Raw genomic sequence first — 111704 nt, forward strand, 5'->3', positions numbered from 1 at the left:
AACTGGCTGCTGGCGCTCAGCGGGGTGCTGGCGCTCCTGCTCGGCCTGCTGTTCATCGCGCGGCCGAACATCGGCGTGGCCACGCTCGCGGCATGGCTGGGCATCGGCGCGCTGGTCTACGGCGTCCTGCAGGTCGCGCTGGCGTTCTACATGCGCAGGCGCACCACGCGGGTGCTCTAGCCGCAGGCGCAGGACCCTGGCCGGTTCAGCCGGCCAGGGCGTAGTGCACGGCGAGGCCGGCGAACACCGCCGCGCCCACCCAGTTGTTGTGCAGGAAGGCGCGGAAGCACGCCTCGCGGCCGCGGCCGCGCGCGATCCGGAACTGCCAGGCCACCAGCACGGTGGCCGCGCCCAGCGCGATCCACCAGGCCATGCCCAGCTGCGCCTGCCGCCCGACCAGCGCCAGGGCCAGCAGGGTGAGGGCGTACAGCACGCCCTGCGCGACCAGGTCCAGGTCGCCGAACAGGATCGCGGTCGACTTCGAGCCGGCGCGCAGGTCGTCCTCGCGGTCGACCATCGCGTACCAGGTGTCGTAGCCGGTGGCCCAGAGGATGTTGGCGCAGTACAGCAGCCAGGCCACCGCCGGGACTTCGCCCTGGACCGCGGCGAACGCCATCGGGATGCCCCAGCCGAACGCCATGCCGAGGTAGACCTGCGGCAGGTAGGTATGGCGCTTGAGGTAGGGGTAGGTCGATGCGAGGAACAGGCCGGCGAAGCTCAGCCACACGGTCAACCGGTCGAGCGTCAGCACCAGCGCGAAGGCGGCCAGCATCAGCACCGCGAACACCGCCAGCGCCTCGCGCCCGGACACCGCGCCGGTCGCCAGCGGGCGTGCCTTCGTGCGTTCGACCTGGGGGTCCAGCCAGCGGTCGGCGTAGTCGTTGATCACGCAGCCGGCCGAACGGGTCAGCCAGACGCCAGCGGTGAACACGAACAGGGTCCACAGCGGCGGCACGCCGCCTGCCGCCAGCCACAGCGCCCACCAGGTCGGCCACAGCAGCAGCAGCACGCCGATCGGCCGGTCGCCGCGGACCAGCCTCCAGTACTGGCCCAGCCGCTCGCGCCAGCGCGGCACCGGTGCGCGGATCGGGGTTTCGTAGCGTTCGTAGGACATGCGCGACAGGTTAGCAGCCGCCGGCGCATCCCCATCGCGGCGCCGCGCGGCAGGGGCGGCGGCAGGCGCATAATCGGCCTCCGCATCCCCTCCGGAACCGCCGATGTCCCTGTCCGTCCAGATCGATGACCGCGTCCGCGTCGCCAACGACGCCCCGTTCGTGCTGTTCGGCGGCCTCAACGTGCTGGAGGACCTGGATTCGACCCTGTTCGCGGCGGCGCACTACGTCGAGGTCACCCGCCGGCTGGGCATCCCGTTCGTGTTTAAGGCCTCGTTCGACAAGGCCAACCGCTCCTCGATCCGCTCCTACCGCGGCGTCGGCCTCCAGGAGGGCATGCGCATCTTCCAAGAGGTGAAGGCGCGCTTCGGCATCCCGGTGATCACTGACGTACACGAGCCGGCGCAGGCCGCGCCGGTGGCCGAGGTGGTCGACGTGCTGCAGATCCCGGCGTTCCTCGCCCGCCAGACCGACCTGGTCGACGCGATCGCCCGCACCGGCCGCGCGGTCAACATCAAGAAGCCGCAGTTCCTCAGCCCGACCCAGATGAAGAACATCGCCGCCAAGATCCACGAGGCCGGCAACGGGCGGATCATCCTGTGCGAGCGCGGCGCGCAGTTCGGCTACGACAACCTGGTCGTGGACATGCTCGGCTTCCGCGAGATGATCGAGGCCACCGGCGGGCTGCCGGCGATCTTCGACGTCACCCACAGCCTGCAGCGCCGCGAGGCCGGCGCCGAGGCCTCCGGCGGGCGCCGCCGGCAGGTGGCCGAGCTGGCACGCGCCGGCATGGCGGTGGGCCTGGCCGGCCTGTTCCTCGAAGCGCACCCGGATCCGGACAACGCGCGCTGCGATGGCCCCAGCGCCCTGCCGCTGGACCGGCTCGAGCCGTTCCTGGCCCAGGTCAAGGCGCTCGACGACCTCGTCAAGGGCTTCGCGCCGCTGGACATCCGCTGATACGCCGCGACCCGGAGACAGGGGCAGCCGCACGGCGGCAGGCATCGGCGCGCACGTTTCCGCTACAATGCCCGGCCACGCGCCCGTAGCTCAGCCGGATAGAGTAGTGGCTTCCGAAGCCATTGGTCGGGGGTTCGAATCCCTCCGGGCGCGCCATCTTCGATCTGCACCGCGGCCACGACGGCCGCCGGACCCGGGTTTCCCGGCCCGCGCCCATGCGCGATCGTGACGCGGATCGCCTGCCGGCATAGCCGGTATGCGCAACCACCATAAGCCTGCTGCGGATACGGCGGGTACGCTTGCGGACGCGCCGCCTGGCGCTTCGCGCGAGCGCCGCATGCCTGCCAGCCCCACGACCACGCCCGACTTCCGCTCGCCCGGGTTCCTGCTCGGGCATGTCCGCGAGACGATGGCCTTCTACCATCCGCGCTGCATCGACCCCGCCGGCGGCTTCTTCCAGTTCTTCAAGGACGACGGCACGGTCTACGATCCGCACACGCGCCACCTGGTCAGCAGCACCCGCTTCGTCTTCAACTATTCGATGGCCTGGCAGGCGTTCGGCGACCCGGCCTACCGCGAAGCCGTGCGCCACGGGATCCACTTCCTGCGCGACGCGCACCGCAATCCGTCGACGGGCGGCTACGCCTGGGTGCTGCACGACGGCCAGGTGCAGGACGCGACCAACCACTGCTACGGCCTGGCCTTCGTCGTGCTGGCGTATGCCAAGGCGCTGGAAGCGGGCATGGAGGACGCACGCGGCTGGCTGGAGGAAACCTGGCAGCTGATGGAGCTTCGCCTCTGGGAACCCGAGCACGGCCTGTACGCCGACGAGGCGACGGCCGACTGGCAGCTCTCGGCCTACCGCGGCCAGAACGCGAACATGCATGCCTGCGAAGCGTGGCTGGCCGCCTACGAAGCCACCGGCGAGGCGCGCTACCTGCAGCGGGCGCAGCGGCTGGCGGCGAACATGACCGGCCGCCAGGCCGCCCTCGCCGGCGGCCTGGTCTGGGAGCACTACCACCGCGACTGGTCGGTAGACTGGGACTACAACCGCGGCGACCGCAGCAACATCTTCCGCCCGTGGGGCTTCCAGCCCGGGCACCAGGTCGAGTGGGCCAAGCTGCTGCTGGTCCTCGACCGCCACGCACCGGATGCGGGCCACCTGCCGCGCGCACGCGAACTGTTCGACCGCGCCGTGGCGATGGCCTGGGACGACCGCCATGGCGGCCTGGTCTACGGCAACGACACCGGAGGCGGCTTCTACGACGAGGACAAGTACTTCTGGGTGCAGGCCGAGGCGCTGGCCACCGCCGCGTTGCTGGCCGTGCGCACCGGCGAGGACGGCTACTGGCGGTGGTACGACCGCCTCTGGGACTACAGCTGGACCCATTTCGTCGACCACGACCACGGCGCCTGGTACCGCATCCTCGGCCCGGACAACCGCAAGCTCACCGACGAGAAGAGCCCCGCCGGCAAGACCGACTACCACACGATGGGCGCGTGCTACGAGGTGCTGCGGGCGCTCGGGCGCTGAGGCGCCCGACCGCGGGCGAGGGCCGCGCCGGCGCGCCTCAGGCCCGCCCGGCGTCGCACGCCAGCAGCGCTTCGACCTCGTCCCGCGACGGTGCGTGCGCGCCGGGCCGGGTGCAGGCCGCCGCCGCGGTCGCCGCGGCAAAGCGCAGGTGCGTGGCGATATGCGCATCCGGCCGCTGCAGGCGGCTGGCGAGGAAGCCGCCGATGCAGGCGTCGCCGGCGCCGACGGTGTCGGCCACGGCGACCGGGAACGCCGGCTGCCCGAGGGGCTCGCTGCCGGGCAGGTACGCGACCATGCCTGCCGCGCCACGGGTATAGAGCAGCGTCGCCGCAGGCGCGAGTCCACGCACGCGCGACAGCGCGTCGCCGGACGCCAGCGCCGGGTAGATGTGGTGCAGGTCCTCGTCCGACACCTTCAGCACCTGCGTCATCGCGGCCATGCGCTCGAACAGCGGCGGATAGTCGCTGCCCATCAGGTTGCGGCAGTTCGGATCGAAGCTGAGCGGCACGCCGGCCGCATGCAGGCGCTCGGCGATCGCCACCAGGCGCGCGCCCAGCGGCTGCCGGACCAGGCTGATGCAGCCGAAGTGGGCGACCTCGCAGGCGCGTTCCCAGCGCTCGGGCAGGGCCGCCGGGTCGAAGGCCAGGTCCGCCGAGCCGGTGAAGAAGTACTGCGGCGGCGACAGCTCGTGGACCATCGCCAGCAGCGGCGGCTGCTCCACGACCTGGATGAAGCGCGCGTCCAGGCCGGCGGCGGCCGAACGCTCGACGATCTCGCGGCCGAACAGGTCCGCGCTGGTCGAGCCGCCCCAGCCGGTGCGCACCCCGAGCGTGGCCGCCACCCGCGCCACGTTCCAGCACGCGCCGCCAGCCACGCTGTGCCAGCTCGCCGGGCCGGTGCGGACGAAGTCGGTCAGCGCCTCGCCGAAGACGATCAGGCGCGGCAGCGGCGCGTCGCCCACGGCTCGCTCAGGCCTCGGGTCCGGCGACCGCGGCCGCCACGGCAGCGGGCTCCGACGCGCGGCGGCCGAGCAGGCCGGCCTTCACCAGCAACCCGTAGCAGGCGATCCAGCCGTAGCAGACCGCCGGCACCAGCAGCGCCAGGGCGAGGCCGACGCGGTCGGCGACCACGCCGGTCAGCAGCGGCACCACCGCGCCGCCGACGATGGCCAGGCAGAGGATGCCCGACGCACCCGGCGTGTCTTCGCCCAGGCCGTCGATCGACAGGGTGAAGATGGTCGGGAACATGACCGAGTTGAACAGGCCGATCGACAGGATCGCCACCGCCGCGGCGGTGCCCTCCAGCGTGGTCGCCGCCAGCAGCGCGAGTGCCCCGGCACCGATCGCGCACGCCGCCAGCACCAGGCCCGGGGCGACGAAGCGCAGCACCCACGCGCCGATGAAGCGGCCGACCATGGCCAGGCCCCAGTACACCGCGATCAGGTTGCCGGCGGCGTGCTCGGAGGTGGTCGCGCCCACCATGATCAGGTAGTTGACCAGTGCGCTGCCGATGGCCACTTCCGCGCCGACGTAGAGGAAGATCGACAGCGCGCCCAGGCTGACCCGCGGGATGCGCAACAGGCGCAGGTAGTCGCCGTGGCCGACCGGCCGCACCGCCGGTACCGGTGCGCGGCGCACCCACCAGCACAGCGCCGCCAGGCCGAGCAGCACCGCGGCGATGATCATGTACGGCACCCGCACGTGGCCCGCCTGCTCGACGCGGAAGGCCTCCAGCGCCGGGCCACTGAGCCCGGCGGCCGGCTCGGACACCCCGGCGGCCAGGATCATCGCCGAGCCGAACAGCGGCCCGATCATCGTGCCGAACGAGTTGAACGCCTGGGCCAGGGTCAGCCGGCTGTGCGCGCGCGCCGGGTCGCCCAGCCCCGCGGCCAGCGGATTGGCCGCCACCTGGACCAGGGTGATGCCGGCGGCCAGCACGAACAGCGCGGCGAGGAAGGCCGGATACCAGCCCATCGACGCGGCCGGGGCGAACATCAGGCAGCCGCCGGCCATGACCACCAGCCCGATCACGATCCCGCGCAGGTAGCCGATCCGGCTGACCAGCAGGCCGGCCGGGACCGACACCACGAAGTAGGCGAGGAAGAAGCAGAACTGGGTCAGCATCGCCTCGGCGTAGTTCAGCGAGAACGTCGCCTTGAGCTTGGGGATCAGCACGTCGACCAGCACCGTGCAGAAACCCCAGGCGAAGAACAGCGCGATCACCAGCGGCAGCAGCCGCGGCGACCCTTTCGCCGGCGCCGCGACGCCGGATGCCTGCGTGTGGTTGATGTGCATCGCCGTACCGCCTCCCCGGGCTGTCGAAGGCGCCGATCATGGCGCATCCGCGGCGCCGGTTCCGCATATGCCGAGTCCGGCGCCGACGCATGGCCGGCTGGAATACCGCCTTCATCCGGCACCAACGCCGTGCGCGACACGCTGGATGCCCCGATCCGGAGGTCGCCCCGATGCCCCGCCTGACCCTGCCCTGCCTCGCCCTCGCCACCAGCCTGCTCGCCGCGTGCGCCGGCCCGCAGGTCGCCGGCGTCGCCCCGATCGACGGGGTGATCTCCGGCCAGTGCCATACCGACATGGTCCGCGGCGCGGTCGGCCTGGCCGCGTCGGATGCGACCATCCAGCGCGCCCGCGTCGACAGCGACAGCACCGAGGTGCAGGTGGTCGGCGGCGCCGATACCCGCACCGGTGGCGCCAGCACGCCGGTGGAGGCGACGTCCGGTGGCTCGCGGCTGACCATCCAGACCGGCCGCAACAACGCGATCACCGGCATGTCCTGCAGCTGAGGCCGCCTCAGCGCGCCGGCCGGGGCCGCGATGCCCGGCGCTCGCGGCGCAGGAAGGCCAGCGTCGCCTGCTCCCACTGGCGCTGGCCGCGGCAGCGGGCCGCCACGCCGGCCAGCGCTCCCCGGCGCCAGCCGGCGAACACCACCGGGTCGATATAGGCGCTGCGGCAGACGGCGGGCGTGTTGCCCAGGGCATCGGCGACCTCGCGCACCACCGCGGTCTGCAGGCGCACGCATTCGCGCTCGACCTCCGGCGCCTGGCCCAGCGCCGCCAGCCCGCGCAACGCCGCCAGCGTCCCGCCCCAGGTGCGGAAGTCCTTGGCGGTGAACGCTTCGCCCATCGCCTGGCGCAGGTAGTCGTTGACCTCGTTGGAGCGCACCGGCACCAGTGCGCCGTCGTCGTCCCGATACTGGAACAGGCACTGGCCGGGCAGTTCGCGGCAGCGCCGCACCAGCCGCACCAGCCGGCTGTCGTCGATCACCACCTCCTGCGCCTGCCCGCTCTTGCCGCGGAAGCAGATCCGGGCCCGCCCGCCGGCCAGGAATTCGACATGGCGGTTGCGCAGCGTGGTCAGGCCGTAGGAGCGGTTCTGCCGGCGGTAGGCATCGTCGCCGACCCGCATCAGGGTTTCGTCCATCACCGCCACCACGATCGCCAGCACCTTCTCGCGCGGATGGCCGGGACGGGCGAGGTCGCGTCGCAGGGTGCGGCGCAGCCCCGGCAGGGCCTGGCCGAACGCGACGATCCGCGCGAACTTGTCCTCGCCGCGGCGGCTGGCCCAGTCCGGGTGGTAGCGGTACTGCTTGCGACCGCGCGCGTCGCGCCCGGTCGCCTGCAGGTGGCCCTGCGGATCGGCGCAGATCCAGACGTCGCGCCACGCCGGAGGGATGGCCAATGCACGGATCCTCGCGAGCGTGGCGGCGTCGCGCACCGGGCCACCGGCGGAGGACCGGTAGGCGAAGCCGCGCCCCTGCTTCCGGCGCCGCAGGCCCGGCTCGCTGTCGGACACATAGACCAGCCCGGCGCGCCGGGCGGCGCGGGCATTGCCTGTCGTCGCGGGAACCTCTGCCATTCGCTGCCGCCGCCGCCTCGGTGGCAGGCAGTGTCGGCAGCGCCGCGCATCGACCGCGTCAATCCGGTGGTGCATCGGTTAACGGATCGCGAATGGCCGCTGCGGCAAGCTCGGGTTCCGCCTGCTCCGGAACCGTCCATGCGCACCGATCCGATCCGCCTGCCCGCCGCCATCGTCCTGCTGCTCACGCTTGCCGCCTGTTCCGCCGGCGGCTCGCCGGAGGACGACGGCGCCGAACAGGAGCAGGCGATCACCGCGGCCCAGCAGGCGGCCGAGTCCGCCGCCGCGCCGCCGGCGGAGGGCACCGCCGAGGCCGCGCCCCCGGCGCCCACCTGCGATGCGAGCCAGGTGCAGGGACTGGTCGGCCAGAAGGCCGACGACGCGGTTGCCGAGCAGGCGCGCGGCGACGCCGGGGCCAGGCACGTCCGCCTGTTGAAGCCCGGGCAGATGGTGACGATGGAGTTCAATGGCGAGCGCCTGAATCTCGAGGTCGACGCGGCCGGCACGATCACCTCGGTGCGCTGCGGCTGACCCCGCGGGGCGGCGCGCCACCGTCTCCCCTGAAACCGTCGACGCAGGATCGAGCGGCGCCTGAGCGCGGCTCCGGCCCGCTCATGCGCGGGCGTTATTTCGGTCGGTTGCGGCACCGCAACAACTGTGGTTTAGTCGGAAATCCGGCGGCTTTTCAGGGTTGCGTCAGTTTCTGGGGAAACTGTGCGCGGTGCCGCCTTCGCTCCGCATCCGGCGCACAGCACGCCGCGTGCACGGTTCTATCGAGATGCAGATGGCCCCTCGCAACCGCCACGGGCTTTACGACCCGAACTCCGAACGCGACGCCTGTGGTTTCGGCATGATCGCGCAGCTCGACGACCAGCCGTCCCGCGCCCTCGTCGACACCGCCATCGCCGCGCTCTCGCGCATGACCCACCGCGGGGGCGTCGCCGCCGACGGCCTGACCGGCGACGGATGCGGACTGCTGATCCGCAAACCGGCCGCGTTCCTGCGCGCGCTGGCCCACGAGGCGAACATCGCCCTGGGCGAGAACGCGCGCTTCGCCGCCGGCCTGGTGTTCCTGCCGCGCGACGAAGCCGCGGCGGCGCACTGCCGCGACGTGCTCGAGGGCGAGCTGCACCGGGTCGGCGTGGCGGTCAAGGGCTGGCGCGCGGTGCCGACCGACGAGAGCGTCTGCGGCCAGCTGGCGCGCGACACCCTGCCGGCGATCCAGCAGCTGTACGTGGAAGCCGGCAACGGCCAGGACGACGACGCGTTCGCGCTGGCCCTGTTCCTGGCGCGCCGCCGCAGCGAGCAGCGCCTGCGCGACACGGCCGACTATTACGTGGTGACCCTGTCGCCGCATTCGATCGGCTACAAGGGCATGGTCCTGCCGGACAAGCTGGCCCGGTTCTATACCGACCTGCAGCGCGCGGACCTGGCCTCCAGCGCGATCGTGTTCCACCAGCGCTTCTCGACCAACACCCTGCCGCGCTGGCCGCTGGCCCACCCGTTCCGGATGCTGGCCCACAACGGCGAGATCAACACCATCGAGGGCAACCGCCGCTGGGCCCAGGCCCGCGGCAAGGTATGGAAGACGCCGAAGTTCGACGTCGCCGAGCTCGAGCCGATCGTGTCGATGCACGGCTCGGACTCGCAGAGCCTGGACAACATGCTCGAGCTGCTGGTGTCCGGCGGCATGGAGCTGATCCAGGCGCTGCGCATCCTGGTCCCGCCGGCGACCCAGTCGCTGGAGTTCAAGGACCCGGACCTGGCCGCCTTCTACGAGTTCTATGGCCTGAACACCGAGCCGTGGGACGGCCCGGCGGGCATCGTCTCGCTGGATGCGCGCTACGCCGCGTGCACCCTGGACCGCAACGGCCTGCGCCCGTCACGCTGGCTGCTGACCTCCGACCGCCACTTCATCGTCGCCAGCGAAGCCGGCGTGTGGGAAGTGCCGACCGAGCGGATCGTGCGCAAGGGCAAGCTCGGCCCGGGCGAGATGATCGCCATCGACCTGCGCCGCGGCGACCTGCTCGACAGCGAGGCGGTGGACCGGATCAACCGCGGCCGCGCCCCGTACAAGCAGTGGCTGCAGCAGGGCGTGACCTACCTGCAGACCGAGCTGATCGACCCGTCGCTGGCCGAGGAGCCGTTCGACGAGAAGACCCTGCGCAGCTACCACAAGTTGTTCCAGCTCAGCACCGAGGAAGTGGAGCTGGTGCTGCGGCCGATGGCCGAGACCGAGCAGGAAGCCACCGGCTCGATGGGCGACGACACGCCGATGGCGGTGCTGAGCCAGCGCAACCGGCCGCTGTACGACTACTTCCGCCAGGCGTTCGCGCAGGTCACCAACCCGCCGATCGACCCGCTGCGCGAAGACTGCGTGATGTCGCTGGCCACCCAGCTCGGCCGGGAGACCAACATCTTCCACGCCGGCCCGGAGACGGTGAACCACATCATCCTCAACTCGCCGGTGCTGTCGCAGCGCAAGCTGCGCCAGCTGATGGTGATGCCGCAGTACGCCGAGAAGAACCGGCTGATCGACCTGTCCTACGGCGTCGAGGAGGGCCTGAAGGCCGGCATCGAACGGATCTGCCGCGAGGCCGAGCAGGCCGTGCGCGACGGCATGGTCATGCTGCTGCTGTCCGACCGCTACCCGACCGCGGACCGGCCGATGGTCCACGCCCTGCTGGCCACCGGCGCGGTCCACCACCACCTGTGCAAGGCCGGGCTGCGCTGCGACGCCAACCTGATCATCGAGACCGGCACCGCGCGCGACGCGCACCACATGGCCTGCCTGCTCGGCAACGGTGCCACCGCGGTCTACCCGTACCTGTCCTACCAGACCCTGTTCGACATGGGCCGCCGCGGCATCCTGCAGCTGAAGAAGGGCGGCGAGACCGCCCAGGTCGGGCGCAGCTACCGCAAGGGCATCTACAAGGGCCTGTCGAAGATCATCTCGAAGATGGGCATCGCGACCATCGCCAGCTATCGCGGCGCGCAGCTGTTCGAGATCGTCGGCCTGGAGGACGAAGTCGTCGAGCTGTGCTTCGGCGGCACGCCCTCGCGGGTCGGCGGCGCCGGCTTCGAGCGCCTGGACCGCGACGCCCGCGAGCTGCAGGCCGCGGCCTGGAACGAGCTGAAGAAGCCGGACGTCGGCGGCCTGATCAAGTACGTGCACGGCGGCGAGTACCACATGTACAACCCGGACGTGGTCATGACCCTGCAGCGCGCCACGCGCACGGGCGAGACCAGCGACTGGAAGGCCTATACCGACGCGGTGCATGCGCGTCCGCCGTCGGCGCTGCGCGACCTGCTGCAGCTGGAGCAGGCCGCCACGCCGGTGCCGCTGGACGAAGTCGCACCGGCCTCGGACCTGCTGCGCCGCTTCGACACCGCGGCGATCTCGCTCGGCGCGCTGTCGCCCGAAGCGCACGAGGCGCTGGCCATCGCCATGAACCGGCTCGGCGGGCGCAGCAACTCCGGCGAGGGCGGCGAGGACCCGGTCCGCTACGGCACCGAGAAGCGCTCCAAGATCAAGCAGGTCGCCTCCGGCCGCTTCGGCGTCACACCGGAGTACCTGGTCAACGCCGAGGTGCTGCAGATCAAGGTCGCCCAGGGCGCCAAGCCCGGCGAGGGCGGCCAGCTGCCGGGGCACAAGGTCAACGAGCTGATCGCGCGGCTGCGTTACGCGCGCCCGGGCATCGGCCTGATCAGCCCGCCGCCGCACCACGACATCTATTCGATCGAGGACCTGGCCCAGCTGATCTACGACCTCAAGCAGGTCAATCCGCAGGCGCTGGTGTCGGTGAAGCTGGTCTCGCACGCGGGCGTGGGCACGATCGCCGCCGGCGTGGTCAAGGCCGGCGCCGACCTCATCACCGTGTCCGGCCATGACGGCGGCACCGGCGCGTCGCCGATCAGCTCGATCCGTTATGCGGGCGGCCCGTGGGAGCTGGGCCTGGCCGAGTCGCACCAGGCCCTGGTGGCCAACGACCTGCGCGACCGCACCATCCTGCAGACCGACGGCGGCCTGAAGACCGGCCTGGACGTGGTCAAGGCCGCGCTGCTGGGCGCCGACAGTTTCGGCTTCGGCACCGCGCCGATGATCGTGCTCGGCTGCAAGTACCTGCGCATCTGCCACCTCAACAACTGCGCCACCGGCGTGGCCACCCAGGACGAGCGCCTGCGCGAGCAGCACTTCACCGGCCTGCCCGAGCGCGTCGAGAACTTCTTCCGCTTGTTGTCGGAGGAAGTGCGGCAATGGCTGTCGCTGCTCGGCGCCCGTTCGCTGGACGAGATCGTCGGCCGCACCGACCTGCTTCGCCAGATCGACGCCGCGCCGCGCGAAGGCGTGCGCGTGGACCTGTCGCGCCTGCTGCATCCGGCCCCGCGCGACGAGGACCGCTGCGCCGCCGCGCGCCTGTACGAATCGCCCGACAGCCTGGCCACCCAGCTCGACATCCAGCTGGCCGACGCGATCGCGGACAAGACCGGCGGCGAGCACCGCTACCTGATCCACAACACCGACCGCAGCATCGGCGCGCGCCTGTCCGGCGCGATCGCCAAGGCGCACGGCAACCACGGCATGGACGCCTCGCCGATCACCCTGCACTTCCGCGGCACCTCCGGGCAGAGCTTCGGCGCGTTCAACGCCGGCGGCCTGCACCTGGAGCTGGAAGGCGAGGCCAACGACTACGTCGGCAAGGGCATGGCCGGCGGCCGGCTGGTGGTGCGCCCGCCGCGCGCGGCGCGCTACGAGGCGCGCAGCACGCCGATCCTCGGCAACACCTGCCTGTACGGCGCCACCGGCGGCGAGCTGTTCGCGGCCGGTCGCGCCGGCGAGCGCTTCGCGGTGCGCAACTCCGGCGCGCTGGCGGTGATCGAGGGCGCCGGCGACCACTGCTGCGAGTACATGACTGGCGGCGTGGTGCTGGTGCTGGGCCGGGTCGGCCTGAACTTCGGCGCCGGCTTCACCGGCGGCCTGGCCTACGTCCTCGACCAGGACCGCGACTTCGTCGACCGCTACAACCACGAGCTGATCGACATCCACCGGATCAGCCCGGAAGGCTTCGAGAACTACCGCCAGCACCTGCACCGCCTGGTCAGCCGCCACCGCGAACTGACCGGCAGCATCTGGGCGCAGCAGGTCCTCGACGAGTTCCGCGACTACGTCGGCAAGTTCTGGCTGGTGAAGCCGAAGGCCGCCAGCATCGAATCGCTGGCCGACACGCTGCGCAGGGCCGCCTGATGACGCCTTCGTCCGCCATGTCGTTCCGGCGAATTACGTCGCTCCCGCGCAGGCGGGAGCCCAGTGACCTCAGCGCGCGGGCGCGAAAACCCGCGTCCGCCTGAAGAACCGACCCCATCAAGCCACTGGGTCCCGGCGCCGGCCGGGACGACGAGCGAGACACCCATGAGCCGCAAGCAAGTTTTCCAGTTCCTCGACCTGCCGCGCGAGATGCCCCGGCGCATCCCGCTGGAACTGCGCACCGCCGGCGACTGGGGCGAGCTGTACGGCAAGTTCGGCCACGCCGAGGCCTCGCACCAGTCCGGGCGCTGCCTGGATTGCGGCAACCCGTACTGCAGCTGGAAGTGCCCGGTGCACAACGCCATCCCGCAATGGCTGCAGCTGGTCCAGGAGAACCGCATCCTCGAGGCGGCCGAGCTGTGCCACTCGACCAACCCGCTGCCGGAGGTGTGCGGTCGCGTCTGCCCGCAGGACCGCCTGTGCGAGGGCAGCTGCACGCTCAACGACGGCTTCGGCGCGGTCACCATCGGCGCGGTCGAGAAGTACATCGTCGATACCGCCTTCGCCCAGGGCTGGCGCCCGGACCTGTCCGAGGTCGCAGCCACCGGCAAGCGCGTGGCGGTGGTCGGCGCCGGCCCGGCCGGCATCGGCTGCGCCGACCGCCTGGCGCGCGCCGGCGTCCAGGCCGTGGTCTACGACCGCTACGAACAGATCGGCGGCCTGCTCCAGTTCGGCATTCCCACCTTCAAGCTCGACAAGTCCGTGATCGCCAAGCGCCGCGAGGTGCTGGAAGGCATGGGCATCGAGTTCCGCCTCGGCGTGGAAGTCGGCAAGGACGTGAGCATCGAGCAGCTGCTGGAGGAATACGACGCGGTATTCCTGGGCACCGGCGCGTACCGCTACACCGACGGCGGCCTGCCGGGGCAGGACGGCGAGGGCGTGCTGCCGGCGCTGCCGTTCCTGGTGCAGAACGGCCGCATCGTGGCGGGCAACGACCCGTGGGGCCGGCCGATCGCCGGCTGGGAGGACAAGATCCAGCTGCCCGACCTGGCCGGCAAGCGCGTGGTCGTGCTCGGCGGCGGCGATACCGGCATGGACTGCGTGAGAAGCGCGATCCGCCTGGGCGCCGGCAAGGTGACCTGCGCCTACCGCCGCGACGAAGCCTCGATGCCAGGCTCGGCGCGCGAGGTCGGCAATGCGCGCGAGGAAGGCGTGCGCTTCCTCTTCAACCGCCAGCCGCTCGCGGTGGAGACCGACGCCGACAACCGCGTCACCGGCGTGCGCGTGGTCGAGACGATGCTCGGCGAGCCGGATGCGCGCGGCCGCCGCAACGCGGTCGCGATCGAGGGCAGCGAATCGGTGATCGAGGCCGACGTGGTGGTGATCGCCTTCGGCTTCTCGCCGGAAGTGCCCGAGTGGATGTCGACGCTGGGCATCGAGGGCACGCCGAACGGCCGCATCGTGGCCGGTGGCAGCGATCGCCTGCCGTACCAGACCACCCATCCGCGCGTGTTCGCGGGCGGCGATGCGGTGCGCGGCGCCGACCTGGTGGTCACCGCGGTGGCCGAGGGCCGCGACGCGGCGCAGAGCATCGTCGAGCTGGTGCTGGCGCACTGAGGCAGCCCGCGTGGCGCCGGGCTTGCCCGGCCATGCGCCGTGGATGATCCGGGTGCGGGCCGCCACGCACGTGCGCGAGGGTTGGTGGAACGTCCGATGACGGCGGCGGCCTGGCCGCGACCGCGCGCCATCCACCGATCCGTGCGGCATTGGCGTGGTGCGCGGAATACAACGGACGCGGTGCACGCTCGGCGCGGTCGCATGCGTGCGCGACAATGCCGGCCATGACTCCGACGCCGAACGCCCCGCCGGGACCCGACCCGTCGCTCTCCACGATCGCCGCAGGCTTCGTCACCGTGCTGGTCGGCTTCGCCAGTTCGGCCGCGATCGTGTTCCAGGCCGCGCAGGCGCTGGGCGCCACGCCGGCGCAGACCAGTTCGTGGATGTGGGCGCTGGGCATCGGCATGGGCGCGACCTGCATCGGCCTGTCGCTGCGCTGGAGGATGCCGGTGGTCACCGCCTGGTCCACGCCCGGCGCGGCGATGCTGGTGGCCAGCGCCGCCGGCGTGCCGATGGCCGAGGCGGTCGCCGGCTTCCTGCTGTCGGCGCTGCTGATCACCATCGCCGGTTTCTCGGGCGTGTTCGAGCGCATGCTCGGGCGGATCCCGCTGTCGCTGGCGTCGGCCATGCTCGCCGGCGTGCTGCTGCGCTTCGGCATCGACGCCTTCGCCGCGATCGGCACCGAGCCGGCGCTGGTGCTGGCGATGCTCGGCACCTGGCTGCTCGCACGCCGGCTGTGGCCGCGTTATGCGGTGATCCTGACCCTGCTCGCGGGTATCGCGGTGGCCGCGGCCGGCGGGTTGCTCCACGCCGGGCACCTGCGCCTGGAACTGGCGCGACCGGTCTGGACCACGCCGCACTTCAGCCTGGCCAGCGTGCTCGGCGTGGCCCTGCCGCTGTTCGTGGTGACCATGGCCTCGCAGAACGTGCCGGGGGTCGCGGTGATCCGCGCCTCCGGCTATGCGGTACCGGTGTCGCCGGCGATCGGCTGGACCGGCGTGGCCAACCTGCTGCTGGCGCCGTTCGGCGGTTTCGCACTGAACCTGGCGGCGATCACCGCGGCGATCTGCATGGGCCCGGAAGCGCACCCCGACCCGGCGCGACGCTGGCAGGCGGCGGTGTGGGCCGGCGTGTTCTACCTGGCGATCGGCCTGTTCGGCGCGACCGTCGCCGGCCTGTTCGCCGCGTTTCCGCACGCGCTGGTGGTGGCGATCGCCGGCATCGCCCTGCTCGGCACGCTCGGCGGCAGCCTGGCCGCCGCGCTGTCGGAGGAAGGCCAGCGCGAGGCGGCGATGGTCACGTTCCTGGTTACCGCCTCGGGGATCGCCATGCTGGGCATCGGTGCCGCGTTCTGGGGACTGGTCGCCGGAGTGATCGTGCGCCAGGTGCTGCGCCGGCGCTGAGCGCCGCCGGCACGCGGTCGGATCCGGCCAGGAAATGCCGGGCCCGCCGCCTTGGCGGACACGGGGTGCCGCACCGACCGCGACGACGGGTGCACACGTTCGCCCGGGACCGAAGGCGTGCAGGTTTCGCGGGCCGATCGCTTTCGGCGGCACGCAGGTCGGCGTGTTTATGCCGCCGCCGCGGAGTAACCGGCGCCGGGCCGCGGCACCGCGGTTGGCCGGGGCGCGCAGCGCCGACGCCCTCGTCGCCCTGTCCACGACGGCCACGCGCCGAGTCGCGCACGCCACGCCGGCGCGTCGTGGCGGCGTTGGCCACGCCGCCTGTCGGAAGGCGCACCGGTGCGGCGGATGGCCCGGCATTTGCTGCTAGCATCGGCCGCAGATCCGGCCGGGAGCGTTGCGATGGACTACGCGTTCTTCTGGGGTGTCGTCGCCATCGCCTGCGGCACGGTGATGATCGTGTACGGCGCATCGATGTTCCGGGTGGTGCTGGCGTTCGCAGGTTTCTACATCGGCTTCGGCGTGGTCTCGGCCGTACTCGGCTCGATGACCACCGGCCCGGGTCCGCTGGCGCAGAGCCTGGTCGCGATCGTGCTCGGCGCCGCACTGGGCGGGCTGCTCTACTCGTTCGTGGCGATCACGGTGTACGCAGCCGGCGCGATCCTCGGCCTGGTGGTCGCGTTGTTCTTCACTTCGCTGGTCGGCATCGGCGGAAGCTGGCTGCTGAGCGTGCTGGCGCTGGCCGGCGCCGGCCTGGGCGCTTTCGGCGGACGCTACCTGGGCAGCTGGCTGATGATCCTCTCCTCGGCGTTCGCCGGCGCGTACTTCAGCGTATCCGGCCTGTCGCTGCTGTTCGGCATGCAGGCGCCCAACGGGATGATGCCGATCAATTCCCGCACGCTGGTGGTGTTCGCGCTGCTGGCCACGATCAGCTTCCTGGCCCAGGCACGCACGCGCAACCTGCGCCGCAGCGGCGTCTTCGTCCGCTGAAACCGGCCGGCGCGCCGCGCCCGGCACCGGTGTTCCCATGGCAGCGCGGGGTCATCGCGCTGTCATCGACCCTCGCCACACTTCCCCGGCTTCGTGACAGGGGAATGGCATGGCTTCACCGATCGTCCGCATCGCGTCCGCGCTGCTCGTCCTGGCGTCATGCGTGCAGCCCGCACGCGCGCAGGACGACGTGGAGCGCCTGCGCATCCACGGCTCCAACTCGATCGGCGCGCGCCTGATGCCGGCGCTGGTGGAGGACTGGCTGGCATCGATGGAGTACCGGCAGGTGCGGCGCGTGCCGCGCTCGCCCGCACAGTTGGAGATCCACGCCGTGCGCGACGGCCTGCCGCTGGTGGTGGAAATCGGCAAGCCGGGCTCCGCCCCGGGGTTCGCCGCGCTGGTACGGGGCGATGCGGAGCTGGCGATGCTGGCCCGGCAGCCGGATGCGCGCGAACGCGATGCGGCCTGGCAGCTCGGCGACCTGGCCTCGCCCGACCAGGAATACGTGCTCGCGCTCAACGGCGCGGCGGTGGTCGTGCATCGCGACAACCCGCTGCGGCGGATCGACGTCGCGCAGCTGCGCGCGCTGCTGTCGGGCGAGGCGCGGGAGTGGACGCAGCTCGGTGGCCACGGTGGCACGGTGCGGCTGCAGCTCGGCCCGGCGCAGGGTGGCCTGGAGGATTTCATCCACGAACGGATCACCGACGGGCGGGGGCCGCGCATCCCGGCGTTGCAGCGGCATCGGGACCTGCGGGCGGCCGCGGCCGCGGTGGCGCGCGACCGTTCGGCGCTGGCGCTGGTGGAGCTGACCACGCCGCTGCCGGCCGGGGTGCGCGCCGTCGCGGTGGCCGATGGCGGCGTGGCCGTCGCCCCGGATGCGGCCGGCGTGCGCAGCCGCGACTACCCGCTGGTGCGGCCGTTCACGCTCTACGGCGGGCAGATGATGTCCGCGCTCGGCCGCAGCTTCGCGATGTACACGATCACCCCGCGCGCGCAGGCCGTGGTGCGCCGGCAGGGACTGGTGGCGCTCGACGTCGCCGCACCGGCGCCGGCGGCCGGCGACGCCGAGCGGCTGCCGGAGGAGTACCGCCATGCGGTGGACGGGGCGGTGCGGCTGCCGCTGGCGCTGCGTTTCAACCTGAAGTCGCTCACCACCATCTACGACGGCTACTCGGCGCAGCAGCTCGAACGCGTGGTGGCCTGGATGAAGCGGCCGGAAAACCGCGGCCGCAGCCTGAGCGTTGTCGGCTTCGCCAGCGAGGACCGCGGCAACCGCCTGTTCGCCACGATGACCAGCAACAACCGCGCCGACATCGTCGTGGCCTACCTGGTCGAGCACGGCATTTCCGTGCAGCGCAGCCGCGGCCTCGGTTCCTTGCGGCCGCTGGCCGCCGGCGACGGCGAGGAGGCGCGGCGACGCAACGAACGCGTGGAGCTGTGGCTGCTGTAACCACCGTGGCCGGCTAGACTGGCGCTCCCGCCTGCTTCCACGGAGCGCCGATGCGCCTGGGCCTTGCCGCCAACCGCCTGCACCACGCCACCGAGGACGCCGCGCTGTTCCGCTGGCTGCGGGCCTGCGAATCCGGCATCCGCGACCTGGGCCTGGAACTGCACGCGGTCGGCCGCACCCACGACGCGATCGCCGCGGCCGGCATGCTCGCCGGCCACGCCGGGCTGAAGCGCTACCCCTACGGCCGCGAGGGCGGGCTGATGAAGCTCGTCGCCGAGGTGGTGGGCATGGAAGGCGACGCGCGCACGCTGGATGGGGCGATCTACCTGATCGACCCGGTCGATCCGTCCTCGATCTTCCCCGAGGCGATCGCGCTCAAGCGCCAGTGCGTGATCCACGGCAAGCCCTTCATCTCCACCGTGGCCAGCGCCCGCGACTGGATCGAGAACGAGCGCATCCACGCCGGCCTCGCCCCCGACCCGCGCGCCGACCGGCTGCACGCGTTCGAATCGCAGACCCTGGCGATGATCGCCCACGATGCGATGAAGCCGCAGATGCTGGCCTTCGCCTCCGAACACTACGACGTGCTGTCGCGCTTCCAGCGGCGCGTGGCCACCGGCACCACCGGCCAGCGCCTGAACGAGATGGCCTGGAGCCGCGGCTGGCCGCAGGACACGCCGTGGGTGCACCGCTTCCTGAGCGGACCGATGGGTGGCGACGCGCAGATCGCCGACCTGGTGCTGGAGCACCGCTGCCAGCGCGCGGTGTTCTTCGAGGACCCGCACGTGGCGCGCCAGCACGAAGCCGACATCCAGCTGCTGGAACGCGCGGTGACGACGGTGACCGACGAGGCCGTGTGCATCACCTCCCCGGCGGTGGCCGCGCGCTGGGTCGCCGCCGCGCGCCGGCGCGCGCAGTTGCGCGCGGGCTGACGCCGCCGCGATGTGCGTGGTCGCCTTCGCCTGGGACGCGCATCCGCGCTGGCGGCTGGTGCTGGCCGGCAACCGCGACGAGTTCCATGCGCGCCCGACCGCGCCGCTGGCGCCCTGGGACGACGGCCCCGGCATCGTCGCCGGCCGCGACCTGGAGGCCGGCGGCACCTGGCTGGGGGTCGACGGGCGCGGCCGCTGCGCGCTGGTGACCAACGTGCGCGACTTCAGCCGGCCGCAGGACGGGCTCTCGCGCGGATTGCTCGCCAGCGACTACCTGCGCGGCGACGAAGGCGCGGCCACGCGGGCGCATGCGCTGCTCGCCGCCGCCCCGGACTATCGTCCGTTCAACCTGCTGCTGTTCGACCCGCAGGACTGCGCCTGGGTCGGCAACGCGCCGGGCGTGCGCATGGCGCTTCCCGGCGCGGGCGTCCACGTGCTCTCCAATGCCCAGCTCGACACGCCGTGGCCCAAGGCCGAGGCATTGGGCGTGGCGCTGGGTCGCTGGATCGACGCCGGTGGCGACGATCTGTTCGAGCCGCTGTTCGACGCCCTCGCCGACGACCGTGCCTGGCCGGACGAGCGGCTGCCCGATACCGGCATCGGCCTGGAGCGCGAGCGCTGGCTCTCGTCGGCCTTCATCCGCGGCCAGGCGTACGGCACGCGCGCCAGCACGGTGGTCGCGCTCGGCCACGACGGCACCGGGGTGGTGGTGGAGCGCCGCTGGGGGGCGATGGGGACCGCCATCGGCCAGACCCGGATCGAGCTGCCCGTGGCCCGCTGAGCCGGGCGGCTACGGGCCCGGCTCGCGCAGCTGCAGCAACCAGTGGTCGTCGCCGCCGGCCTCCAGCGGCTCGAATTCGAACAGCCACTCGCGCTGGATGCCGTCTTCGTCGCGCAAGGCCAGCACCTCGCTCAAGCCGCGGCGTTCCGACAGGCGCCGCTCCAGTTCGGCGGCGGTGATGGCGCCGGCCAGCAGCGGGTCCAGGTCCGCGAGTTCGAGGCCGATGACCGCGCTCATGCCCACGCCGCTGGCGCGGGCGAACGCGGGATTGGCGAAGGCGAGGCGGCTGACCGGCGGGGTGCCGCTGCGCTCGATGATCGCCACCCCGTGGCGCATGCGCGTCAGCGTGGCTTCCATCAGCGCCAGGTCCTGGCGGTCGCGCTTGCGTTCCATCAGCTCGATCAGCACGCGCAGGCTGCGCGCCGACTCCAGGTGCAGCGGCGACCACGCCCGCGAACGGCCGCGCACCGTGTCCTGCCAGAGCTCGAAGCTCCTGCGCGGCGACAGCCGCGCGCCGGCGATGTCCTCCAGCTTGGACAGGGACGGGTTGCCGGCCCAGTTCACCGTGCGCACCTGCTCGCGCCGGGTCCACAACAACGCGCTGCGCGAGCGCGGCGCGAGCGGCACGAACACCACGCCGGCCGCCTCCGGAGCCAGGTCCGCCAGCGCCGGGAAGTCATCGCCGATCGCGTCCAGGTGCAACACGCCGCTGGCGCTGGCGGTCTCCGGCGCGTGTCCGCTCTGTTCCAGCGCCGCACGGATCCGCCGCAGGTCGCCATCGCCGGGCAGGATGCCATGGCGGCTGACCCGGTCGCCGTGGAACACCGCCACGCCATCGGCATCCACGACCTCGATGAGGTCGGGCGCCAGGTCGGCGAGGATCTCCGGCGTGAAGGCTTCCGCTTCGGAGAACGCGGTGATGAGCTTCTCCCGGACCGTCGCCAGCGCTTCCTCGCCGGCCAGGCGTTCGATCGCCTCCAGGCTGCCGATCCGGGCCGCCAGCGCCCGGCCCACGCCCTCGCAGGCGTCGCGCAGCGCGTGGGCGATGAAGCGCGGCTGGTAGTGGTGGCAGGCGACCAGGCCCCACAGCCGGTCGTTGACCACCAGCGATGCGACCAGCGTCGCGGCCACGCCCATGTTGGCCAGGTACTCGCAGTGCACGGGCGACACGCTGCGCAGGGCCACGTCGCTGAGGTCCAGCGGTTCGCCGTCGCGGGGGTCGTGGACCGGTTCGACCGGCACGGGCGTGTAGCCGACGTCGACGATCTGGCGGATGCGCATGCGCAGGTACAGCGCGCGCGCCTGCACGGGTATGTCGCTGGCCGGGTAGTGCAGGCCCAGGTAGCTCTCCAGGCCGGTGCGCCGCACCTCGGCGATCACGTCGCCATGCCACTGCTCGTCGAAGCGGTAGACCATCACCCGGTCGTAGCCGGTGAGGGCGCGGATTTCGGCCGCGGCGAGCCGTGCGGCGTGGGCGATGCTGTCGGCGCGGTCGATATGCCGCTGCGCATGCAGCGCATCGGCCAGCGCCGGCGCGGCGGCACCGCGTGCCGGCTCCAGTTCCAGCAGCCAGCGGCGCGGATACAGGTGCCACGCGGCGTTCCACCCGATGTCGCCGGTGCGGACGATCCGGCATGGCGCCGACGGCACGTGCACGTGCCCGCTGCCGACGGCGCGCAGCAGCGGGGCCTGGCCGGCATCCGGCTCGACCAGCGACTGGAACGTTTCCCCCACCACGCTGCCCACGCCATCGCCGAGCACGCCGGCGGCGTTGGCGCTGGCCTGGAGCACGCGGCCGTCGGCCGGGTCGATCGCCAGCAGCACGCCATGCGGCTGGATCGAGCCGGGGATGTGGATCGGCTCGCGGGCGCAGGCGTCGAGGTCGGGCAGCGTGGTCATGCGTTCGATCGGTATCCGGGAGCGGCAAGGTGGTGGTGGAAGTGGCCGAACATGGCCCGCGCGCCGTCGACGGCGCGGTCGCGCGCCTCGCCCGTGGCCAGTTCCCGCTCGAGCAGCGCCTGGAAGCCGGGCCAGGCCTCGGCCGGCTCCGCCGGTTCGAAATGGGCCAGCGCCAGGCCCAGTTCGGGGCAGCGCCGGCGCAGGTGGCGGGCGATCAGCCGGCCACCCAGGGCGGCACCTTCGACCACGTACAGCATTCCCCATGCCGCGGCGGCATCACCGGCGACCGGCGCCGCGCCGCCCTCGACCGGGGAGCGCTCTCCGGTGCCCGCCTGCAACCGGGCGAGGTCGGCACGCAGGCCCGGCGCGCGCGGACGGTAGGTCCACGGCTGCGTGTCCAGCCAGTCGGCGTGGGCCTGCTCCCAGGAGGCGTGGATGCGCAGCTGGCGCCGGAGCACCTCGACATACAGCGACCGGTCCACGGCCTCGCCCATCAATGCCAGCATCAGCGGCAGCGCTTCGACCGCCGCGTGCGCGTCGCGGGTGGCCGCGCGCAGGTGCGCGGCGGCGCCCGGTCCGGGAGGGGCACGGCGGTGGATCGCGGCGGGCATGCGGCTGGCGGTTCCGTCCATCGCGCGGCAGCGTAGCAGCGGCTCCGATGCGCGCCTACCTGTCCGTTCACGCCGCTGAACGTTCGCCTGCGCACCGCCACGGCGTTCACCGCGCGCTGAAGCCGGCCCGTGCACGGTGGGCGCCCCGGACCCCAGACAGGAGCCCTCGATGAACATGATCCGTGCCCTCCCGTTCGCCCTGCTCGCCGCGATCGCCGCGGCGCCCTCGTTCGCCGCCGACCGCAAGGCCGAGGCCCTGACCGAGCCCCAGGTGCGCGAGCTGCTGACCAAGCAGGGGTACACCCGCATCGACGACCTCGAGTTCGAAGACGGCATGTGGGAAACCGACGCGACCAGCGCCGATGGCAACCGCATCGACCTGCGCGTGGATTCCGCCGGCAAGGTCTATGCCGAAGACGTGGTCTCCAACCTGACCGCCGAGGACGTCAAGGCCAAGGTCACCGCGGCCGGCTATTCGAAGGTGCACGACGTCGACTACGACGACGGTGTGTGGAAGGCCGAGGCCGAGCGCGACGACGGCAAGAACGTCGAAGTGCGCGTGGATGCCAAGGACGGCCGCATCCTGGCCGTCGAGAACGACTGAGCACGGCCGCATCCTGGCCGTCTAGAACGGCTGGGCACGGCCGCATCCTGGCGGTCGAGAACGACTGGGCACGGCCGCGTCCTGGCCGTCCAGGACGAGTGGCCGCAGGCGCCCGGACGGGCGGCGGCCCCGTCAGTCGGTACTGGCGGATGCGGCGGGACGGGCTTGCCCGCCCGTCGCATCCGCTTTCGCGTAGCGCCAGCCCACGACCCAGGCGCAGGCCAGCAGCAGCGCCGCCACGAACCACGGCGCGCCGGGCAGGTCCGCAGGCGCATGGGCGCCGACGAAGACCGCGAACACGTTGGCGAACAGCATCGGGCCGACGATACCGGCCAGGCTGGTCAGGCTCATCAGCGCGCCCTGGATGCGGCCTTGCACCTGCGCGCCGACCTGGCGGGTGATCAGCGCCTGCGTCGCCGGCGCGGCGAGCGCCCACAGCGCGCTCACCGGCAGCCCGGCGACGAACAGCCAGCCGCTGCCGGCCAGCCCGTAGATGGTGAAACCGACCACGCCGCAGCCGAGCCCGAGCAGCAGCGTGCGGCGCTCGCCCAGCGCCTTGACCGTGCGCCCGACCAGGCCGGCGTTGACCACGATGCTCATCACGCCCACCAGCGCCAGCACCCAGCTCACCTCGCGCGGGCCCCACTGGTAGCGGTAGTCGGCGAACAGCACGAAGATGCTCGGATAGACGTAGTGCGCCAGGTTCGCAAGGAACACCACCGCGGCCAGCCCGAACACCTGCGGATAACTGCGCAACAGCGCCAGGGCGCCGAACGGGTTGGCGTGCGAGGCGTCGAAGCGCGGCGCGCGCCGCTCCGGCGGCAGCGACTCGGGCAGCACGAACCAGCCGTAGAGGAAGTTCAGCAGCGCCAGTCCCGCGGCGAACCAGAACGGCAGGCGCAGGTCGATCCCGCCCAGCCAGCCGCCGACCAGCGGCCCGATGACGAAGCCCAGGCCGAACGCCGCGCCGATCATGCCGAAGCTCTTCGCGCGCTTCTCCGGCGCGGTGACGTCGGCGATGTAGGCATTGGCGGTGGTGAAGCTGGCGGACGCGATGCCCGAGATGATCCGGCCGACGAGCAGCATCGGCAGCGAGGTCGCCAGGGCCATGAACACGAAGTCCAGGCCTAGGCCCAGGCAGGAGAACAGGATCACCGGACGCCGGCCGTAGCGGTCCGACAGCGCGCCCTGCACCGGCGTCGACACGAACTGCACCGCAGCGAAGACCATGCCGAACACGCCGACCCAGCGCGCGGCGCTGGCCACGTCGCCGCCGGTGAACTCCTCGACCAGGTGCGGCAGCACCGGGATGATCACGCCGAACGACAGCACGTCGATCAGCACGGTGATGAAGATGAAGACCAGCGCCGCGCGCCGCGCGCCGGGAGAATGCTGCGATGGGTCCACGGTGTGATCCTGGAGAGGGCGGGCGCCGCGGTGGCGTGCCACTGCGCGCGTCGCGACCCGGAGGCGCGAAGTCTAGCGGCAGTCGCGGGGGGTGCGTGCTACAGCGGCGACACCGTGATCGTCTGCACCAGCGCGTGGGTCGCGCCGGGCGCCAGTTCGACCACGTCGGGGCCGGCGTTGCCCGTTTCCAGGCACACGAACTGGCGCCAGTGCGGGCCGACGTCGGCCATCTTCGCCGCCCCGGCTTCGCCCGGGTTCCACACGATCGCGGTGCGGCCGTCGCTGGCCTGCACGTCGATGCGGCGGCGCAGGCCGGGGTCGACCAGCCGGTAGCGGCCGCCCGCGTCGGGGAACAGCCGGTCGGCGCGCCCCGGGTCGCGCGGGTCGTGCAGGTCCCAGTCGCCGGCCTGCACGTGGCGGTTGCCGCCGTCGTTCTTGTCGAGGAACGGCCGCCCGGCCAGGCCTTCGATCCGCACCTGCGCCACGTCGGCGACGCGGAAGTAGTTGTGCAGCGCCTCGGTGAAACGCACCACCTCGCGTCCGGTGTTCGTCGTGACCAGTCGCTGCTCCAGGGTGCGGCCGATGCGCAGCTGCATGCGCAGCCCCAGCGCGAGATCCTGCAGCGGCGGCGCCAGTTCCAGCACCACGGTGCCGTCGGCTTCGCGCCCGGCGGCAAGCAGCTGCCATGGCAGGGTGCGGACGAAGCCGTGCGCCGGAACCTCGTTGGTCTGGCCCTGGCGGCCGAAGTACGGCCAGCACACCGGCGTGCCGCCGCGGATCGGCGTCGGCAGGTCGGCCCGCAGCGGCGACAGCCAGAAGACGTCGGCCTGTCCGGCCGGCGCATACGACACCACCTGGCCGCCGAACAGCGACACCGCGGCCTTGGCCAGCGGCGTGTCGACCAGCAACGCATCCAGTCCCTGGAAGGTGCCCAGGCTCAGGCCTTCGACGTGGTCCATCTTCTTCAGCGCCTTGCGGGTAGTGGGTGAGGGCGATTGCAGCAGCGCAGGATATGCGGCGGGCAGGGTGAACGCGGTACTGGGCGGCAGCGGCGCCGGTCCGCTGCCGCCGGCCAGCGCCGCGAGGATCCGCTGGCCGGCGCGACCGTCCACCGGCTGCCACCCCAGCCGTTGCTGCTCGGCGGCGATCGCCCTGCGCGTGGCGCTGCCGACCATGCCGTCGGCGGCGCCGATGTCGTGGCCGCGCGCGAGCAGCAGCGCCTGCAGCTCGCGTCGCTGGGCACGCGATAGGCCGGCATCGTCGGCCGGCCATGGCGTGGCGATGCCGGCGCCGCCGCGCAGGCGGTCGGCCAGGGTCGCGATCGCCAGCGCGTAACTCTCGGCGGCGTTGTAGGCGTAGATCGCGTCGTAGTTGCCGAAGGCGATGAACGCCGGGCCATCCCCGCCGGCGGGCAGCAGCAGCGCCGCCGGCGCCTGCGAGGGCGCGATCGCGCCGCCGTCGATGCGGGTGACGCCGGCGGCGACCCAGTCCGCCAGCGGCCGCTTCGCCCTGCGCCCGGCCTTGCCGGCCTCGAAGCCCGCCGGGATCTTCACCTCGTAGCCCCAGGGCTCGCCGCGGCTCCAGCCGGCGCGGAGCAGGTAGTTCGCGGTGGAGGCCAGGGCGTCGGGCACGCTGCCGACCAGGTCGCGGCGGCCGTCGCCGTCGCCATCCACCGCGATGCGCGCATAGGTCGTGGGGATGAACTGGGTCTGGCCGAAGGCACCCGCCCACGATCCGGTGATGCCCGGATCGGCGAGGTCGCCGGACTGCAGCAGCGAAAGCAGGGCCAGGAACTCGCCGCGGAAGAAGTCCTGGCGCCGGCCCTCGCAGGCCAGCGTGGCCAGCGACACGCGCAGCGGCCGCTTGCCGGTGACGCGGCCGTAGTCGCTCTCCACGCCCCACACCGCCACCACCGTTTCCGGATCGACGCCGTACTCGCCCTGGAGGCGGGCCAGCAGGTCGCGGTGCGTGGCCAGCATCGCCCGGCCATCGGCCACGCGCTGGTCGTCGACCAGCCCGGCCAGGTAGTCCCAGATCGGCGTGGTGAACTCCGGCTGCGCATCGAGCAGCGGCAGCACGGTCGGGTCCGGCTGCAGGTCGGCGGTGTAGCGCTCGAAGGTGGCCGGGTCGATGCCGCGCGCGGCGGCCTGCGGCTGCATCGCGGCCAGGCAGCGCGCGAACGCGGCGTCCTGGGCCAGCGCCGGCGCGGCGGCCGCAAGCATGCACAGCGCCAGCGCGGCGCGGATCTTCGTTTTCGTCGATGCGTGGGGGCCCATGGCCGTCTCCATGGCGTGCCTGCGCATTCTAGGCCTCGGTGTCGCGCCGCGTTTCACGCCGGCGTGCGCCGGCGTCAGGGAGCGGCGACCTCGCCGGCCACGGGCGTTTCCAGCAGCACGCGCGCCAGCGCCGAGGCCGTGTCCTGCACCTGGGCGCGGCCTGCGCGGGAGTTCGCCATCACCGCCACCGCCAGCCCGTGTTCGGGCACCAGCAGCAGGAACGCGGACGCGCCGGTCTGGGTCCCGCCGTGGTGGACCACGCGCAGCGGCCGGCCGGCGACGGACAGGCGCGTCGATTCGCCGACCCGCCAGCCGAGCGCGTAGCCCTGCGGATTGGCACGGCCGTCCGCCAGCGGCTGCGCGGTCCACATCGCCTGCGTGCCCGCGCGCGAGAGCAGCCGGCCGTCCTGCAGCGCGATCCCCAGCCGCGCCAGGTCGGCGGGCGTGGACACCATGCCGCCGCCGGCGATGCGGAAGCTCGAATCGACCGGACGCGCGGCGGTATAGCGACCCGCCTCGCCTTCATAGAACGCGACCCGGTCGGGCATCGCGCCGGGCGTGTCCACGGCGGTGCCGGTCATCCCCGCCGGGACGAACACCTGCTCGGCCAGCAGGTCGGGGAACGGACGCCCGGACGCGCCTTCCAGCAGCCGCGACAGCAGCGAATAGCCGAAGGTGGAATAGAGGAAGCCGCTGCCCGGCGCGAACTGCAGGCGGTCGCCGGCGAACACGGCGAGCCCGTCCTCCACGGTGGCGTAGTGCCGCTGCGAATTGAATTCGTACGCGCCCGGCCACAGCCAGTACGGCCCGGGCGAGTAGTGGCGCACGCCGGCGGTGTGCGAGGCCAGCTGCCGCGCGGTCAGCGGGGCCAGCGCCGGTGGCAGGCCGGCGACCGCCTCGCTGCCGGGCGCGTCCAGGTCGAGCGCGCCCGACTCGACCAGCCGCATCATCGCCACCGCGGTCACCGGCTTGGCGATGCTGCCGGTGCGGTAGCGCGAGGCCACGGTCGCGGCCCGGCGCTGGCCGATGTCGGCCCAGCCGCTCGCACCGGCCCACTCCAGCCCGTCGCTGCGCGCCACCGCCGCCGACAGCGACGGCAGGCCGGCACCGGCGCGGCCGTCGCGCACGATCGCCATCAGCCGCGCCGCCATCGCCGGGTCCATGCCCGGGGCCGCGCGCTGGTGTTCCTGAGCCGGCCCCACCACCGGCAGCGGGGTGCGCGGCCAGCTCCAGCGGGCGTGGTAGGCCAGGGTCGGCGCGGCCAGGACCAGCAGCGCCAGCGCCAGCCAGCCCAGGCCGCGCAGCAGTCGGCGCCACGCCCGGCGCGGCGGGCGTGGGGCGGCGCTCGCGGGAGAGGCGTCGTCGCGCTTCATGCCGGGACTTCCTTGCGGTGGACTGCGGCCACTCTAGGTCGCCGTGCGGCGGGCGTGACCTGCCGGAAGTCAACAGGTGCGCGGTCAGCCGGCGTCGCCGTCGCGGTAGTACCAGCGGCCGTCGATGCGATCGAACCGGCTGCGCTCCACCAGCCGCTGCGCGCGCCCGCCACCGATGCGGAAACGGGCGACGAACGCGACCTCGGCGGTGTCCACGCCGGTGGCGCGGTGCGACTTCACCTCGAGGCCGAGCCAGGCGGTGCGCGCGCCGGGCGCCTCGTCCAGGCCGAGCTCGCCGGCCGCTGGACGCGTATCCGGATGCCAGGTGGCGAGCAGGTAGTCGCCGCGCCCGAGCACGTAGGCGCTGTAGCGCGAGCGCATCAGCGCCTCGGCATCCGGCGCCGGTTCGCCGTCGTGCCAGCGCCCGCAGCACTGCGGGTAGGCGCGACCGCCGCCGCAGGGGCATGCCGCCGCCATGCGCGGCTCAGCGCCGCCCGGATTCGATGAAGCGCAGGAATTCGGCGCGGGTGCGCGCGTCCTCGCGGAAACTGCCGAGCATCTTCGAGGTCACCATGCTCACCCCGCGCTTGTGGATGCCGCGGGTGGTCATGCACTCGTGCACGCCCTCGACCACGATCCCCACGCCCAGCGGGTGCAGCACGTCCTGGATGCACTGGGCGATCTGCGCGGTCATCTTCTCCTGCACCTGGAAGCGGCGCGCGTAGGCCTCCACCACCCGCGCCAGCTTGCTGATGCCCACCACCTTGCCGTCCGGCAGGTAGCCCACGTGGACGCGGCCGATGATCGGCGCCATGTGGTGCTCGCAGTGGCTTTCGTACTCGATGTCGCGCAGCACGATCATCTCGTCGTAGCCGGCGACCTCCTCGAAGGTGCGCTCCAGGTAGGCGCGCGGGTCCTCGCGGTAGCCGCTGAACCAGTCGCCGTAGGCCTCGGCCACGCGCTTGGGCGTGTCGAGCAGGCCTTCGCGCGAGGGATCCTCGCCGGCCCAGCGCAGCAGGGTGCGCACGGCCTCCTCGGCCTGGGCCTGGGTCACGGGGACGGACTTGTCCTGGTCGGTCATGGGTCGGGCACCGATGGCGGGGCGTGCATCGTACCCGAGTCGCCCGCCATGGCCGGCATCGCTCCCGCGCCGCGCGCGGCGGGCAGCAGCGGTCAGACCAGCGACGAGGCGTGCTTCAGCACCTGGTCGCAGGCCTGGTCCTTGAGCTTGTCGGGCACCGAGTCGAAGTTGAACGAGGTGCCGTCGCTGCCCTGCAGGACGCCCTTCAACCCGCTCTGGTAGCCGGCGTCCCTGTCCGCCTTGGCGGGGGTGGTCAGGCCCTTGCCGGCCAGCAGCCTGCTGCTGACCGAAGACACCGCGTCGCCGCCCAGGTATTTGCGCTTCACGCAGTACTGCAGCACGCCGGCGGCATTGCTGGCGGTGTCGGCGCCCATGCCGGGCAGCGAGAGGCCCGGCACGCCGGACATCCCGGGAATGCCCGGCGTGGCGGTCTTGCCGGCCGTGGCGGTGCCGGAACCGGTGGGCAGGACCCTCTGGACGTCCTTGGGGTCGATCGCGGCGGCGGAGGCGGCCAGTGCGAGCAGGAACGCGCCACTGAGGATGCGCAGGAACATGTCGTTCTCCTGGTGGGCCCGGCCGGCGGCCGGCCCGGGCGATCGAGGCTAGGCGGGGCCCGCTTACGCGGGCGTCAAGGCCGCGGCGCCGGGCATGACCTCCCGCATGGTCCACGGGCCGCGCTTGGGCGCAGAATCGGCTGTCCTTCCACCCGAGGTTCCACCGTGCGCCCAGTGTCCGTCCTCACCCCCCTCGCCGTCGCCCTGTCGCTGGCCCTGCTGCTGCCGGGCTGCTCCAAGCCCGCCGGCGACGCCGCCACCCCGGCCGCGACCGAAACCGCCGCCGCGCCGACCGCCGAGCAGGTCAAGGCCGAGTCCGAACGGCTCAATGCCTGGTTCGACACCAAGTACGAGGAGCAGCTGCAGTTCAGCCCGATCCAGCTCTCGTTCCTCGGCCGCAAGGAACTGAACGACCAGATCGACGACATGTCCGAAGCCGGCGTGCGCAAGCAGCTGGCGTGGCTGGAAGCCTCGGTCAAGGAAATGGAATCGACCTTCGACTACGCCCGGCTGAACCCGGAGACGCAGGTGTCCTGGGACCTGTGGAAGCGCCAGTACGAGAACGCGCGCGATGGCATGCCGTTCCTGCTCGACGGCTATCCGTTCGACCAGATGAGCGGCATGCAGAACCTGGTGCCGACCTTCCTGATCAACTTCCACAAGGTCGACGACGAGAAGGACTACCTGGCCTACGTCTCGCGCCTGCAGAAGGTGCCGGTGGCGTTCGACCAGCTGCTCGAGCGCACCCGCGCGTCCTCGGCCCAGAACATCCGTCCGCCGAAGTTCGCCTGGGAGGGCGTGATCGACCAGTCGAAGAAGGTCGTCACCGGCGCGCCGTTCACCGACGGCCCCGACAGCGCGCTGTGGGCCGATGCCCAGGCCAAGGCCGATGCGCTGGCCAAGGACGGCAAGGTCACCGCCGAACGCGCCGCCGAGCTGAAGGAACTGGCGCGCAAGGCGCTGCTGGAGAACGTGGCCCCGGGCTACGCGAAGGTGATCGCGTTCGCCGGGGAAGAGCTGCCCAAGGCCGCCGACAACGCCACCGGCGTGGGTACCACCCATCCGAACGGCAAGGCGTACTACGAGTACCAGCTCAAGCAGAACACCACCACCGCGATGACCGCCGAGGAGATCCACCAGCTCGGCCTGTCCGAGGTGGCGCGCCTGCGCGGCGAGCTCGAGGCGCTGCAGAAGAAGATGGGGGTGGAGGGCGACCTGCAGGCGTTCTTCGAGCACGTGCGCAACGACCCGGCCCGCGTGTATCCCAACACCGACGCCGGCCGCCAGGCCTACATCGACCAGGCCACCGCGGACATCGCCAACATCAAGACCCACCTGCCGCAGTACTTCGGCCTGATGCCGAAGGCCGACCTGGTGGTCAAGCGCGTGGAAGCCTTCCGCGAGCAGCCCGGCGCCGCCCAGCACTACTACCCGAGCACGCCCGATGGCTCGCGTCCGGGCGTGTACTACGCGCACCTGTCGGACATGAACGCGATGCCGAAGACCGAGCTGGAGGTCATCGCGTACCACGAGGGCCTGCCGGGCCACCACATGCAGATCGCGATCGCGCAGGAGCTGACCGGCATCCCGAAGTTCCGCACCCAGTACAACACCACCGCCTACGCCGAAGGCTGGGGCCTGTACGCGGAATGGCTGGCCAAGGAGATCCCGGATACCTACAAGACCGACTACGCCGAGTACGGCCGGCTGATGTCGGAGATGTGGCGCGCGATCCGCCTGGTGGTGGACACCGGCCTGCACGCCAAGGGCTGGACCGAGCAGCAGGCGATCGAGTACTTCACCGCCAACAGCTCGGTGCCGGCGGCGGCGGTCAAGTCCGAGGTCCAGCGCTACCTGGTCAACCCCGGCCAGGCCACCGCCTACAAGATCGGCATGATCAAGATCCAGCAGCTGCGCAAGAAGGCCGAGACCGAACTGGGCGACAAGTTCGACATCCGCGGCTTCCACGACGTGATCCTCGGCGGCGGCGCGATGCCGCTGGACCTGCTGGAGCGCCGCGTGGACACCTGGATCGCCGAGAAGAAGAAGGCGGCCTGATCCGCGCCACCCGCGTCACCCGTCACGCGTCACCCGAAGGGCCCGGTTCGCACCGGGCCCTTCGCTTTTGCCGGCCTGCCGGGGCTCGCCCGGGAGCCGTCCTGCTACGCGCGGCCGTCTCCATCACGGGCGCGCGTGGCGACGGTATCGGCACCGTCCGGTTCGCGGAACGGCAGCAGGTACATCCGCCAGATCGGCGGCTGCGGCCCGCCGATGCCGGTCTGTGCCACCGGGCCTTCGCTGTAGGTGCCGAACAGCCGGTCCCAGACTATCGCCGCGCAGGCGTAATTGCTGTTGCTCTCCTCGAACACCGCCGAGTGGTGGCGGCGGTGCTGGTGGCTGGCGGTGAACAGCAGGCTGAAGCCCGGCGTGGCCAGGTCCAGGTTCGAATGCGCGAGCATCGAATTGACCAGCAGCAGCAGGCCCGCCGCGCCGACCGCCTCGCCCGGCGCGCCGGTCAGCGCGGCCAGCAGCACCAGCGGCAGCACGATCAGCACCAGTTCGAACGGATGGTTGGAGCCGGCGTTGATCGCGTGCGGCCGGTGGAAGCCGTGGTGGAAGCCGTGCCCGGTCAGGCGCCACAGCAGCGCCGAGCCGTGGATCGCGCGGTGCACCCAGTAGTAGATGAAGTCCGAGGCGAAGTAGAGCACCAGCGCCTGCGCCAGCCACGGCCAGGACCGCGGCCACGGCAGCGCACCGGCCCGCGCGCGCAGCGGTTCCAGTGCCGCCGGCAGCAGCGCGTCGTAGCCGGCCAGCAGCGCGGTGGAGACCACCAGGCCGAACAGGTACACGCCCAGCAGGCGCAGCTTGGCGACCGCGCCCAGCCGCCATTCCGGCCATGCCGGCACGATCCGTTCGAGCAGCTCCATCAGAAGCAGCATGGCCGCCAGCGTGGCCAGCAGCGCCAGGTCGCCGCGCCCCAGCGCGAGCCACAGCGCGAGCGCGCCGCCCAGCAGCAGCGGATGCCCGGCCACGCGCAGCAGGTGCATCGCGCCGGCACGCAGGCGGCCGTGAGGAGGGACGGGCGCGTTGCCGTTCATGCGTGGATGGTAGCGCGGCGTGCCGCCACGGAACGGCACGCCTGCCGCGTCCCCAAGCCGCGCCCATGCAGCGTCCGCGGATGCGCGCCGCCCACCTGCGGCGCGGACGCCGGCACAGCCGGCGCACGCATGGAACGCGGCCGCGCCACGCAGCCATGCAGGCATGCCATCCGCGCATGGCTGGCATGCCGCCACCGTCGCCGGCCAGAATCGGGCGACCGCCGCAGGACACGCCGATGACCACTCGCAGGGATCTTTTCAAGGCCATGGCCGCCGGCGCGGTGGCGCTGCCGCTGCCCGCGTTCGCCACCGGCGCCACGCCACCGTCCGCCCCGCCGGCGCGGGTCCCGGGCGTCGAGGGCCAGCGCAAGGCCGACCTCGGCGACGGCACCTATCTGAATCCCATCGTCGCCGGTGACCACCCGGACCCGACCATCCTCAAGGATGGCGACGACTACTACATGACGTTCTCGTCGTTCCTGGCCTACCCGGGGCTGGTGGTCTGGCATTCCAAGGACCTGGTCAACTGGACCCCGGTCGGCCCGGCGCTGCAGCAGAACCTCGGCGATATCTGGGCCGTGGACCTGTGCAAGCACGAAGGCCGCTACTTCATCTACATCCCGGCCAATCCAACGGGCCAGGGCTGGTCGATCTACGCGATCTGGGCCGACGACATCCGCGGGCCGTGGAGCGCGCCGGTGGACCTGGGGATTTCCGGCTGCATCGACCCCGGCCACGTGGTCGGCGAGGATGGCCGCCGCTACCTGTTCGTCAACGGCATCCGCAAGATCCGGCTCGCCGACGACGGCCTGGCCACCGCTGGCGAGCTGGAGGATTCCTACCGGCCGTGGCGCTACCCGGACCACTGGATCACCGAGAACTTCGCGCCCGAGGGCCCCAAGCTGCTCTGGCGCGACGGCTGGCTGTACCTGGTCACCGCGGTCGGCGGCACCGCCGGGCCGGCGACCGGGCACATGGTGATCGCCGCGCGCTCGCGCTCGGTGCACGGGCCGTGGGAGCACTGCCCGCGCAATCCGCTGGTGCGCACGCTGTCGGCGCACGAGCCGTGGTGGTCGCGCGGCCACGCCACGCTGGTGGAAGGCCCGGCGGGCGACTGGTGGATGGTCTACCACGGCTACGAGAACGGCTTCCGCACGCTCGGCCGGCAGACCCTGCTCGAACCGGTCGAGTGGACCGGCGACGGCTGGTTCCGCGCGCTCGGCGGCGACCTGTCGCGGCCGCTGCCCAAGCCGCGCGGCGCGACGCCCGGGCCGAACGGCCATGCGCTGTCCGGTCCGCTGTCGCGCGAACGCTTCGGCGTGCAGTGGTCCTTCCACCAGCCGCGCCCGGAGGAGATGCAGCGCGTGCGCTGGGAGGGCGACACCCTGGTGCTGGCCCCGGCCGGCCGCTCGCCGGCCGACAGCGCGCCGCTGGCGTGCATCGTCGGCGACCGCGCCTACCAGGCCGAGGTCACGATCGAGCTCGAACCCGGTGCCGAAGGCGGGCTGCTGCTGTACTACAACCCGAAGGCGTTCGTCGGCCTGGGGTTCACCGCCGACACGGTCAAGACCTTCCAGTACGCCGAGGAACTGGCCTGGGCGCGCCAGCCGCGCGCGACCAGGCAGGTGCGCGTGCGCATGACCAACGATGCGAACGTGGTGACCTGGGAGTATTCGCACGACGGCGGCCGCAGCTGGACCCTGCACGGCACGCGCATGGAGGTGTCGGGCATGCACCACAACGTGTTCGGCGGCTTCCTCAGCCTGAGGGTCGCGCTGTACGGCACCGGCGGCGGCGCGGTGCGGCTGCGCGACTTCGCCTACCGCGCGATCGCGGAGACCGCGGGCGCCTGAGCAGGCGCCGCGTGCGGGCAGGTGCCCGGCGATCACGCCGTGCGATGGCGGCCGTGGATCACGCCGGGGTCGCAGGCCTGGCCGGCCCGCCACCCAGCAGCCGCGCCGGCAGCATCAGCAGCGCGGCCAGGAACGCGAACAGGGCGCCGAACGTGATCCCGACCAGCCGCAACGGCAGGCTCAGCAGCCACACCAGCGGCCACAGCACCAGCGCCAGGATCGCCAGCGGCCAGCACAGCACCAGCAGCACGCACCACGCCAACAGGCCGACCAGGGTGTTCATCGCGTCTCTCCTTGCTTCGACGGGGAAGGGGTGGGCGGCGTTTCGCCGGCGGCCCTGAGCGTGGTCGCCATCGCCCGCGCCTGGCGAGGCGAGGCGAACATCACCCGGGTCGGCACGTTGCGCACCGCCGCGCCGGCGGCGAGGTAGACGCTGCCGAAGCCCACCTGCAGCGACGGCCTGCCGTAGCGCGCGTTGAACGCCCGCAGGAAGGCGTCCTTCTCCTGCGCCGGGAACGTGATCCAGACCAGGTCGAGCTGGTTGTCCTGGAACACCAGCTCGACCTTGCGCGGGCGACCGGCGTAGGGAAAGCCCTCGCAGTCGATCCGGTGCTGGCTGATCCGTGCCAGCGGCGCCAGTGGCGGCGCGGTGACCACGCGCACCTGCAGCGACGTGCACAGCGGCGCCAGCCGCTGCCTGACTTCGGCGACCGGGCTGCCGAAGGCGAACGGCTCCGGCTTGGCGATGTCCATCGTGCCGACTGGCTGGCTCCCCGGCAGCAGCGAAAGCAGGATCGCGCACAGGCGCAGCATGGCAGGGCACTCCGTCGTCGGGCCGGCGCCCGTCATGGACGCCGCGACCACCCGGTGGGTGGCGCCGGGCCACAGTGCGCGGGCACCGGACCACCGGCAACCGGCCTGCGACGAGTCGCCGGATCCGGCGACGGGACCGCGCCAGCGTCGATGAACCCGCCCCCGCCCGCCCGGATGCGCCGGCCGTTGCGCTGGACCACAATGGCCCCGGACCTGCGGGGATGGCCGATGAACGAACGATTCCGCGCCCTCGTGCATGCCACCGTGTTCGCGGTGCTGGTGGGCTGGGTGCTGTACCTGGGGCGCGGCATCCTGGTGCCGGTGGCCTTCAGCGTGATGGCGCTGTACGTGATCCTGGGCACGTCGCGCTGGCTGGCGCGGGTGCCGGTGATCGGACCCGCGCTGCCGGTGCAGGCGCACCACGCGCTGGCCACGCTGGCCATGCTGGGTGCGCTGCTGCTGCTGGGCGGGCTGGCGATGGACAGCATCGACCAGCTGCTGGCGCGGGTGCCGCACTACCAGGTGCAGCTGGTGGCGCTGGTGCAGCAGGGCGCGGCGCTGCTCGGGATCGAATCGGAACCGAGCTGGGACGGCATCCGCAGCGCGGTGCTGGCCCAGGTCAACCTGCCGCGGCTGGCCGGCTCGACCCTGGGCTGGGCCGCCTCGATGGTCGGCGGGCTGGTCGTGGTGGGCCTGTACGTGACCTTCCTGATGGTCGAGCGTCGCCAGTTCGACGCCAAGCTCGACGCGCTCTCGCCCGACCCGCGGCGCGGCGCGCAGGTGCGCCGGATCGTCGGCGACATCAACCGCCGCATCGGCACCTACCTGGCGCTGAAGACCGCCCTGAGCGTGCTGCTCGGGCTGGCCAGCTGGGTCGTGCTGGCGATGCTGGGGGTGGAGCTGGCGCCGTTCTGGGCGCTGGTCATCGGCCTGCTCAACTACGTGCCGTACATCGGCTCGGTGCTCGGCGTGGCCCTGCCGGTGCTGTTCGCGCTGCTGCAGTTCGGCGACCTGCGTACCGCGCTCCTGCTGGCCGGCGCGCTGTCGGCGGTGCAGTTCCTCAACGGCAACCTGCTCGACCCGTACCTGATGGGCAGCTCGCTCAACCTCAGCCCGTTCGTGATCCTGCTGTGCCTGGCGGTGTGGACGGCCCTGTGGGGCGTGCCCGGCGCGTTCCTGGCGGTGCCGGTGACGGCCAGCATCGTGATGGTGCTGGCCGAGTTCCCCGGCAGCCGTCCGGTCGCGGTGCTGCTGTCGAGGAACGGCAAGGTCTGAGCGCCAGCCGCGCCGGCCACCGGCGGGGCGCCACGACTTCAGCGGAACATCGCCAGCACGCCGATGCCGACCGAGGCGGTCGTGGCCAGGATCACGAAACCGGCCAGGCCCGCCAGCGGGCCCCAGGCGATCGACAGCAGGATGTACCTGCGCACCGACCGTCGTGCCGCGTCCGGCAACACCGCCGACCAGCGCCAGTAGCACACCGCCGCGACCAGCCCGAGCAACGCGCTGGCCAGCGGCGCCAGCAGGAACGCCAGCCACGGTGCCGCGGTGCATTCCTCCAGGCACAACAATGCGAACGCGGCGGCGAAGACCAGCGCCGGCATCGCCAGCCAGCAGGCGGCGTAGCGGCGCCTGCTGCGATCGACGGCCGTGTCCAGGGCGTCGCCGGTCGTGCCTGCGGGCGGCAGCGGGTCGGGGGCAGGCATCCGTTCCATGGACGGCGGTCCCGTCAGCGACCGTGTTCGCGGGTGCCGGGCGACGCGGGCGGCAGCGGCCCGTCCAGCTGGCCGTAACGCTGCTTGCGCTGCGCGGTGTAGTGCCACCAGGCCGCCGGCTCGGCGCCGTCGAGGAAGTCGGCCACCGACATGAACACGTCGAGCACGCACGGGTCGTGGCGGGTGGCGGTGGCCACGCACAGCGCCTGGTAGAGCTCGAGCGGATCGACGCCGCGCAGCTGGCCGGGCTCGCGGTATCCCAGCCGCTCATAGTCCCGCGCCGCGGCCGGGCCGATGTTGGGCAGGTCGGTCAGGACCCTGACCTTGTCGCGGACGACCTTCGCTGGATGCATGGGTGGGAGTCGGGCGGGCCGCGATGCGGCGTCGGGAGGGTCGCCAGGGCGAGGGCGCGTGGCGCTACGTCGCCGCCCTCGGCGCCTTCAGCGTGTTGCTGTACATGCCGGAGCGATCGAAGCAGCAGGCGCGGCGCTGGCCCTTGGCGAGCTTGTCGCACGCCACGTCGATCCGCTTGACCCGGGTCTCGGCCTTCTTGCCCGAGGTCACCCACTGGATCCAGTCGCGTCGCGCCACCGCGGTGATGTCGTCCCAGGTCGCCTTCGCTTCCGGCTGCGCGGCCAGCGCCTTGCGCAGGTCGTCCGGCACCTTCGGCTCGGGCTCCTTCGCCAGCGGCGCCATCTCCACCGCGACCGTATCGCCGGCCGCCACGCCCGCGGCCTTCGCCAGCGCCGGTTCCACCTTCAGCCAGTGGCTGCCCTCGCCATCGGGCTCGAGCGTGGCCTGGAACGGCTGCGCGCCGAACGTGCCCTCGACCGACACCTGGCTGCGCGTGGGCAGCTTGTCGCTGGTGGCCTGGGTGAGCACGAAGAAGGTCCACGTGGCGTCGGCCGGTTCGGCCGGGCGAAGCAGCCGGGCCTTGAAACGGATCGGGGTGGGCGTGGCGGTCCTGGGCATGGGCGGAGTATAGGCCTGCGGCTAGTCGCACCACTGCTGTTCGCAGGGCACGCCATCACCGTTGCCATCCATGCGCACGCCCGGGCAGTGCTGGATGAAGTAGGTGGCCTCCGCGCAGGAGGTCATTTCCGAGCACAGGGTGCGGCCGTCGCACTCGAACGCCGCCGACGATGCCGGCACGTCCCGCATCGACACGGCCGGGGCGACGGGCGCCGCATGGCGCCCGCCGAACGTGCCTGCCACGCGCGACCAGGCGTAGGTGCCTATCGCGACGATGGCGAGCAGGGAGATGCCCGTGCCCAGCACCTGCGGGAGCCTGGATGCGCTGTCGGCCCGTCGCGCGGGTCGCGACCGGCGCGACGCGGCACCTGCACCGGGGCGCATGATGCGGATCGCACGCGTCTTGCCGTCCGGGCCTGACTCGGTCTCGAAGGAGACGAGTTCGTTGAGATGCGGGCGGGAGCCATCGCGGGGAAATGCCGAGACGTGGACGAAGATCTCGGCACCGCCGCCGGCTGGCGCGATGAAACCGAATCCGCGGTCGTCGTTCCACTTCGCCAGAACCCCGTGCGTGCGCATCCGAAGGTGTCCGCTGCCTGGTCCCCCCGAGCGGGGCAGGCAGGAGTGTGTGGCGCCCCCTCAGGACCGTCAACGGGAGCGTGCGCGCACCCGACGGCTCACTGCGCCACCAGGGTCAGCGAGACCGGCTTGCCGTCGCGCCGCACCACCAGCACCAGCGTTTCGCCCGCCTCGACCTTCATCGCCGCGAAGAACTCGCGCGCCGCGCTGCCCGCGACCGGCGTGCCGCCGAACCGGTCCAGCACGTCGCCCCGCTTCATTCCCGCGCGTGCCGCCGCCGAACCGGGCGCGACCTCGGTCACGATGACTTCCTTGATCCGGGAATCGGCGCCCGCCTCTTCGGCGGCCAGGTCCACGGTGAAGCCGAGCCTGCCCTCGCGCGCATGGGCGGAAACGGCGGTGCCGAGCAGGCCCGCCAGCAGCAGGATCAGTACGCGTGCGCCAACGCTCATCGGCGTCGCCTCGGGCCGGACGTCAGCCCGATCCTGTCGCGCCGGCGGCCGTCGCGCAACCACGCAGCGGAAACGGCCCGAACACCCGCCGCATGCCGGCGAAGCCGCCGACCTGGACGATGTAGCCCTGCCGGTCGTTGGCCTTGTCCACCACCAGCGTGTGCCGGAATCCGTCGGCGACCACGCCGGTGTCATTGAGCAGTTCGCCTGGCGGGTCGGCCACCGCGGCCCCGGCCTGCGCGTTCTCCCGCCAGGCGTGCGGCGCGCCGTAGGCGTTCACCAGCCTCTGGAAGTACCGGGCATCGCAGGAGAGGGCGGGCACGGCGACCCCGGCAGGCTGCTCCGGCGGTGGGGCGTGGGACGCAGCGAGGGCAAGGATGAATGGGAGCATGGGTCGGTCCTTGAGGTTCACTGCCCTGACGCACTGGAGCACGGCGCGGGGTCGGATCGCTACCTGGCAAGCTCGCCGGATACATGCTCCGCCAGCTCCCGGGTGTTCCTGGCGAACTCCGCCTCCAGGTCGATGCCGCACTTGTGCGCGAGCACCAGGATCGACCACAGGCAGTCCGAAAGCTCGTGGCCCAGCTTGGCCTTCCAGTCCTCGATGGGCCGGATGCCGGCGCTGGCCTGGATCAGCTTGGCCAGGTCACCCACGTCGCCCACGAATCCGAGCGCGAGCTCTTCGGTCGTCCAGGCGCGCCCGTACTTCCTGACCTCCAGCTGCTCGTAGAGCGCGTTCAACTGCAGGGCGGACGCCTCCAGGTCACTCAGCTTCACGGTCATGCGCTTCCCTCAAGTTTCGTATCCCGACCCGGTCCGGGCACGGACGATGGGTGCGTCCGTGCATGTTGGCCGCGTTTCGGAGCCCGTCGTGCGGTTGCCGAAAACGCTCGCCGCGGCGGCGGACCGTGCCACCGCGCAGGAGCGGACCCGCCGTGCCCGGCCCGCGCTTCAGGCGGGCCCGACATCCATCCCGTCGTAGTCGGCGATGCCGGATTCCTCGGCCAGGGCGTACAGCTGCTCCACCCGCGCGTGCAGGGATTCGGGCGTGTGCCGCTCCACCCGGTCCAGCTGCAGGTAGAAGTAGGGATCATCGTCATCGTCCGGTTCGGTGATGCCGACGAACTCGTAGCCCTGCGCCTGCAGGTGTTCGGCCACGGGCAGCAGCAGGTCGCCGTCCTGGTCGACGAAGAAGTACGACCAGCGGCAGGTGCCGTCGATGCTCCAGGGCGGGGTGGCCGCGGCGCCCTTCTGCCGCGTCTCGGCGAAAAAGGCCTGCAGCGTCTGCAGCGTGATCATGGTGCGTCCATCGGCTCCGCGCCGGCATGGCGCCACCGCGAGTATCGGCCACCGCGGCCGCGAAACGGAACGGGCCCCGCTCGCGCGGGGCCCGTGGCGTGGCGCGGACGGCCGCGCCGGGTGTCACCAGATCCGCACGCGGTCCTGCGGGGCGATGTAGTGCGCGTCGCCCGGCTTCACGCCGAAGGCGTCGTACCACGCATCGATGTTGCGCAGCGGGGCGAAGGCGCGGATCTGGCCGGGCGAGTGGGTGCCGTTGACCAGCTGCTGGCGCAGGGCGTCGTCGCGCCAGAGCGTGCGCCAGACCTGGGCCCAGCCCAGGAACAGGCGCTGTTCGCCGCTGAAGCCGTCGATCACCGGCGCCGGCTTGCCGCCCAGCGAGCGCCGGTAGGCTTCCAGCGAGATGGTCAGGCCGCCGAGGTCGCCGATGTTCTCGCCCATCGCGGTGCGGCCGTTGATGTGCATGCCCGGCAGCGGGGCGAAGGTGAAGGCCTCGTACTGCGCGCCGAGCTTCGCGGCCTGCGCCTCGAACTTGGCCGCGTCCTCGGCGGTCCACCAGTCGCGCAGCACGCCTTCGCCGTCGGACTTGCGGCCCTGGTCGTCGAAGCCGTGGATGATCTCGTGGCCGATCACGCCACCGATGCCGCCGTAGTTCACCGCCGGGTCGGCGTCCGGGTCGAAGAACGGCGGCTGCAGGATCGCGGCCGGGAACACGATCTCGTTCTTCACCGAGTTGTAGTAGGCGTTGACCGTCTGCGGGGTCATGCCCCACTCGGCCTTGTCCACCGGCTTGCCCAGGCGCGCGCGGCGGTAGTCCCACTCGAAGGTGCCGGCGCGCAGCGCGTTGCCGACCACGTCGTCGTTGGCGATGCGCAGGCCGCTGTAGTCGCGCCACTTCTCCGGGTGGCCGATCTTCAGGCCGAAGCCGGCCAGCTTGGCGTGGGCCTGGGCCTTGGTGGCCGGGCTCATCCACTCCAGCGTATCCAGGCGCGCGCCCATGGCGGCCTTCACGTTGGCCACCAGCGCGTCCATCTTGGCCTTGGAGTCGGCCGGGAAGTACAGCTGCACGTAGTCGCGGCCGATGGCCTCGCCCATGCTGTTCTCGGCCAGTTCCACGCCGCGCTTCCAGCGCTCGCGCTGCTGCGGCTGGCCGGACAGGAACTTGTTGCGGAACTCGAAGTGGGCGTTGGCGAAGGCGCTGGACAGCAGCGGCGCGGCCTCGTCGATGGCGTGGAAGGCCTGCCAGGCCTGCAGCGTGGCCACGTCGGTGCCGGCGTAGATGGCCGCCAGCTTGGGGATGGCCGTGGACTGGCGCACCACGGCGCGGGTGCCATGGCCGACGCCGGCGGCCTCGAAGTACGACGCCCACGGGAACCCGGGGGCGTAGGCGTCGAAGCCGGCGAACTCCACCGGGTTGTAGGTCTTGTCGCGGTCGCGGCTCTCGGCGCGGGTCCAGTGCGCATCGGCCACGGCCGTTTCCAGCGCCATCACCTTCTTCGCGGCGCCCTCCGGGTCGGCCCAGCCGCCGAGCCGCAGCAGCTGCGCGATGTAGGCCACGTAGCGCTCGCGCTGCGGTGCGAAGTTCTCGCGCAGGTACATCTCGCGGTCGCCCAGGCCCAGGCCGGACTGGTTCATGTACAGGGTGTAGTGCTCGGGGTCGCGCTGGTCGTCGGACACGCCCAGCCCGAACAGGGTGACGTTGAAGGTGTCGTGCGCGGCCATCAGCCGGGCCATGGACGCGTGGCTGTCGGCGGCACGGATCCGGGCGAGCACCGGCTGCAGCGGCGCGGCACCGAGCTTCTCGATCGCCGCCTCGTCCATGAAGCCGCGGTAGATGGCCGCGACCTTCGCGCTGTCGCCGCCGGTGGCCGGGTCACCCAGCGCATAGCTTTCGACCAGGGCGTGGACGCGGGCTTCGGACAGGTCGCGCAGCACGCGGAACGACCCGTAGCTGGACTGGTCGGCCGGGATCGGCGTGGCCTTCGCCCAGGTGCCGTTGACGTAGCCGAAGAAGTCCGCGCCGGGTTTGATGCTGCGGTCCATGCCGGCGAGGTCCACCCCCCAGCTGCCGTAGCGGGTGGCGGCGACGGCGCTGCCGCCGCCGGCAGCGGCCGCGCCTTCGAACAGCGCCTGCTCGACGCAGGCCGCGTCCAGGCAGGCGCGGTTGTCGTGGGCGCCGGCCTGGGCGGCGAAGCCCAGGGCCAGCAGGGTGGCGGCGGACAGCAGGGTCTTCTTCAAGGCGTTCTCCACGGCCGGGGCAGTGGAGCCGGCCTGACCGCTCAGGGTAGTTGCATCCGGGACTACGGACGGGTGCCGGAAGTCGGGGTCCGCCGCCCGCTCAGCCAGCCCCCAGCCGCCACGCCAGCCCCGACACCCGGCTGGCGTGGCGGCCCAGTGCCGCCTCCAGCACCGCCGGGCCGGCGGCCAGGTGCAGGGCGCTGCGGGCGCGGGTCAGGCCGGTGTAGACCAGCTCGCGCGAGAGCACCCGGCTGTCGCCGCGCGGCAGCTGCAGCCAGACCTCCTCGAACTCCGAGCCCTGGGCCTTGTGCACGGTCATGGCGAAGGCGCTCTCGTGCGCGGGCAGCGCGGCCGGATGGAACGCGCGCACCTCGCCGGCGCCCTCGCCGGGGAACCAGGCCAGTGGCGCACCGTCCTCGCCCGCCAGGCACACGCCGACGTCGCCGTTGAACAGGCGGTGGCGGTAGCTGTTCTCGGTGACCAGCAGCAGGCGGCCGGGGAACCAGTCCGGCGGGCTGCCGAGGCGGCGGCCGGACAGCTGCGCCTCGATCCGCGCGTTGAGCCCGCGCGCGCCCTGTGCGCCTTCGCGCAGTGCGGTGAGCAGGCGCACGCGGCCGGCCTGGCGCAGCGCCTCGGCCGGATCGGCCAGCTGGCCCAGCGCGCGCCAGTGGCCGAGCAGCGCGGCGCCGTGCGCGAGCAGCGGGTCGTCGACGTTCTCGTGGAAGGCAATACCGCCGAGCTGGCCGCTGCGCAGCAGGACCAGCGCCTGGGGGGCGTCGCCGGCGCGCACGGCGTCGGCCAGCGGCGCCAGCTGCAGCGCCTCGCTCTGCCGGTAGCCGCGCTGCAGGTGGATGCGGGCGGCGGCGAAGGCGTGCGCGGTCGTGGCCGGGCCGCTCGCCGTGGTGGATGGAGCGGTGGCGGCTGCGTGGCGTGGCGCTTCGGCGGCGGATGCAGGCCGGGTGGCGCTGGCGGCCGCGTCCCCATCCGCGCGCGGCAGCGTCGCCGGTGGTGGCACCACGGCGCCCGCCGCGTCGAACAGGTCGCCGGTGCGCGGCGGCGCGGACGGCGCGGACGGATCGGAGTCCGCGATGGATGCGGACGACGGCGCCGGCGAGGCGGTGCCGCCCAGCAGCGGCTGCAGCACGCGTGCATCGTCGTCGGCCAGCGCGCTGCCGTCGCCGGCCGCGGCCAGGATCGCGGCGAGCACGTCGCCGGCCTCGACCGACGGCAGCTGGTCGGGGTCGCCGAGCAGGACCAGCTGCGCGCCGTCGGCCACCGCCTCGGCCAGCTTGCACATCAGCGGCAGGTCGACCATCGAGGCTTCGTCGACCACGACGATGTCGAACGGCAGCGGGTTGTCGGCATGGTGGCGGAACGCGGGCGAATCGGGGACCACGCCGAGCAGGCGGTGCAGGGTACCGGCGGTGGTGGGCAGTGCGTCGAGCAGGGCCTGGTCGACCCCGGCGCCCGCCAGCATCGCGCTGGCGCGGCGCAGGCTTTCGGCCATGCGCTCGGCGGCGCGGCCGGTCGGCGCGGCCAGCGCGATCCGCGGTGTGGCACCGTCGGCCTGCGCGGCCGCGGCGATCCGCAACACCAGCAGGCGGGCGATGGTGGTGGTCTTGCCGGTGCCGGGGCCGCCGGTGACCAGCAGCAGCGCGCGGCGCAACGCGAGTGCGGCGGCGCGGGCCTGGCGGTCGCCGTCGCTGGCAGCGGGGAACAGTTGCGCGAACAGCGGGGCGAGCGTGGCCAGCTCGATCGGTCCAGCCGAGGCGGAATCGCCGGATCCCGGGAAACCGGACGTTCGTCTGTCGAGAGCGTGCCGGGACGGCGGCGCAGGCGCGGATGCGTCGGCAGCAGCGATGGCATGCGCGCGCAGCGGCTGCGCGGCCAGCGCGCGCAGGCGCACGGCCAGGCGGCGTTCGTACTCGCGGTAGCGGCGCAGGTAGAGCAGGCCGGCCTCCAGCACCAGCGGCGCGTCGGCCGCCGCGGCCTGGTCCGCGTCGCCCGGCGTGGCCACCCAGCGGGAAGCGAAGAGGGCGTCGTGCCAGGCCTGCGGGTCGGGCCACGGCATCGCCGCATCGACCAGCCGCCACGGCCGTGCCGGATCGAAGCCGGCATCGCCCTGCGCGACCGCCAGCGAGGCTAGCGCCGCCGCGGCGAGCACCTCGTCGGGCGTGTCCGGGTCGAGCCGGCGCAGGCTCTGCGCCAGCGCGTCGTCGAGGGTGCGCAGTACGCCGGCCTGGGCGAGGGCGCGCAGCAGGCTCATGCGGCGGCCTCCTGCATGGGGCGTCCGAACAGCGCATCGAGCGCGTTGACCAGTTCCGGGGCGAAGCGCTGCGCATGGATGCCGTGCCCGTCGTGGCGGCCGGCGTCCAGCCCGCGGCAGAACAGGTAGCGGATGCCGCCGAAGTCGCGCGCGTAGTCGTACGCGTCGCCGAGGCGGAAGCGCAGCCAGCGGTGCAGGGCCAGGGTGTAGATCAGCGCCTGCAGGTCGTACTCGCTGTGCGCCATCGCCGCTTCCAGCGAAGCGTGGTCGTACGCCGGCAGGCGGTTGGACTTGTAGTCGAGCACGTACCAGCGCCCCGCGTGGCGGTAGGTGAGGTCGACCAGGCCGGTCATCAGCCCCTCCAGGCGCGTGCGCAGGCCGAAGCCGGCGCGCTCGCGGACCACGCCGTGCGCGTGCAGCAGGCGCAGCAGCGCATCGACCCGGGTCGGCTGCAGGGCGAACTGGAACTCGATTTCCGGACGGCGCTCGCCCGCCGGCACCTCGCACAGGCGCACGCCTTCGGGCAGGGCGACGGTGAGCGTGTGGCCGATCAGGCGGGTGGCCAGGACGATGCCGTCGTCGAGCTCGTCGGCCCCGTAGCCGCCGGCGCGCAGGGCCTCGGCGATGGGCGCGGCCTCTCCGGCCGGCACGGGCTCGCCTTCGCGCCAGCCGCGCCAGGCGGCGAAGTCGCAGTGTTCGAGCGCCGCGTGCAGGGCCACGCCGAAGCGGTTGCCGGAGAAGCGCGGGTCGAACGCCGCTTCGATCGTTTCGCCGGGCGCCGCGGTCGCCATCGCGGCATCGGTGGCCGCCGGTTCGTCGCGGCCGCTGGCGACCGGCAGCGTCGCCGCCGCCAGCGCGTCGGGCGCGCCGTCGTGGCCGGCGTCGGCGTTGGCCAGCTGGGTGAAGCTGTACACCCACCAGTCGTGCGCCAGCACACGGGAAACCTCCCGTGGCGCCGGCACCGCGGCGGCCGATTCGGGCGGCAGGCGCGGCAACGGGGCCAGCGGCAGGCCGGCTTCGAGCCGGACCGCAGGGTCGGCGGCGAGCACGGCGAGGTCGCGGAGCATCGGCGCCAGCGCGGTCCGGTCGTGGCCGACGAACGCGCCGGTGGCGATCCACAAAGCGTGCACGGCACGGGTCAGTCCGACGTAGAGCAGGCGCGCATCCTCGGCGCGCTGTTCGTCCTTCCATGCCGCCTCGGCAGCGCCCCAGCGCGCTTCGGCCAGGTCGCTCCGCCAGTGCAGGCAGCGGCCGTGGGCCGGGTCGTGCACGCTGCAGTGGCGGCCGGGCGCGGGCGCCTTGCCGGCGATGCCGGCGAACGGCAGGAACACGAGCGGGTACTCCAGGCCCTTGCTCTTGTGCAGGGTCACGATCTGCACGCGGCGCGCGTCGGATTCAAGCCGCAGCAGCTGGGCCTCGTCGTCCGGGTCGGCATCGGCGATGCGGCGACCGAGCCAGTCGACCAGGCCGTGCAGGCCGAGCGCGCGGGCCTGCGCTTCCTGCAGCAGCTCGGCCAGCTGCAGGAAGTTGCTGACCCGGCGCTCGCCGTCGACCAGGCCGAGCAGCGCTTCGCTGCGCGCGGCGCACAGTTCGCCGACCAGGGCCAGCGGTCCGCCGCGGCGCAGGCGCTCGCGCCAGGCCACGGCCTGCTGCTGCCAGTGGCGATGCGACCCTCCATCGTGCTCCAGCGCATCGATCCCGGTCGCGTCCACGCCGACGAGCACGGTGGACAGGGCCGCGCGCAGGCGGCCGTCGTCGGCGCCGTGCAGCAGCGCCAGCAGCAGGGCATGCAGCTCGCGTGCCTCGGAGGTGGCGAACAGGCTCTGCTTGCCGGCCGCCACCGCGGGGATGCCGGCCGCGGCCAGCGCCTGCTGGATGCGGCTGGCCTCGGCGTGGCTGCGCACCAGCACGGCGATGTCGCCGGCACGCACCGGGCGTACCGGTTCGCCGTCGCGCAGGGTGGCGGTGCCGGCCTGGCCTTCGGACAGCACCGCGTGGATCGCGGCCACGCAGGCGCGGGTGGCCAGCGCGCGCGAATCCTCGGCGCTGTGCGGCCTGGGTTTTCCGGTCTTCGGGTCGGGGGGTGGCGGCGGGGCCTGCCACAGGGTCAACGCGGGCGCGTCGGTGCCACCACGCTGGAAATCGGCGTCGCCGCGCGTGCCGCCGGGCGCGACGCGGTGGAAGGCGATGCGCGGATCGACGAAGGCGGCCCCGCCGGCCTGCGCGTACAGCGCGTCGATGGCGCGCAGCACGGACGGGCGCGAGCGGAAGTTGTGCGACAGCGGTGGCGCGGCCGCGGCCACCTCGCCGGCGGCCAGGTAGGTGTGCACGTCGCCGCCGCGGAAGCCGTAGATCGCCTGCTTCGGGTCGCCGATCAGGAACAGCGCCGGCGGCTGCCCGGCCATCGCCTCGCTGCCGCTGCCGAACACCCGGTCGAAGATCCGCCACTGGCGCGCGTCGGTGTCCTGGAATTCGTCGACCAGGGCGATGCGGTACTGCGCGCGCAAGGCCGCCGCCAGCGCCGGTCCCTGCGCGCCGTCGAGCGCGTCGGCGACGCCGTCGATCAGGTCATCGTAGGTCTGTACCCGCTGCTGGCGCTTGAGCACCGCCAGGCGCGCGCGGGCATCGGCGCGGACCCGGTGCAGCAGGGCGATGCGGCGGCGGGCGACCCATTCCACCTGCGCCTGCAGTGCGTCCATGTACGGCGGCACGAGCACGCACAGCGGTGAATCGGGGGTACGCCCGGCGTGGGTCTTGTTGGTCTTGGCCTGCAGCGCCCCGGCGGTGAGCCGGCCGATCCGCTCGTCCAGCGGCGCGGCGTAGTCGCCGGCCTCGCACCAGGCCGACAGCTGGGTCCACAGCAGGCGGATCCAGTCGGCACGGTAGCTGTTGCCATTGAGCACCTTGGCCTCGACCGCGGCCAGCAGCGCGGCGAGGAAGTCGTCGCCGTGGGCGCGGAAACCCTCGGCCAGCGCCTGGCCGGCCGCGTGCAGGCGCGGCGCCGGATCGGGCGGCAGCGGCGCGTCGGGCGGCAGCAGTCCGATGTCGCCGAGCAGCGCGCGCAGGTCGTCGGCCAGGGCGTCGGGGCCTTCCTTCCACAGCGCGGCCAGGTCGTCGGCCGCGGTGGCGTCGGCGGCATGCGCCCGCCACAGGTCGGCGGCCAGCGCGTGGCGCAGCGCGCGGTCGTTGCCCAGCAGTTCGGGCGGGTCGAAGCCCTGTCCGCTTTCCAGCGCGTGTTCGCGCAGCACGCGCGCGCAGAAGCCGTGGATGGTGAAGATCGCGGCCAGGTCGGTTTCCAGCACGGCCTGGCGCAGGCGCGCGCGCAATGCCGCGTCGGTCTCGCCGCTGCGCTGGCGATGCGCCTGCAGCAGCTGGCGGGTGAGCGCGACGTCGGGCTTCTCGCCGTCGGCGGGCGGCGCATCGACCAGGTCCAGCGCCAGCTGCAGGCGCTCGCGGATGCGCTTGCGCAGTTCCTGGGTCGCCGCCTCGGTGAAGGTGACGGCGAGCACCTGGCCCACGCGCAGGCCGCGTTCGACCACCAGCCGGGCGACCAGCGTGGCCAGGGTGTAGGTCTTGCCGGTGCCGGCGCTGGCTTCGACCAGCTGCACGCCCTCGAGCGGGACCTGCAGCCAGGGATCGGCCGGGGTCGTGGCGGGCGCGCTCATGCGGCGTCCTCCTCGTCCTGCGCTGGAAGTTCCAGCGCTGCGTCGCTGGCGGCCTGCGCATCGCCATGGACCACCGCGCCGTAGACCGCATGGGCGAGGTCGGCGAATTGCCGCAGGGTGCCGGCGTCGGCGAACGGGTCGCGGCCGCGCAGGGCCAGGCGCAGGGCCTCGTCATCGCCCTCGGCCCAGCTGCGCGCACTGCCGCGCCAGCGGGCGGCGGCGGCACGCACGCCACGTGCCGGGTCGTCGGCAGTGAACAGTTCCCACGCGCTGTACGGAGCGAACGGAAGCGGCCGGCGCAGGCCTTCGTCGCGCAACGCGAGCAGGCGGGCGAGCGCGGCGCGGGCACGCGCCTGGCCGATCGGCTCGCGCGGGTGCGGGCCGATGCCGTTTTCTTTCTCATGGAACTCGACGAACGGGCGTGGGTCGCCGGCGGCCTGCGCCAGCAGCCAGTCCAGCCCGCTGCGGATCGTCGAGGGGCCATTCGGCGCGCCGAAGCGCAGCCGGGCGTACCCCTGCGGCCAGGCATCGGCCAGGTGCCCATGAATGCGCACGCCGTCGATGTCCACCGAAAGCGGCAGCGACTGCGCCTGCTCGTTGCCGCGCCACTGCGCGAAGGCGTGCGCGTACGGCCGCACCTCGTTCGCCACTCCGGCCAGCGCGCGCCGGCCGGACGGTCCCGACGGCAACAGGCCGCGTGCGCGCAGCGCCGCGTACAGCGCGTCGGCATCGGCGCCAGCGAGCAGCGCGTCGAACACCGCGCGCTGCAACGCACTGCGCTCGCGGCCGCGCGCGGGCGCCTGCAGCGGTTCGATGTCGTCGCCCGCCTCGTCCAGTTCGGCCAGGCGCAGGCCGAGGCGCTGGCGCAGGAACTGCCCGGCTGGGCGGGCGAGGAAGCGGCGCAGTTCGTCGAGCGACAGTTCCCCTGCGTCGTCCGCCGGCGCGGCGAGCGCGGTGGCGGCGTCGAACCACGGCGCCAGCCCGTGGCGCGCGCCGGACAGGCGGCGGGCGGCGGCATGCCACGGTGCGCGGTAACTGAAACGACGCGGGTCGGGCGCCTCGCCGCCACCGAACGCGGCCGGCGAGAACGGCTGCAGCGGATGGCGCAGGACCAGCGCCCCGGCCACCTCTTCCTTGCGCTTCGTGCGCTGCGGGTCGTCGAAGGCGACGTGGTGGTCGGCGGCGGCCGACAGCAGTTCGGCGACCAGCGCCGACGGTTCGCGGGCGCTGCCGTCGCGCGGGTCGGCGCCGAGCCAGCTCACGTAGAACACGTCCTGGGCCGAGGCGAACAGCTGCAGGAACAGGTAGCGGTCGTCGTCGCGGGTGGAGCGGTCGCCGTGGCGGCGGCGCTCGCTGCCCAGTTCGGCGGTGAGCCGGTTGAGCCCGGCGGCCGGGTCGCGGCGCGGGAAGTCGCCGTCGTTCATGCCGAGCAGGCAGATCACCCGGAACGGCAGCAGCCGCATCGGCACCATCCGCGCGAAGCTGACCCCGCCGGTGAGCAGCGGCGCGCGGGTGTCGGCCTCGCCCAGCACCGCGGCGAAATGCGCGCGCACCACGTCCGCGGCGACCGGCTGCTCGACCCCGGCGCGGGCGGCATCGCGGGCGAAGGCATCGACCAGCTGGCGCAGGCGGTCCAGCGCGCGCTGGGTGGCCGGCGCCGCCGGCGGACGGGGCAGCAGCGCGGCCAGCAGGTCGAGCAGGCGTTCGCGCCAGCGCGCCGGCGGCATCGCCTCGGCGAGCAGGCGTTCGTGGCGCGCGAGCACGCGCAGCAGGCGCAGCAGCGCATCGAGCGCATCCAGCGCGCTGCCTTCCAGTTCCGGCCAGGGTGCGACGACCTGCGTCGCGCCGGCGATGCCGGCATCGTCGCCGGTGGCGTGGCCGAGCAGCAGCCGGTCCAGCGCGAACTGCCAGGTGTAGGCGTCGTCGGCCGGCGCGCCGAGGCGGGCGCGATGGGCGGCGTCGATGCCCCAGCGCGCGCCGGCCGCGTGCAGCCAGCCGTGCAGGCGCTCGAACGCCGCCGCGTCGAGCCCGGCGGCCTGGGCCAGCGGCGGGCTGGCGAGCAGGTCGAGCATCTCCTCCAGGCCGAAGCGCGCCACCGGCAGCGCCAGCAGTCGCAGGAACACCTCGGCCAGCGGCTCGCCGGCCAGCGGGCTGGCGTCGGCCATCGCCCAGGGAATGGCCGCACCGCGCTCGTCGCTGCCGAACACGGCGTCCAGGTAGGGCACGTACGGATCGATGTCCGGCGCCAGCACCGCGATCTCGCGCGGTTGCAGCGGCGGATCGAAGCGCCGGCCCTCGGGGGAATCCGGCTCCAGCAGCGCGCGCAGGCGGTCGTGCAGCACCTGCAGCTCGCGCAGGCGGGTGTGGCAGGCGTGCAGCTGCAGGCTCGGATCGCCGGCGTCGACGGTGGCGCGCGGCGCGGCGGCCGGACGCGCGCGGCGATGGAACAGGTCGGCCTGCATCCGCCGCAGCAGGCTGTCGCGCAAACCGCCTTCGGCCAGGGTCGGGCCGGCCACGGTTTCCGGATCGGCATAGGCGGCGATCTCGCCGGAGGGGTGCACCACCTCGTAGCTGCCGAGCAAGGCCATGAAGTCGCGGCCGGCCGCGCCCCAGTCGCGCAGCAGCGGGTTCTCGCTGCCTTCGTCGCCGAACGGCTCGGCGCTGCCGGCGCGCAGGCGCGCACCGAGGGCCTGCAGGTCGCCCCAGTATTCCTTCGTCGGCGTCGGCAGGTAGAAGTGCAACGTGCCGACCCGGGCCTGGGTCGCCATCACCCGCAGCACGTCGGGCGAGACGTTGAGCGTGGCGAAGGCGAACAGGCGCGACGGCAGGCCTGATGGCACGCCCGGCGGAGGCGCGCCGCCGCCGTCGGCCGCCCCGAAACGGGCGAGGTAGTCCTGCAGCCGGCGCGCGCGGTGCTCGCGGCCGGCGGCCACCGTGCGCCAGAGGATCGCCTGCGGGTCACCCGGGTCGGCCCCGGCTTCCCAGCGCAGCAGCCAGTCGCGGCGCCAGGCCTGGTACTTCTCGAATACGCCGGCCAGCTCGCCAGCCAGCGCCCACGGCCGCAGCGGATCGTCGCCGGCCAGGTAGGCGGCCAGCGGCGCCAGCGGCGGGCGCGCCGGCAGTGCCGGATCGGTCAGCGCCGCGTACAGGCGCCAGTGCAGGGTCGCCGCCTCCAGTTCGTCCGCGGCCGGGCCGAGGTTGGCCGCCAGCGCACGGCCGACGAATTCGCCGGGGGTCAGGAACTCGAGGTTGGCTGCGACGCCGTAGCGCGCGGCCAGGGTCGCCTGCAGCCAGCGCCGCATCGCCACCTGCGGGATCAGCACCGTGTCCGGCGCGAGCAACGGCTGCCCCGGCGCCGGCGCGCGCAGCGCCTCGGCCAGCAGGCCGGCGAGCACGTCCAGCGAGTTGGAGTGGTAGAGGCGGAAGTCTGCGGCGGCCGCGGGCATCGGCCCATCTTGCCGCACGGCCATCGCAGGAGGCGAGACGCGCCAGCGGACGCCACCGTCGCGCCGTCGCCGCCGTGGATAATCGGGCCCCCAGCGGCCTGGATGCCCCGATGCGCGTGCCCGCCAACAACCTGCGATGGATCCTCGCCCTGGCGGTCGCCGCGGCGCTGGGCTGGTCGTTCTGGAAGAGCGCCGGCTGGCTGCAGCTGTGCGCGGGCCTGGCGGTGTTCCTGTTCGGCCTGCAGTGCCTGGAAGAGGGCCTGCGCCAGCTCGCGGGTGGCAAGCTCGAGCAGCTGCTGGCGCGCAGCACCGGCACGCCGCTGCGCGGGCTGGCGTTCGGCTTCACCGGCGCCACCGTGCTGCAGTCGAGCACGCTGGTGTCGCTGCTGACGATCGCCTTCATCAGCTCGGGGCTGATCCAGCTGGCCGGCGGCATCGCGGTGATCCTGGGCACCAACCTCGGCGCGACCACCGGGATCTGGCTGCTGGCGCTGGCCGGGCAGAACGTGAGCCTGTCGCCGGCGGCGCTGCCGCTGCTGGTGTTCGGCATGCTGGCGGGGGTCGCCGGGCCGCGGGCCAAGGCCGCCGGGCGGGTGGCGCTGGGCGTGGCCTTCATCTTCCTGGGCATCGACCAGATCCGCGCCGGCTTCGAGCAGGCGGGCGGCGGCATGGACCTGGCGGCGATGGAAGGCACCGGCGTGGCCGGCACGCTGCTGTTCGTGCTGGCCGGCCTGGCGGTGACCGTGGTCCTGCAGTCCAGCCACGCCACCCTGATGCTGACCCTGGCCGCGCTGGCCACCGGCCGGCTGCAGCTGGAGCAGAGCCTGGCCATCGCGATCGGCTCCAACGTCGGCAGCAGCGTCAGCACCGCCTTCGTCGGCATGCTCGGTGGCAACCGCAGCGGCCAGCGGCTGGCGCTGGCGCATGCGCTGTTCAACGTGGCCACCGCACTGGTGGCGCTGGTGCTGCTGGTGCCGCTGACCTGGCTGATGAAGACCCTGGCCGGGCTGGCCGGCTTCGGCGACAACGCGCTGCTGCAGCTGGCGCTGTTCCACACCATGTTCAACGGCGGCGGCGTGCTGCTGTTCTGGCCGTTCCAGCGCCAGCTGGCCGCGGCGCTGGAACGCTGGCTGCCGGAGCGGGTCGAGCAGGCGGTTCCCGCCGACGCCACCGCGCACCCGGCGGCGCCGCTGCAGCGCCTGCGCGCGGTACACCTCAGCGAGGTGGCGCTGGGCTCGGTCGACGCGGCCACCGCCGCCGTCGCGCAGGAACTGCGCCACCTGGGCCGGCTGAGCCTGGACGTGATCTGCCAGGCGCTGTGCCTGCCGGCGGCCCAGCTGGACGCCGACAGCCCCGATCCGGCACTGCTGGCGGGCGGCCCGGCCGACGGCGCCTGCTTCGACGCCGACCTGCTGTACCAGCAGCGGATCAAGGGCGTGTACGCCGACCTGCTGGCCTTCACGAGCCGGCTGACCCTGCCGATGGATGCCGCGCACCGCCAGGCCTGGGCGCGCAGCCAGGCCGCCGCGCTGCAGCTGGTGGAAGCGGTGAAAGGCGCCAAGCACCTGCAGAAGAACCTGGGCCGGCACCTGCACGGGCCGCCCTCGCCGGTGCGCGAGGCCTACCTGGCGCTGCGCGCGCAGCTGTTCTCGCAGATCCGCGCATTGCGGGCGATCGCACGCGAGCGCGGGGCCGGGACGGCGGCCGCACCGTTGGCCGCGCTCGACGCGGAAGCCGCGGCATTCGACGCACGCTTCCGCGAACACCTGTTCGAGCAGGTGCGGACGGGCGTGATCGACGGGCTGGATGCCGGCTCGCTGCTCAACGACCAGGGCTATACGGCGCGGATCTACGGCAGCCTGCGCGAGGTGATCGACGCGGCGGTCGCCGGCGGCCACGAACCCTTGGCCCGGGCATCCGGCACGGAGGCGGTCGCGGGCAGCTGAACGCGATCTCCGCGCCGCGCCGGGCCATGACCACCGTCACTCGCCGGCGCGCGCCTCGCCCTGCAGCATGCGCGGCGCCCGGATGGAGCGGCGCATGAACCGGTTAATTCCTGTACTCACCGGTTCAGTCGATGGGTTAAGATTCAGTTTGTCGTGCGCATGATGCGCCGTTTGCCACTCCCGCCTGCCACGGAAAGCACCTCCCCCGAATGTCCGCTCCGACCGCCAACGCCGTCGCCCTGCAGGGTGTCCGCCTCGACCGCGGCGGGCGCACGATCCTGCGCGACCTCGACCTGGTGGTGCCACGCGGCAGCATTACTGCGGTGCTCGGCCCATCGGGCACCGGCAAGTCGACCCTGCTGGCGGCGCTGACCGGCGAACTGGTGCCGGCGACCGGGCAGGTGCATGTGTTCGACCGGCCGGTGCCACGCCGCAGCCGCGAGCTGCTGGAGATGCGCAAGGGCCTGGGCGTGCTGCTGCAGGGCAACGGCCTGCTCACCGACCTGAGCGTGGCCGAGAACGTGGCCCTGCCGCTGCGCACCCATACCCGCCTGCCGGAACCGCTGCTGCAGCGGCTGGTGGCGATGAAGCTCAATGCGGTCGGCCTGCGCGCCGCCGCCGGGCTGTATCCGCGCGAGCTGTCCGGCGGCATGGCCCGGCGCGTGGCGCTGGCCCGCGCGCTGGCGCTGGATCCGCCGCTGATGCTCTACGACGAACCGCTGACCGGCCTGGATCCCATTGCCTCCGGCGTGATCATGAGCCTGATCCGGCGGCTGTCGCGCAGCCTGGGCCTGACCAGCATCATCGTCTCCCACCACGTGCACGAAACCCTGCCGATCGCCGACCAGGCGGTGGTCATCGCCAATGGCGGCATCGTCTTCGACGGCACGCCGGCCGAGCTGGAGGCCAGCGAAAACCCGCTCCTGCGCCAGTTCCTGCGCGGCGAGCCCGACGGTCCCATTCCCTTCGAAAGCGCGCCGTTCGACGGCGTCCGCGGCGCGGAGGTGGCGTGATGGCCTTCGCCGCCTCCGTGCAGTCGCTGGGCCGCGCCGGCCTGTTCTCGCTGTCGGTGTTGCGCGCCTCGCTGCCGACCCGCGACTTCTTCGCCGAGCTGACCCGCGAGATCTACAAGATCGGCGGCCGCTCGCTGCCGATCATCGCCGTGGGCGGCGCGTTCGTGGGCCTGGTGCTGACCCTGCAGGGCTACCGCACGCTGACCACCTTCGGCGCCGCCGACGCGCTGTCCACGCTGCTGGGCCTGTCGCTGTACCGCGAACTGGGCCCGGTGCTGACGGCGCTGCTGTTCATCGGCCGCGCCGGCAGCTCGATCGCCGCCGAACTGGGGCTGATGCGGGCGACCGACCAGATCAAGGCGCTGGAGCTGATGGCGATCGACCCGGTGGCCAAGGCGGTCGCGCCGCGCTTCTGGGCCGCTGTGCTGACCGTGCCGCTGCTGACCGTGTTCTTCTGCTCGCTGGCGATCAGCGCCAGCTGGTTCGAGGCGGTCAAGGTGCTGGGCCTGGACAACGGCACGTTCTGGGCCGCGCTGCAGGGCAGCGTCGATTTCTGGGACGACTTCGGCGTGGCGCTGCTGAAGTCGGCCGTGTTCGGCGGCACCGCCGCGCTGGTCGCCTCGTACGTGGGTTACCACGCCGAGCCGACCATCGAGGGCACCTCGGTGGCGACCACCCGCGCGGTGGTCAACGCCTCGCTGCTGGTGCTGATGCTGAACTTCGTGATGTCCGCGCTGCTGTTCCGCTAGCCCGTCCTCACGGTCCGCGCACGGTCCCGTGCCGGTAATGAGATCCCCGGGTGCCTGCGCACTCCGTTGCAATCCCGTTTAGACCGAATCCGATAGGTAATCCCCATGGCAATCCGTGGTCCCAGGCTCGAATTCGCGGTCGGCGCCTTCCTCGTCCTGGCGCTGGTGTCGCTGCTGGTGCTGGCGTTCGCCTCGACCAACCGCCAGTTCGGCTTCGGCGGTGGCAGCTACGAGCTCACCGCGCGCTTCGCCAACCTCGGCCAGCTGCGCCTGCAGGCGCCGGTGAAGATCGGCGGCGTGGTCGTGGGCCGGGTCGACCGGATCGAACTGGACCCGGTGAAGTTCGACTCGATCGTCACCCTGGCGATCGACGACCGCTTCAAGGACCTGCCCGCCGACACCTCCGCCGGCATCCTCACCAGCGGCCTGCTCGGCGAGAGCTTCATCGGCCTGCAGCCGGGCGGCGACCCGGAGGTGCTCGCGCCCGGCGACGAGATCGCCTACACCCAGCCGGCCATCGACCTGATCCAGCTGGTCGGCAAGTACATGTTCGGTGGTGGCGCCGGTGCCGGAGCACCGCCGCCGCCGCCGCCCCACGAACCGTCCCCCACGGAAGCGATACCGCAATGACCCGTCCGCTGATCCTCTCCCTCGCCCTGGCCCTGCCGCTGCTCGCGGTCGCGCCGGCCGCCGTCCACGCCCAGCAGGCCGCCCCGGCGGCGACCCCGGGCAAGCAGGTCGTCGACAACGGCACCCGCATCCTGACCACCCTGCAGGCCCGCCGCGCCGAGTTCCAGAAGAGCCCGGCCGCCCTGCGCACGTTCATCGACGGCGAGCTGCGCACCAGCTTCGACCGCGACTACGCCGCGCGCCTGGTGCTGGGCCCGCACGGCCGCGGCGCCAGCGACGCCGACATCCGCCTGTTCGCCGACGCGATGACCGACAACCTGATGCAGCGCTACGGCGCGGCGCTGGTCACCATCGAAGGCAAGCCGCGGATCCGGCTGAAGTCGGAGACTCCGCTGCCGGGCAACCGCGGCGTGAAGGTGTCCACCGAAGTGGTCCGCGAAGGCGGCAACCCGATCCCGGTCGACTACCTGATGCGCGACAACGGCGGCTGGAAGATCTTCGACGTGATGGTCGAAGGCGTGTCCTACGTGCAGACCTTCCGCAGCCAGTTCGACGCGCCGCTGCGGCAGAAGTCGATCGCCCAGGTCGCCGCCGACCTGCGCGCCGGCACGCTGCAGCCGCAGGCCGACGCCGATGGCGCACGCTGAGCGCGCGCCGGGCCTGTCGCTGCACCGCGACGGCCCGGTCCTGCGCGTGTCCGGGGCACTGGGCCGCGAAACGGCCACCTCGGCGTGGCCGTCGCTGCTGCCGCTGCTCGACGGCGCACGCACGCTCGACCTGGCGGGCGTGAGCCTGCAGGACAGCGCAGGGGTGGCGCTGCTGGCCGAAGCGGCCGCGCGTATCGCCGCGCAGGGCGCCCCGCCCCGACTCTCCGGCGCGCCCGCGGGCCTGGCCGACCTGTGCGCCGCCTACCGGCTGGACGCCACCCTGGACTACGCGGACCCTGCGCCATGACACGCCTTGCCCGGCTGCTCGCCCCCGTCCTGCTGCTGGCGCTGGCCGCCTGCGCGAGCGCGCCCAAGCCCGCGGCCGCCCCCGCCGATGCCCAGGCGCCGCTGGTCGGCGCCGCGACGGCGGAGGCCGTTCCGCCCGCGGCCGTGGATTCCGCCGAAGCCGGGCGTGCGGCGCCGGCCGATGCGTCGGCCACGCCGCCGGTCGACGGCACGGTCCCCGTCGACGCGACCCCCGCGGCGGCCGGCGCGCCGACCGCCGCCGAAGACGACTACGCCGCGCTCTACGGCGAGGCACCCGCGTCCGCCGCGCCGGCCGACCCGGCCTCGGGCGACCTGCCGCTGCGCGGGCCGCAGCCGTACGACCCCTGGGAGCCGATGAACCGCAGGATCCACGCGTTCAACAACGCGGTGGACCGCGCCGTCGCCCGGCCGCTGGCCCGCGCGTACGTGGCCGTCGTGCCGCAGCCGCTGCGGCTGGGCGTGACCAACTTCTTCGACAACCTCGGCTCGCCGCTGACCTTCGTCAACCAGGTGCTGCAGGGCCGGCCGCGCGACGCGGTCCAGACCCTGGGCCGGTTCCTGGTCAATTCCACGCTCGGCATCGGCGGCGTGTTCGACCCGGCCAGCGACCTGAAGATGAAGCGGCGCAGCGAGGACTTCGGCCAGACCCTGGGCATCTGGGGCTGGCGCAGCTCGCGCTACATCGAGCTGCCGTTCTTCGGCCCGCGCACCTTCCGCGACGTGGTCGGCCTGGCCGGCGACGCGCCGCTGTCGATGGTCCAGAAGATCGAGGAGGACCGGATCCGCATCGCCCTGCAGGGCGTGCAGCTGGTCGATACCCGCGCCCAGCTGCTGTCGCTGGACACCCTGCGCGAGAACGCGCCGGACGAGTACGCGATGGTCCGCGACGCCTGGCTGCAGCGGCGCACGTTCCAGATCGAGGGCGACCGCCGTCGCCGGCCGGCGCAGGGCGAGGAACTGCCCGACTACCTGCGCGAGGAGGACGAGCGCAATCCGACCGTGCCGGCCGACGCGATGCCGCTGCCGCCGCTGCCGGGCGGCTGAGCGCGGCGCGCGCCGCCGGAGTCCACAACGCGAAGGCCCGGGAGCGATCCCGGGCCTTTTTCGTTACACCGCCGATCAGGCCGCCAGCGCGGCGTCCACCGCTTCGCGCAGGCGCGGATCGTCGGCGGCGACGTCCGGGGCGAAGCGGGCCAGGATCCGGCCGTCGCGGCCGAGCAGGAACTTCTCGAAGTTCCACAGCACGCCCGGCGCGGGGTTGGGGGCGATGCCGAAACCCTCCAGCTTCTTGCGCATCGGGCCTTCGCCGGTGGCCGAGGGATGGGTGGAGGTCAGCGCGCGGTACAGCGGGTGGATGGCCTCGCCGGTGACGGCGATCTTGGCGAACAGGGGGAAGGTCACGTCGAAGTTCACCGAGCAGAAGCTGGCGATCTCCGCCTCGCTGCCGGGTTCCTGGCCCATGAAGTCGTTGGCCGGGAAGCCGAGCACCTCCAGGCCGGCGTCCTTCTTCTCGCGGTAGAGCTTCTCGAGCCCTTCGTACTGCGGGGTCAGGCCGCACTTGGAGGCGACATTCACCAGCAACCGGACCTTGCCGGCCCAGTCGCCGAGGGTGGCCGGGCGGCCGTCGATCGTGGTCAGCGGGAGGGTGTCGAGCGTGGCGGTCATGGCGGCGCGTCCGTGGGCATGGGCCCGCGATTATGCGCCGGCGCCACGCTCACTCCCGCGTGTCGCCCTCGTCTTCCGGTTCCGCGTCGTCCGGACCGAGGTCGCCGAGCAACGCCTGCGCCTGCTCCTGCCCCAGCGATTCCACGCCGCGCAGGCGGCGCTCGATGGTACGCGTCTTGCGGCTGGCGTCGCCCAGGCTCTTGCCGACGGTGTTGATCTGCTTCTCGGCCTTTTCCAGGATCCCGGCGAACTTGCCGAACTCGCTCTTGACCGCGCCGAGCAGGCCCCACACCTCGCTGGAGCGCTGCTCGATGGCCAGCGTGCGGAAGCCCATCTGCAGGCTGTTGAGCAGGGCGGTGATCGTGGTCGGGCCGGCGACCACGATCCGGTGTTCGCGCTGCAGCGCGTCGGTCAGGCCCGGCCGGCGGATCGTCTCCGCATACAGGCCCTCGGTCGGCAGGAACATCACCGCGAAGTCGGTGGTGTGCGGCGGGCAGACGTATTTCTCGCAGATGGATTTGGCCTGGACGCGGATCGCCCGTTCCAGCTGGGCGCCGCTGCTGCGCACCAGCTCCGGGTCGCCCTGCTCCTGCGCGTCGAGCAGCCGCTCGTAGTCCTCGCGCGGGAACTTGGCGTCGATCGGCAGCCACACCGGCACGTCCTGCGCGCCGCGGCCGGGCAGGCGCACGGCGAAATCGACCATCTCGCCGCCCTCCGGCCGCACCCGCACGCCGCGCGAGTACTGCTCGGCGGTGAGGGTCTGCTCGAGGATGTTGTCCAGCTGCACCTCGCCCCAGCCACCGCGCGTCTTGACGTTGGTCAGCACCCGCTTGAGGTCGCCCACGCCGGTGGCCAGCTGCTGCATCTCGCCCAGGCCGCGCTGGACCTGTTCCAGGCGTTCGGACACCAGCCGGAACGAGGAATCCAGGCGCTGGTTGAGCGTGGTCTGCAGCTTCTCGTCGACCGTCTCGCGCATCTTCTCCAGCTTCTGCGCGTTGTCGTCCTGCAGCGCGCGCAGCTGCTGCTCCAGGGTCGCGCGCATCTCGCCGATGCGCTGTTCGTTGCGCTGGGTCAGCTCGCGCAGCTGGGTCGATACGCCCTCGACGAAGCGCTGCTGCGATTCGCCGGCTTCCTGCCTGCCCTTGCGCGCGTCCTCGGCCAGGCTGTCGCGCAGCTGGTCCAGGCGGGCGTCGGTGCGCGTGCCCAGGTCGGCGAGGTGGCGGGCGAAGCCGTCGATCCGCTGGCCCTGGCCAGCGGCCAGGCCGTCCAGCTGCTGGCGCAGTTCCAGCCGGCCGTCGCGCTGTTCGGCGCGCAGGGCCTCCTCCAGCTGGCCGCGCAGCCGGTCCAGCGCGGCCTCCGGCCGCCGCAGCAGCAGGGCCAGCAACAGGGCCAGGACCGCCAGCAGCAGGCCGGCGAGCAGGTAGAGCAGGGCGGTGTCGGTCATCCCGACAGTCTAGCGACCGGGGTCTCAGCGGGCGCGACCGTGGCCGGGTGCACGGCGTTGCGTGGCTTCACACGGGCGCAATGGGGGCGCCGCGGACACTGGCCCGGCCATGGCCAGCCCCGCCCGCCACCCGATCCATCTCAAGCGCGCCTACGAGGAGATCGAGGCGGTCGACGGGCAGCGCCTGCTGGTGGACGGGATCTGGCCGCGGGGCTTGCGCAAGGAGGACCTGCAGGCCGAGGCCTGGCTCAAGGCGGTGGCGCCCAGCACCGACCTGCGGCGCTGGTTCGGCCACGATCCGGCGCGCTGGGACGACTTCCGCGAACGCTACTACGACGAGCTGGAAGCCCGGCCCGAGGCACTCGCCCAGCTGCGGGGCTACCTGACCCGGGGCCCGGTGACCCTGCTCTATGCGGCCCGCGACGAGGAGCACAACAACGCCGTGGCGCTGCGCGACTTCGTCCTGCACGGGCGCGGCTTCGCCCGCGGCTGACGCCCCAGGGGGGCAGTCCCGTCGGCCCCGCCAGCACGCTTCCCATGGTTTTGCTGCATTGCGTTGCGCCACACTCCGCGCTTCGCATTCCGCCCGGGACGTCCATGAGCTGGCTCCGCCGCAAGTCGATCGACACCATCACCCAGCACGAGGAAGGCCGCCGCCTGGTGCCGACCCTGACCTGGCCGCACCTGGTCGCGCTGGGCATCGGCGCGATCGTCGGCACCGGGATCTACACCCTGATCGGGGTCGGCGCGGACAAGGCCGGCCCGGCGGTGCTGCTCTCGTTCGTGGTGGCGGGCCTGGTCTGCGCCTGCGCGGCGCTGGCCTACGCCGAGATGGCGACGATGATGCCGGCGGCCGGCAGCGCGTACACCTACAGCTACGCGGCGCTGGGCGAAACCCTGGCCTGGATCGTCGGCTGGAGCCTGATCCTGGAGTACTCGCTGGTGGTCAGCACGGTGGCGGTGGGCTGGTCGGGCTATTTCGTCGGCTTCATGCAGTGGGCCGGGATCACGATTCCACCCGCGCTGGCGGCCGGGCCGCATGCGGGCGGGGTGATCAACCTGCCGGCGATCCTCATCACCTTCGCCGTGGCCGGCCTGCTGATCGCCGGCACCCGCGAGAGCGCCACGCTCAACGCGGTGCTGGTGGTGGTCAAGCTGATCGCGCTGGCGGTGTTCATCGCCATCGCCCTGCCGGCGTTCGATGCCGGCAACCTGCAGCCGTTCATGCCCTACGGGTTCCCCAAGTCGATGGGCGCCGATGGCGTCGAGCGCGGGGTGATGGCCGCCGCGGCGATCATCTTCTTCGCCTTCTACGGCTTCGACGCGATCTCCACCGCGGCCGAGGAGACCAGGGATCCCAGCCGCAACCTGTCGATCGGCATCATCGGCTCGATGGTCGGCTGCACCCTGATCTACGTGCTGGTCGCGCTGGCCGCGGTCGGGGCGATGAGCTACACCGTGTTCGGCCAGAGCGCCGAGCCGCTGGCGCTGATCCTGCGCGAGCTGGGCCACGGCCCGGCCGCGGCCGCGATCGGCATCGCCGCGGTGATCGCGCTGCCGACGGTGCTGCTGGCGTTCTTCTACGGGCAGAGCCGGATCTTCTTCGTGATGTCGCGCGACGGCCTGCTGCCGCGCTCGCTGTCGATGGTCAATCCGAAGACCGGCACGCCGGTGACGATCACCGTGTTCACCGCCGTGCTGGTGGCCGCACTGGCCGGCGTGGCCCGCCTGGACGAGATCGCCGCGCTGGCCAACGCCGGCACGCTGGTGGCCTTCATCGCCGTGTCGGTCTGCCTGCTGGTGCTGCGCAAGCGCGAGCCGCACCGGCCGCGCGGCTTCCGCACGCCGCTGGCCTGGGTGGTCGCGCCGCTGGCGATTGCCGGTTGCGCCTACCTGTTCTGGAGCCTGCCGCAGCGGACCCAGCTGTATTTCCTGGCCTGGAACGTCGTCGGCGTGGTGCTGTACCTGGTGTACGCGCGCCGCAACAGCCTGCTGGCCCGCCGCTGAGGTCGATACTCCAGCCCGGGAACGGGAAAGGGCGTCGTTACCGACGCCCTTCTTCTTTCTTCCGCCGACAGAAGGCCGGCTGCACGCGCGCCATCGCCCGCGACCTTCAGTCCAGCACGCGGCAGAACACCGCCTTGAGGTAGCGCGACTCGGCCACGTTGGCCAGGAACGGGTGGTCGGGGCCGGCGCCGGCCACCTTCAGCACCTGCACCGTGCGCCCGGCGTAGAACGCGGCGCGGCGCAGCATGTCCAGGAACTGCTCCTCCGACACCAGCCCGGTGCAGGAGAACGTGGCGAACAGCCCGCCCGGCTTGACCACGCCCAGCGCCAGCTTGTTCATGTCCAGGTACTTCTTGAGCGCGGTGATGACCTGGTCGCGGTCGCGGGTCATCTTGGCCGGGTCGAGGATCACCGCGTCGTACTGCTCGCCGCGGTTGGCCGCTTCGCGCAGCCACGGGAAGATGTCGGCCTGCACGAAGCGCGGCTTGACCCCGTTGAGCCGGGCGTTGCCCTTGGCGATCTCGATCACCGCCTCGTCGATGTCGATGCCGGTGACCTCCGACGCGCCACGCGCGGCCGCATAGACGGCGAAGCCGCCGGTGTTGCAGCACAGGTCGAGCACGCGCTTGCCGGCGACCTGCTGCGAGAACCACTGCCGGTTCTCGCGCTGGTCGGCGAAGAAGCCGGTCTTGTGCGCGCCGGCCGGGTCGGCGCGGAAGCGGATGCCGTGCTCGGTGATCACCGCAGGCTCCGGCGAGCCGCCTTCGCTGTAGACCGGGCGGTAGTCGAAGCTCTCCTGCTTCTGCACGTGCTCGTCGGCGAAGCTGTAGATGCGCGCGCCATCGAAGTGCCGGCGCAGCGCCGCGTAGATCCACTCGCGGTGGCGGTACATGCCGGCGCTGAAGAACTCCACCACCAGCAGGTCGTCGTAGCGGTCCACCACCAGCCCGGACAGGCCGTCGCCTTCGGCGTGGACCACGCGCCAGGCGTTGGAGACCTCGTCCAGCTTCAGCACGTCACGGCGCAGGCCGATCGCGTCGCCGATCTTGCGCTCGAACCAGGCCTGGTCGACGGCCACCGCCGGGTCGGTCTCGAGGATGCGCAAGGCGATGCGCGAGTGGCCGTTGTAGAAGCCACGGCCGATGAACTGGCCGTCGACGTCGAAGGCATCGACGATCTCGCCCGGCTTGGGCTTCTGCGGCGGCTTGTCGACCAGCTTCTGGAAGATCCAGGGGTGGCTGGAACGCCAGGCGTTCTTCAGCCGTACGGTGGGGTAGTGGGTATCCATGTGCGCATTGTAAGGGCCGGTGCCTGAGCCGGGCCGGTCGCGCCCGGCGGTTCGCGTGCCTCGGGATCCGGCACGCTTGCAGCGGAAACCGCGCCGGCGTGTCCGCGGACAGTCCTGCGCCATACCCGGGGGCACGGCGGAACACGCGCGCCGCCGGGCAAAACACGCGACAATGCGGGGGTTTCGCCGCCGCCGGCCGCCGTCGCGCCCGCGCACCGCCCCGGCCGTCCCCGTGCTGTCAGTCGATCCGTAGAGAGCCCCCGCAGACCATGTCGAACACGCCGAAGATCATCTACACGCTCACCGATGAAGCCCCGTTCCTGGCGACCCAGTCGCTGCTGCCGATCGTCCAGGCGTTCGCCGGCACCGCCGGGATCCAGGTCGAGACCCGCGACATCTCGCTGGCCGGCCGCATCCTGTCCCAGTTCCCGGACTACCTGGGCGATGCGCAGAAGATCGGCGACCACCTGGCCGAGCTGGGCGAACTGGCGACGAAGCCCGAAGCCAACATCATCAAGCTGCCGAACATCTCCGCCTCGGTGCCGCAGCTGAAGGCGGCGATCAAGGAGCTGCAGGCGCAGGGCTACCCGCTGCCGGACTACCCGGACGCGCCGAAGGACGAGAAGGAAAAGGACATCCAGGCCCGCTACGACCGGACCAAGGGCAGCGCGGTGAACCCGGTGCTGCGCGAGGGCAACTCCGACCGCCGCGCGCCGGCCTCGGTGAAGAGCTACGCGCGCAAGCACCCGCACCGCATGGGCCCGTGGAGCCGGGATTCGAAGACCCACGTGGCGCACATGGACGGCGGCGACTTCTACGGCAGCGAGCAGTCGGCCACCGTCGACCAGGCCGGCGGCCTGAAGATCGAGCTGGTCCAGGCCGACGGCAGGACCGTGGTGCTCAAGGAGAAGGTCGCGGTCAAGGCCGGCGAGATCGTCGATGCCTCGACCATGAGCCGCAAGGCGCTGGCCGCCTTCGTGGCCGCACAGGTCGCCGACGCGAAGGCGCAGGGCGTGCTGTTCTCGCTGCACCTGAAGGCGACCATGATGAAGGTCTCCGATCCGATCATGTTCGGCGTGGTGGTCTCGGAGTTCTACAGGGACGCGCTGGGCAAGCATGCCGAGGCGCTGAAGTCGGTCGGCTTCTCGCCGGACAACGGCATCGGCGACCTGTACGCACGGATCACCTCGCTGCCGGAAGCGCAGCAGGCGGCGATCAAGGCCGACGTCGAGGCCGCGTACGCCGCCGGCCAGGCGGTGGCGATGGTCAACTCCGACAAGGGCATCACCAACCTGCACGTGCCCAGCGACGTGATCGTCGACGCCTCGATGCCGGCGATGATCCGCGACTCCGGAAAGATGTGGAATGCCGAAGGCAAGCTGCAGGACACCAAGGCGGTGATCCCGGACCGCTGCTACGCCGGCGTGTACCAGGCGGTGATCGACGACTGCAAGGCGCATGGCGCGTTCGACCCGACCACCATGGGCAGCGTGCCGAACGTGGGCCTGATGGCGCAGAAGGCCGAGGAGTACGGCAGCCACGACAAGACCTTCCGCATCCCCGCCGACGGCAGCGTGCGCGTCACCGACGACGCCGGCCAGGTCGTGTTCGAGCACAAGGTCGAAGCCGGCGACATCTGGCGCATGTGCCAGACCAAGGACGCGCCGATCCAGGACTGGGTCAAGCTCGCCGTCAACCGCGCCCGCCTGAGCGGTACCCCGGCCGTGTTCTGGCTGGACAGCGCGCGCGCGCACGACCGCCAGGTGATCGCCAAGGTCGAGACGTACCTCAAGGACCACGACACCACCGGCCTGGACATCCGCGTGCTGTCGCCGGTGGAGGCGACGAAGTTCTCGCTCGAGCGCATCCGCCAGGGCAAGGACACCATCTCGGTGACCGGTAATGTCCTTCGCGACTACCTGACCGACCTGTTCCCGATCCTGGAGCTGGGCACCAGCGCCAAGATGCTGTCGATCGTGCCGCTGATGGCCGGCGGCGGCCTGTTCGAGACCGGCGCCGGCGGCTCGGCGCCCAAGCACGTGCAGCAGTTCGTCGAGGAAAACTACCTGCGCTGGGATTCGCTGGGCGAGTTCCTGGCCCTGGCGGCCTCGCTGGAGCACCTGTCCGAGCAGACCGGCAATGCCCCGGCCGGCGTGCTGGCCGCCGCGCTCGACCAGGCCAACGGCCTGATCCTGGACAACAACCGCTCGCCGGCGCGCAAGGTCGGCGAGCTGGACAACCGCGGCAGCCACTACTACCTGGCGCTGTACTGGGCGCAGGCGCTGGCCGCGCAGGACCAGGACGCGGGCCTGAAGGCCAGGTTCGCGCCGCTGGCCAAGGCGCTGTCCGAAGGCGAAGCGACCATCATCGGCGAGCTCAATAGTGCGCAGGGCAAGCCGGTCGACATCGGCGGCTACTACCACCCGGACCTGGCCAAGGCCGGCCCGGCGATGCGTCCGTCGGCGACCTTCAACGCGGCGCTGGCCGCGCTCGGCTGACCTGCGCGGGCGGACGGCGCCCGCAGTCCCGCACGGAAGCCACCCCCGACGCCCGGCAGCGATCCTGCCGGGCGTCGTCGTTCCGGCGTCAGCGGAACAGCGAGAGCACCGTGGCGGCCCGGCCACGGGGCCCCGCCGGGCGCGTGGTCGCACCGGGGGGCCGGCCATGCCCATGCGCCCCGGCGGCCGGGACCGGCCGGCCGCCGGGGTCCGCGGGCGCCTCGGGCCGGCTGAAGTGCCCGTCCAGAAACAGCAGTCCCTGGTACATCTGCGCCAGCTGGCGCAGCCACGGCCTCCACGGTGTGCGGTGCATCCTGCCGCTCCTTCCGCCGGCGCATCCGGCTTGAACGCGATCCAAGATAGGCTCACGATCCAAGCCGAAAAAGCGAAAGTTCCGCCAGCCAGCATTGAGGGATTCTCAAGATGAGTCGGCTTCCGCTGGACCAGGTCGATGCCTTCGTCACCGCCGCGCGGCTGGGCAACCTCACCCGCGCGGCCGAGCGCATGAACCTCACCGTCAGCGCGCTGAGCCACCGCATGCGCCTGCTCGAGCAACGGCTGGGGCGCAAGCTGCTCGCCCGCGGGCCGCGCGGGGTGGACCTGACGCCCGACGGGCAACGCCTGTTCGACGCCATCGCCTCGCCGCTGGCCACCATCGAACAGGCGCTGCAGCAGGCCACGGTGCGCAGCGACACCGCGGTGACGCTGAGCCTGATCCCGTCGATGGCCACCGCCTGGCTGGTGCCGCGGCTCCCGGCGTTCCTCGCGCGCCACCCGGAGCTCGCGCTGAACCTGCAGTCCTCCATCCACGTGGTGGATTTCGAGCGCGAGCCGGTCGACCTGGCGTTGCGGCTGGGCGGCGGCCGCTGGGCCGGGGTGCAGGCCGAGCGCCTGTTCGACGAGTCCATCGCGCCGATGGCCAGTCCTGCGCTGGTCGAGCGTCTCGGGACGCCGGCGCCGGACCGGCTGGGCGAGTGGCCGCTGCTGGGCGACCCGGCCGACCGCTGGAAGGACTGGTTCACCCGTTTCGGCGGCCAGCCGCCGGCGCGCTACGTCGCCCAGTTCGACGACACCGAAACGCTGCACCAGGCCGCCGTGCAGGGCATGGGCGTCGCATTGGCACGGTGGACGCTGGCCGAACCGCTGGTCCGCGCCGGCCGGCTGGTGCCGCTGACCGGCGAACGGATGCCGGCGGGCTTCGGCCATTACCTGGTCTACCCCGCGCGCAGCCTCGCCCATCCCGGCTTCGCCACCGTGCGCGCGTGGCTGCTCGAACAGGCCGGGCACGCGCCGCGCCCGGCAGCGACGCCATAGGCGGCGGCGCCCGGCCGGTCCGCCGCCCCGCCTATCATCCCGGCATGGACGGACAGACGCTCGCGCATGCCGTGGCCACCGGGGTGGGTGACGCCTTCGACGACTACCACGCGCGCTTCGCCGCGATCAGCCGGCGCGCGCAGCAGCGCTTCGAACGCCGCGACTGGGCCGGCGCGCGCGCCGACGCCGCCGAGCGCCTGGACCTTTACGACGCCTGCATCGACGAGTGCGGGCGCCGGCTGGCGGCGCTGCTGGGCACCCACGCCCATGACCGCGCGCTGTGGGGCGCGGCGCGAAGCGCGTTCGAGGCCCGGATCGACGGGCTGATCGACCTCGAGCTGTACAAGACCTTCTACAACACGCTGACCCGGCGCTTCTTCCGCACCCGCGGCGTCGACCCGGCGATCGAATTCGTCGCGCTGGACATCGAGCCGACCGACGCGATCACCCGGCCGGTCGCGCGCCACAGCTACGCGGTGTCCGAGCACCGGCCGACCGATACCTTCATGCGCGTGCTGGCGGACTACCGCTTCGCCGTCCCCTACGCGCACCGCACCCGCTGCGCCGCGGCGATCGCGGTGCGCCTGCAGGACGACCTGGCCCACTGGGGCGCGCACCCGGTGCGCGGCATCGAACTGCTCGACACGGTGTTCTACCGCGAACGGCGCGCCTACCTGGTCGGCCGGGTGTTCGGCGAGCACCGCTTCTCGCCGTGCGTGATCGCGCTGGTGCATGGCGACGACGGCATCCGCGCCGAGGCCGTGCTGACCCGCCGCGCCGACGTGGCCCAGCTGTTCGGCGTGTCGCGCAGCTACTTCCAGGCCGACCTGCCGACGGTGGGCGATGCGGTGGTGTTCCTGCGCACGCTGCTGCCGAACAAGCCGGTGGACGAGCTGTACACCGTGCTGGGCCGCGCCAAGCAGGGCAAGACCGAGCGCTACCGCAGCTTCTTCCGCTATTTCCAGCGCCATCCCGGCGAGCGCCTGGTCCGCGCCGAAGGCACGCCGGGCATGGTCATGGCGGTGTTCACCCTGCCGGGGTACCCGCTGGTGTTCAAGGTGATCCGCGACCGTTTCGCCTGGCCGAAGGCGACCACGCGCGACCAGGTGCAGGCGCAGTACGAACGGGTCTTCCGGCTGGACCGGGTGGGCCGCCTGCTCGACGCGCAGCCGTTCCGGCACCTGCGCTTCCCGCGCGCGCGCTTCGAGGCCTCGCTGCTGGCCGAACTGCGCGACAGCTGCGCCGGCAGCGTGACCGAGGACGGCGAGGACGTCGTGCTGTCGCTGTGCTACGTGCAGCGGCGCCTGCGGCCGCTGGACCTGTACCTGCGCGAGCAGACCGGCGAGGCGGTGCGCGAGGCGGCGCTGGACTACGGACAGGCGATCGTCGACCTCGCCCGCAACGACATTTTCCCCGGCGACATGCTGTTGAAGAATTTCGGCGTGTCGCGGCACCGGCGCGTGGTCTTCTACGACTACGACGAGGTCCGCGCGGTCGGCGAGTGCACCTTCCGCGAGTGGCCGCGGGCGCAAAGCTACGACGAGCAGGTCGCCGCCGAACCGTGGTTCCACGTGGCCGCGGAGGACGTGTTCCCCGAGCGCTTCGCGATGTTCATGGGCCTGCCGCCGCCGCTGGCCGCGGCGCTGGAGACGGTGCACGGACAGCTGTTCCGGCCGCAGTGGTGGTGGCAGCTGCAGGCGCAGCTGCGCGCCGGCGAATGGCCCGACACGCCGCCCTATCCGGATGCGCTCAGGCTGGCGTAAGCAGTGGCGCCCGGGGCCGCGGTGGCGCTGACGGGACGCGAACGCCCGCGTGCTAGGCTCGCCGCCACTTTCCGCTGACTGGAGCCCTGCGATGTCGATCCGCACCCCGCTCTCCCGCGCCTGCCTGCTGGGCCTGGCCCTGGCCGTCGCCGCGCCGCTCGCGCAGGCGGTCAAGCCCGCCGACAGCGCCACGCTCCCGGCGCCCGATGCCGCGCTGCAGGCGGCGATCGACGGCAGCTGGCGCGATCCCGCCAACACGCCGCGCGACAGGTTTCGCCACCCGGGCCAGACCCTGGCGTTCTTCGGCATCAAGCCGGACATGACCGTGGTCGAGATCACTCCCGGCGGCGGCTGGTACGCGGAGATCCTCGCGCCGTACCTGGCCGGCAAGGGCGAATACGTCGCCGCGATCGTCGACCCGGCGGCATTCGAGGCCGGCAAGCAGCGCGACTACTACCAGCGCGGCAAGGACGGCCTGGCGAAGAAGTTCGCCGCGGCGCCGGCGCAGTTCGGCAAGGCCACCGTGGTCGGCTACGACCCCAAGGCGCCCTCGTTCGGCGCGCCCGGCTCGGCCGACATGGTCCTGACCTTCCGCAACGTGCACAACTGGCGCAGCGCCGGCCAGGCCGAAGGCATGTTCAAGGGCTTCTACGACGTGCTCAAGCCGGGCGGCGTGCTCGGCGTGGTCGAGCACCGCGCCAGGGCCGACGTGCCGGCGGACGACAAGAGCGGCTACGTCGGCCAGGACCAGGTGATCGCGCTGGCGAAGGCCGCCGGCTTCGAGCTCGCCGCCAGCAGCGAGGTCAACGCCAATCCGCGCGACACCCGGGACCATCCGAACGGGGTGTGGACGCTGCCGCCGTCCAACAACCACCCGAAGGCCGACCGGGCCAAGTACGAGGCCATCGGCGAAAGCGACCGCATGACCCTGCGGTTCGTGAAGAAGGCCGCCGGCGCGGGAACCAGGTAGTGCGGTGAAGGCACGCCGTGCCGCGCCCGCGGGCCGGCGCGGCGACGCCCGACGCAGCCGTTCCGTCCCGCTGCCCTCTTCCCTCCCATGGACCGACGCGGATTCATGTCGTTGCTCGCGGCGGGCGCGTCGGCCCTGGCCCTGCCCGTTTCCCACGGAACCACGCCCATGTACGGACTGATCGGAAGGATTCGCGCCGTCGCCGGCCAGCGCGCGGCGCTGGCCGCGATCCTGCTCGAAGGCACGCGCGCCATGCCCGGCTGCCTGAGTTACGTCATCGCCGAGGATCCGGCGGACGACGACGCCCTGTGGGTCACCGAGGTGTGGGACAGCGCCGCCAGCCACCAGGGCTCGCTGGCCCTGCCGTCGGTGCAGGACGCGATCGCCCGCGGCCGCCCGCTGATCGCGGGCTTCGATTCGCGCACCGAGACCCGGCCGCTCGGCGGCCACGGCCTCGCCTGAGGTCCGCCACGGGCGATGCTGGTCGCGTTCAACAAGCCCTATGGGGTGCTGTGCCAGTTCACCGACCGCTCGGTGCCGCCGCGTCCGACGCTGGCCGGGTTCGGCCTGCCGCCGGACGTGTACGCCGCCGGGCGCCTGGACCATGACAGCGAAGGCCTGCTGCTGCTCACCGACGACGGCGCGCTCGCGCACCGCCTGACCGATCCGCGGCACAAGCAGCCGAAGACCTACTGGGTCCAGGTCGAGGGCGAACCCCGGCCGGAACAGCTGCAGGCGCTACGCGAGGGCATCGTGCTCAACGACGGGCCGACCCTGCCGGCCGAGGCGCGGCGCCTGGATCCGGCGCCGACGCTGTGGCCGCGCGAGCCGCCGGTGCGTTACCGCAAGACCGTGCCGGACGCGTGGCTGGAACTGGTGATCGGCGAGGGCCGCAACCGGCAGGTGCGGCGCATGACCGCGGCGGTCGGCCTGCCGACGCTGCGGCTGGTGCGCGTGGCGATCGGCCCGTATCGCCTGCAGGCGCCGGACGGCGCCTGGCTCGCGCCCGGCCATTGGCAGCCGGTCGACGGCGGGGGCCGCCCTCCGCATGGCCGGATCCCGCGTCGCTAGGAAACCCGCGCGGACGCATGCGCCCGCGCGGGCGGCGTGCCGTCAGACCGTGGCCGACGGGCGCCGCGTGCGGGTGGCGCGCGCGCGCGTCGCCGCATTGCCGTTGCCGCGCGCGACGCGGCGGGCCTCGCCGTCGATCGGCGCGTTCTGCGCCTGCTCGCGGCGCTTGCGGTACAGCACGTAGGCCAGCACGCCGGCGCCGACCACCGCGGCGGCCGTGGCCACCGCGACCGGATGCCGGCGCACGGTGCCGCGGGCGACGTTGAAGCCGGCCTTGGCCGCGCCCAGCGCGGCGCCGGTGCGGATCCACTGTTCGGCGCCGATGCCGGCGTCGCGCAGGCTCGAACCGGCATGGCGCAGGCCGGCCCCGGCCTGTTCGGCCAGTTCCAGCGCGCGGTCGGAAATGATCGTCAGCTTGCTCATGGGGGATCCCCGTCGGGAGGTGGGAGACGCCGCCAGTGTCGATGACGGCATGTCGACGATACGTCAGGGATGGGGCCTCCAGGCCGTGGTGCGCGGCCGTGCCACGGCAGGCGTTCATGCGCGGCGGCGGGCTGGCGGGGAGCGCTCCCGCCTCGCGCGGCCGCCAAACCGCGGGCAGGCAGGGCCGTGCGGCCCGCCCGCCGGTGCGGGCGCTCGGGCTCAGGTCCCACGTGGTTTCGCCCGGTGGGTCGCGGTCGCGCTCCACGGGTCTTCCGGCCAGGGATGCCGGGGGTACCGCCCCTTCATCTCCTTCTTCACTTCCGGATAGGTGCGGTCCCAGAAGCCCTTCAGGTCGCGGGTGACCTGCAACGGCTTGCCGCCGGGCGAAAGCAGGTGCAGCAGCACGGGCACGCGGCCATCGGCGATCCGCGGCGTGTCGGCCAGCCCGAACAGTTCCTGCAGCTTCACCGCCAGCACCGGCGGCTGCGGCAGGCCGTCATGGTCCAGCGCGTATTCGATCCGCCGTTCCATGCCGGAGGGCACGGTGATGCGCACCGGCGCGAACCGGTCCAGCTGCTGGCGCGCGTTCCAGTCCAGCCTGGATTTCAGCGCCTCGCCCAGTTCCTCTTCCGGCAGCGCATCCAGGCGGGTCTTGCCGGCGAACGCGGGCCGCAGCCAGGCGTCGAGCGCGCCGGCCAGCGCCGCGTCGGCCACGTCGGCCAGCGCCAGCTCCGGCATCCAGTGCCGCAGCGACACCACCCGCGCCTGCCACTGGCGCAGGCCGTCGGTCCACGGCAGCGCGTCCAGGCCCAGTTCGCGCACCGCGTCGGTCAATGCCTGCGCCGCCTGCGCCGGATCGACGCGGCCGGCGGGCCGGCTGTCGAGCACGATGCGGTCGAAGCGCGACTCGCGCCGCGCGACCAGCGCGCGCCTGTCCGGGTCCCAGAACGCACCTTCGCACTCGACGAACCGCCCCGGAAAGTCCGCGCGCAGGCGCGCCTCGTCGACCGGCGCGGCGCGCAGCAGCAAGGCGTCGCCGCGGGCCTCGAAGCGCAGCTCGCTGGCCACCAGCCACGGCTCGCCACGCAGCGCACTGTCGTCGAACAGTTTCGCGGTACGGCCGTTGGCCAGCTGGTAGCGCAGCGGGTCGGCCGGGTGCCGCGCCGCGATCCGGTCCGGGAAGGCATGCGCCAGCAGGTCGCCGAGTTCGTGCGCCTCGATCGTCGCCGGTGGCGCGGCATCGCACCGCAGCCGGCGACGCCACTGTTTCGCCGCCGCATCGATCGCCGCCAGGGCCGAACGGCTGGCATCCGCTGGCATCCGCCCGCCGCGGAACGCGGCCAGCGCCCGCCAGCGCCCGGCCAGCGCATCGCTGCGGCTGCGCAGCGGGTCGCGCGCCTCGAGCAACGCGGCGAGGTCGGCCGCCAGCGCCTGCCCGCGGCCATCGCGTGCGGCCAGCAGCATCGCCGCCAGGCGCGGGTGCGTGCCCAGCGCGAGCATGCGCCGGCCGGCCGGCGCAAGACTGCCGGTGTCGGTCAGCGCGCCGAGCCGCTGCAGCAGTTCGCGCGCGGCGGCCAGCGCGCCGGGCGGCGGCGGATCGACGAAGCGCAGCGCATCGCTGCCCCAGGCCGCCAGCTCCAGCGCCAGCCCGGCCAGCTCGACCTGGGCGATTTCCGGCCGGCGCTGCGCTTCCAGGCGCTGCGATTCCGGCCACAGGCGCCAGGCCACGCCCTCGGCGACGCGGCCGGCGCGGCCGGCGCGCTGGTCGGCCGATGCCTGCGAGATCGCGACCGCATCCAGCCGCGAGAAGCCGCTGTTGGGATCGAAGCGCGGTTCGCGCGCCAGGCCGCTGTCGATGACCACGCGCACGCCGGGCAGGGTGACCGAGGATTCGGCGACGTTGGTGGCCAGCACCACGCGCCGGCGCCCATCCGGTGCCGGCTGCAGCACCCGCGACTGCTGCTCCACCGGGAGCTCGCCGTGCAGCGCCAGGATTTCCACGCCCGCCGGCAGGTCGGCCGCTTCGAGCGCGGCCTGCACGCGCGCGATCTCGCGCTGGCCGGGCAGGAACACCAGCACGTCGCCCGGATGGCGCGCCAGCGCGTCTTCCGTGGCCCGCCGTGCCTGCGCTTCCGTCGATTCCTCGCGCCGCGCCGGGAAATGCCCGACCTGCACCGGAAAGCTCCGGCCCTCGCTGGACAGCCGCGGCGCGTCGAGGAAGCGCGCCAGCCGTTCACCGTCCAGGGTGGCCGACATCACCACGATGCGCAGGTCGTCGCGCAGCTGCGCCTGCACGTCCAGCGCCATGGCCAGGCCGAGGTCGGCCGACAGGTGGCGCTCGTGGAACTCGTCGAACAGCAATGCGCCGATGCCTTCGAGCAGCGGGTCGTCCTGGATCATCCGGGTCAGGATGCCTTCGGTGACCACTTCGATCCGGGTCCTGGCGGAGACCTTGTTCTCGAAGCGGATGCGGTAGCCGACGGTGCCGCCGACCTCCTCCCCGAGCTGGCGGGCCATGAAGCCGGCCGCGCTGCGGGCGGCGACACGGCGTGGCTCGAGCATGACGAGGCGGCGGCCCTGGAGCCACGGCGCGTCCAGCAGCGACAGCGGCACCTGGGTGGTCTTGCCGGCGCCGGGCGGCGCTTCCAGCACCAGTCGCGGATGCGCGGCCAGGCTGTCGGCAATCGCCGGCAGCAACGGCGAGACCGGAAACGAAGGGGCGGGGGGCATGCTCATGCCCGGCAAGGATCGGCGATCGCCGATCCCGCCGCCAGAAGGCCGCGCGTCAGCGCGCCGGCGCGCCGATCGCGCGCAGCAGGTCGGCGTTGAAGCGCGCCGGATCCTGCACCTGCGGCGAATGGCCCAGGTCCGCGTACTCGACCAGGGTCGCGCCCGGGATCGCCCGCGCCGCGCGCTTGCCCAGCTGCGTGTAGTCGCCGAGGGTCGGGCGGATCGCCTCCGGGGCGGCCGCCTTGCCGATCGCGGTGCGGTCGTGGAGGCCGATGAACAGCGTGGTCGGCACCGCCAGTTCCGGCAGTTCGTACACCACCGGCTGGCTGTAGACCATGTCCGAGGCCAGCGCCTGGTGCCAGGCCACGGTCTGTCGGCCGTCGCCCAGGTACATGCCCGCCTGCATCCGCGCCCAGCGCTCGAACTCCGGCGTCCACTGGCCGGCGTAGTACACGTCCATCTGGTAGCGGCGGATGCTGTCGAAGGTCGTCTTCAGTTCGCCGGCGTACCACTGGTCGATGCTCTGGTACGGCACGCCGACCGCCTTCCAGTCCTCCAGCCCGATCGGCGCGACCAGGGCCAGGTGCTCGACCGCGCCGGGATACATCAGCGCATAGCGCGTGGCCAGCATGCCGCCCATCGAGTGGCCGACCACGATGCTGCGCGCGATGCCGAGCGAGTCGAGCAGGGCGCGGGTGTTGGCCGCCAGCTGGGCCAGCGAATACTGGTAGCCGTCCGGCTTGGTCGACTTGCAGAAACCGACCTGATCGGGGGCGATCACCCGGTAGCCCGCGTCCGCCAGCGCGCCGATGGACCGATCCCAGGTGGCCGCGCAGAAGTTCTTGCCGTGCAGCAGCACGACGGTGCGGCCGTTGGCGGTGCCCGTGGGCGCGACGTCCATGTAGGCCATCCGCACCGGCGTGCGCTGCGAGGTGAAGGCGTACTCGCGCACCGGATGCGGATATTCGAAGCCCTCCAGGCGCGCGCCATAGGCCGGCGCGTCGGCCGCCGCGGCCTGGGCCGCCGCGAGCGCGCACAGCATCCCGATCATGTGCCTGGCCTTCCTCATCATCGCTCCGTCGCTGCCGTGGGGGAGCCGACACTCTACAATCCACGCCCTCAACGCTTCCCCACCGTCCCGCATGCACCTGGTCGACATCGGCGCCAACCTCACCCACGACAGCTTCGACCGCGACCGCGACGCGGTGCTGGCCCGCGCCCGCGAGGCCGGGGTGGTGCAGATGGTGGTCACCGGCGCCAGCCGCGAGCACTCGCCGCTGGCCCTGCAGCTGGCGCAGGCGCACCCGGGCGTGCTGTTCGCCACCGCCGGCGTGCATCCGCACCACGCCACCGAGTACACCGACGAGTGCGACGCGGAGATGCGCGCGCTGCATGCGCATCCCGAGGTGGTGGCGGTGGGCGAGTGCGGGCTGGACTACTTCCGCGACTTCTCGCCGCGGCCGGCGCAGCGCAGGGCGTTCGAGCGCCAGCTGCAGATCGGCGTGGACACCGCCAAGCCGCTGTTCCTGCACCAGCGCGATGCGCATGCCGACTTCATGGCGGTGATGAAGGACTTCGACGGGCGCATCGGCCCGGCGGTGGTGCACTGCTTCACCGGCACCCGCGAAGAGATGTTCGATTACCTGGACAACGACTGGTACATCGGCGTCACCGGCTGGCTGTGCGACGAACGCCGCGGCCAGCACCTGCGCGAACTGGTGCGGCACATGCCGGCCGACCGCCTGCTGGTGGAAACCGATGCGCCCTACCTGCTGCCGCGCACGCTCAAGCCGATGCCGAAGGACCGGCGCAACGAACCGGCCTTCCTGCCGCACATCGTCGAGGAACTGGCCCGCGACCGGGGCGAGGCGGCGGCGGCGGTCGCCGCGCGCACGACCGCGAACGCGCGCACGTTCTTCCGCCTGCCGGGCTGACGCCGGCGGTTCAGGCGGCGAGCGCCGCGCGTGCGGCCTCGTAGGCCTGCAGGTGGCTCCATGCCGCTTCCAGCCGGGGCACGGCCAGGCCGGCACGGTGCGCGCGGTGGACCATGTCGCCGACGATCTGCAGCGCCTCGACCCGCGCCCCGGCCTGCAGGTCGCGCAGCATCGAGGCGGTGACGGTGGAGCCGGCGCGGGTCAGGTGGGCGCGTGCGGTCGCCCTTTCATCGTCCGGCACCGGCTGTCCCTCGGCGGCCGCGACGGCCAGGCATTCGTCGTGCAGCGCCGCCATGAACCCTTCGCCGTGCTCGGTGGCGACAATGGCCCCGACGCTGCCGCGCATCAGGCAGGTGCCGGCCGCCAGCGCGGCGAGGAAGCTGAACTTGATCCACTGCGCGCGCGCGATGTCCGGCGCGAACAGGTGGTCCACGCCCGCCGCCGCGCAGGCCGTGGCCAGCCGTGCCAGCACGCCGGTGTCGGCATTGCCGGCGCGCAGGCCGAAGGTGATCGACGCCGGGCGAGCCATGTGCAGGACTTCGCCATCGGCGCCGAGCGTGGCGCTGATGAAGCACAGGCCGCCGAGTACGCGCGCCCGGCCGAAGCGCGCATCGAGCGCGTCGTAGTGCAACAGGCCGTTGAGGATCGGCAGCACCGCGGTACCGGGGCCGACCGCCGGGGCGATCGCGTCCATCGCGCTGTCCAGGTCGTAGGCCTTGCAGCTGAGCACCACGAGGTCGAACGGCGGCAGCGTGCCGAGCTCGTCGCTCGTGACCGCGGCCACCGCCAGGTCCGCGTCGCCCAGCGGGCTGCGGATGCGCAGGCCGCGTTCGCGCAGCAGCGCCGCGCGTGCGGGCCGCACCAGGAAGGTCGCGTCCGCGCCGGCCTGCGCCAGGCGCCCGCCGAAGTAGCCGCCGGTGCCGCCGGCGCCGAGCACGAGCACGCGCATGGCTCAGCTGCGCAGGCCCACGCCGCGCCGCAGCAGCCACAGCGCCAGCGCCGACAGCGCGGCGGTGAAGCCCAGCATCAGCGCGTAGGCGATCCACAGCGGCACGTCCGAGGTGCCGAGCAGGCCGAAGCGGAAGGCGTTGACCATGTAGAAGATCGGGTTGGCGTGGGTCAGCGCCTGCGCCCAGCCCGGCAGCAGGGTCACCGAATAGAACACGCCGCCCAGGTAGGTCAGCGGGGTCAGGATGAAGGTCGGCACGATCGCCACGTCGTCGAACTTCTTGGCGTAGACCGCGTTGACGAAGCCGGCCAGCGAGAAGATCGTCGCGCCCAGCAGCACCGTGGTGAACGTCACCAGCGGGTGCGGTACCCGCACCGGGGTGAAGAACATCGCGATCGCCAGCACGATCACCCCGACCATCAGCCCGCGCAGCACCGCGCCGGCGACGTAGCCGCCGAGGATCACCCAGTTGGGCATCGGGCTGACCAGCAGCTCCTCGACGTGGCGGCCGAACTTGGCGCCGAAGAACGAGGAGGAGATGTTGCCGTAGCTGTTCTGGATCACGCTCATCATCACCAGGCCGGGGACGATGAACTGCATGTACGAATACCCGCCCATGTCGCCGATCTTCGAGCCGATCAGGCCGCCGAAAATCAGGAAGTACAGGGTCATGGTGATCGCCGGCGGCACCAGCGTCTGGCCCCAGATGCGCAGGATCCGGCGCACCTCGCGGCGCACGATCGTGCCCAGGGCGACCCAGTTGCGTGCGGTGTCGCTGCGCACCGGTGCGCTGGCGGTGTCGACGTCCTGCTTCATGCGGCCTCCCGCTGCGAGCCGGTCAGGCGCACGAACAGCTCTTCCAGGCGGTTGCTCTTGGTCCGCATCGAACGCACGCGGATGCCCGCCGCCTCCAGCGCGGCGAACACGCGGTTGAGGTCCATCGCCCGCGGCATGTCCAGGTCCAGGGTGTGGTGGTCGAGCGCGGTGAGGGTGGTGCCTTCGATCACCGGCAGCTGCGCCGGCAGCGCGCCGTCGATGTCGAACAGGAAGCCTTCCACGTCCAGCTTGGCCAGCAGCGCGCGCATCGGCCCGGATTCGACGATCGTGCCGCGGTCGATGATCGCCAGGTGCCGGCACAGGCTCTCGGCTTCCTCGAGGTAATGCGTGGTCAGGATGATGGTGGTGCCGGCGGCGTTGATCTCGCGCAGCACCCGCCACATGTCGCGGCGGATCTCGATGTCCACCCCGGCGGTGGGCTCGTCCAGGATCAGCAGGCGCGGCCGGGTCATCATGGCCCGGGCGATCATCAGCCGCCGCTTCATGCCGCCGGACAGGGTGCGGCTCATCACCCGCGCCTTGTCCCACAGGTGCGCGCGGCGCAGCTCGGCCTCGGCCATCGCCTCGGCTTCCTCGCGCGGGATCCCGTAGAAGCCGGCGTAGTTGACCAGGATGTCGAACGGCTGCTCGAACAGGTTGAAGTTGATCTCCTGCGGCACCAGCCCGATCAGCCGCATCGCATCGCTGCGCCGCGCGACCAGGTCCACGCCGAACACCTCGACCGAGCCCTCGCTGAGGTTGACCAGCGAACTGGTGATGCCGATCAGGGTCGACTTGCCGGCCCCGTTGGGGCCGAGCAGGGCGAAGAAGTCGCCGGGGGCGACGTCGAGCGAGACGCCCTTGAGCGCCTGCACGCCGTTGTCGTAGGTCTTGCGCAGGTCGCGCACGCGCAGCGCGGGGACCGCTGCCTCGCCGTGGGAAGTCATGGACGCCTTCGCGCCGTGGACGGCGCCTGTTCTTGGGCTGCGGCTATTATAGGCCGCCGCCGGGTGCGCTCCCGGCCACACACCGTTGCGAAAAACGCCATCGTGCCCGTCCAGTTCCCGCTCCGCCTCGTCGACCGCCGCATGCTGGCCCCGACCATCGGCCACTACGTGCTGGCCCGCGACGACGGCCAGCCGCTGGACTTCATCCCCGGCCAGTTCATCCAGATCCATTTCGACTACGCCGACGGCACCCCGGCGCGACGCAGCTATTCGCTGGCCACCATCCACGACCATGCGATGGGCCCGGGCGAAGCGGTGGAGATCGCGGTCAGCCACGTCGCCGGGGGCGCCGCCACCGCGCTGTTCGAGGGCCTTTCCGTCGGCGACCGGGTCAGCGCCAGCGGCCCGTACGGCCGTTTCTGCCTGATGCCCGGGGACCGCAACCGCCGCTACCTGCTGATCGCCACCGGCACCGGCGTGACCCCGTACCGCTCGATGCTGCCGGTGCTGGCGCAGCAGATGGCCGAGCGCGACCTGGAGGTGGTGGTGCTGTGCGGCGCGCGCACGCCGGGCGAACTGCTCTACGCCGACGACTTCCGCGCCTTCGCCGCGGCGCACCCGCGGTTCCGCTACATCCCCTGCCTGTCGCGCGAGATGCCGGCGCCGGATTCGCCGCTCGCCCATGCCGATGCGCGCCACGGCTACGTGCAGCAGCAGCTCGAGGGCTTCGCGCCCGACCCGGCGGCCGACATCGCCTACCTGTGCGGCAACCCGGACATGGTCGATGCCTGCTTCGAGGCCCTCAAGGGCCATGGCCTGCCGATCCCGCAGATCCGGCGCGAGAAGTACGTCAGCAACAAGTAGGGTCGCGGCCACGGCGCGCCGACCGGCCCGGCCCCGTGCGGGGTGTGTAAAGGGTGCTTGACAGCTCGCCCGCCGGCCGCCTATGGTCTGTCAAGCTTCCTTGACACAGGATCGGGCATGGAACCGGTATCCCCGCAGCGTCGTGGCGCAGGCGCAGGATTCGTCGGCGTGGGCCTGGCCTTCGTGGCCATCGGGACGACCGCGCCGCAGCCGGCACTGCTGGGCGTCGGCGTGGCGTTCCTCGGCCTGGGCATCGGCCGCCTGCTGGGGCGGGGGAAGGCGCGATGAAGCGCGCCGCGCCTTGGCTGCTGCTGGCCGGCGCCGTCCTGTGCGGCGCCGGCGCCGCCATCCTGCCGCGGATGCTGTCCGGCCCGGTGCCGGGCTGGCTCAACTACCTGCTTGTCGTGCTCGGCCTGGTCCTGGCCTTCGTGGCCTTGCTGCGCTGGCAGCTGCCGGAAGCCTGCGACACCGCGCCCAGTCCCCTGCGCCGCCGCTACAGCCGCGAACTGATGCTGGCGATGGGCGGCTACGTGCTGGTCCTGTTCGCCTCGATCACCCTGCTGCGGCACGTCGAGGCGCCGGCGCTGCGGGCGATGGTCGCGCTGCTGCCGGTGCCGCCGATCGCGCTGGCGCTGCGGGCGATGGTCCGCTACATCCGCGACGTCGACGAGATGCAGCAGCGCATCGAGCTCGAGGCCGTCAGCCTGGCGACGGGTTTCATCTCGCTGGTGTACATGTCGGCCGGCTTCCTGCAGGCGGCGCGGGTGATCGACGTGCCCGCATCCGCCGCGCTGATCTGGCTGTTCCCACTGGTCTGCTTCACCTACGGCCTGGCCAAGGCCGTGGTCTCGCGACGCTACCGTTGAGCCGCCGCCGATGAACAACCGGCTGCGCGAACTGCGCGAGGCACGCGACTGGTCGCAGGGCGTCCTCGCCGAACGGCTGGACGTGTCGCGGCAGACCATCAACGCGCTGGAAACCGGCAAGTACGATCCCAGCCTGCCGCTGGCGTTCCGCATCGCGCGCCTGTTCGGCCTGCAGATCGAAGACGTGTTCATGCCGGACTGATGCCGGCACCGCTCCGTTCCACCTTCCCACCCACCCACGAGGGGCTGTTTCGATGATGTCCCGCACGACCCGCCATCTCCCCGCCTTCGCCGCGCTCGCCGCCACGGCCGCGCTGCTGGGCGGCTGCGATTCCGCGCCGGCGCCAGAACCGGCCACGTCTTCCACCCGCCACTACGGCGCCATCGCCTTCGAACCCTGCACGCTGGCCAGCGGCATGTCGGCCGGCAACGTGCAGGCGCAATGCGCGAGTTTCGAAGTGCCCGAGAACCGCGAGGCGCCGGACGGGCGTCGGATCCGCCTCAACCTGGCCTGGCTGCCGGCGACCGAGGAGGGCTCGGCCAGCGAGGACCCGGTGTTCTTCCTCGCCGGCGGCCCCGGCCAGTCGGCGGTGCAGGTCTGGCCCCAGCTCGATGCGGCCTTCCGCGACGTGCGCAAGCAGCGCCACGTCGTGCTGGTGGACCAGCGCGGCACGGGTGGCTCCAACCTGCTGGCGTGCGCGCCCGGCGGGGAAGGGGACGATCCGCAGGCCACCGCGACGCCGGATGCGGCCGCGATCGCCGACTTCGCCGGCCGCTGCGCCGCCGAGGTGGCCGGGCGCGCCGACCCGCGCTTCTACACCACCACCGACGCCATCGCCGACCTGGACGCCGTGCGCGAGGCGATCGGCGCGGCGAAGGTCAACCTGGTCGGCGGCTCCTACGGCACGCGGGTGGCCCAGCAGTACGCCAGGCGCTATCCGCAGCACGTGCGCAGCATCGTCCTCGACGGCGTGGCACCCAACGACCTGGTGGTCGGCGGCGAGTTCGCGCACACCTTCGAGGACGCGCTGAAGCTGCAGACGGCGAACTGCCGCGAGTTGCCCGCGTGCGCGAAGCGCTTCCCGCAGGACGCGCGCGCCCAGCTCGACACGCTGGTGGCGCGCCTGCGCGAAGCACCGGCCCAGGTCGACTACCGCGACCCCGCCACCGGCGAGAGCCGCAGCGGCACGGTCAACGCCGACACCGTCACCGGCCTGGCCTTCATGTTCTCGTACATGCCGCAGACCGCCTCGCTGCTGCCGCTGGTGCTGGACGAGGCCAGCCAGGGCCGCTACGCGCCGCTGATGTCGCTGCACGACCTGATGGGCCGCAACATGGGGGGCTCGATGGCGCGCGGCATGCAGTGGTCGGTGATCTGCGCCGAGGACGCGGACCGCTACCAGGAAGGCGGCGCGGAGGGCACCCTGCTCGGACCCGACGTGGCGCGCATGTTCTTCGCCGCCTGCGGCAGCTGGCCGCATGGCGGGCGTCCCGACGACTTCACCGCCCCGCTCACGTCGGACCTGCCGGTGCTGCTGCTGTCGGGCGAGTTCGACCCGGTGACGCCGCCGCGCTATGCCGAGCGCGTCGTGCAGACCCTGCCCAACGGACGCCACCTGGTGCTGCGCGGCCAGGCCCACGGCACCCTCGGCCTGGGCTGCATGCCGAAGCTGCTCGGCCAGTTCCTCGAATCGACCGATGCCAGGGCGCTGGATGCCGGCTGCCTGGACTCGATGACCTACGTGCCGCCTTTCACCAGTTTCAACGGATGGGAACCCTGATGCGCCGACACATTCCAGCGGGAGCCGCGCCATGATCCGCGCCCACGACCTGCACAAGAGCTTCAAGACCAAGACCGGCACCGTGAACGCGGTGTCCGGCGTCAGCTTCGAGGCGCACGACGGCCAGATCACCGGCCTGCTCGGGCCCAACGGCGCCGGCAAGACCACCACCCTGCGCATGCTCTACACGCTGATGAAGCCCGACCAGGGCCGGATCGAGGTCGACGGCGTCGACCCGGCGGCGGACCCGGTGGCGGTGCGCCGCGCGCTGGGCGTACTGCCCGACGCCCGCGGCGTGTACAAGCGCCTGACCGCGCGCGAGAACATCGCCTACTTCGGCCGCCTGCACGGCATTCCCGCCGCGCGCGTGGCCGAGCGGATCGACGTGCTGTCCTCGGCGCTGGACATGGGCGAGATCCTCGACCGCCAGACCGAGGGTTTCTCGCAGGGCCAGCGGACCAAGACCGCGATCGCGCGCGCCCTGGTCCACGACCCGCGCAACGTGATCCTCGACGAGCCCACCAACGGCCTGGACGTGATGACCACGCGCGCGATGCGCGAGTTCCTGCGCAAGCTGCGCGACGAAGGCCGTTGCGTGATCTTCTCCAGCCACATCATGCAGGAGGTGGCCGCGCTCTGCGATCGCATCGTGATCATCGCCAAGGGCCAGGTGGTGGCCGAAGGCACCGCCGACCAGCTGCGCGCGCAGACCGGCGAGGACAACCTGGAGGACGCCTTCGTCAAGGTGATCGGGTCGGAGGAGGGCCTGCACGCATGAGCATGCTGTCGACGATGTGGACCGTGATGCTGAAGGAGCTGCGCGACATCGGCCGCGACCGGCGCACGCTGGCGCTGACCCTGCTGCTCGGGCCGCTGCTGTTCCCCGCATTGATCCTGGGCATGGGCACGCTGGCCGAAAAGCGGGCCAGGACCCAGATCGACCGGACCCTGGAGGTGCCGGTCATCGGCATGGAGCGCGCGCCGAACCTGGTCGCCTTCCTCGCCACCCAGGGCATCAAGGCGGTGGAGGCACCAGCGGACCTGGAAGCGGCGTTGCGCGAGCAGCGCCAGGACGTCGGCCTGCGCATCTCGGAGAGCTTCGCCGAGGACTGGCGCGCGGGCCGGCCGGCGCTGGTGGAGGTGATGCTGGACAGCACGCAGCGCGACGCCAGCATCCCGGGGCAGCGGCTGCGCGGGGCGTTGGCGGCCTACAGCGGCCAGGTCGGCGCCTTGCGCCTGCTTGCGCGCGGCATGGATCCGTCGGTGGGCCAGCCGGTCAACACCGGCACGCTGGACGTGTCCACGCCCGAAGCCAAGCGCGGCCTGATGCTGTCGGTGATGCTGCCGTACTTCCTGATCATCACCGCCTTCCTCGGCGGCGCCGCGCTGGTGCTGGACGCCACCGCCGGCGAGCGCGAGCGGCAGACGCTGGAGCCGCTGCTGGCGACCCCGGCCGCGCGGGGCGCGATCGTCACCGGCAAGATCGTGGCCGCCTGCCTGCTCGGGCTGGTGTCGCTGCTGCTGTCCCTGCTGGCGATCAAGCTGAGCGCGCAGTTCGCCACCGGCATGGCCCGCACCCTGGACATGTCGATGCTGTCGATCGCCAAGATGCTGTTCGTGCTGCTGCCGATGCTGCTGATCGGCACCTCGCTGCTCACCTTCCTGGCGGCCGCGGCCAAGAGCCTGAAGGAGGCGCAGAGCCACATGACGTGGCTGATGCTGATGCCGATGATCCCGACCATGATGCTGATGGTGAACCCGGTGAAGACCCAGCTGTGGCAGTTCGCGGTGCCGTTCCTGGCGCAGAACCAGCTGCTGCTCAAGGTCATCCGCGCCGAGGTCATCAGCGCGCAGGTCTGGGGCATCTACCTGGCCAGCAGTCTGGGCCTGGCGCTGGTGCTGTGGATCGCGGCGGTCATGCGCTACCGCCAGGAGAAGCTGGCGATCTCGACCTGAGCTCCAGGCGGGCGACAGGCAAAAAAAGGCCCGGCGTTGCCGGGCCTTTTCTTTTCCGCCGCGGCAGCGGCTCAGCCGCCGGGGCTGAAGGCCACCGTGCGGCGGGTGGTGACCGGCGCGTCCACCGGTTCGAAGCGCCAGCGGCGGACCGCGTTGAGCGCTTCGCGGTCGAAGGTGCGGGCCGGGTTGGCGCGCAGCACGCGGGCCTCGGTCACCGAGCCGTCGGTACCCACGGTGAACTCGACCAGCACCTCGCCGGAGGTCCCGGCGCGCAGCGCGTCGGGCGGGTAGCGCGGGGCGGGCATGGCGATCGGACGCAGGCTGCGTTGCGCCGGCGGCGTGACCGGGGCGGCTGCCGGGGCGGCCTGCGGTTGCGCGGCGGCCTGGCGCGCGGCGGCTTCACGCTGCTCGGCCTCGCGGGCGGCGGCCTGGCGGGCGGCTTCCTGCTGCTGGGCCAGGCGACGGGCGGCTTCGGCTTCCGCCGCCTGCTGCTGGGCCTGCTGCTGCTGGGCCTGCGCGCGCGCCTCGGCATCGGACTTGGCCTTGGCGGCCTCGGCCTCGCTGCGCTGGGCCACGGCCTGCTGCGAGGTGGCGATGCTCTGCTTGATGCGCGGCAGCGCCGGGGCGGACTTGTCGGCCTTCTCGATCAGCGCGACCAGGCGCTGGGCCTCCTCGAACTGCTCGCGCGACACCGCCTGCTCGGCGGCGATGACGGTATAGGGCATCAGGTCGGTCAGCGCGCTGGACACCGACGCGTCGTCCGGCAGCTTGTCGCGCAGGGCCAGGTAGTACTCCATGGCGTTGTCGCCGGCCGGCGCGTACATCCGGTTCTCGCGCAGCGCCTGGCTGGCGGCCTCGCGCAGCTGGTCGGCCCCCATCGCCTGCACGGTGGCGGCGACAGCGGGTGCCGGCGGCGCGGCGGCCGGAGCCTGTGCCGGCGTGCTGGCGGCCGGCGTGGCGGCCGCCGGCGCGGCTTCTTCCTGCTTGGAGCAGGCGCCGAGCGTGGCGGCCAGCAGCAGGCACGCGCACAGCCGCGACTTCGGCGAAATCGTCATGGACAGCATTCGGTACTCCCCCGTGGAAAGCGTGTGGTACGGCCGATGGCGTCCCCTAGATCGCGCCATCTGCCCGGGATTGTCAACCGCGGAGGGGCGCGCCACAAGCGCCAGGGCCCGATCGTGCCCGCCCTGCGCCGATCCGGTCCCCGGTCAAAGCGTGACCGCGGTCATGTCGCGGTTCCGGCTACTTGCCGATGCAGAAGCTGGAGAAGATGTGGCCCAGGAGCTCGTCGGCGCTGGTCTGGCCGGTGATGGCGCCCAGGGCGCCGTGGGCCAGGCGCAGTTCCTCGGCGGCCAGCTCCATGTGCTCGACCGCCAGTTCGGCCGCCGCCGCCCGGGCATGGCCGAGGGTGGCGCGCACGCCGTCGACCTGGCGGGCGCGGGCGCTGAACTCGCCCTCGCCCGACTCCGGCGTGCCGCCGGCGGCCAGGCCCCGCAGCGCCGCGTGCAGCGTGTCCAGGCCCGCCCCGGTCAGGGCCGAGACCCGGACCTCGTCGGCGCCCGGCGGCGGGCCGGCCGGCGGAGCGTCGGCCAGGTCGGTCTTGTTGAGGATCCACAGGCGTGCCGGGACGCCGGCCGAAGCGGCTTCCAGCTCGGCACGCCCGGCCTGGGGGTCGCGGGCATCCAGCACCAGCAGGGCCACGTCGGCGCGCTGCAGTTCGGCATGGGCGCGGCGCATGCCTTCGCGCTCGATCGCGTCGCCGCCCTTGCGCAGGCCGGCGGTGTCGGAGAGTTCGAATTCGAGCCCGTCGATGCGCACCGTTTCGCGCAGCACGTCGCGGGTGGTCCCGGCGATGTCGGCCACGATCGCACGCGCATCGCCGGCCAGCGCATTGAGCAGCGAGCTCTTGCCGGCGTTGGGCGGCCCGAGCAGCACCGCATGCAGGCCGTCGCGCAGGCGGCGGCCGCGCTCGGCTTCGTCCAGCAAGCGGTGCAGGTCGTCGCAGAGCCCGTCCAGGTCGCGGCGCACGCCGGCGATGCCCAGGGTCTCGATCGGCTCGTCGACGAAGTCGATCGCCGCTTCCACGTGGATCCGCAGCCGCAGCAGGGTGTCGGCTGCGGCCTCGATCCGTTGCGAGAACGCGCCTTCGAGCGAGCGGCGGGCGGCGCGCGCCGCGCGCAGGTCCGCCGCGGCGATGAGGTCGGCGATGGCCTCGGCCTGGACCAGGTCCAGCTTGCCGTTGAGGAAGGCGCGTTCGCTGAACTCGCCCGGCCGCGCCGGCCGCGCACCGAGCTGGCAGCAGCGCTCGACCAGGCGGCGCAGCAGCACCGGGCTGCCGTGCGCCTGCAGTTCCGCCACGTCCTCGCCGGTGAAACTGTGCGGACCGGGAAAGGCGAGCGCGATGCCGTCGTCGATCGCCGCGCCGTCGGCCTCGGTGAAGACCGCCCGCGTCGCCCGCCGCGGCAGCAGCGCGCGGGCGCCCACCGCTTCGGCGATCGCCAGTGCGCGGGGGCCGGACAGGCGCACGATGCCGACCCCTCCCGCACCCGGAGCGGTGGCGATGGCGGCGATCGTGTCGTCGGCGGGGCGGGGGGGGCTCATGTCCGTCGAGTCTGGCACAGCAAAAACCCGCCGGTCAGGGCGGGTTTCTGCGGGAACGCCGGGGCCGGAGCGGTCACTTGGCCGGCGAAGCCTTCGGTGCCGGCTCGCCGTGGCGCTTCATCATCCACCACTGCTGCAGCAGGCCCAGCGCGCCGTTGGTGACCCAGTACAGGACCAAACCGGCGGGGAAGAAGGCCATCATCACGCCGAACACCAGCGGCATGAACTGCATCATCTTCTGCTGCATCGGATCCATGCCCGGGGCCGGCTGCAGCTTCTGGGTGAACCACATCACCGCGACGTTGATCACCGGCAGGATGAAGTACGGATCCTGGGCGGTGAGGTCCTGGATCCAGAGGATCCACGGCGCGTGGCGCAGCTCGACGGACTCGACCAGCACCCAGTACAGCGCCAGGAACACCGGCATCTGCACCAGGATCGGCAGGCAGCCGCCCATCGGGTTGATCTTCTCCTTCTTGTACAGCTCCATCATCGCTTCCTGGAACTTCTGGCGGTCGTCGCCATAGCGTTCCTTCAGCTGCTGGATGCGCGGCTGGAACTTGCGCATCTTGGCGAAGCTCTTGTACTGCGCCGCCGACAGCGGATACAGCACCAGCTTGACCAGCAGCACCAGGCCGATGATCGCCCAGCCCCAGTTGCCGAACAGGCCGTACAGGTGGCTCAGCACCCAGAACAGGCCCTCGCCGAGCACGGCGAGGATCGAGAACTGGCTGTAGTCGACCGCGCGTTCCAGGCCGGGCACCTGCTGGGCGCGGATCTCCGAGACCAGCTTCGGGCCGACGTACAGGCGCGCCTGGGTGGCGGCGGTGGCACCGGGCGCGACCAGGAGCGCATCGCCCAGCTCGCGCACGAGCGCGCCGCTGGCCGGCGCATCGAGCGAGATGGTCGACGGCTGCTGGCCTTCCGGAATCCAGGCACTGAAGAAGTGGTGCTGCAGCATCGCGATCCAGCCGCGTTCGGTGCGCTGGTTGACGTGGCCGTCCTCGAGATAGTCCTCGTCGAACTTGCGGCGCTGGTAGTCGCCGTTGTACCAGGCCGAACCGGTGAAGCTGAAGGATTCCGGCTGGGTGTAGCCGCGCTTGATCTGCGGCGGCTTGCGGATCAGCTGGCGGTAGATCTGGCCCTGCCACGGCGCATTGCCCTGGTTGGTCACCTCGTCGCGCACTTCCACGGCGTAGGAGCCGCGGGTCAGGGTGTAGGTGCGGCGGATGCTGACCCCGTCCGGTCCCTGCCAGACGAACGGCACCACCACCTGCTCCTGGCCATCGGCCAGCACGAACGCGCGCTCCGGACCGGCCGGCACGAAACCGGCCTGGTGGTTGGGTGCGGCGCCGCCGGCGCTGACCCAGCCCGCCTGGGCGGCGTAGAAGTGGGTCGGGTCGGTATCGAACAGCCGCACCGGGGCGCTGCCCGGCTGCCGGGTCTGCGGGAACTTCGGCAGGTCGGCCTGCAGCACGCTGCCGCCGTCCAGGACCAGGTCCAGCACATCGGTGCGCACACTGACCCGCGTGCCTGGTGCGGCCGGGGCTGCAGCGGCCACGGGCGGTGGCGCGGCGGTCGCGCCCGGCACCGCGGCGTCGCCGGCCGGCGCGGTGGTGGTGGCGGGAGCCGGCGCCGGAACGGCGGGCGAGGCGGTGGTCGCCGCGGCCGGCGTGGGGGCGGCCGGAGGCGCCGCCTGCTCCTTGCCCCATTCCATCCACAGCAGCATCGCCACCATCAGCCAGGCAAGGATCAGGAATACGCGGGTCTGGTTCATCGGGCAGGCAGGCTCGGCCGGTTCATGCGTCCGGCGGGGAAGAGGAAGTCGGGGACCGACTCTGCGAATGGGGCGAAGTGGCCGCCGGCATTGTGCCGCCGGCCGCGGGGACCGGCAATGCGCCGGCGCGGCGCAGCAGCCTCAGGTAAGCATCGATGATCTGCGCATTGCCGGCGCTGCCGGCCGCGGGGCGTGCCACCACGACATAGTCGCCGCCGGCCAGCTGCGGGCGAAGGTGGCGGGTCGTTTCGCGGAGGATGCGCTTGATGCGGTTGCGGCCGACAGCGCGCGGATCGACCTTGCGCGACACCGCCAGGCCCAGCCGCGGCGGCTGCGGGCCGGACGTCCAGTGCAGGCCGAGCAGGGGATCGCCGATGCGCCGGCCCTGCTCGAACACGGCGGCATATTCGGCGCGCAAACGAACCCGCGCGCTGCGAGGGAATCGCGCGCGCGGGTCGGAGGTCATCGGTGTTGCGGATCGCGGCGACCGGCGCTGCCCGGGGCAGGGCCGGACGGCGATCAGGCGCTCAGGCGCTTGCGGCCCTTGGCGCGGCGGCGCGCCAGGATCTTGCGGCCGTCGGCGGTCTTCATGCGGGCACGGAAACCGTGGTCGCGCTTGCGCTTGAGGTTGCTGGGCTGGTAGGTGCGCTTGGTGGCCATGGCGGCACTCGGCTTGTTCGGATCGAAAGAACCGGAAATTCTACGGGCCCCGGCGAGGCGGGGTCAAGCCGGGCGGCAAGCCATCGGCGGGACGCGCGGCCGGCGGCTGTGGATGCCCTGTGAGTAAGTCTTGGGAAACCCGGACCCGGATGGTAGGCTGGCCAGTCCGATTTCCGACCCTCGCGGTCGCACGCGAGGCTCCGGCGGCGCGGCGATCGCCCCACGAGCTTTGCCTTTCCGATGGATGCCTGGCCCCGTTGTCTGGAACGCCTCGAAGCCGAATTCCCGGCCGAGGACGTCCATACCTGGCTCAAACCCCTGCAGGCCGAGGAACGCGCCGACAGCGTCGTGCTGTACGCGCCCAACGCCTTCATCGTCGAGCAGGTGCGCGACCGTTACCTGCCCCGGATCCGGGAGCTGGCGCAGCACTTCGCCGGCCACCTGAACGTCGCCCTCGAGATCGGCTCGCGGCCCAAGGCCGCCGAACCGCTCCGGCCGGCGCCCGTCCCGGGCAGCCTGCCGCCGCCGGCGACCCGCCCGGCGCCGGCCGAGCCGTTCAACGGCAACCTCGATCCGCACTACACCTTCGAGAACTTCGTCGAGGGCCGCAGCAACCAGCTGGGCCGCGCCGCCGCCTGGCAGGCCGCGCTGCGCCCCGGCGACCGCGCGCACAACCCGCTGCTGCTCTATGGCGGCACCGGCCTGGGCAAGACCCACCTGATGTTCGCCGCGGGCAACGCGATGCGGGCGGCGAACCCGGGCGCGCGCGTGCTCTACCTGCGCTCGGAGCAGTTCTACAACGCGTTCTTCCGCTCGCTGCAGGAGAAGACCGCCGACCAGTTCAAGCGCCAGTTCCAGCAGATCGACGCGCTGCTGATCGACGACATCCAGTTCTTCGCCGGCAAGGACCGCACCCAGGAAGAGTTCTTCCACACGTTCAACGCGCTGTTCGACAGCCGCCAGCAGATCATCATGACCTGCGACCGCTATCCGCGCGAAGTCGACGGGCTGGAGCCGCGGCTGAAGTCGCGGCTGGCGTGGGGGCTGTCGGTGGCGATCGACCCGCCGGATTTCGAGACCCGTGCGGCGATCGTGCTGGCCAAGGCCCACGAGCGCGGCGCGGAAATCCCCGACGAGGTCGCTTTCCTGCTGGCCAAGAAGATGCGCAGCAACGTGCGCGACCTGGAAGGCGCCCTCAACACGCTGGCCGCGCGCGCCAACTTCACCGGGCGCACGATCAGCATCGAGTTCGCACAGGAGACCCTGCGCGACCTGCTGCGGGCCCAGCAGCAGGCGATCGGCATCCCGAACATCCAGAAGACGGTGGCCGACTATTACGGCCTCCAGGTCAAGGACCTGCTGTCCAAGCGCCGCACCCGCTCGCTGGCGCGGCCGCGCCAGGTGGCGATGGCGCTGACCAAGGAACTGACCGAACACAGCCTGCCGGAGATCGGCGACGCCTTCGCCGGACGCGACCACACCACGGTGCTGCACGCGTGCCGGCAGATCCGCAACCTGATGGAAACCGACGGCAAGCTGCGCGAGGACTGGGACAAGCTGATCCGCAAGCTGAGCGAGTGAGCCGGTGGATCAGGTGAGGTAGATTCTCCCGGAGATTACGGTGGGCAGGCGGGGGACGGGTTGGGGATAAGCCGGGGACAGATTCGGGGCTCCAAATCCATCCACAGCTTGTCCTGACCACGGAGAGGTTCTTGTCCGCAGCCTTTGACGCCCGGCATTTCGCTTTATAATCAATCAGTTGAATTAGTTTTCCACAGATCTTCGGCTCCTCCAGCACCACCTCTTTTAGATTTATTCCACATTCCTTTAAAGCGTAGAGGCACGGATTCCCATGCGTTTCACTCTGCAACGCGAGGCCTTTCTCAAGCCGCTGGCCCAGGTCGTCAATGTCGTCGAGCGACGCCAGACCCTTCCCGTGCTGGCCAACTTCCTGGTCCAGGTGCAGGGGGGACAGCTGTCGCTGACCGGCACCGACCTGGAAGTGGAAATGGTGGCGCGGGCCGCGGTCGAGGACGCCCAGGACGGCGAAACCACGATCCCGGCGCGCAAGCTGTTCGAGATCGTCCGCGCGCTGCCGGATGGAAGTCGGGTCACGGTCAGCCAGTCGGGCGACAAGGTCACCGTCCAGGCCGGGCGGAGCCGGTTCACGCTCGCAACGCTGCCGGCCAACGACTTCCCGTCGGTGGACGAGGTCGAAGCGACGGAGCGGATCGGCGTGCCGGAAGCTGGCCTGAAGGAACTGATCGAGCGCACCGCGTTCGCCATGGCCCAGCAGGATGTCCGCTACTACCTCAACGGCCTGCTGTTCGACCTGCGCGACCAGACCCTGCGCTGCGTGGCCACCGACGGCCATCGCCTGGCCCTGTGCGAAGCTCCGCTGGAGCAGACCGTCGCGGCCAAGCGCCAGATCATCGTCCCCCGCAAGGGCGTGACCGAGCTGCAGCGCCTGCTTGAGGGGGGCGACCGCGCCCTTGAGCTTGAGCTCGGCCGCAGCCACGTGCGGGTCAAGCGCGACGACGTGACGTTCACCTCCAAGCTTATCGATGGGCGCTTCCCGGATTACGAGGCGGTGATCCCGATCGGGGCCGAGAAGGAGGTGAAGCTGGACCGCGAGGTGCTTCGCGCGGCCCTGCAGCGCGCCGCGATCCTGTCCAACGAGAAGTACCGCGGCGTGCGCGTCGAGATCTCCCCGGGGCAGATGAAGATCAGCGCGCACAACCCGGAGCAGGAAGAGGCCCAGGAGGAAATCGAGGCCGACACCCGCGTCGACAACCTCGCGATCGGCTTCAACGTCAATTACCTGCTGGATGCGCTTGGGGCCTTGAGGGACGAGCACGTGGTCATCGCCCTGCGTGATGCCAACTCCTCCGCACTGGTGCGTGAGGCCAGCAGCACGAAGTGCCGGCACGTGGTGATGCCGCTGCGCCTCTGACGTCTGCCGGTGACGCTCATGTTCCACGTGGAACCCGAAAGACGCCCGGCTACCGCCGGGCGTCTGGCTATGGAATCCGCGCGATGCGGGTAACCCGCCTGTCGTTGAGGAACGTCCGCCGCTTCGACACCCTGGAGCTGCTGCCGGACCCCGGCGTGAACCTGCTCACCGGGCCGAACGGCGCCGGAAAGACCACGGTGCTGGAAGCCTTGCACCTGATGGCCTATGGACGCAGCTTCCGCGGGAGAGTCAGGGACGGCCTCGTACGGGAGCACGCCCCCGCGCTCGAGGTCTTCGTGGAATGGGAAGAAGTGGCCTCCACGGGCACAGTCTCCCATCGCGCCGGGCTCCGCCATTCCGGGCAGGAGTGGACCGGACGGCTGGACGGGGCCGACGTGAACCATCTGGGGCAGCTTTGTGCCGCCCTGGCCGTCGTCACCTTCGAGCCAGGAAGCCACGCATTGATCGCGGGGGGCGCGGAAAACAGGCGCCGTTTCCTGGATTGGGGGCTGTTCCACGTGGAACACCACTTCCTGCCGCTATGGCGGCGTTATGCACGCGCGCTGAAGCAGCGGAATGCACTCCTGAAGTCCGGGGGCGGTCCGGGCGGTCAGCTGGACGCGTGGGATCGTGAGTTGGCCGAATCCGGCGAAGGGCTGACCGCGTACCGCGAAAACTACCTCGCCGAACTGGCGCCGAGGGTGACTTCGGTGGCCAGCCGGCTGGGCCGCGACGTCGCCGTGCTCGATATCGATTTCCAGCCCGGCTGGCGACGCCAGGAACTTTCCCTGGCCGACGCCCTGCTGGTGGGGCGGGAGCGTGACCGCCTCACCGGGCATACCTCGGTGGGGCCCCATCGCGCCGATTGGGGCCTCAGATTCTCGGGGCTGCCCGGGCGCGAGGCGCTCTCCCGCGGTCAGACGAAACTTTCGGCCCTGTCTGTCCTGCTCGCCCAGGCTGCCGATTACGCCGCCAGGCGCGGGCACTGGCCGATCATCGCCCTGGACGACCTGCCCTCCGAACTGGACCGGGACCATCAGGCCCGGGTCTTGGACTTCCTCCAGGAACAGGCATCCCTGCAACTGTTCGTCACCGCCACCGAAGCCCCTGCTTTCCCCGCGGGACGGATGCGGGAAGCCCGCGTGTTCCACGTGGAACACGGCCAGATCGTCCCTGAATTGTCCACCCGGACGCGGTAGTCCGGTGGGGTATAATCGGGCACCAACCCTATAGCTAAGGTGTCGTGGCTCCGGCCTCGGCCCCGGCCCTGATTGCGGCGAAGGCATGAGCGAGCAGAACCCGAGTTCCACCCCTCCCGGCAACTACGACGCCAACAGCATCACCGCCCTTGAGGGACTGGAGGCTGTCCGCAAGCGCCCCGGCATGTACATCGGTGACGTCCACGACGGCACCGGCCTGCACCACATGGTGTTCGAGGTGGTCGACAACTCCGTGGACGAGGCCCTGGCCGGGCATGCCGACGACATCGTCGTGCGTATCCACGAGGATGGGTCGGTCGCCGTCTCCGACAACGGTCGTGGCATCCCGGTCGGCAAGCACGAACAGATGAGCCGGAAGCTCGACCGCGAAGTCTCCGCGGCCGAAGTGGTGATGACCGTGCTGCACGCGGGCGGCAAGTTCGATGACAACAGCTACAAGGTGTCCGGCGGCCTGCATGGCGTGGGCGTCAGCGTGGTCAACGCGCTGTCGCAGAAGCTGATGCTGGACATCTACCAGGGGGGCTTCCACTACCAGCAGGAATACAGCAACGGTGCGGCACAGGGCCCGCTGCGCCAGCTCGAAGCCAGCAGCCGTCGTGGCACCACGGTCCAGTTCTGGCCGTCGGTGAAGGCGTTCAACGACAACGTCGAATTCCACTACGACATCCTCGCCCGGCGCCTGCGCGAGCTTTCGTTCCTCAACTCGGGCGTCAAGATCACCCTGGTGGACGAGCGTGGCGAGGGCCGCCAGGACGTCTTCCAGTACGAAGGCGGCATCCGCAGCTTCGTCGAGCACCTGGCCCAGCTGAAGAACCCGCTGCATCCGAACGTGATCTCGGTGACCGGCGAGCAGAACGGCATCGTCGTCGACGTCGCGCTGCAGTGGACCGACGCGTACCAGGAAACGATGTTCTGCTTCACCAACAACATCCCGCAGAAGGATGGCGGCACCCACCTGGCCGGCTTCCGGGCGGCACTGACCCGCACCCTCAGCAATTACATCGAACAGAACGGGCTCGCCAAGCAGGCCAAGATCAACCTCTCCGGCGACGACATGCGCGAAGGCATGATCGCCGTGCTGTCGGTGAAGGTGCCTGACCCGAGCTTTTCCAGCCAGACCAAGGAAAAGCTGGTCAGTTCGGAGGTGAAGCCTGCCGTTGAAAGCACGTTCGGCGCACGTTTGGAGGAGTTCCTGCAGGAGCACCCGAGCGAGGCTCGCGCGATCGCGGAAAAGGTCGTCGATGCCGCCCGTGCCCGCGAGGCCGCGCGCAAGGCGCGCGAACTGACCCGCCGCAAGGGCGCGCTCGATATCGCCGGCCTGCCGGGCAAGCTGGCCGATTGCCAGGAGAAGGATCCGGCATTGTCGGAGCTGTTCATCGTCGAGGGCGACTCGGCGGGCGGCTCGGCCAAGCAGGGACGCAACCGCCGCAACCAGGCGGTCCTGCCGCTTCGCGGAAAGATCCTCAACGTGGAACGCGCGCGCTTCGACCGGATGCTGTCCTCGGCCGAGGTCGGAACCCTGATCACCGCGCTGGGCACCGGCATCGGCAAGGACGAGTACAACCCGGACAAGCTGCGCTACCACCGCATCATCATCATGACCGACGCGGACGTGGACGGATCGCACATCCGCACGCTGCTGCTGACCTTCTTCTACCGGCAGATGCCGGAACTGATCGAGCGCGGCCACGTCTACATCGGCCTGCCGCCGCTGTACAAGATCAAGCAGGGCAAGACCGAGCTGTACCTGAAGGACGACGCGGCGCTGGACACCTACCTGGCCAGCAATGCCGTCGAGAACGCCGCGCTGGTCCCGGCCACGAACGAGCCGCCGGTCAGCGGCGAAGGCCTGGAGAAGCTGCTGCTGGTGTTCGCCGGCGCACGCGAGGCGATCGCGCGCAACAGCCACCGGTTCGATCCGCTGCTGCTGGAGGCGCTGATCGACTTCACCCCGCTCGATGCCGGACATCTCGCGCGCAACACCGATGAACGCCACGAACTGGAAGCGCTCGAAGCGCGCCTCAACCGCGGCAAGCTCGGCAGTCCGCGCTTCGCCCTGAAGCTGCTTCCCGCGACCGAGAGCCGCCCGGCGGCGCTGCAGGTCACGCGCCGGCACATGGGCGAGGAGCTGCTGCAGGTGCTGCCCCTGTCGATCTTCGAAAGCGGCGAGCTGCGTCCGCTGCGCGATGCAGCGGCATTGCTCCACGGCCTGGTGCGCGATGGTGCGCAGGTGGCGCGCGGCGGCAAGTCGCAGCCGGTGACCAGCTTCGCCCAGGCGCAGGCGTGGCTGCTGGAGGAAGCGAAGAAGGGCCGCCAGATCCAGCGCTTCAAGGGCCTGGGCGAAATGAACCCGGAACAGCTGTGGGAAACCACGGTCAATCCGGACACGCGGCGCCTGCTGCGCGTGCGCATCGAGGACGCGGTCGCAGCCGACCAGATCTTCAGCACGCTGATGGGCGACGTGGTCGAACCGCGACGCGAGTTCATCGAGAACAACGCGCTGAAGGTCGCCAACCTGGATGTCTGATCCGGCCGGCGGCGAACCCGGCGGTCTTTCCGGGACGGCCACGCTGCCCACCGGCACCGCCCGCCCGGGAACGGGTCGGCTTGTCGGCGCGTTCCTGCTCGATATCGTCCTCGCCAGCCTCGTCCTGGTGGTGGCGAGCCTTGCCGCCGGCCTGGCCTGGGGCGCATGGCGGGTCGTGGAGGTCGTCCGCGAGAACGGCGGCCAGGTCCCGGCGGCGGCGGCCCTCACCGCGGCAATCGGTGAACCCGGCGCGCTGGCGCAGATGCTGATGGCCGCGTTCGGGATGTCCGCCGCGGCGCTGGTCCTCTATTTCCTGCGGCGTCCCGCCACACGGGACGAACGCGACCGGTCCCGGGCAGCGGCGAAGCGACGCTCGACCTGGGGCCTGAGCGTCCTCACCGGGGTCCTGGTATTCGCGGGCAGCGCCTTGACCGGGTATCTGATGCAACTGGCCGGGAGCGACCCGGTGCCGACCAACCTGGCGCTCGTCGAAGAGGCGGCCCGGCAGTGGCCCGTCGTGCTGGTGCTGTTCGCGGTGGTGTTCGCCCCTGCGTATGAAGAACTCCTCTTCCGGCGCGTCCTGTTTGGCCGTTTCCTGGCGGCTGGACGGCCATGGCTGGGCATCGTGCTGGCCAGCGTCGCCTTCGCGCTGGTCCACGAAGTGCCCGGACTGAGCGCGAATCCTCCGCTGGCCGTGGTGCAGCTCTGGCTGGTCTACGGCGGCATGGGGGCGGCGTTCGCGTGGCTCTACTGGCGTACGGGCACCTTGTGGGCGCCGGTCCTGGCCCATGCCTCGAACAACGCCCTGGCGCTGATGATCCACGGCCTGTCCTGAGCCGCGCTTGACGAAAAGTTAAGACGCCAGCGCGGACACTTCCGCCCAATGAACAGGCGGGGGATGTCCATGCGCTGGAAGCGGACGATGGTGGCGGCTGCACTGGCCCTTGGGCTGGCGGCGTGCGCGACGACGACATCTCCGACAGGCCGCACGCAGTACATGGCCTATTCGGACGGCGAGCTCAACCAGATGGGCGCGCAGGCCTTCAACGAAATGAAGTCCAAGAAGAAGACAGTGTCCGGCGGCCAGCAGAGCGCGTACGTGCAGTGCGTGGTGAACGCGCTCGTTCCGCACCTGCCGCCCGAATGGCGGAACCTGCCGTGGGAATCGGCGGTTTTCGTCGATGACACCCCGAACGCCTTCGCCCTGCCGGGCGGAAAAGTCGGCGTCAACACCGGCATGTTCAAGGTGGCCAGGAACCAGGACCAGCTCGCCGCCGTGATCGGCCACGAGATCGGCCATGTCTACGCGCGGCACACCAACGAGCGCGTGTCGCGGCAGAGCGCCACGTCCACCGGCCTGGCGGTGCTGGGCGCCTTGGCCGGTGCCCGGTATGGGCAGACCGGCTCGGACCTGGTCACCCAGGGGGGAGGCATGGCCGCGCAGGTCGGCCTGCTGCTGCCATTCTCCCGGACCCAGGAAGAGGAGGCCGACGAAATCGGCCAGCGGCTCATGGCGCAGGCCGGCTTCGACCCGGCCCAGGCGGCGACGTTGTGGCAGAACATGATCGCCGCCTCGCAAGGCGGCTCCCCCGAGTGGCTGTCCACGCATCCGGATCCGCAGAACCGGATCCGCGCGCTGGAGGCCAGGGCGCCCTCGCTGCAGCCGCTTTACCAGGCCGCGCGGGACGCCGGCCGTACGCCACGGTGCGGTTCCTGACTCCACCCGCAACGCGTATTTGGTGGCATTCCGAAAGAATCCCGGTTCTGTTAGCGTTGCCGACCCGGTTCACGCCCCGCCGACCGCGGTGGCCCGTACGAGGTGATCCAATGAAATTCCGCAGCAAGCATGCCGTCCTGTCGCTCTTCATCGCTGCCGCCCTCGGAGGCGTGGTGGTGGCAGACGCCTCCGCCCAGTCTTCGCGCTCGAGCAAGAAGTCCGAGAAGGCCGAGGTGATGTTCCCGGACGCCACCCGCCAGGAGCCGTCCGCGAAGAGCTCGACCAAGGCCGGCAAGAAGCTGCAGAAGCTCATCGACGCGTATAACGACAGCGACTTCCCGTTGACCCGCACCCTGGCGGACGAGGTCCTGGCCACCGAGGGCGCCAACAACTACGACCGCTCGCTCGCCGCGCAGCTCGCCGCGCAGGCCGCCTACAACCTGGACGATGCCGCGGGCGCGAAGAAGTACCTGCAGCAGGTGCTGGATCTCGATGGCCTGGACAACAACGGCCACTTCCAGTCCATGCTGATGCTGGCGCAGTTGCAGCTGGCCGACGACGAACTCGCTCCTGGCCTGGCGACGCTCGAGCGCTTCCTGACCGAGAGCAAGTCCAAGCGTCCGGACGACCTGATGCTGAAGGGCCAGGCGCTGTACCAGATGGAACGCTTCCAGGAGGCGATTCCGGTGCTGAAGCAGGCGGTCGAGGCGACGCCGGAACCGAAGGACAGCTGGATCCAGCTGCTGATGGCGTCCTATGCCGAGACCAACCAGAACGCGGAAGCGATCGCGCTGGCGGAACGCCTGGCAGCGAAGAACCCGGCCGACAAGAAGGCCCAGATGAACCTGGCTTCGGTCTACGCGCAGGCCGACCAGATGGACAAGGCGGCCGGAGTGCTCGAGAAGCTGCGCGCCTCGGGACAGCTCTCGGACGAACGCGAGTACAAGCAGCTCTACATCACCTACGCGAACATGGACGGACGCGAGAAGGATGTCATCGCCGTCATCAACGAAGGCATCCAGAAGGGTGCGCTGAAGGCCGACCACCAGACCTACCTGGCGCTGGCCCAGTCCTACTACTACAGCGACCAGATTCCGCAGGCGATCGAGAACTGGCAGAAGGCCGCCCCGCTGTCGAACGACGGCGAAACCTACCTCAACCTGGCCCGCGTGCTCTGGCAGGAAGGCCGGGTGGCGGAGGCCAAGCAGGCGGCCCAGCAGGCCCTGGCCAAGGGCGTCAAGAAGCCCGAGGACGCCAAGAAAATCATCAACTTGAAGTAGCTTCACGGAAAAGTGCCGGGCCCTAGGCACAGGGGCGCGGGATTGGTATATGCTTGGCGGTTCATGCGGTGTCACCCGCGAGAACCTGGGCCTCCTGCGCGGAAACGCGGGTGGCCCGGCCCCACACCTGAGTCATTAGGCGCATGGCTGAACAACTGGTTGTCCACAGGAACTACGATGAAACCGAAGATGCGGGCCTGAGCTGGCCGCGCATCATCGGTATTGCGTTCGTCATTGCGCTGCACCTGGCTGCGCTCATGCTGTTGCTCATTCCCGCCGTGGCGCCGAAGGCGGAGGTGGAGAAGGAGCGCAACATCCTCGTCACCCTCGTCGACGCTCCGCCGCCGCCGCCCCCGCCGCCGCCGCCGCCGCCGCCGCAGGACAAGCCGCCGCCGCCGATCAAGGAGCTGTCGCCGCCGAAGCCGTCGCCGGTTCCGCCGCCGCCGGAAGCTCCGCCGATCGATGTGGCCGAGCCGCGCCCGACCGACGTCTACCAGGAGCCGTCGCCGCCCGCGCCGCCGGCACCGGTGGCCGACATCTCGGCCAGCGTGGACATCTCGTCCAAGAACATGAATCCGCCGCGTTACCCGCCGGCCGCGGCCCGTTCGGGCATCGAAGGCGAGGTCATCCTGGTCATCGACGTGGCGGCCGACGGTTCGGTCACCAACGTGTCGGTCGAAAAGTCCAGCCGCAATCGCGACCTGGACCGCGCCGCCATGGAGGCCGCCCGCAAATGGCGTTTCAATCCCGCTACTGTGAACGGCCAGAAGGCGGCCGGTCGCGTTCGGGTCCCGGTGAACTTCACCCTGGGTTGATGTCCGCACCCCGTGGCAGCCGCCACGGAAACCGGGCCTAGCGTCTCCGCCTTCCTTCTCCATCAAACAAACCAAAGGTAAGCGTCATGCTGCAGGAACTCTTCATCGCCGCCGCTGCCGGGGGCAACAACGCGTCCGCCCTCACGCAGATGGGCTTCGACCACCTTCTGTCCGAGATGGTCGCCAATCCGGGCGAGTTCGCCGTCTCCTGGATCGTGCTGATCACCCTGGTCCTGATGTCGGCTGCGTCCTGGTACTGGACCATCTTCAACGCCATCAAGAACACCCGCCTGAAGTCCTACGCCGACCGCGTGGTCAACGCGTTCTGGGAAGCGCCGAACGCCCAGGAAGCCATCCGCGTGATGGAAGAGCAGCCGCGCAGCGAGCCGTTCTCCAAGATCGCCCTCGACGCCGCCCAGGCCGCCGCCCACCACCAGCGCACCGAAGGTTCGAGCGCCGGCCTGGGTGAGTCGCTGACCCGTTCGGAGTTCGTCGACCGTGCCCTGCGCCAGGCCGTGACCCGCGAGAGCTCGCGCCTGCAGTCGGGCATGATCCTGCTGGCGACCGTCGGCGCGACCGCGCCGTTCGTGGGCCTGCTGGGCACCGTGTGGGGCATCTACGGCGCGCTGATCAAGATCGGTGCCACCGGCTCCGCTTCGATCGACGCCGTTGCCGGCCCCGTGGGCGAGGCGCTGATCATGACCGCGATCGGCCTGTTCGTCGCGATCCCGGCCGTGTTCGCCTACAACTTCTTCAGCAAGATCAACAGCGCCACGATCGCCAAGTTCGATTCGTTCGCCCACGATCTGCACGACTTCTTCGCCACCGGCTCGCGCGTGCGCTGAGCCGGTACCCCGAAGAACGATCCAGGCAAGTAACGGAGAGCCCGCATGGCCTTCAGTTCCGACAACAGCGGCGGCCCGATGGCCGACATCAACGTCACGCCCCTCGTGGACGTGATGCTGGTGCTGCTCATCATCTTCATCATCACCGCGCCGCTGATGTCGCATAAGGTGAAGATCGAACTGCCGGAAGCGAACCTCGCCCAGAAGCCGGAAGAGACGGAGAAGCGGGTCATGCCGATCACCGTGTCGGTGAAGGAAGACGGTTCGCTGTTCTGGAACGACGAGCCGATCACCCGCGAGGTGCTCGAGTCGCGCCTGTCGAGCGTCGCGCAGCAGACCCCGCAGCCGCCGCTCAACCTGCGTGGCGACAAGACCACGAAGATGCGCACGATCAACGACATCACCAAGATCGCGCAGTCGCAGGGCATGCTCGACATCGGCTTCGTCGCAACCAAAGAGAAGGGTCAGTAAGCCATGGCTTTCAGTTCCGGTTCCGGCAAGGGCCCCATGGCCGACATCAACGTCACGCCCCTCGTGGACGTGATGCTGGTGCTGCTGATCATCTTCATCGTGACCGCGCCGATCATGACCTACCCGATCGACGTGGCGCTGCCGCAGCGGGTCATCAATCCGCCGCCGCAGCTGCGCGAGCCGCCGCCGCCGATCGAACTCCGCATCGACTCGACCAACCAGGTCTTCTGGAACAACGGCCCGGTGGCAGTGGGCGCGCTCCAGCAGATGATGGAGACCGAGGTCCAGCGTGATCCGACCAACCAGCCGGAACTGCGCATCGATGCCAGCTCGGACGCGGAGTACGAAACCATGGCCAAGGTGCTGGCCGCGGCGAAGAACGCGCAGATGATGAAGATCAACTTCGTGCAACAGCAGTAATCGCGACGCGGATCCTGCTTCCTGCAGCGGCAGGCTCCACGAAGTGATGAAAAGCGCCGCCCTCGGGCGGCGTTTTTCTTTTCCGGGGATGGCGGCGGCCTCCGCCAGGCAACGCCGCCGACGCGTGCCCGGATCAGCGTGCGGTGATCGCCAGGTAGGTACGGACGGTGGCGTCGAACCCGTCGTACAGCGCTTCGCCGATGAGCGCATGGCCGATCGAGACTTCCAGGACGTCCGGAACGACATCGAGGAAGCGCCCCAGGTTCGCCTGCGACAGGTCATGCCCGGCGTTCACGCCCAGGCCCGCCGCCTGCGCGCGCCGTGCCGTGTCCGCACACTGCTCCAACGCGGCTTCTTCCCGCCCGTCGGCGAAGGCCCCGGCATACGGACCGGTGTAGATCTCCACGCGGTGCGCCCCCATCGCGGCCGCGCGGTCCAGATCCTGCACGCCCGGATCGACGAAGAGGCTGACCCTGCAGCCCAGCGCGGCGAAGGCCGCGACCTGCGCGGAAAGCGCGGTCGTGTCGCGGTCGAAGACGAAGCCGTGGTCGGAGGTCAACTGGCCGTCCCCGTCCGGCACCAGCGTGACCTGCGCCGGGCGGACCTGTTCGCACAGCGCCAGCAGCCCGGGATAACCCGTCCGCGGCGGGGCGAAGGGATTGCCCTCGATGTTCAGTTCCACGCCGAACCGCGCGGCCAGGGTCGCAAGGGGCGGAAGGTCTTCGGCCACGATGTGCCGTCGATCGGGTCGCGGGTGCACGGTGATGCCGTGCGCGCCTGCCTCGAGGCAGGCCAGGGCGGCAGCCTGCACGTCGGGATCGCGGCCACCGCGCGAGTTGCGCAGCACCGCGACCTTGTTGACGTTCACGCTGAGCCGGGTGCTCATGCGGTGGGCGGTGCCGGATCCTGCGGCGCCGGGCCGGCTGCCTCGCGCTTGCGTGCCTCCGCCAGTTCGCGCAGGCGGCGCAACTCGATCGGATCGATCATGGCCGTCTCGTCGCGCGACGCCTCGCCGGCGCGGTCCAGATACCACCCGCGGATCCAGGCGACGAACAGCGCCAGCGCCGCCACCAGGCTCAGCAGCAGGAGCCACGTGTGGACCGTGGTGATGGCCATCAGCAGGGCACCGAAGGCCAGCAGTAAATAGAGCCAGTGCATCACCCGTCTCCCCTGGGTTGACCCGGCGGCGGAATGCGGCCGGGCGGGCCATCATGCCCCGCGCGATGGGCGCCCGGGTACCCGTACGTCCGCCACCGCCGCCCGCCCGTCGCCGCTACAGGAGGGGTGACAGCAGCCGCGCGAACGCCTCGGGAAGCCGGTGCCGCCACAGCCCCATGGGACGGTCCAGCCGCACACGCTGCGCCTGTCCGAACTCGCCTTCCAGGTGCGCGGCCAGCGCGTCGCAGATTCCCCGGTCGCGCAGCAGCATGGATACCTCGAAGTTGAGGCGGAAGCTGCGGTGGTCGAAGTTCGCGCTGCCGACGATGCACAGGTCCTCGTCGGCCAGCAGGGCCTTGGTGTGCAGCATGCGGGGCCCGTACTCGTAGACCTGCACCCCGGCCTTGAGCAGCTCGTCGAAGTACGAGCGGGCCGCCAGGGTGGCCAGCGTGGAGTCGCTCCGGCGTGGCACGAGCAGCCGCGTGTCCAGGCCCCCGAGCGCCGCCGAGGTCAGCGCCATCCGCGCGGCTTCTCCCGGCACGAAGTAGGGCGTGACCAGCCAGACCCTGCGCCTGGCCTCGTGGATCGCGGCCACGTGCAGCCGGTGGATCGCCTCCCACGATGAATCCGGACCCGATACCAGGACCTGCGCCCCGACCGCGCCGGTGGGCGCCGAAGGCCAGTAGTCGGGCTCGGAGAAGGCCTTGGGTTCGCATCCCATCGCGTAGACCCAGTCCTCGACGAACACCAGCTGCAGGCTGCGCACGACCGCGCCCTCGACCCGGAGATGCAGGTCGCGGTAAGCGCCGTCCAGCAGCGATTCGTTCTCCTCGTCGGTGACGTTGATGCCGCCGATAAAGCCGGTCGAACCGTCCACCACCACGATCTTGCGATGGCTGCGCAGGTTCACCCATGGCCGGGTGAACGGCTGGAAGCGCGTCGGATGGAACCAGGCCACCTCGCCGCCGGCGTCGATCAACGGCCGCAGGTGGCGTCGGCGCATCCGGCCGGCGCCGACCGCGTCGAGCAGCAGGCGCACCTTCACTCCCGACCGCGCCCGCTCCACCAGCGCGTCGCGCAGGCGCAACCCGGTCCGGTCCGGGTTCCAGATGTAGTACTCCAGGTGGACGTGGTGGCGCGCTCCGGCGATGGCCCGCAGCAGCGCGTCGTAGGTGGCGCACCCGTCCACCAGCCAGTCGGCCGCGGTGGCCGAAGACGGCGGCAGGCCGGTGGTGGCAAAGCCGAGGCGGGCCAGCTCGAGACACTGCGGATCCCCCGCCGGCGTCCCCGCGAACTGCTCCAGGCCCGAACGCGAGCGGCCACGCCGCAGCCGCTGGCGCTGGATCTTCTGCGGCCCCAGCAGGAAGTAGATCAGGAACCCGATGTACGGCAGCAGGGCCAGCGACATCACCCAGCTCAGCGTCGCTACCGGCTCCCGCTTCTGCAGCACGATCCACACGCCGAGCCCGACCATGTACAGCAGCCAGGCCAGCACCAGGTAGAGGCCCAGCCGCGGAAGGTCGGCCAGCCAGTTCAGCACGTCATGGGGCAGGGTCATCGGCCGATTCTAGGCGAGAGGGCGTCGACGGCTGAACGCCTCATGCGGCGCGCGCCGGGTCCCCGCCGATGAGACGCGGCCGGCGTACGGTGATGCCATGAGCGCCACGATCAAGGGTCGCGGGTCGCGGCACTACCTGCCCGGCCGCTTCGAACGCACCACCACCGAGGCGGTGGACGACGGTTGGGCGGGCGCCGACGAACCCGAATCCGGGCCCGATCCGCTGCGGCCACGCACCGAGGTCCGCGAAGAACGGGCGCGCAGCATCATCAGCCGCAACGACTCGCCCGACGTCGGCTTCTCGCAGTCGCTCAATCCCTACCGTGGCTGCGAACACGGCTGCAGCTACTGCTTCGCCCGGCCCTCGCACGCCTACCTCAACCTGTCTCCGGGCCTGGACTTCGAGACCAGGCTGTTCGCGAAGACCAATGCGCCCGACCTGCTGCGGCGCGAGTTCGCCCGCCCCGGTTACACGCCCAGTCCGATCGCGCTGGGCATCAACACCGACGCCTACCAGCCGGTGGAACGTCGCCTGCAACTGACCCGCCGGCTGATCGAGGTGATGCTCGAGCATCGCCACCCTTTCAGCCTGATCACCAAGAATGCGCTGGTGGAACGCGACATCGACCTGCTGCGGCCGCTGGCGGAGCAGCGGCTGATCCACGTGAACTTCTCGGTGACCACGCTCGACCCGCACCTCGGTGCCCGCCTGGAACCGCGAGCGGCCGCGCCACATGCGCGCCTGCGCGCAATGGCGCGGCTGCACGGGGCGGGGATTCCGGTCGGCGTGCTGTTCGCGCCGGTCATTCCGTGGGTGAACGACCACGAACTCGAAGCGGTGCTGGAGGCCGCGGCCGGGGCTGGGGCCGCCGGCGCCGGCTATGTCCTGCTGCGCCTGCCGCATGAGGTCGCTCCGCTGTTCCGCGACTGGCTGCAGGCGCACATGCCCGACCGGGCCGCCCGCGTGATGGCCGCGATCCGGCAGATGCGGGGAGGGCGCGACTACGACGCCACGTTCGGCAACCGCATGCGTGGGCAGGGGGCCTATGCCGCGCTGCTGGCGCGGCGCTTCGCCCTCGCCCACCGGCGTGCCGGCTTCGACCGGCGAGGCATGGAGCCGCTCGACTGCAGCCGGTTCCACGGTCCATCCGCGTCGCCGCAGGGCGAGCTGTTCTGAGCCTGCAAACCACGAAACAGGTGTTGCACGGCTGAAACACCCGGGAAAGCCCGCCCCAGCGGCGTCCCGCCGCGAATACGAGGCCCGCGCTGCTGCGCGCATGCAACACCCCCACCGGAGCGGGGCGCCTTGTCGATCAATTAAGTCATTGTTTTAACAGGACAATCAAGGTTGGCACGGGTCGTGCGCTGCTGTTCCCGCCATTCCGCGGGGACCGCCGATGCAACGACACCTTGCCCTCCTACCGCTCCTGGCGCTGCTTGCGGCGCCGGGCGTCGCACGCGGCGCGGACGCCCACACCGGCGTCCACGCGGCCCCGGGCCAGATCGTGCTGCTGCGTGACGTCAACGCGCGGCACGCCTATCGCCCGGCGCCGCCCAGCATCGCCCTCATCGTGGATCCGACGCCGACGCGCGAGGTCCAGCAGGCGCTTGGCACCGGCGAGTTGACCGACGACGATTTTGCCGCGATGTCGACGGGCCAGGTCGATGCCTCGGGCCGTACCGGCACCCTGCCGCAACAGATGACCGAGCGTGCGCTGCACGGCTCGCTCGGCCGCCTCACTGGCGACAACAGCGCGCTGTCGGGCGGGAGCCTGGGACGCAGCGTCGGCGGCGTTACCGGCGCGGTCACCGGCGCGACCCGCGGCATCGCGCCGACGATCACCGGCGCGCTCTCGCAGTTCCCGCTCGGCAGCGGCGGCCAGGGTACCGGTCCGTGAAGGCGGCAGGCGCCCGGCGTCGCGACCCGGCCGGCACGTGGTTGCCGTGGCTGTTCGCAGCCGGCGCGCTGCTGGCCGCGGGCCGGGCCCCGGCGGCGGACGCGTACGCGGACATGCTCGGTTACCTGGCCCAGACCCGGATCGAGGATCGCGCGCTGGCCGGCAGCACGGGCGCCATCGCGGTCAACATGTCCGCCGGCGACCTCAACCAGCAGGCCAACGTCCGCGCGATCGCGATCGGCGACGCCGCAATGGCACATGCCGACGTGCGGCAGCAGCGCAGCGACGACGTCCACGACCTCCCGCGGGAAGCCAGCGCGACCATCGGCGGCGCGGCGCTCTCCGGGGCGAGCGGAATCGCATCGATCAACCAGGCCAGTGGCAGCGGCAACGCGGAATACAACGCGGTGGCGATGGTGCTGGCGCAACAGGGCATACGCGAAACGCCGGACAGCTTGCTGTCCACGGGCGTTGCCGCGTCGGCGGAGCGGCAGCCGCCCCCCAACCCGGCGGGGAGGACCGCCAGTCGCAACGTGGCAGTGGAAGCCACCGCGCTGCGCGGGTTCGAGGGGGTCTTGCAGCTCAATCAGATCGCGGGTTCGGCCAACGCGACCGGCAACGTCCTGACGTTGTCGCTCCCGCCGGGACCGTGAGGCGGTAATCCAACCAACCGAGAGCAAGAGAGAGAGAGGACACCATGAAAAGGACCCTGAAGTGGACCGTGCTTGCCGTGGCGATCACCGCCGCGACGGCCGCCAACGCCGAAACCACCGTCGACAACAACATCGTCAACAACTGGACGACCAACACGACGATCGATACGGACATCGACACCAGCCTCAGCAAGACCAAGTCGTACACCTCGACGGTCGACAAGTCGTACACGTCCGACGTGACCAACACGGTTGATACCTCCTACACGTCCGACGTGAGCAACACCGTCGACACGTCCTACACCTCGGACGTCAGCAAGTCCGTGGACCTGTCCTACAGCGATTCGTTCGATCGCGACACCACCGTCACGCACGACGTCGCCACCTCGTACAGCGACACCGTCGAGAAGAACACCACGGTGGACAAGAACGTCGACGTCGACCTGGCCTGGAACTACCAGAGGAACGTGGTCGACAACGACATCACCCACGACGAAGACGTCAACATCGACCACGACATCACCAAGGACACCGAGATCGACGAGCATGGCGTCTCGGCCGAGCTGGAGTCGGACCTGTCGCTGACCTCCGACATCGACTTCACCGGCAACCCGACCGTGTCGGGCGACCTGGAGATCGATTCCGCCGCGATCGCCGTGATCGACAACCGCCAGTCGAACAGCGGCAACCTCGGCATGAACGACGAGCTGACCAACGATGCGTCGATCGCCGACGACACCGCCAGCGAGGCCGAAGGCAACCTGCAGTTCAACGTCGCCGCCGGCGATAACAACCAGCAGGACAACGCCGCCGCCCTGTCGGCCGCGGATGCCAGCTTCGCGTTCGGCCTGGCCGACTCGAAGGTCTTCGTCCAGCAGAGCGGCAGCGGCAACCTGACCAGCAACCTGGGCCAGACCAACACCGCCAGCGTCGGCGACGCGGCCTTCGCGACCGCCACCGGCAACATCGGCGTGAACGTGACCTCCGGCAACAACAACCAGCAGAAGAACGGCCTGGCCGCTTCGGTCGCCACCTCCCGCTACGCTTCGGCGGCGGTCAGCTCGAACCAGATGTCCTCGGGCAACGCCGTGTCCAACGCGCCGAAGGTCGAGGAAGGTGTGGCCGAAGTGCAGATCAGCCTCAGCGGCGCGATCACCGGCAGCCTGGGCAACGTGACCTACCAGGGCCGCGGCAACGCCTACCAGAAGGACAACTTCTACCTGGATACCTGGGATGGCGAGCTTGACCATCCGAACGGCTCGGAGACCGGTCACATCGACATGGACAACGAGATCCAGAACGCGGTCGACAATCCGTATGCCGACGGCGTGGGTGGCATCGCGTTCGACACGGACGAGGAAGGGACCATCAGCTTCGGCGAGCTGGGTCCGGACGCGCTGAGTGCTTCGCTGTCCGGCGTGATTGCCGTGCCCACCATCGACACGGTGGCCGCGGCGACCAACACCGCCTCGCTGTCGGGGAGCGCGTTCATGAGCGCGACTGGCAACATCGGCGTCAACGTCTCGGCGGGTACCGGCAACCAGCAGGCCAACAGCCTGTCGATGGCCGTGGCCCAGCCGTCGGCGGGTGGCGCGGGTGGTGGCGGCGGCGGCGAGTGAGCCGCAAGCGGACGTGATATCCCGAAAGGGATGAAAGGGTGACTCCCGGCCATCCGCCGTGGCCGGGAACTCACGGAACGCCCCGTCCCGCCTCCCCCGCGGGACGGGGCTTCCACTTCGACGCGGCGGCCCACCCTCCAAGGAAATGCGCCATGTCGCGAATGCTGGTGACCGGCCTGACCCTGCTGGCCCTGCTGTGCGGTGCACCGGCGGGCGCGGCGCGCGCCGCGGACGTGGCTTTCGCCGGAGTGCTGCCCAATGGCGCCCTGTACCGGGCACCGGTGGTGAGCATGCGCGAGGCCCGGTTCGCCAACCTCGTCCGACAGCAGACCGACTACAGCTGTGGCGCCGCTTCCCTGGCGACCATCCTGCGCTACGCCTACCACCTGGACGCTGACGAGACCACCGTCATCGAAGGCATGCTTTCGCTGGCCGATCCGGAGGTGGTCAAGGAGCGCGGCTTCTCGCTGCTGGACATCAAGCGTTACGTGGAGAGCCTGGGCATGCGTGGCCGTGGCTATCGCGTGGACGAGAACCGGCTGCGCTCGCTGCGCGTCCCCAGCCTGGCGCTGATGGACGTGAACGGCTTCCGTCATTTCGTCGTGCTCAAGCAGGTCACCGGCGACATGGTGGAGATCGGCGACCCCATCCTGGGCAACCGGGTGATCCCGCTGCCCCAGTTCCTGGAAGCCTGGCCGTCCCGGGCCGTGTTCGTCGTTATCGGGACGGACTTCGATCGAAACACCGTTCTGCTGCAACCCAGCACCAAGCCCAGTGCACGGGCGCTGTATGCGCGGCAGGGACCGATCACCGACGCCGAGCTGCTCGACTTCGGTTTCACCCATGCCGACCTGTTCTGAGAGGAACCGACCATGAGCGGGAAACGGACACTCTGCATCGCCATCGGCCTGGCGGCGGCGCCGGCCGCGGTGCCGGCCCTGGCGCAGGAAGCGAAGGCCGCGGGCGCGGCACCGGCCAGCGGCCTGACCGAACTGACCGACGAGGAAATGGGCGACATGCGCGGCCGCTACACGGTCAGCAGCAATACCGTCGCCTGGTTCGGCGTGACCATGGTCTCGACCTGGCAGACCCAGGCCGGGCAGCAGCTGACCAGCAGCATGAAGGTGACCGTCGACGGACGCCCGCCTGACGGCCCGGTGGTCACCTTCCAGCCGCACGTGAGCATCACCGCGGCCGACGCGCCGGTGCCCACCCCGGATGGACAGCGCGAGATCGACAACTCGGGCCTGGCCAACGTCACCGGCGTGGTCCAGAGCGTGCAGGTCGCCGGCGACGGCAATGCCGGCAACAACACCGCCCACATCACCATCCGCGACGAGCCGGCGACCCCCGAGCAGGCGACCGCCTCGGTAACGGCCGCGGCCGCCGTGCTGCCGGGCCCGGAGGCTTCGCCTTCCACGGTGGCCGTCGCTTCGGTCAGTGGCATGAATGCGGTCGCCCAGCTCGAGGACAACACCGCCCGCGTGCTGTTGCAGATCGACGGGCAGGGCGCGGTCGAGCAGTGGATCAACCGAAGCGGCATGGGCCAGACGATCCAGCTCGCCGCCGATGGCCACCAGGCCAGCAACTGGATGGAGCTCGACGTGGTCCGCAGCACGTCGCAGGGACGCACGGTGCTGGGCCAGAACGTCGCCCAGGCGATCGCGCTCAGCCGTGGCATCGCCATCGGCTACTGAAGCACGCGGAACAAGGAGAAACAGGGTGATCAGGAAGGCAGCGGCGGGACCCTCCATGGCATTGCGCCTCGCGGTGCTGACGGCACTGGCGACCACCGCGCTCGTGGCGGCGGCGCAGGACGCTCCGGCCCCGGGCGACGAGGCCGAGCTGCGCCAGCTCACCGAGGACCTGGCCGAGCTCAAGGCCGCCTACGCGCAGGAAGTGCGGCGGCTCCGCGAACTGGACATGCAGGTGCAGGCCCTGCAGGCCCGGCTCGCGGGCAAGGTGCCGGCGGCCTCGCAGGCCGCCCCGATCGCGTCTACCGCCACCGTGGCCGCTCCCATCGCGAGCTCCCCGTCCGCCACGCCGCCGGCCGGCGCCGACGGCCAGCAGGCGGCGTCGCCACCGGCCGGCTACGCCAGCACCGCGGCCGAAGCCGAAGCGGCGCGGAAGGAGATCCCGCGCAGCGTCGCCGACGTGAAGCAGGCCACGCGCACGTTGTTCGACCAGCGGCTGGTGATCGAGAACGGCCTGACCTACAACCGCTATGACCGCAAGCAGCTCACGCTCAACGGCTTCCTCGCGCTGGATGCGATCTTCCTCGGCAGCATCGCGATCGAGAACGTCGAGTCGGACACGCTGAACTACAACCTCGCCGCGCGCTGGGGCGTGACCCCGCGGCTGACGCTCAACATGGACGTCCCCTACGTCGCGCGCAAGACCGTCTACCAGAAGGGCGGCGCCGGCGGAGCCGCCGGGGCGATCGCCCAGGAGGAGACCACCGGCAGCGGCCTGGGCGACATCACCTTCAGCGGCAACTTCCTGATGCTGCCCGAGACCCCGGGTCGGCCGGAAACCGTGCTCAACGTGGGCATCACCACGCCCACCGGGCGGGAGCCCTACGGGATCCCGTGGACCGTGCTCGAGCGCGACGACGACGACTTCATCCGCTTCGCCGTGCCGGAGGAGCAGCCCACCGGCAACGGCGCCTGGCAGGCCAGCGTCGGCGTATCGGCGGTCAAGACCAGCGATCCGGCGATCCTGTACGGGAACATCGGCTACACGTACTCGTTCGAGTCCAGCTTCGACGACATCGACAACAATCCGGACACGGTGAACCCGGGCGACGTGAAGCTGGGCGACTCCTTCTACTTCGGTGCAGGCGT

102 protein-coding genes and 1 tRNA gene (2 of these 103 only partly in view) are annotated in these 111704 nt (G+C 71.7%); 58 read left to right on the forward strand and 45 right to left on the reverse strand.

All coding sequences use genetic code 11. From position 1 onward, the window contains the following. A protein-coding gene (locus ACA089_RS11875; RefSeq protein ID WP_372017026.1) for an HdeD family acid-resistance protein crosses the window boundary here: on the forward strand, window positions 1-180 show its final stretch. 351 nt of this gene lie to the left of the window's left edge; only the last 180 of its 531 coding nucleotides appear in the window; its start codon lies beyond the left edge, outside the window; it ends in the stop codon at window positions 178-180. Window positions 181-205: 25 nt separating this feature from the next. Here the strand turns inward: ACA089_RS11875 and ubiA are convergent, their stop codons facing one another. Then, window positions 206-1114: a 4-hydroxybenzoate octaprenyltransferase gene (gene ubiA / locus ACA089_RS11880; protein ID WP_372017027.1), complete on the reverse strand. Its 909-nt coding sequence runs from the start codon at window positions 1112-1114 to the stop codon at window positions 206-208. 103 nt (window positions 1115-1217) lie between these two features. Here ubiA and kdsA point away from each other — a divergent pair, with 103 nt between their 5' ends. From kdsA to ACA089_RS11895, 3 genes are all read left to right on the forward strand, one after another. Then, complete coding sequence (gene kdsA, locus ACA089_RS11885) at window positions 1218-2069, forward strand: 3-deoxy-8-phosphooctulonate synthase (RefSeq protein WP_372017029.1); 852 nt, start codon at window positions 1218-1220, stop codon at window positions 2067-2069. Window positions 2070-2148: 79 nt separating this feature from the next. Next, window positions 2149-2225, forward strand: a tRNA-Arg gene (locus ACA089_RS11890). A gap of 181 nt (window positions 2226-2406) precedes the next feature. Then, window positions 2407-3603, forward strand: a complete 1197-nt coding sequence (locus tag ACA089_RS11895) for an AGE family epimerase/isomerase (RefSeq protein ID WP_372017030.1) — start codon at window positions 2407-2409, stop codon at window positions 3601-3603. Between the two features lie 37 nt (window positions 3604-3640). Here ACA089_RS11895 and ACA089_RS11900 read toward each other — a convergent pair whose 3' ends face one another. Continuing rightward, entirely contained in the window at window positions 3641-4564 is a 924-nt protein-coding gene (locus ACA089_RS11900; RefSeq protein ID WP_372017031.1) for a carbohydrate kinase family protein, read from the reverse strand. Window positions 4565-4571: 7 nt separating this feature from the next. Next, on the reverse strand, window positions 4572-5897 hold the full coding sequence (locus ACA089_RS11905; RefSeq protein ID WP_372017033.1) for a sugar MFS transporter: 1326 nt from the start codon (window positions 5895-5897) through the stop codon (window positions 4572-4574). A gap of 170 nt (window positions 5898-6067) precedes the next feature. On the opposite strand from ACA089_RS11905, the gene ACA089_RS11910 reads away from it, so the two are divergent. Then, the gene (locus ACA089_RS11910; protein WP_372017035.1) at window positions 6068-6400 is read left to right on the forward strand and encodes a hypothetical protein; all 333 of its coding nucleotides are present in this window, start codon (window positions 6068-6070) and stop codon (window positions 6398-6400) included. A gap of 7 nt (window positions 6401-6407) precedes the next feature. On the opposite strand, the gene ACA089_RS11915 is transcribed toward ACA089_RS11910, so the two are convergent. Then, a complete protein-coding gene (locus tag ACA089_RS11915; RefSeq protein WP_372017036.1) occupies window positions 6408-7472 on the reverse strand; it encodes a DNA topoisomerase IB in 1065 nt (354 codons plus the stop codon). Between the two features lie 138 nt (window positions 7473-7610). Here ACA089_RS11915 and ACA089_RS11920 point away from each other — a divergent pair, with 138 nt between their 5' ends. The 8 genes from ACA089_RS11920 to ACA089_RS11955 all read left to right on the forward strand — a co-directional run bounded on the left by ACA089_RS11920 (window position 7611) and on the right by ACA089_RS11955 (window position 19890). After that, window positions 7611-8003 (forward strand): I78 family peptidase inhibitor, encoded by a 393-nt coding sequence (locus tag ACA089_RS11920; RefSeq protein WP_372017037.1) that lies wholly within the window; start codon window positions 7611-7613, stop codon window positions 8001-8003. A 253-nt stretch (window positions 8004-8256) separates the two neighbouring features. Beyond that, entirely contained in the window at window positions 8257-12717 is a 4461-nt protein-coding gene (gltB, locus tag ACA089_RS11925; protein WP_372017039.1) for a glutamate synthase large subunit, read from the forward strand. Between the two features lie 165 nt (window positions 12718-12882). Then, entirely contained in the window at window positions 12883-14334 is a 1452-nt protein-coding gene (locus tag ACA089_RS11930; RefSeq protein ID WP_372017041.1) for an FAD-dependent oxidoreductase, read from the forward strand. 215 nt (window positions 14335-14549) lie between these two features. Then, the gene (locus ACA089_RS11935; RefSeq protein WP_372017043.1) at window positions 14550-15737 is read left to right on the forward strand and encodes a benzoate/H(+) symporter BenE family transporter; all 1188 of its coding nucleotides are present in this window, start codon (window positions 14550-14552) and stop codon (window positions 15735-15737) included. Window positions 15738-16139: 402 nt separating this feature from the next. Continuing rightward, window positions 16140-16727: a TM7S3/TM198-like domain-containing protein gene (locus ACA089_RS11940; protein WP_372017045.1), complete on the forward strand. Its 588-nt coding sequence runs from the start codon at window positions 16140-16142 to the stop codon at window positions 16725-16727. A 109-nt stretch (window positions 16728-16836) separates the two neighbouring features. After that, the gene (locus ACA089_RS11945) at window positions 16837-18177 is read left to right on the forward strand and encodes a substrate-binding domain-containing protein (protein WP_372017046.1); all 1341 of its coding nucleotides are present in this window, start codon (window positions 16837-16839) and stop codon (window positions 18175-18177) included. Between the two features lie 50 nt (window positions 18178-18227). Next, complete coding sequence (locus ACA089_RS11950) at window positions 18228-19109, forward strand: methylglyoxal synthase (protein WP_372017048.1); 882 nt, start codon at window positions 18228-18230, stop codon at window positions 19107-19109. Window positions 19110-19119: 10 nt separating this feature from the next. Further along, window positions 19120-19890 (forward strand): NRDE family protein, encoded by a 771-nt coding sequence (locus ACA089_RS11955; RefSeq protein ID WP_372017050.1) that lies wholly within the window; start codon window positions 19120-19122, stop codon window positions 19888-19890. A 9-nt stretch (window positions 19891-19899) separates the two neighbouring features. On the opposite strand, the gene ACA089_RS11960 is transcribed toward ACA089_RS11955, so the two are convergent. Both ACA089_RS11960 and ACA089_RS11965 read right to left on the reverse strand, forming a co-directional pair. Then, window positions 19900-21789 (reverse strand): GAF domain-containing protein, encoded by a 1890-nt coding sequence (locus ACA089_RS11960; protein WP_372017052.1) that lies wholly within the window; start codon window positions 21787-21789, stop codon window positions 19900-19902. Beyond that, a complete protein-coding gene (locus ACA089_RS11965) occupies window positions 21786-22400 on the reverse strand; it encodes a biliverdin-producing heme oxygenase (protein WP_372017054.1) in 615 nt (204 codons plus the stop codon). Before ACA089_RS11965 ends, ACA089_RS11960 begins: the two co-directional genes overlap by 4 nt. Before the next feature lie 169 nt (window positions 22401-22569). Here ACA089_RS11965 and ACA089_RS11970 point away from each other — a divergent pair, with 169 nt between their 5' ends. After that, window positions 22570-23004 carry a PepSY domain-containing protein gene (locus ACA089_RS11970; protein ID WP_372017056.1) on the forward strand — a complete coding sequence of 145 codons (435 nt, stop codon included), beginning with the start codon at window positions 22570-22572 and terminating at the stop codon, window positions 23002-23004. A 132-nt stretch (window positions 23005-23136) separates the two neighbouring features. On the opposite strand, the gene ACA089_RS11975 is transcribed toward ACA089_RS11970, so the two are convergent. The 6 genes from ACA089_RS11975 to ACA089_RS12000 form a co-directional block, all read right to left on the reverse strand. After that, entirely contained in the window at window positions 23137-24411 is a 1275-nt protein-coding gene (locus ACA089_RS11975; RefSeq protein WP_372017058.1) for a TCR/Tet family MFS transporter, read from the reverse strand. 98 nt (window positions 24412-24509) lie between these two features. Then, on the reverse strand, window positions 24510-26687 hold the full coding sequence (locus ACA089_RS11980) for a lytic murein transglycosylase (RefSeq protein ID WP_372017060.1): 2178 nt from the start codon (window positions 26685-26687) through the stop codon (window positions 24510-24512). 74 nt (window positions 26688-26761) lie between these two features. Next, complete coding sequence (locus tag ACA089_RS11985; RefSeq protein WP_372017062.1) at window positions 26762-28060, reverse strand: serine hydrolase domain-containing protein; 1299 nt, start codon at window positions 28058-28060, stop codon at window positions 26762-26764. Between the two features lie 84 nt (window positions 28061-28144). Continuing rightward, the gene (locus ACA089_RS11990) at window positions 28145-28537 is read right to left on the reverse strand and encodes a YchJ family protein (RefSeq protein ID WP_372017063.1); all 393 of its coding nucleotides are present in this window, start codon (window positions 28535-28537) and stop codon (window positions 28145-28147) included. A gap of 7 nt (window positions 28538-28544) precedes the next feature. Next, a complete protein-coding gene (gene folE / locus ACA089_RS11995) occupies window positions 28545-29141 on the reverse strand; it encodes a GTP cyclohydrolase I FolE (protein ID WP_372017065.1) in 597 nt (198 codons plus the stop codon). Between the two features lie 92 nt (window positions 29142-29233). Continuing rightward, the gene (locus ACA089_RS12000) at window positions 29234-29695 is read right to left on the reverse strand and encodes a DUF2501 domain-containing protein (RefSeq protein WP_372017067.1); all 462 of its coding nucleotides are present in this window, start codon (window positions 29693-29695) and stop codon (window positions 29234-29236) included. A gap of 165 nt (window positions 29696-29860) precedes the next feature. On the opposite strand from ACA089_RS12000, the gene ACA089_RS12005 reads away from it, so the two are divergent. Then, on the forward strand, window positions 29861-31753 hold the full coding sequence (locus ACA089_RS12005; protein WP_372017069.1) for a DUF885 domain-containing protein: 1893 nt from the start codon (window positions 29861-29863) through the stop codon (window positions 31751-31753). Between the two features lie 104 nt (window positions 31754-31857). Here ACA089_RS12005 and ACA089_RS12010 read toward each other — a convergent pair whose 3' ends face one another. After that, window positions 31858-32793 carry a sterol desaturase family protein gene (locus ACA089_RS12010; protein WP_372017071.1) on the reverse strand — a complete coding sequence of 312 codons (936 nt, stop codon included), beginning with the start codon at window positions 32791-32793 and terminating at the stop codon, window positions 31858-31860. 236 nt (window positions 32794-33029) lie between these two features. On the opposite strand from ACA089_RS12010, the gene ACA089_RS12015 reads away from it, so the two are divergent. Next, on the forward strand, window positions 33030-34646 hold the full coding sequence (locus tag ACA089_RS12015; RefSeq protein ID WP_372017073.1) for a family 43 glycosylhydrolase: 1617 nt from the start codon (window positions 33030-33032) through the stop codon (window positions 34644-34646). Window positions 34647-34704: 58 nt separating this feature from the next. Here ACA089_RS12015 and ACA089_RS12020 read toward each other — a convergent pair whose 3' ends face one another. Both ACA089_RS12020 and ACA089_RS12025 read right to left on the reverse strand, forming a co-directional pair. Beyond that, window positions 34705-34929: a hypothetical protein gene (locus tag ACA089_RS12020; protein WP_372017075.1), complete on the reverse strand. Its 225-nt coding sequence runs from the start codon at window positions 34927-34929 to the stop codon at window positions 34705-34707. Then, window positions 34926-35459, reverse strand: a complete 534-nt coding sequence (locus tag ACA089_RS12025; protein WP_372017077.1) for a hypothetical protein — start codon at window positions 35457-35459, stop codon at window positions 34926-34928. Before ACA089_RS12025 ends, ACA089_RS12020 begins: the two co-directional genes overlap by 4 nt. Before the next feature lie 228 nt (window positions 35460-35687). On the opposite strand from ACA089_RS12025, the gene ACA089_RS12030 reads away from it, so the two are divergent. After that, window positions 35688-36734, forward strand: a complete 1047-nt coding sequence (locus ACA089_RS12030) for an AI-2E family transporter (protein WP_372017079.1) — start codon at window positions 35688-35690, stop codon at window positions 36732-36734. 38 nt (window positions 36735-36772) lie between these two features. On the opposite strand, the gene ACA089_RS12035 is transcribed toward ACA089_RS12030, so the two are convergent. The 12 genes from ACA089_RS12035 to recC form a co-directional block, all read right to left on the reverse strand. Continuing rightward, window positions 36773-37174, reverse strand: coding sequence for a hypothetical protein (locus ACA089_RS12035; protein WP_372017081.1), 402 nt, complete (start codon window positions 37172-37174; stop codon window positions 36773-36775). Between the two features lie 14 nt (window positions 37175-37188). After that, on the reverse strand, window positions 37189-37527 hold the full coding sequence (locus tag ACA089_RS12040; protein ID WP_372017083.1) for a helix-hairpin-helix domain-containing protein: 339 nt from the start codon (window positions 37525-37527) through the stop codon (window positions 37189-37191). A 64-nt stretch (window positions 37528-37591) separates the two neighbouring features. Then, window positions 37592-38146, reverse strand: coding sequence for a YdeI/OmpD-associated family protein (locus ACA089_RS12045; protein ID WP_372017084.1), 555 nt, complete (start codon window positions 38144-38146; stop codon window positions 37592-37594). A 21-nt stretch (window positions 38147-38167) separates the two neighbouring features. After that, a complete protein-coding gene (locus tag ACA089_RS12050) occupies window positions 38168-38725 on the reverse strand; it encodes a cold shock domain-containing protein (RefSeq protein ID WP_372017085.1) in 558 nt (185 codons plus the stop codon). A gap of 98 nt (window positions 38726-38823) precedes the next feature. Then, window positions 38824-39177 (reverse strand): PDZ domain-containing protein, encoded by a 354-nt coding sequence (locus ACA089_RS12055; protein WP_372017086.1) that lies wholly within the window; start codon window positions 39175-39177, stop codon window positions 38824-38826. A gap of 22 nt (window positions 39178-39199) precedes the next feature. Further along, window positions 39200-39568 carry a hypothetical protein gene (locus ACA089_RS12060; RefSeq protein ID WP_372017088.1) on the reverse strand — a complete coding sequence of 123 codons (369 nt, stop codon included), beginning with the start codon at window positions 39566-39568 and terminating at the stop codon, window positions 39200-39202. 59 nt (window positions 39569-39627) lie between these two features. Next, window positions 39628-39960 (reverse strand): nucleoside triphosphate pyrophosphohydrolase family protein, encoded by a 333-nt coding sequence (locus ACA089_RS12065; RefSeq protein ID WP_372017090.1) that lies wholly within the window; start codon window positions 39958-39960, stop codon window positions 39628-39630. Between the two features lie 168 nt (window positions 39961-40128). Next, on the reverse strand, window positions 40129-40476 hold the full coding sequence (locus ACA089_RS12070; protein ID WP_372017092.1) for a ribonuclease E inhibitor RraB: 348 nt from the start codon (window positions 40474-40476) through the stop codon (window positions 40129-40131). A 123-nt stretch (window positions 40477-40599) separates the two neighbouring features. Next, complete coding sequence (locus tag ACA089_RS12075; protein WP_372017094.1) at window positions 40600-42714, reverse strand: M13 family metallopeptidase; 2115 nt, start codon at window positions 42712-42714, stop codon at window positions 40600-40602. Between the two features lie 100 nt (window positions 42715-42814). Next, window positions 42815-44980, reverse strand: coding sequence for an AAA family ATPase (locus ACA089_RS12080; RefSeq protein ID WP_372017096.1), 2166 nt, complete (start codon window positions 44978-44980; stop codon window positions 42815-42817). Further along, entirely contained in the window at window positions 44977-48645 is a 3669-nt protein-coding gene (locus ACA089_RS12085) for a UvrD-helicase domain-containing protein (protein WP_372017098.1), read from the reverse strand. The genes ACA089_RS12080 and ACA089_RS12085 overlap by 4 nt, the downstream gene beginning before the upstream one ends. Then, entirely contained in the window at window positions 48642-52091 is a 3450-nt protein-coding gene (recC, locus tag ACA089_RS12090) for an exodeoxyribonuclease V subunit gamma (RefSeq protein ID WP_372017100.1), read from the reverse strand. The genes ACA089_RS12085 and recC overlap by 4 nt, the downstream gene beginning before the upstream one ends. A 110-nt stretch (window positions 52092-52201) precedes the next feature. Here recC and ACA089_RS12095 point away from each other — a divergent pair, with 110 nt between their 5' ends. The 7 genes from ACA089_RS12095 to ACA089_RS12125 all read left to right on the forward strand — a co-directional run bounded on the left by ACA089_RS12095 (window position 52202) and on the right by ACA089_RS12125 (window position 58447). Then, complete coding sequence (locus tag ACA089_RS12095; protein ID WP_372017102.1) at window positions 52202-54037, forward strand: Na/Pi symporter; 1836 nt, start codon at window positions 52202-52204, stop codon at window positions 54035-54037. Between the two features lie 209 nt (window positions 54038-54246). Further along, window positions 54247-55050 carry an ABC transporter ATP-binding protein gene (locus ACA089_RS12100; RefSeq protein WP_372017104.1) on the forward strand — a complete coding sequence of 268 codons (804 nt, stop codon included), beginning with the start codon at window positions 54247-54249 and terminating at the stop codon, window positions 55048-55050. Further along, window positions 55050-55799, forward strand: a complete 750-nt coding sequence (locus tag ACA089_RS12105) for an MlaE family lipid ABC transporter permease subunit (protein WP_372017106.1) — start codon at window positions 55050-55052, stop codon at window positions 55797-55799. The genes ACA089_RS12100 and ACA089_RS12105 overlap by 1 nt, the downstream gene beginning before the upstream one ends. A gap of 105 nt (window positions 55800-55904) precedes the next feature. After that, window positions 55905-56429: an outer membrane lipid asymmetry maintenance protein MlaD gene (mlaD, locus tag ACA089_RS12110; RefSeq protein WP_372017108.1), complete on the forward strand. Its 525-nt coding sequence runs from the start codon at window positions 55905-55907 to the stop codon at window positions 56427-56429. Further along, window positions 56426-57076 carry an MlaC/ttg2D family ABC transporter substrate-binding protein gene (locus ACA089_RS12115; RefSeq protein ID WP_372017110.1) on the forward strand — a complete coding sequence of 217 codons (651 nt, stop codon included), beginning with the start codon at window positions 56426-56428 and terminating at the stop codon, window positions 57074-57076. Before mlaD ends, ACA089_RS12115 begins: the two co-directional genes overlap by 4 nt. Then, window positions 57063-57383, forward strand: a complete 321-nt coding sequence (locus tag ACA089_RS12120; RefSeq protein WP_372017112.1) for an STAS domain-containing protein — start codon at window positions 57063-57065, stop codon at window positions 57381-57383. The genes ACA089_RS12115 and ACA089_RS12120 overlap by 14 nt, the downstream gene beginning before the upstream one ends. Then, a complete protein-coding gene (locus ACA089_RS12125) occupies window positions 57380-58447 on the forward strand; it encodes an MlaA family lipoprotein (protein ID WP_372017114.1) in 1068 nt (355 codons plus the stop codon). Before ACA089_RS12120 ends, ACA089_RS12125 begins: the two co-directional genes overlap by 4 nt. A gap of 75 nt (window positions 58448-58522) precedes the next feature. On the opposite strand, the gene ACA089_RS12130 is transcribed toward ACA089_RS12125, so the two are convergent. Both ACA089_RS12130 and ACA089_RS12135 read right to left on the reverse strand, forming a co-directional pair. After that, on the reverse strand, window positions 58523-59068 hold the full coding sequence (locus ACA089_RS12130) for a glutathione peroxidase (protein WP_372017116.1): 546 nt from the start codon (window positions 59066-59068) through the stop codon (window positions 58523-58525). A gap of 49 nt (window positions 59069-59117) precedes the next feature. After that, on the reverse strand, window positions 59118-60512 hold the full coding sequence (locus ACA089_RS12135; RefSeq protein ID WP_372017118.1) for a DNA recombination protein RmuC: 1395 nt from the start codon (window positions 60510-60512) through the stop codon (window positions 59118-59120). A 109-nt stretch (window positions 60513-60621) separates the two neighbouring features. Here ACA089_RS12135 and ACA089_RS12140 point away from each other — a divergent pair, with 109 nt between their 5' ends. Together ACA089_RS12140 and ACA089_RS12145 are read left to right on the forward strand one after the other, a co-directional pair. Continuing rightward, window positions 60622-61005: a DUF488 domain-containing protein gene (locus ACA089_RS12140; protein WP_372017120.1), complete on the forward strand. Its 384-nt coding sequence runs from the start codon at window positions 60622-60624 to the stop codon at window positions 61003-61005. A 104-nt stretch (window positions 61006-61109) separates the two neighbouring features. Then, a complete protein-coding gene (locus tag ACA089_RS12145) occupies window positions 61110-62519 on the forward strand; it encodes an amino acid permease (protein WP_372017122.1) in 1410 nt (469 codons plus the stop codon). 106 nt (window positions 62520-62625) lie between these two features. Here ACA089_RS12145 and ACA089_RS12150 read toward each other — a convergent pair whose 3' ends face one another. Further along, complete coding sequence (locus ACA089_RS12150) at window positions 62626-63807, reverse strand: class I SAM-dependent rRNA methyltransferase (protein ID WP_372017124.1); 1182 nt, start codon at window positions 63805-63807, stop codon at window positions 62626-62628. Between the two features lie 269 nt (window positions 63808-64076). Between ACA089_RS12150 and ACA089_RS12155 the strand changes: the two genes are divergently transcribed. Beyond that, complete coding sequence (locus tag ACA089_RS12155; protein WP_372017126.1) at window positions 64077-66305, forward strand: NADP-dependent isocitrate dehydrogenase; 2229 nt, start codon at window positions 64077-64079, stop codon at window positions 66303-66305. Between the two features lie 88 nt (window positions 66306-66393). Here the strand turns inward: ACA089_RS12155 and ACA089_RS12160 are convergent, their stop codons facing one another. Next, the gene (locus ACA089_RS12160) at window positions 66394-66618 is read right to left on the reverse strand and encodes a hypothetical protein (RefSeq protein ID WP_372017127.1); all 225 of its coding nucleotides are present in this window, start codon (window positions 66616-66618) and stop codon (window positions 66394-66396) included. 110 nt (window positions 66619-66728) lie between these two features. Between ACA089_RS12160 and ACA089_RS12165 the strand changes: the two genes are divergently transcribed. The 5 genes from ACA089_RS12165 (at window position 66729) to ACA089_RS12185 (ending at window position 71423) form a co-directional block, all read left to right on the forward strand. Beyond that, window positions 66729-67619, forward strand: a complete 891-nt coding sequence (locus ACA089_RS12165) for a LysR substrate-binding domain-containing protein (protein ID WP_372017129.1) — start codon at window positions 66729-66731, stop codon at window positions 67617-67619. Window positions 67620-67663: 44 nt separating this feature from the next. After that, window positions 67664-69382 carry a bifunctional isocitrate dehydrogenase kinase/phosphatase gene (aceK, locus tag ACA089_RS12170; RefSeq protein WP_372017131.1) on the forward strand — a complete coding sequence of 573 codons (1719 nt, stop codon included), beginning with the start codon at window positions 67664-67666 and terminating at the stop codon, window positions 69380-69382. A 91-nt stretch (window positions 69383-69473) separates the two neighbouring features. Continuing rightward, entirely contained in the window at window positions 69474-70352 is an 879-nt protein-coding gene (locus ACA089_RS12175; protein WP_372017133.1) for a class I SAM-dependent methyltransferase, read from the forward strand. 168 nt (window positions 70353-70520) lie between these two features. Beyond that, window positions 70521-70814 carry a putative quinol monooxygenase gene (locus ACA089_RS12180; RefSeq protein ID WP_372017135.1) on the forward strand — a complete coding sequence of 98 codons (294 nt, stop codon included), beginning with the start codon at window positions 70521-70523 and terminating at the stop codon, window positions 70812-70814. Window positions 70815-70829: 15 nt separating this feature from the next. Beyond that, complete coding sequence (locus tag ACA089_RS12185; protein ID WP_372017137.1) at window positions 70830-71423, forward strand: pseudouridine synthase; 594 nt, start codon at window positions 70830-70832, stop codon at window positions 71421-71423. A gap of 42 nt (window positions 71424-71465) precedes the next feature. Here the strand turns inward: ACA089_RS12185 and ACA089_RS12190 are convergent, their stop codons facing one another. The 3 genes from ACA089_RS12190 to ACA089_RS12200 form a co-directional block, all read right to left on the reverse strand. Then, on the reverse strand, window positions 71466-71846 hold the full coding sequence (locus tag ACA089_RS12190; protein ID WP_372017139.1) for a hypothetical protein: 381 nt from the start codon (window positions 71844-71846) through the stop codon (window positions 71466-71468). A gap of 219 nt (window positions 71847-72065) precedes the next feature. Then, window positions 72066-74576 carry an ATP-dependent helicase HrpB gene (gene hrpB / locus ACA089_RS12195; protein WP_372017767.1) on the reverse strand — a complete coding sequence of 837 codons (2511 nt, stop codon included), beginning with the start codon at window positions 74574-74576 and terminating at the stop codon, window positions 72066-72068. A 55-nt stretch (window positions 74577-74631) separates the two neighbouring features. Then, window positions 74632-75627, reverse strand: coding sequence for an alpha/beta fold hydrolase (locus tag ACA089_RS12200; RefSeq protein WP_372017769.1), 996 nt, complete (start codon window positions 75625-75627; stop codon window positions 74632-74634). A gap of 91 nt (window positions 75628-75718) precedes the next feature. Between ACA089_RS12200 and ACA089_RS12205 the strand changes: the two genes are divergently transcribed. Further along, window positions 75719-76510 carry a TatD family hydrolase gene (locus ACA089_RS12205; RefSeq protein WP_372017141.1) on the forward strand — a complete coding sequence of 264 codons (792 nt, stop codon included), beginning with the start codon at window positions 75719-75721 and terminating at the stop codon, window positions 76508-76510. Window positions 76511-76520: 10 nt separating this feature from the next. Here ACA089_RS12205 and panE read toward each other — a convergent pair whose 3' ends face one another. The 3 genes from panE to ACA089_RS12220 are packed head-to-tail and all read right to left on the reverse strand — an operon-like array spanning window position 76521 to window position 79222. Then, complete coding sequence (gene panE, locus ACA089_RS12210; RefSeq protein WP_372017143.1) at window positions 76521-77459, reverse strand: 2-dehydropantoate 2-reductase; 939 nt, start codon at window positions 77457-77459, stop codon at window positions 76521-76523. 3 nt (window positions 77460-77462) lie between these two features. Next, window positions 77463-78275, reverse strand: a complete 813-nt coding sequence (locus tag ACA089_RS12215; protein WP_372017145.1) for an ABC transporter permease — start codon at window positions 78273-78275, stop codon at window positions 77463-77465. Further along, a complete protein-coding gene (locus ACA089_RS12220) occupies window positions 78272-79222 on the reverse strand; it encodes an ABC transporter ATP-binding protein (protein ID WP_372017147.1) in 951 nt (316 codons plus the stop codon). The genes ACA089_RS12215 and ACA089_RS12220 overlap by 4 nt, the downstream gene beginning before the upstream one ends. A gap of 141 nt (window positions 79223-79363) precedes the next feature. On the opposite strand from ACA089_RS12220, the gene ACA089_RS12225 reads away from it, so the two are divergent. The 7 genes from ACA089_RS12225 to ACA089_RS12255 all read left to right on the forward strand — a co-directional run bounded on the left by ACA089_RS12225 (window position 79364) and on the right by ACA089_RS12255 (window position 84689). Next, window positions 79364-80086 (forward strand): FAD-binding oxidoreductase, encoded by a 723-nt coding sequence (locus ACA089_RS12225; protein WP_372017149.1) that lies wholly within the window; start codon window positions 79364-79366, stop codon window positions 80084-80086. A 117-nt stretch (window positions 80087-80203) separates the two neighbouring features. Continuing rightward, window positions 80204-80374 (forward strand): hypothetical protein, encoded by a 171-nt coding sequence (locus ACA089_RS12230; RefSeq protein ID WP_372017150.1) that lies wholly within the window; start codon window positions 80204-80206, stop codon window positions 80372-80374. Then, complete coding sequence (locus tag ACA089_RS12235) at window positions 80371-80952, forward strand: hypothetical protein (protein WP_372017152.1); 582 nt, start codon at window positions 80371-80373, stop codon at window positions 80950-80952. The genes ACA089_RS12230 and ACA089_RS12235 overlap by 4 nt, the downstream gene beginning before the upstream one ends. A 10-nt stretch (window positions 80953-80962) precedes the next feature. After that, a complete protein-coding gene (locus tag ACA089_RS12240; RefSeq protein ID WP_372017154.1) occupies window positions 80963-81154 on the forward strand; it encodes a helix-turn-helix transcriptional regulator in 192 nt (63 codons plus the stop codon). A 55-nt stretch (window positions 81155-81209) separates the two neighbouring features. Beyond that, the gene (locus ACA089_RS12245; RefSeq protein ID WP_372017156.1) at window positions 81210-82733 is read left to right on the forward strand and encodes an alpha/beta fold hydrolase; all 1524 of its coding nucleotides are present in this window, start codon (window positions 81210-81212) and stop codon (window positions 82731-82733) included. A 31-nt stretch (window positions 82734-82764) separates the two neighbouring features. Then, window positions 82765-83511, forward strand: coding sequence for an ABC transporter ATP-binding protein (locus tag ACA089_RS12250; RefSeq protein WP_372017158.1), 747 nt, complete (start codon window positions 82765-82767; stop codon window positions 83509-83511). Beyond that, on the forward strand, window positions 83508-84689 hold the full coding sequence (locus tag ACA089_RS12255; RefSeq protein WP_372017160.1) for an ABC transporter permease: 1182 nt from the start codon (window positions 83508-83510) through the stop codon (window positions 84687-84689). Before ACA089_RS12250 ends, ACA089_RS12255 begins: the two co-directional genes overlap by 4 nt. A gap of 71 nt (window positions 84690-84760) precedes the next feature. On the opposite strand, the gene ACA089_RS12260 is transcribed toward ACA089_RS12255, so the two are convergent. From ACA089_RS12260 to rpmH, 5 genes are all read right to left on the reverse strand, one after another. Next, window positions 84761-85753, reverse strand: coding sequence for an energy transducer TonB (locus ACA089_RS12260; protein WP_372017162.1), 993 nt, complete (start codon window positions 85751-85753; stop codon window positions 84761-84763). A gap of 178 nt (window positions 85754-85931) precedes the next feature. Then, entirely contained in the window at window positions 85932-87290 is a 1359-nt protein-coding gene (gene mnmE, locus ACA089_RS12265) for a tRNA uridine-5-carboxymethylaminomethyl(34) synthesis GTPase MnmE (protein WP_372017164.1), read from the reverse strand. A 73-nt stretch (window positions 87291-87363) separates the two neighbouring features. Then, window positions 87364-89067 (reverse strand): membrane protein insertase YidC, encoded by a 1704-nt coding sequence (gene yidC / locus ACA089_RS12270; protein WP_372017166.1) that lies wholly within the window; start codon window positions 89065-89067, stop codon window positions 87364-87366. 22 nt (window positions 89068-89089) lie between these two features. Next, on the reverse strand, window positions 89090-89533 hold the full coding sequence (gene rnpA / locus ACA089_RS12275) for a ribonuclease P protein component (protein ID WP_372017168.1): 444 nt from the start codon (window positions 89531-89533) through the stop codon (window positions 89090-89092). Window positions 89534-89586: 53 nt separating this feature from the next. Next, window positions 89587-89727, reverse strand: coding sequence for a 50S ribosomal protein L34 (rpmH, locus tag ACA089_RS12280; RefSeq protein ID WP_024892171.1), 141 nt, complete (start codon window positions 89725-89727; stop codon window positions 89587-89589). A gap of 240 nt (window positions 89728-89967) precedes the next feature. Between rpmH and dnaA the strand changes: the two genes are divergently transcribed. From dnaA to ACA089_RS12335, 11 genes are all read left to right on the forward strand, one after another. Then, complete coding sequence (gene dnaA / locus ACA089_RS12285) at window positions 89968-91308, forward strand: chromosomal replication initiator protein DnaA (RefSeq protein ID WP_372017170.1); 1341 nt, start codon at window positions 89968-89970, stop codon at window positions 91306-91308. Between the two features lie 271 nt (window positions 91309-91579). Further along, on the forward strand, window positions 91580-92680 hold the full coding sequence (gene dnaN / locus ACA089_RS12290) for a DNA polymerase III subunit beta (protein WP_372017172.1): 1101 nt from the start codon (window positions 91580-91582) through the stop codon (window positions 92678-92680). Between the two features lie 83 nt (window positions 92681-92763). After that, complete coding sequence (gene recF, locus ACA089_RS12295; RefSeq protein WP_372017174.1) at window positions 92764-93879, forward strand: DNA replication/repair protein RecF; 1116 nt, start codon at window positions 92764-92766, stop codon at window positions 93877-93879. Between the two features lie 85 nt (window positions 93880-93964). Then, on the forward strand, window positions 93965-96427 hold the full coding sequence (gyrB, locus tag ACA089_RS12300) for a DNA topoisomerase (ATP-hydrolyzing) subunit B (RefSeq protein WP_372017176.1): 2463 nt from the start codon (window positions 93965-93967) through the stop codon (window positions 96425-96427). Continuing rightward, complete coding sequence (locus ACA089_RS12305; protein ID WP_372017178.1) at window positions 96420-97262, forward strand: lysostaphin resistance A-like protein; 843 nt, start codon at window positions 96420-96422, stop codon at window positions 97260-97262. Before gyrB ends, ACA089_RS12305 begins: the two co-directional genes overlap by 8 nt. Window positions 97263-97331: 69 nt before the next feature. Next, window positions 97332-98144, forward strand: coding sequence for a M48 family metallopeptidase (locus ACA089_RS12310; RefSeq protein ID WP_372017180.1), 813 nt, complete (start codon window positions 97332-97334; stop codon window positions 98142-98144). A 110-nt stretch (window positions 98145-98254) separates the two neighbouring features. Continuing rightward, window positions 98255-99424, forward strand: coding sequence for a tetratricopeptide repeat protein (locus ACA089_RS12315; RefSeq protein ID WP_372017181.1), 1170 nt, complete (start codon window positions 98255-98257; stop codon window positions 99422-99424). A gap of 143 nt (window positions 99425-99567) precedes the next feature. Next, entirely contained in the window at window positions 99568-100239 is a 672-nt protein-coding gene (locus ACA089_RS12320; RefSeq protein ID WP_459077396.1) for an energy transducer TonB, read from the forward strand. Between the two features lie 86 nt (window positions 100240-100325). Then, window positions 100326-101084 (forward strand): TonB-system energizer ExbB, encoded by a 759-nt coding sequence (gene exbB / locus ACA089_RS12325; protein ID WP_372017183.1) that lies wholly within the window; start codon window positions 100326-100328, stop codon window positions 101082-101084. A 45-nt stretch (window positions 101085-101129) separates the two neighbouring features. Next, complete coding sequence (locus ACA089_RS12330) at window positions 101130-101555, forward strand: ExbD/TolR family protein (RefSeq protein WP_372017185.1); 426 nt, start codon at window positions 101130-101132, stop codon at window positions 101553-101555. 3 nt (window positions 101556-101558) lie between these two features. Further along, window positions 101559-101975: an ExbD/TolR family protein gene (locus ACA089_RS12335; protein ID WP_372017186.1), complete on the forward strand. Its 417-nt coding sequence runs from the start codon at window positions 101559-101561 to the stop codon at window positions 101973-101975. Window positions 101976-102108: 133 nt separating this feature from the next. Here the strand turns inward: ACA089_RS12335 and ACA089_RS12340 are convergent, their stop codons facing one another. From ACA089_RS12340 to cls, 3 genes are all read right to left on the reverse strand, one after another. Then, a complete protein-coding gene (locus tag ACA089_RS12340) occupies window positions 102109-102861 on the reverse strand; it encodes a pyridoxine 5'-phosphate synthase (protein ID WP_372017188.1) in 753 nt (250 codons plus the stop codon). Continuing rightward, a complete protein-coding gene (locus tag ACA089_RS12345; RefSeq protein ID WP_372017190.1) occupies window positions 102858-103133 on the reverse strand; it encodes a hypothetical protein in 276 nt (91 codons plus the stop codon). The genes ACA089_RS12340 and ACA089_RS12345 overlap by 4 nt, the downstream gene beginning before the upstream one ends. Window positions 103134-103248: 115 nt before the next feature. Then, window positions 103249-104691 (reverse strand): cardiolipin synthase, encoded by a 1443-nt coding sequence (gene cls / locus ACA089_RS12350; RefSeq protein WP_372017191.1) that lies wholly within the window; start codon window positions 104689-104691, stop codon window positions 103249-103251. A 97-nt stretch (window positions 104692-104788) separates the two neighbouring features. Here cls and ACA089_RS12355 point away from each other — a divergent pair, with 97 nt between their 5' ends. From ACA089_RS12355 to ACA089_RS12385, 7 genes are all read left to right on the forward strand, one after another. Then, complete coding sequence (locus ACA089_RS12355; protein WP_372017193.1) at window positions 104789-105868, forward strand: PA0069 family radical SAM protein; 1080 nt, start codon at window positions 104789-104791, stop codon at window positions 105866-105868. A 220-nt stretch (window positions 105869-106088) separates the two neighbouring features. Continuing rightward, window positions 106089-106589: a hypothetical protein gene (locus tag ACA089_RS12360; RefSeq protein WP_372017195.1), complete on the forward strand. Its 501-nt coding sequence runs from the start codon at window positions 106089-106091 to the stop codon at window positions 106587-106589. Further along, window positions 106586-107242: a hypothetical protein gene (locus tag ACA089_RS12365; protein WP_372017197.1), complete on the forward strand. Its 657-nt coding sequence runs from the start codon at window positions 106586-106588 to the stop codon at window positions 107240-107242. Before ACA089_RS12360 ends, ACA089_RS12365 begins: the two co-directional genes overlap by 4 nt. A 44-nt stretch (window positions 107243-107286) precedes the next feature. After that, entirely contained in the window at window positions 107287-108861 is a 1575-nt protein-coding gene (locus ACA089_RS12370; RefSeq protein WP_372017199.1) for an adhesin, read from the forward strand. 152 nt (window positions 108862-109013) lie between these two features. Further along, window positions 109014-109721 (forward strand): C39 family peptidase, encoded by a 708-nt coding sequence (locus ACA089_RS12375; RefSeq protein WP_372017201.1) that lies wholly within the window; start codon window positions 109014-109016, stop codon window positions 109719-109721. 12 nt (window positions 109722-109733) lie between these two features. Further along, window positions 109734-110558, forward strand: coding sequence for a hypothetical protein (locus ACA089_RS12380; RefSeq protein ID WP_372017202.1), 825 nt, complete (start codon window positions 109734-109736; stop codon window positions 110556-110558). A 55-nt stretch (window positions 110559-110613) separates the two neighbouring features. Beyond that, window positions 110614-111704, forward strand: partial view of a transporter family protein gene (locus ACA089_RS12385; protein WP_372017204.1) — the 5' portion only. Its footprint extends 253 nt past the window's final position; the window shows 1091 of its 1344 coding nt (coding positions 1-1091); its start codon is at window positions 110614-110616; its stop codon lies beyond the right edge, outside the window.

The organism is Pseudoxanthomonas fibrivorans (assembly GCF_041464125.1).
GTDB lineage: Bacteria > Pseudomonadota > Gammaproteobacteria > Xanthomonadales > Xanthomonadaceae > Pseudoxanthomonas.

Bases quoted from the DNA above. Each gene is read 5' to 3' on its own strand.
- aceK (WP_372017131.1), top strand. From the start codon at position 67,664: ATGGACGGACAGACGCTCGCGCATGCCGTGGCCACCGGGGTGGGTGAC.
- kdsA (WP_372017029.1), top strand. From the start codon at position 1,218: ATGTCCCTGTCCGTCCAGATCGATGACCGCGTCCGCGTCGCCAACGAC.
- ACA089_RS11940 (WP_372017045.1), top strand. From the start codon at position 16,140: ATGGACTACGCGTTCTTCTGGGGTGTCGTCGCCATCGCCTGCGGCACG.
- ACA089_RS12020 (WP_372017075.1), bottom strand. From the start codon at position 34,929: ATGAACACCCTGGTCGGCCTGTTGGCGTGGTGCGTGCTGCTGGTGCTG.
- ACA089_RS12380 (WP_372017202.1), top strand. From the start codon at position 109,734: ATGAGCGGGAAACGGACACTCTGCATCGCCATCGGCCTGGCGGCGGCG.
- ACA089_RS11960 (WP_372017052.1), bottom strand. From the start codon at position 21,789: ATGACCACGCTGCCCGACCTCGACGCCTGCGCCCGCGAGCCGATCCAC.
- ACA089_RS11935 (WP_372017043.1), top strand. From the start codon at position 14,550: ATGCCGGCCATGACTCCGACGCCGAACGCCCCGCCGGGACCCGACCCG.
- yidC (WP_372017166.1), bottom strand. From the start codon at position 89,067: ATGAACCAGACCCGCGTATTCCTGATCCTTGCCTGGCTGATGGTGGCG.
- ACA089_RS12140 (WP_372017120.1), top strand. From the start codon at position 60,622: ATGGCCAGCCCCGCCCGCCACCCGATCCATCTCAAGCGCGCCTACGAG.
- ACA089_RS12065 (WP_372017090.1), bottom strand. From the start codon at position 39,960: ATGACCGTGAAGCTGAGTGACCTGGAGGCGTCCGCCCTGCAGTTGAAC.
- ACA089_RS12200 (WP_372017769.1), bottom strand. From the start codon at position 75,627: ATGATCGGGATGCTGTGCGCGCTCGCGGCGGCCCAGGCCGCGGCGGCC.
- ACA089_RS11990 (WP_372017063.1), bottom strand. From the start codon at position 28,537: ATGGCGGCGGCATGCCCCTGCGGCGGCGGTCGCGCCTACCCGCAGTGC.
- ACA089_RS12315 (WP_372017181.1), top strand. From the start codon at position 98,255: ATGAAATTCCGCAGCAAGCATGCCGTCCTGTCGCTCTTCATCGCTGCC.
- ACA089_RS12240 (WP_372017154.1), top strand. From the start codon at position 80,963: ATGAACAACCGGCTGCGCGAACTGCGCGAGGCACGCGACTGGTCGCAG.
- ACA089_RS12095 (WP_372017102.1), top strand. From the start codon at position 52,202: ATGCGCGTGCCCGCCAACAACCTGCGATGGATCCTCGCCCTGGCGGTC.
- ACA089_RS12330 (WP_372017185.1), top strand. From the start codon at position 101,130: ATGGCCTTCAGTTCCGACAACAGCGGCGGCCCGATGGCCGACATCAAC.
- ACA089_RS12205 (WP_372017141.1), top strand. From the start codon at position 75,719: ATGCACCTGGTCGACATCGGCGCCAACCTCACCCACGACAGCTTCGAC.
- ACA089_RS12115 (WP_372017110.1), top strand. From the start codon at position 56,426: ATGACCCGTCCGCTGATCCTCTCCCTCGCCCTGGCCCTGCCGCTGCTC.
- ACA089_RS11910 (WP_372017035.1), top strand. From the start codon at position 6,068: ATGCCCCGCCTGACCCTGCCCTGCCTCGCCCTCGCCACCAGCCTGCTC.
- ACA089_RS12070 (WP_372017092.1), bottom strand. From the start codon at position 40,476: ATGATCACGCTGCAGACGCTGCAGGCCTTTTTCGCCGAGACGCGGCAG.
- ACA089_RS12230 (WP_372017150.1), top strand. From the start codon at position 80,204: ATGGAACCGGTATCCCCGCAGCGTCGTGGCGCAGGCGCAGGATTCGTC.
- ACA089_RS11965 (WP_372017054.1), bottom strand. From the start codon at position 22,400: ATGCCCGCCGCGATCCACCGCCGTGCCCCTCCCGGACCGGGCGCCGCC.
- ACA089_RS12015 (WP_372017073.1), top strand. From the start codon at position 33,030: ATGACCACTCGCAGGGATCTTTTCAAGGCCATGGCCGCCGGCGCGGTG.
- ACA089_RS12335 (WP_372017186.1), top strand. From the start codon at position 101,559: ATGGCTTTCAGTTCCGGTTCCGGCAAGGGCCCCATGGCCGACATCAAC.
- ACA089_RS12145 (WP_372017122.1), top strand. From the start codon at position 61,110: ATGAGCTGGCTCCGCCGCAAGTCGATCGACACCATCACCCAGCACGAG.
- ACA089_RS12155 (WP_372017126.1), top strand. From the start codon at position 64,077: ATGTCGAACACGCCGAAGATCATCTACACGCTCACCGATGAAGCCCCG.
- cls (WP_372017191.1), bottom strand. From the start codon at position 104,691: ATGACCCTGCCCCATGACGTGCTGAACTGGCTGGCCGACCTTCCGCGG.
- ACA089_RS12360 (WP_372017195.1), top strand. From the start codon at position 106,089: ATGCAACGACACCTTGCCCTCCTACCGCTCCTGGCGCTGCTTGCGGCG.
- ACA089_RS12370 (WP_372017199.1), top strand. From the start codon at position 107,287: ATGAAAAGGACCCTGAAGTGGACCGTGCTTGCCGTGGCGATCACCGCC.
- ACA089_RS12355 (WP_372017193.1), top strand. From the start codon at position 104,789: ATGAGCGCCACGATCAAGGGTCGCGGGTCGCGGCACTACCTGCCCGGC.
- ACA089_RS11970 (WP_372017056.1), top strand. From the start codon at position 22,570: ATGAACATGATCCGTGCCCTCCCGTTCGCCCTGCTCGCCGCGATCGCC.
- ACA089_RS12030 (WP_372017079.1), top strand. From the start codon at position 35,688: ATGAACGAACGATTCCGCGCCCTCGTGCATGCCACCGTGTTCGCGGTG.
- ACA089_RS11905 (WP_372017033.1), bottom strand. From the start codon at position 5,897: ATGCACATCAACCACACGCAGGCATCCGGCGTCGCGGCGCCGGCGAAA.
- ACA089_RS12225 (WP_372017149.1), top strand. From the start codon at position 79,364: ATGCTGGCCCCGACCATCGGCCACTACGTGCTGGCCCGCGACGACGGC.
- ACA089_RS12085 (WP_372017098.1), bottom strand. From the start codon at position 48,645: ATGAGCGCGCCCGCCACGACCCCGGCCGATCCCTGGCTGCAGGTCCCG.
- recC (WP_372017100.1), bottom strand. From the start codon at position 52,091: ATGCCCGCGGCCGCCGCAGACTTCCGCCTCTACCACTCCAACTCGCTG.
- rpmH (WP_024892171.1), bottom strand. From the start codon at position 89,727: ATGGCCACCAAGCGCACCTACCAGCCCAGCAACCTCAAGCGCAAGCGC.
- ACA089_RS11955 (WP_372017050.1), top strand. From the start codon at position 19,120: ATGTGCGTGGTCGCCTTCGCCTGGGACGCGCATCCGCGCTGGCGGCTG.
- ACA089_RS11930 (WP_372017041.1), top strand. From the start codon at position 12,883: ATGAGCCGCAAGCAAGTTTTCCAGTTCCTCGACCTGCCGCGCGAGATG.
- dnaN (WP_372017172.1), top strand. From the start codon at position 91,580: ATGCGTTTCACTCTGCAACGCGAGGCCTTTCTCAAGCCGCTGGCCCAG.
- ACA089_RS12100 (WP_372017104.1), top strand. From the start codon at position 54,247: ATGTCCGCTCCGACCGCCAACGCCGTCGCCCTGCAGGGTGTCCGCCTC.
- gyrB (WP_372017176.1), top strand. From the start codon at position 93,965: ATGAGCGAGCAGAACCCGAGTTCCACCCCTCCCGGCAACTACGACGCC.
- ACA089_RS12080 (WP_372017096.1), bottom strand. From the start codon at position 44,980: ATGAGCCTGCTGCGCGCCCTCGCCCAGGCCGGCGTACTGCGCACCCTC.
- panE (WP_372017143.1), bottom strand. From the start codon at position 77,459: ATGCGCGTGCTCGTGCTCGGCGCCGGCGGCACCGGCGGCTACTTCGGC.
- ACA089_RS12340 (WP_372017188.1), bottom strand. From the start codon at position 102,861: ATGAGCACCCGGCTCAGCGTGAACGTCAACAAGGTCGCGGTGCTGCGC.
- ACA089_RS11985 (WP_372017062.1), bottom strand. From the start codon at position 28,060: ATGAAGCGCGACGACGCCTCTCCCGCGAGCGCCGCCCCACGCCCGCCG.
- ACA089_RS12320 (WP_459077396.1), top strand. From the start codon at position 99,568: ATGGCTGAACAACTGGTTGTCCACAGGAACTACGATGAAACCGAAGAT.
- ACA089_RS12220 (WP_372017147.1), bottom strand. From the start codon at position 79,222: ATGACTTCCCACGGCGAGGCAGCGGTCCCCGCGCTGCGCGTGCGCGAC.
- ACA089_RS12160 (WP_372017127.1), bottom strand. From the start codon at position 66,618: ATGCACCGCACACCGTGGAGGCCGTGGCTGCGCCAGCTGGCGCAGATG.
- ACA089_RS12035 (WP_372017081.1), bottom strand. From the start codon at position 37,174: ATGGAACGGATGCCTGCCCCCGACCCGCTGCCGCCCGCAGGCACGACC.
- ACA089_RS12190 (WP_372017139.1), bottom strand. From the start codon at position 71,846: ATGAGCAAGCTGACGATCATTTCCGACCGCGCGCTGGAACTGGCCGAA.
- ACA089_RS11895 (WP_372017030.1), top strand. From the start codon at position 2,407: ATGCCTGCCAGCCCCACGACCACGCCCGACTTCCGCTCGCCCGGGTTC.
- ACA089_RS11980 (WP_372017060.1), bottom strand. From the start codon at position 26,687: ATGGGCCCCCACGCATCGACGAAAACGAAGATCCGCGCCGCGCTGGCG.
- ACA089_RS12175 (WP_372017133.1), top strand. From the start codon at position 69,474: ATGTCGATCCGCACCCCGCTCTCCCGCGCCTGCCTGCTGGGCCTGGCC.
- recF (WP_372017174.1), top strand. From the start codon at position 92,764: ATGCGGGTAACCCGCCTGTCGTTGAGGAACGTCCGCCGCTTCGACACC.
- ACA089_RS12120 (WP_372017112.1), top strand. From the start codon at position 57,063: ATGGCGCACGCTGAGCGCGCGCCGGGCCTGTCGCTGCACCGCGACGGC.
- ACA089_RS12185 (WP_372017137.1), top strand. From the start codon at position 70,830: ATGCTGGTCGCGTTCAACAAGCCCTATGGGGTGCTGTGCCAGTTCACC.
- ACA089_RS12165 (WP_372017129.1), top strand. From the start codon at position 66,729: ATGAGTCGGCTTCCGCTGGACCAGGTCGATGCCTTCGTCACCGCCGCG.
- ACA089_RS11945 (WP_372017046.1), top strand. From the start codon at position 16,837: ATGGCTTCACCGATCGTCCGCATCGCGTCCGCGCTGCTCGTCCTGGCG.
- ACA089_RS12135 (WP_372017118.1), bottom strand. From the start codon at position 60,512: ATGACCGACACCGCCCTGCTCTACCTGCTCGCCGGCCTGCTGCTGGCG.
- ACA089_RS12245 (WP_372017156.1), top strand. From the start codon at position 81,210: ATGTCCCGCACGACCCGCCATCTCCCCGCCTTCGCCGCGCTCGCCGCC.
- ACA089_RS12375 (WP_372017201.1), top strand. From the start codon at position 109,014: ATGTCGCGAATGCTGGTGACCGGCCTGACCCTGCTGGCCCTGCTGTGC.
- mlaD (WP_372017108.1), top strand. From the start codon at position 55,905: ATGGCAATCCGTGGTCCCAGGCTCGAATTCGCGGTCGGCGCCTTCCTC.
- ubiA (WP_372017027.1), bottom strand. From the start codon at position 1,114: ATGTCCTACGAACGCTACGAAACCCCGATCCGCGCACCGGTGCCGCGC.
- ACA089_RS11950 (WP_372017048.1), top strand. From the start codon at position 18,228: ATGCGCCTGGGCCTTGCCGCCAACCGCCTGCACCACGCCACCGAGGAC.
- ACA089_RS12215 (WP_372017145.1), bottom strand. From the start codon at position 78,275: ATGAAGCAGGACGTCGACACCGCCAGCGCACCGGTGCGCAGCGACACC.
- ACA089_RS12130 (WP_372017116.1), bottom strand. From the start codon at position 59,068: ATGACCGCCACGCTCGACACCCTCCCGCTGACCACGATCGACGGCCGC.
- ACA089_RS12105 (WP_372017106.1), top strand. From the start codon at position 55,050: ATGGCCTTCGCCGCCTCCGTGCAGTCGCTGGGCCGCGCCGGCCTGTTC.
- folE (WP_372017065.1), bottom strand. From the start codon at position 29,141: ATGACCGACCAGGACAAGTCCGTCCCCGTGACCCAGGCCCAGGCCGAG.
- hrpB (WP_372017767.1), bottom strand. From the start codon at position 74,576: ATGCCCCCCGCCCCTTCGTTTCCGGTCTCGCCGTTGCTGCCGGCGATT.
- dnaA (WP_372017170.1), top strand. From the start codon at position 89,968: ATGGATGCCTGGCCCCGTTGTCTGGAACGCCTCGAAGCCGAATTCCCG.
- ACA089_RS12310 (WP_372017180.1), top strand. From the start codon at position 97,332: ATGCGCTGGAAGCGGACGATGGTGGCGGCTGCACTGGCCCTTGGGCTG.
- mnmE (WP_372017164.1), bottom strand. From the start codon at position 87,290: ATGAGCCCCCCCCGCCCCGCCGACGACACGATCGCCGCCATCGCCACC.
- ACA089_RS12235 (WP_372017152.1), top strand. From the start codon at position 80,371: ATGAAGCGCGCCGCGCCTTGGCTGCTGCTGGCCGGCGCCGTCCTGTGC.
- ACA089_RS12060 (WP_372017088.1), bottom strand. From the start codon at position 39,568: ATGCTCCCATTCATCCTTGCCCTCGCTGCGTCCCACGCCCCACCGCCG.
- ACA089_RS12250 (WP_372017158.1), top strand. From the start codon at position 82,765: ATGATCCGCGCCCACGACCTGCACAAGAGCTTCAAGACCAAGACCGGC.
- ACA089_RS12050 (WP_372017085.1), bottom strand. From the start codon at position 38,725: ATGCGCACGCACGGGGTTCTGGCGAAGTGGAACGACGACCGCGGATTC.
- ACA089_RS12025 (WP_372017077.1), bottom strand. From the start codon at position 35,459: ATGCTGCGCCTGTGCGCGATCCTGCTTTCGCTGCTGCCGGGGAGCCAG.
- ACA089_RS12260 (WP_372017162.1), bottom strand. From the start codon at position 85,753: ATGCTGTCCATGACGATTTCGCCGAAGTCGCGGCTGTGCGCGTGCCTG.
- ACA089_RS12255 (WP_372017160.1), top strand. From the start codon at position 83,508: ATGAGCATGCTGTCGACGATGTGGACCGTGATGCTGAAGGAGCTGCGC.
- ACA089_RS12345 (WP_372017190.1), bottom strand. From the start codon at position 103,133: ATGCACTGGCTCTATTTACTGCTGGCCTTCGGTGCCCTGCTGATGGCC.
- rnpA (WP_372017168.1), bottom strand. From the start codon at position 89,533: ATGACCTCCGACCCGCGCGCGCGATTCCCTCGCAGCGCGCGGGTTCGT.
- exbB (WP_372017183.1), top strand. From the start codon at position 100,326: ATGCTGCAGGAACTCTTCATCGCCGCCGCTGCCGGGGGCAACAACGCG.
- ACA089_RS11920 (WP_372017037.1), top strand. From the start codon at position 7,611: ATGCGCACCGATCCGATCCGCCTGCCCGCCGCCATCGTCCTGCTGCTC.
- gltB (WP_372017039.1), top strand. From the start codon at position 8,257: ATGGCCCCTCGCAACCGCCACGGGCTTTACGACCCGAACTCCGAACGC.
- ACA089_RS12305 (WP_372017178.1), top strand. From the start codon at position 96,420: ATGTCTGATCCGGCCGGCGGCGAACCCGGCGGTCTTTCCGGGACGGCC.
- ACA089_RS12150 (WP_372017124.1), bottom strand. From the start codon at position 63,807: ATGGATACCCACTACCCCACCGTACGGCTGAAGAACGCCTGGCGTTCC.
- ACA089_RS12125 (WP_372017114.1), top strand. From the start codon at position 57,380: ATGACACGCCTTGCCCGGCTGCTCGCCCCCGTCCTGCTGCTGGCGCTG.
- ACA089_RS12045 (WP_372017084.1), bottom strand. From the start codon at position 38,146: ATGCCCAGGACCGCCACGCCCACCCCGATCCGTTTCAAGGCCCGGCTG.
- ACA089_RS12000 (WP_372017067.1), bottom strand. From the start codon at position 29,695: ATGTTCCTGCGCATCCTCAGTGGCGCGTTCCTGCTCGCACTGGCCGCC.
- ACA089_RS12040 (WP_372017083.1), bottom strand. From the start codon at position 37,527: ATGCATCCAGCGAAGGTCGTCCGCGACAAGGTCAGGGTCCTGACCGAC.
- ACA089_RS12180 (WP_372017135.1), top strand. From the start codon at position 70,521: ATGTACGGACTGATCGGAAGGATTCGCGCCGTCGCCGGCCAGCGCGCG.
- ACA089_RS11915 (WP_372017036.1), bottom strand. From the start codon at position 7,472: ATGGCAGAGGTTCCCGCGACGACAGGCAATGCCCGCGCCGCCCGGCGC.
- ACA089_RS12055 (WP_372017086.1), bottom strand. From the start codon at position 39,177: ATGAGCGTTGGCGCACGCGTACTGATCCTGCTGCTGGCGGGCCTGCTC.
- ACA089_RS12010 (WP_372017071.1), bottom strand. From the start codon at position 32,793: ATGAACGGCAACGCGCCCGTCCCTCCTCACGGCCGCCTGCGTGCCGGC.